The organism is Verrucomicrobiaceae bacterium, assembly GCA_016713035.1.
Taxonomy (GTDB): Bacteria; Verrucomicrobiota; Verrucomicrobiia; order Verrucomicrobiales; family Verrucomicrobiaceae; genus Prosthecobacter.
Genome location: JADJPW010000003.1, coordinates 403,701 through 517,302, shown reverse-complemented (window position 1 = coordinate 517,302; position 113,602 = coordinate 403,701). Strand labels below are relative to the sequence as shown.

Below are 113,602 nucleotides of genomic sequence, written 5' to 3'. Positions count from 1 at the left end.
ATCAGGTGACGAGCGAGGTAAGACTCATCCCAGCCGCGAATCCACTCGCCGAGCCCATCCTCATCAGTCCGCGCAAAGTCGGCCGCGAATACGATGTCGATGTGCGTGATGGCGTGCTCTACATCCACACAAACGACGAGCATGTGAACTTCCGCATCGCCACCGCGTCGCTAGAGAAGCCCGGCGAATGGAAAACGCTCATCGCAGGCTCCGATCGGCATTATTTGACCGACATCGGCCTCTTCAAAGATTTCTTCGTCACCGAAGGCCGCATCGACGGACTCGACCAGATCGAGATTCGCCGCTACGACGAGCCTTTGAAGCCCGAGCGCATTGTTTTCCCCGAATCGAGCTACACCGCCGGTCTCGGTGCCAATCCCGAATACGCCGTGACGAAGCTGCGCATCGACTACGAGTCCATGGTGACGCCCAGCACCGATTACGACTACCACATCGCCGAGAAGCGCCTGGAGACGCTGAAGGTGCAGCAGATCCCCAGCGGCTACGACGCCAGCCAGTATCAAACCGAGCGTATCATGATCCAGGCTCGCGATGGCGTGCAGGTGCCCGTTTCCATCCTCACGAAGAAGGGCTTCAAAAAAGACGGCAGCCAGCCGCTGCACCTCTACGCCTACGGAGCCTACGGCATGGCCACACCGCCGGATTTCTCCACCACACGCCTCTCGCTCGTGGATCGCGGCTTCGCCTATGCCATCGCCCACATCCGCGGTGGTGATGACATGGGCTACCAGTGGTATCTCGACGGCAAGCTGCAAAAGCGCACGAACACCTTCAACGACTTCGTCGATGCCGCCCGTGGCCTCATCGAGCGGGGTTTCACATCCAAGGGCCGCATCACCGCCAGCGGTGGCAGCGCCGGTGGCGAGCTCATGGGCGCGGTCGCCAATCAAGCGCCGGAGCTTTTTGGTGCCATCGTCGCCCACGTGGCCTTTGTCGATGTGCTGAACACGATGCTTGATGAGGAACTGCCGCTCACGCCCGGCGAGTGGCCCGAGTGGGGCAATCCCATCACGGACAAAGCCGCGTTCGAGTTCATCCGCAGCTACAGCCCGTATGACAACGTGACGGCCAAAGCCTATCCGCCCATGCTCTTCACCGCCGGATTGAACGATCCCCGCGTCACCTACTGGGAACCCGCCAAAATGGTCGCCAAACTGCGTGCGATGAAGACCGACAAAAACCTGCTGCTCCTGAAAACCAACATGGGAGCCGGTCACGGCGGCAAATCCGGCCGCTACGAGCACCTGCACGAGGTCGCGGAGGAAATGGCCTTCATCCTCTGGCAGATGGGCGTGGAGAAGTGAATCGCTGCCTCAAACCTCGTCCGCCGAAGGATCGAAGGGCTTGTTGAACTTTGGTCCGCGTTCGCCGCCGTAGGTTTCGCGAAGGTATTCATCGCCCTCGCTTTTCGTCCGCCGGATGTTCTTCGGTGCCACGAGATTCCCCACGCGCCGCCGCTCAGCGCGGCCCGCCTGCCATTGCTCCCAGGTCCAACGCCGGTCGGGTTTGATGGTTAGTGTCGTGGGTGTCATGCGGCTAGAAGTAGCTCAAATGGTAGATTTTGCCAGTTCTGCTTCGACCTCGGTTTTGAAGGCCTCAAAAACAGCCAAGCAGTTGAACTTGGGGCAGGCAGCGATCTTTCGAGTCTCTTCCCAGTCGATGGGCACATGACCGAGAAGCACCGCCGTCATGAGTTTCTTGGCGCAGTCATCATCTTTCTCGTCATAGCCACTGCAATAGCATCGCGCAGCATACACTCGTCCCACGAGCGCATCTTCGACGGGAATCAGCGTCACCTCTCCAACCATCGTCTCAAGCACCACCAAATCCGTATCCGCCCTGTAGTCGATCTCCCCCAGCAGGTCGATCCACAGGCCCTCGATGCCCCAGCTTTTGGCTCCACCGTGGCATTTCACGCCGGGGATCTGGCGCATGATTTCCTCTTTCTGCTCCTCCGTCGGCTGCGGCCAGCCGGTCCAGCAAATGTCAGTGTCGCCGGACATATAAGCACCGTCTGTGTAGAACTCGATGGCTGAGCCACCGACCACGACCGGCTCAAAGCCTCGCTCGCGAAACAACTCCGACACCAGCCCGGCCAGCAGCAGGGCTTTGGCGTTCAAATCCGTCTCCTGGCGGATCAATTCGAGTGCAGCAGTGATTTCAGCCGTCGTCATGCCCCGAGAATACCTCTGATACGCCTTTCCGCCAATGGACACATCGCAGAGCACAAATCCGGCATGAAATCTGCCCCAGCATGTGCGTAGTCATCAGCCCCCATGCGCCGTTTTGCCGTCTTTTTCATTTCTTCTGTCCTTTTTGCCCTTCCTGCTCGCTCTGCTGATTGGAAGGTCGTCGAGCCTATGCTCGCGGCCAAGTGCTACGGATGCCATGGAGGTGAAAAAACCAAGGGTGAGGTCGATTTGAAGGTGCTGGCCGCTAATCCTGACATGCCGGCGAATTTTAAGCTCTGGGCCGATGTGAAGGACACCATCGACAACGGTGACATGCCGCCGCGAAAGGCGAAGCAGCTCTCGCCGGAGGAAAAAGCGGGCATCACCGGCTGGGTGCAGCATTCGCTGGATCTGCTGGCGGAGGCGAAATCCGGCGATCCTGGTCCGGTGACGATGCGCCGTCTCACGAATGCGGAGTATGATTACACGATCCGTGACCTCACGGGCCGCGATTATGCCCTAGCTAAAGAATTCCAGACCGATGGCGGCGGCGGCGAGGGCTTCACCAACACCGGCGACGTGCTTTTCATGAGCCCGGCGGCCATCGACAAGTATTTCGCAGCGGCACGCAAACTCGCGGACTACGCCACGATCATGCCGGGCACCGGCATCGTCTTTCATCCGAGCCGCATCGGCCTGCGCGGGCCGGAGCAGGTGAAGGCGCAGGCTCAGCAGGGTCTGTATGTCTGGCTTCAACAAAAGGCCGCACCGCATTTGCCGACGGATGATCAGCCGCTGCGTGAGGCCGATTACATGCACGCTTGCTGGAAGCATCAGCATCAAAAAGTGCCGCTGGAGCAGCTCGCGAAGGACATGAAGCTCAATATCTACTTCCTCGCGAACTGGTGGAAGCACCTGAACAACACCGAGCCGAAATCACGCTTCCTCGACCTCACTCGCGTGCCCTGGCGTGCCTTGCCTGCGGATGAAAAGGTCGCCCTCGGCATCATCCAGACCATCGCGGCGGATCGCCAGTCTTGGAACAATCCCAAACGCCCCGGTGAAGGCCCGCAGCGCTGGCAGCAGGACAGCGACGGCATCCGCCCGTATCCGATGCAGACCTCCGTGAATGGCAAAACACACGTCCACCTCTGCTTTGGCGACACCGCCGATGGCAACAAGGGCGACGTCGCCCTCGTGACCTACATCGAGGTCAGCGTCGGCAAGCAGAAGCTCAATTACTTCCACTGGCTCACCAAGACGCTCGACGAAAAGAAGAAGCTGGCCGCCGCCAATCCACCGCCGCCAAATCTCGACGTGCTGAAGGCCCGCATTGCCGAGTTGGAGAAGATGCGTGCCGCCTATGGCAAGCATCCGCAGCCCGGCCGCACCATCGAGCCGCAGGTGCTCGCCTTTGCCGCGCCTACCGTTTTCACCCTGCCGCTGCCGGAAGGCGCACACTGGCTGAAGGTGGACACACGCCTCGACATGGAAAACCCCGAGGTCGAAAACGCCACCATCCAGTGGGCACTCAGCACCGACAAGCCACGCGAAGTGACGAAGGTCATGTCCGGTGTGGTCACCGTCTGGAAACGCGGCACCAAAGCCGCGCAACAGACCATGGGAGAGTTCAACTCCATGAAGCAGGCCTTTGCGGACATGTTTGAGCGACGCCTCGAAATCGTGGCAGAGAACATGCACCGCCGCTCACCCGGTCTCGGCGTCTATTATTACTACGACGAGCAACTCGGCGAACTCCTCGGCCAGAGGGACAGGGACATGCTCGTCGCGATGAAGAAAGACTGGCGTCTCGTGCTCAACCCGAACGCCAACAAACAGATTCAGGGCGAGTTCGACGGCTCCCTGCTCTGGCATTTGCACGAGTTCGCCAAGAAAGCTTGGCGCAGGCCCATCAGCGAGGACGAGATCAAAAAACTCGACGCTCTCTACTTCGCCAGCCGTGCGAAGGAACTCGACCGTGAGTCCTCCGCGCGTGAAGTCCTCGTGCGCATGCTCGTCTCGCCCAATTTCCTCTTCAAAGCCGAGACGCTGCCGCAGGTCGTCGATGTGAAGACCACCGAGGTGCCGCTGAATGCGCACGAGTTGGCCTCACGCCTCAGCTACTTCCTCTGGGCATCCTTGCCCGACTGGCAACTCCGCAAAGCCGCCGATGACGGCAGCTTGCTGAAGCCCGAAGTGCTCGCCGCACAAACCCAGCGCATGCTGCGTGATCCGAAAGCCTCCGCTTTGGCCAAAGAGTTCGCCGGCCAGTGGCTGAAGTTCAACGGCTTCGACGAGAAGAGCACCGTCGATGAAAAAAAGTTCCCGCAGTTCACGCCCGAGTTGCGAAACGACATGCTGCGTGAGGCTGTGGAGTTCTTCACCCATCTCGTCCGCGATGACCGCAACGTCTCCGACATCATCGGCGGCGACTACACCTTCATCAACGAACGCCTCGCCAAGCACTACGGCATCCCCGGCGTCACCGGCGGCGACTTCCGCGAGGTCAAAGCCGCGCAGCAAAACCGTGGCGGCCTCCTCGGCATGGGCGCCATCTTGACGAAGACCTCCCGCCCGCACCGCACCAGCCCGGTGGTGCGCGGTGACTACCTGTATCAAGTCGTCCTCGGTTTCAGCAGCCCGCCGCCGCCGCCGAACGTCCCCGAACTCAAAGAAACCAGCAAGCCCTCCTCCCTGCGCGAGGCCCTCATGCAGCATCGCACCGACTCCGCCTGCGCCGTCTGCCATGAGCGCATCGACCCGCTCGGCTTCGCGCTGGAGAGCTACGACCCCATCGGCCGCTTCCGCCCCACCGATGAAGCTGGCGGCAAAATCGACGATACTGGCGAAATGATGGATGGCACCAAGTTCACCGGCCTCCCCGGCCTCCGCGATTACCTCAAAAAGAACGAGCCCCAGTTCCTCACCCAATTCACTCGCAAACTCCTCGGCTACGCCTTGGGACGCCAGACATTGCCCAGTGACAAAAAACTCCTCCAGCAGATGCAGGCCTCGCTGAAAGCGAATGGCGGCAAGTTTTCGGCTGCCGTGCTGGAGATCGTGAAGAGCAGGCAGTTCCTCAATCGACGTGCGGAACCGAGTGTGGTATCGAATTGAGCATGTGGACACGCCAGCTTCCCTTCTGTGCCCTCGCCAGCCACCACCCTCGAATCAGCCTCAGCGAAAGTACTCCAGCGCTTTAGCGCGAAAAGCGTGGCAGGCCAAATCGCCATTCTCCTGCGAATAGTCGGTGACGAGCTCAAGCTCTGGACTACTTTGTTGTCGTAAAGTTACATTTCATGGACTTTCTACCATCCAAAGATTTGGAGGACTTCATCACCTTAGAAGTACTTCGAGACGAGATTGATCAGATGATGTCCGAGGGACATCGATTCGATGTCGCTATCACTTTCGTCGCAGATAAACAGTGGCGAGACAGCGTTAGCCTTGGCACCACTCGCAGAGCCATGCCTGCAACTTTGATTGTTCGATGTCGGAGACCAGACTTGGGTGGCTGGTGCGATTTAGAGTGTGATTTCATCTCCAATTCCGACACATCATCGACAACAAGGCTTTCTTGGAAGCTCACCGCGTGCGTCCGCAAAGACGAGAAGGGCTACTATCTGACTCGTCGCCAGTTTTTGCCTCTGAGTGAGGCTACAAAAGAGAGTGCATGAAAATCTCCTGTCCTCTGCCCCACTGCGGCAGAGGACCGGCGGCCCCGAACTTCACGAGGCTCTCTGACTGTTAAAACTCACTCTGCGTCCTCGAGCAGCACATCGACGGCGACTTATTTTGGGAGCGGTTCCATGGTGCCATGATCACGCCGTGCAAGGGGCTGACGTCGTCGAAGTCAAGGCACCGGGCAGATCCATCGCTTCTTAATCCAATGCACGCCTGTCGAGGATGGCCTGCCTTTGCAGCAGATTCAGATCGCTATTGAACTGTAACAGCCAGGCCGTTGTGCGTCCGACACCCGTGATTCCTAGGATGCGTGCTCCAACTCGGCGAAAATGGTCTTCCCAGCGGTCCTTGCGTGGATCAAAGAGCCTCACTGGTTGGTTTGTATCCGGGTCCAGGCTGAAAAGGTTGGTGCCCTTGTGCAGATTGCAGCCGGAACAGGCTAGAGCGAGGTTTTCCTCTATCGTGGGACCTCGGTGCTGCTTTGCCACGATGTGCTCAATGTGAAAAGCAGCGTCGATTTCATCCTGCATCCTCAGACGGCAGTATTCGCAGCGCCAAAGCGCACGCTCTCGAATCCGATCTCGTAGCTTCCGATCCAAATCAGGCGGCCTTGAGGTTTTGCAGAAAGGCTCCTGCCTTCAAGCGAAGCACCGACATCAGTTTGGACGAATGAATCAGCGCCTCATACTCGCTTCGCTCCACGGCGCTTAGAGTGCCTTCGCTCGATTTTGCACCAAGCTCCTCCATACGGGAAATTCGCTCGGAATTGGGCGGCATGTTCACCAGCCGCCGCGCACCTTCCACCGTGAAAATGGGCTCGGCGGGATTCAACGCCTGTTCGAGATCGGCAAATGCATTCGTCATCACAGGATCAAAATGCCACAAGGCGGCTATCGTGGCAAGCTTTCCGCTCATTCGGCTGTTCTCACCTCCCCCCCCACTCACTGCATGCTAGGCTGAAAGGACTCTGGTTGTCCTTGGAACAGGGAAAGCACCTCACCAGCGAGGTAGAGGCTGCCGCAGATGAGGGCGGGGGTTTTGTCGGCGATGGCTCGGAGGGCGTGCGTCGGGCTGGGATGCTCAAAAATGGGTGTTTCGGCGGTGGGGAGGCTTTGGCGCACCTCGGCGGTGCTGAGTGCACGCGGGGAATCAAAGGCGGTGAGATGCCACTCGGCGCAGATGGGCGCTAGCTCGTGCAGGACGGCCTGGATGTCTTTCCCCGCGACGGCTCCGAAGACGAGGGCGGCTTTTTGATCGCCAAATGCTGCCCGCCAGGCAGCGGCGAGGGCCTGCGCGGAGTCGGGGTTGTGTGCTCCGTCAAGGATGAGGCCGGGGCGTAGGGTTTGGAAGCGTGCAGGCCAATCAACGTGCTGCAGGCCGTCGGCGATGGCGCTTTCGGAAAGTGTGAGCCCGGTGGCCTGGAGTGCGGCGAGGGCGAGTGCGGCGTTCCACTGCTGATGTGGGCCGTGCAGGCCGAGAGGATGCGTGCAGGGCTGCTGCACGCGGATGAGCTGCGAGCCCTGCTGCGCGGCGACGCGGGTGATGACCGCCATCGCCTCCGCACTCTGCGGGGCGGTGACGACGGGGATGCCGGGCTTGATGATGCCGGCTTTTTCTGCGGCGATTTTTTCCAGGGTATCGCCGAGGAACTGCATGTGATCCCAGCCGATGGGCGTGAGGACGCTGACGATGGGGGCGGCGGCATTGGTGGCATCCAATCGGCCTCCGAGGCCTGTTTCGAGCACGATCCACTCGTTTTCACGCTGGCTGAACCAATCGAGCGCGAGAGCGAGCGCGAGCTCGAAGAAGGTGGGGTGCGGCTCCCAGTGCTGCACATGCTGGCGGAGGCGGCAGAGGCCGGATTCGATCTCGGCATCGCTGATGCAGCGCTGGGTGTCCCTGATGCGCTCGCGGAAATGGATGAGGTGCGGTGAGGTGAAGAGGCCTGCGCTGTGCCCTGCGGCTTTCAGGATGGAGTGGATGAAGGCACTCGTGCTGCCTTTGCCATTGGTCCCGGCGATGTGGATGATTTTTTGGCCCGCAGCGGGCAGACGTAGCTCGGTGAGCAGGCGGTGGACGCCGTCGAGGCCTAGCTTGATGCCGAAGAGCTGTGTGGAGTAGAGCCAGTCGAGGGCGGAGGGCATGAGGAAGAAAGCGCTCACAGAAGTCTGGAAACGAGGCGCTGAAAACTGAAATCTGAGCTGTGTGCGATGTGTGCGCGGCGAGATTCTGGGGATGGGCGTTGCCAGTTCTCATTCTCAGCCTAGCATCCGCGCCGCACTCGCATGACTTCTGTTTTAAAATCTCTGGGCCTCGTCGCTGATCCTACGCGGGTGCGGCTGCTGCTGCTGCTAAGGCGTGAGGAGCTGAGTGTGGCAGAGCTCCAGGAGATCATGGCGCTGCCGCAGTCCAATATCTCTGCGCAGCTCGCGAAGCTCCAGGCTGCGGGGCTGATCCATGTGCGCCGCAGCGGAAAAAACCGTCTTTACCGGCTGAGTACAGCCACGGAAAAGGAAAAAACGGCGCAGCAGCACCTGATGGCGCTGATCGAGGCCGCTGGTGCGGAAATGCGGGAGACGGCGAAGGATCTTACGGCACTGCGGATCGTGCTGCAAAAGCGTGCGCGGTCTGCGCAGGCGTATTTTGATGCGCTAGCAGGGAAATTCGGTCGTCACTACATCCCTGGCCGCTCGTGGAAGGGGCTGGGGGAGATGCTTCTCAAACTGATGCCGCCGCTGGTCATCGCGGATTTGGGCGCGGGTGAGGGCACGCTCTCCCAACTGCTGGCGCAGCGTGCGCAAAAAGTGATCGCGGTGGATAGCAGTCACAAAATGGTGGCCTATGGGGCGGAGCTGGCCAAAAAGCACGGATTCACCAATCTGGAGTATCGCCAGGGCGACCTGGAGCAGCCACCGATCGAGCCTGGGAGCGTGGATTTGGCCATTTTGAGCCAGGCGCTGCACCATGCGCAGAATCCAGCCGCAGCGATCCGTGCGGCGCATGCGATTTTGAAGCCCGGCGGGCGTATCGTGGTGCTGGATCTGCTGCAGCATCACTTTGAGCAGGCGCGGGATCTCTACGCAGATGTGTGGCTGGGATTCACCGAGTGCGAGATGCAGGAAATGCTGGAGCAGGCGGGATTTGAGCAGATCGAGACGAGTATCGTCCACCGGGAGAAGCCGAGTCCGCATTTCCAGACACTCTTGGCGGTGGCGACGCGGGGGCAATGATGGCACTTGCCAAGCTGGAAAGCGCCCCCATAATGGCCGCCCCTTTCCCCCTCTTTATCTCTTATGTTGATCGGTATCCTCACGGTGGTCGAAGTGATCGTCTGCCTCCTCCTTATCCTCATTGTCCTCATGCAGCGTCCGCGGCAGGAGGGTCTCGGTGCCTCTTTCGGTGACTCCATGACCAGCCAGGTCTGGGGTGCGCAGACGACGAATGTGCTGCAAAAGTTCACCGTCTGGCTGGCAGTGATCCTTTTTGTCATGACCTTCTCCCTAGCGATCCTGACCGCTCGTGAGCAGACCACTGGAAAGGGCAAACTCTTTGGTGATACCCCCGCGACTCCGCCGCCAGCCCCTGCTGCACCCGCTACCACCACCCCAGCGGCACCTGCCACGACGACGGTTGCTCCTACAGCGGCTCCCGCAGCAGCAAAAGCACCTGCCATCTCGGTCACGCCAGCTCCTGCCGCTGCAAAGGCAGCAGAAGCAGCACCGAAGGCAGCAGAAGCAGCACCGAAGGCCGCTGCGCCTGCGCCCACGCCAGTTCCAGCACCGACGAAATAGTGATTCGTAAGGCATCAAAAATGCCGACAGCCCATTTTTCGAAGAAGGCCGCTTTTTGAGCGGCCTTCTTCTTTTTGGCGCTTGCTTTGGACCGCCGTTTCATTGCATAAAGGCCTTCCTTATGAAAAAAATCCTCCTTTCTCTCGCTTTCGTACTCACTCTCGGCACCGCCCAGGCGGAAATCAGCGCCTCGCACCGCGCTGCTATCGAGAAGCTCATCACCGCTTCCCAGGTGCAGAAGCAGATCAGCTCCTCCATGTCCACGGCGATGGATAGCATGATGGGCGGCTCCGCAGATCAGATGGCGGCACTCCCCCCGGCCCAGCAGGAGAAATTCAAAGGCGCAGTGGCGAAAATGAAGGCCCTGGTCAGTGAGGCCCTCTCCTGGGAGAAGCTCAAAAACGATGTGACCGAGGTTTATGCTAAGCACTACACCGAGCAGGAGGCGCAAGACGTCACCAAACTCCTGGAATCCCCCGCTGGACAGACACTGCTGACCAAGCAGCTCGCGATGACGGGTGATATGATGGTAGTGACCGAGGGCAAGATCAAGGCTCTCACCCCACAGCTCATGCAGGTCATGCAGGAGGAAATGCAGAAGTAGAAAACTAGCGCGGCAGAGTTTTCGTGTATCTTGAGGGCACCTTGCTATGACCTCACGATTCCGCCATTTCTGCTCTGCCGCACTCGCCACCATCCTGGTCTCCGCTTCCGCCGTCTGTGCACAGACGGCGGAACTTGTTTCCGTGCAAAAATCTGGGACAAAGGTGGCCATCAGGGTTTCACGGACCTGACACGTTACCAGGCGCTTCTTTACTGCTGCTTTCGCGAAGGGGAGACCGCTACGAAGCCCGAGGGCAGTGTCCGCATCATGCTTTCATCGAGTGGCAAGACCTGGGTGGACCATGTCACGCTGAATGAGCCTGGCTGTGACCTGCGTGATCCGAAGCTCATCGTCTCTGCCGATGGCAAAAAGCTCTACCTCCTCTGTGCCGGCATCGAGACAGCCACGCAGACTCGCCAGTCCCGCTATGCCACCAGCACGGATGGAAAAGTGTGGACGCCGTTTCAAAAACTACTGGCCAAAGGGGATACACTCTGGCGGGTGGTGGTGAATCCCGCCGATAAACGCTTCTACGGCGTGAGCTACAACATCCACCCGACCTCGGGTGGCCCCGGTGCAGAGAAAGAATACTCCCTCAAAGGCTACTCGAGTGATGATGGCAGTGTGTGGCAGCTCTCCTCCTTGCTGAATGTGCCCGGCCAACCGACGGAGACGACCGTACGCTTCCTCAAAGACGGCAGCGCCATGGCGTTGGTGAACCGCGAAGGCGGAAACCGCCTCGGAGCGCTCGGCATCGCGCAGGCACCCTATCGGGAATGGACATGGACGGCGCTGAAGCAGCCACGCGGTGGTCCGAATTTCATCGAGCTTCCAGATGGGCGACTCATCGCGGGCTCACGCGGTTTTGGGGCCACACCGGGAGCGCACATGGTGCTCTATAAAATGAGTGCGGCAGGTCTTGAGCCCATGCTGGAGCTGCCCAGTGCGGGCGATTGCAGCTACCCAGGCCTTTATTGGTATGAAGACCAGCTCCATGTGACTTATTACAGCAGTCATGAGGGCGGCAAAGCAGCCGTGTATCATGCTGTCGTGCGGTTGAAGTGAGTGGGGAGGGTTTCTCCCTCTTCACCGGCTGAAAATGAATTCCGTCGGTCAATTTTACGGCTCAAATCCGGCGCGGATTTTTCCATCCTTGTCGATGAGCGGCTGCGGAGCGGTCACTCGGCCGAGGGTGCGGCATCCAGGGCCGATTTCTCGTGTGCCGAGGTCCGAGTCCATCGCGGTGGCGAGTGCTTGGAGACGCTGCACGATTTCTGGATGACTCGCGGCTTGGTTATTGCTTTCGCCGGGGTCATTTTCGAGCTGGTAGAGCTCTGGGGCGGTGGGGATGCCGTTGGATTTTGCTTTGGCTTTGCCTTTGTTCTGTGCCGGCAGCGCGAGTCCGAGGTGGAGCTTCCACGGGCCCTGGCGGACGGCCTCTAGGGTGAGGCCGCGGAAGTAATAGAATGTCTCATGCGGTCCATCATTGCTGGCTCCACTGAGGATGGGCCAGATGTCTGCGCCGTCTAGCTTGGCAGAGGGAAGGGGACCACCGCTGAGGCGTGCGATGGTGGGCAGTACATCGAACATGCCAGTGATGGCGGCGCTGCTGGTGCCAGCGGGGATTTGCCCTGGCCACCAGGCGATGGTGGACGTGCGGATGCCGCCTTCCCAGGTGCTGCCTTTGTGGCCGCGTAGGGGTTTGTTCACGGCGCGGGGGGTGCCGCCGTTGTCGGAGGTGAAGAGGACGAGTGTTTTTTTATCCAGGCCGAGCTGGCGCAGGGTATCGAGCACTCGACCGACGCTCCAATCGACTTCTTCGACCCAATCGCTGTAATAACCGTGGGGTGATTTGCCGGCCCATGCTTTGCCGGGATAGAGGGGGAAGTGGACGGCATTGTGCGGGAGATAGAGGAGAAAGGGCTGCTCACGATGACGCTGGATGAAGTCGAGTGCGGCGGTGGTGTAGCGCTCCACGATGCCCTGCTGCTCATCTTGGCGCACGCGGGCGATGACGCGGTTGTTCTTTAAAAGAGGCAGCGGGGGTTGTGAATGCCCTCGTAGGCCCAGTTCGTCATTCCCAGTGAGATTGGCGAGGCGTGACTCGGGCAGTTTGGCTCCGAGGTCGCTTTTGCTGCCGTCTTCTGCTGGTCCCATGTCGTTGGAGTAGGGGATGCCCAGGTATTCATCGAATCCCTGCGCAGTAGGCAGGAATTCTGGCTGGTCGCCGAGGTGCCATTTGCCCACGCAGGCGGTGGCATAGCCGGCGGTCTTCACGACTTCTGCGACGGTGGTTTCCTGAGGATTCAGGCCGACTGCACCTGCTGGAAAGAGCACATGGGAAATGGGCAGCACGCGTTTCGGGTAACAGCCTGTCATGAGTGACGAGCGGGAGGGGGAGCATACTGGCGCGGCGTAAAAGCTAGTGAGCTTTTTACCCTCTTTGGCCATGCGGTCGAGGTGCGGCGTGCGATTGAGCGTGGAGCCAAAGGGGCCAATGTCGGCGTAACCGAGATCGTCGATATTGATGATGACGAAATTGGGCTTTGCGGGCGGCTCTGCCGCAAATAGGCCACTGGTGAGGAAGTGGCAGGCGACTGTGAGGAGCAATGGGGCGATTTTCATGGGTGCTTACTGGCGGATGTGTTCCATGAGGCGAGAGACGTATTCTTTAAGTCGCTGCTCGACGGCTTTGGGGGCCTTGGAGGGCAGGGCGAGGACGCTTTCTTTGTGTGAGCCGAGTTGGTTTTTGAGGCGATCGAGCGAGTTGAGTGCTTCGAGCGCTTCCATGTAGGATCCTTTTTCGACGTTGGCGCTGGCGAGCAGGGTTTCGATGTTTTGGAGTGCCTCTGCGGCGGCGATGCGGACGCTGGGGCTGGGATCGGCTAAAAAGGGCTTCAAAACGGCTTCATCGGCTTTTCCACGCATGAGATGGCCCATGACGCCCCAGTAGCGTACGGTGGCATTTGGGCTCTGGAGCAGTGGAGTGAGCTTTTCGGCCCCTAGAGCCAGATTGGCGGCTGTTTTGGCTGCGGTGAGGATTTCGGCCAGGGGCTCGTTTTTGAATGCATCTGCCGGTGAGGTGCCTGCGGCCTTGGCGAGGCGTGCAGCCTCTGGGATCAGGCCGAGATCGCGTGTTTCGAGCAGCCAGGCGTCTTGTGCGGTGCGGAGGCGCTCGAGATCCGCGCTGTGAGTGGCGGAGGTGGCGAGGTTGTTGATTTCCCAGCGGTCGTTTTGCAGGTCGTAGAGTTCTTCGGAGGGCTTCGGCAGCCAGAAGCGGTTTTGTAGCTCGTTGAGCTTGCCCTGGGCATGCAGGTCACTCCACACGCGGGTGGTGGCCTGTTGGAACATGTAGTTCAAATATTGGCCAAAAGGCAGGTGCGGCATGAAGTGGCGGACATAGACGAAGCGCCCATCCGTGGTGCTGCGCACACAGTCGTAGCGCTCGTCCATGCGGCCACGGAAGCCGTGGATGAAATTTCTTTGGGCGAGGGTCGGGAATTGGCCACAGAAGGCGTGGCCCTGCATGTAGGCGGGTGGTTTGACTCCGGCGATGCTCAGGAGCGTGGGTGCGAAGTCGATGAAGCTCACTAGCTCATCGCTGGCGGCTCCGGCGGCGTAGCCGCGTGGTGCGAGGTGCTTCCATTTTTCTGGGAAGTGCATGATGAGGCCGACATGGAGGCCGGTGTTGTAGGGCCAGCGCTTGAAGCGTGGCATGCCGGCACCGTGGTCGCCGTATTGGACGATGATGGTGTCCTGGGCGAGGCCTGCGGCTTCGAGCTCGGCGAGTTTTTTGCCGAGAGCGGAGTCCATGGTGGTGATGTTGTCGTAGTATTGTGCCCAGTCGTGGCGGACCTCAGGTGTGTCTGGATGAAAGGGGGGCAGGGGAGCTTTGGCAGGATCGTGGATGAGCGTGTGGGGCTTGCGGCGGATCTGGCTCTCGTGCGTGATTTGGTCATTGAAGATGGCGAAGAAGGGCTGGCCGGGAGCACGATTTTTGTAGTGTGCGTTCTTGCTGCTATCGTCCCAGACGGCGTCTTTGCCGCCCTGGTCGGGTTTGGCGAGGTTGTAGTCCTCTTTGGCGTTGTTGGTGCAGTAGTAGCCAGCGGCGCGGAGGAGCTGTGGATACATCTGATGGCCCTGAGGTAGTGGCACCATGCTGCGCATGTGCTCGGCAGCGTCCGCCGGTGCCCAGCGGCCACTGATGAGGCAGGTGCGTGCGGGGGCGCAGACGGGGGCGTTCGACCAGGCACGATTGAAGCGCAGGCTGCGTGCGGCGAGTGCGTCGATGTGCGGTGTGGTGGCGTAGGTGTCGCCGTAGCAGCCGTATTGGGGGCCGTTGTCCTCGCTGGTGAGCCAGAGGATGTTGGGCCGGTCAGCAGCGAGAGTGGTGAGCGTCGCGAAAAGCAGCGTGGTGAGGGCTTTGATCATGCAGGGAAGATCAACGAAGGTGCCGCGCCCATGTTGCACGCAGGTCTGCTCACTCTCAGGGCATACGCATCAAAATGATGGTCAATCGTATGGAGCAAAAATGAGGACAGGATTAACAAGATTTTCAAGATTATGCAGGATTAGCGGCCTGTAACTTGATAGCGGCTTAACATTGGAAAGTGTTGAGCTTTGAAAGGGGTGGCCCAACCGAGTTACCAAGGGCTAATCCTGTATAATCCTGTCATCTTGTAAATCCTGTCATCTGTTCACTTCGCCATTTCACACGTAAGCCTTGGCTCATTCCGGCACCGTGGCGGCAAGATTCGCAAGATGCGCGTATTTCACCTTCCAGTCCGCTGGCAGCCGGGTGGGGCGGCCCTGTGGCATCTGTACGAGGGCGAGGCACTGGCGGCAGGTGATGAGTAGCATACCGTCCTCTGCCCGTGTGACCTCAAAGGTACACCAGAAGCGGGCTTTTTCGACAGATTGGAGTCTGCCACGGATGACGATCTCATCTCCGAGTCGGGCGGGCTTCCGGTAGTCGATCTCGGTGCGGGTGAGGACGGGGAAGAGCTGGGTTTGGGACATCTCGCGGAGATTCATGCCTAGCTTGGCCGCGAGTCGAGTGCGGGCCGTCTCGATCATGCGGAGGTAGGCGATGTTATGCACCACGCCGCCGCAGTCGGTGTCGAAGAACATGATTTCCTCACGGGTCTCGATTGTGGTCTGGGTATCTGGGGACTCGTCCATGATGGTATTTTTCAGCGCAGGGTGCGGGGGATAAAGACGTGGCGCATGCTGGCGGCTTCTGCCGCGCGGATGCCGCTGGCACCATCCTCGAGCACGAGGCACTCGGAGGGTGCGATGCCCATTTTTTCTGCGGCGAGGAGGAACATGTCGGGTGCCGGCTTGCCATGCAGCACGTCTTTGGGCGTGATGATGATGGGGAAGAGATCCAGCAAGCCGGTGGAGGCTAGGCAGGCTCTCACCGTCGCCTCCTCGCTGCCAGAGGCCACCGCCATGGGGAAGCGGCCATGGATCGAGCGAGCGAACTCGGCCACGGGCTGCACGGCGGCTACCTCTGGGATGCGGCGGCGAAAGATGACGGCCTTGGCCTCATCGACAGCGACGGGATCGAGCTGGGTGCCGTGCTGGGCATTAAGAATGCGCACACAGTCCTGCTCCTTCACGCCGGCATGGCCGTAGAAGAATTCTTCCGTGAACTCAAAGGGAGCGCCATGCTGCTGGAGTGCCTCACACCACGCGATGTAGTGTAGAGGCATGGAGTCCACCAGCGTGCCGTCGCAGTCGAAGATGTAGCCTTGGAAGGGGTAGTCGGGGATTTCGAGCTTCATCAAAGTAGGCCTGAATTAGCGGCGGAAGAGCTCTTTGAAGAAGTTACCCGTCTCACGGCGTGCGTTGTCGGTCCAGTTCCAGGCTTTGCGGCCTGCTTCTTTCACGCCTTGGGCGGCGCGGGCACCTTTGTTCTCTGGCTGGCCAGGTATGTTGACGGGGATCTGATTGGCCCACTGCTGCATGCCCAGGGCTCCGGTTTCTGCATTCACGACAATGAATCCGACTTCGACATTGGCGGCATTGAGCAGCACCACGCCCCACTCAGGTGAGCCACCGGCGACATCGACGGCGAGTTGGTATTCGAGCGAGGAAAAGACCGTGTTCGACTGGGATGCGGCGCGGGCGACGATCTCACGCACATCGGCACTGCGATAGCGAACGCGGCCGAAGTTGATCACCTGGCCGGGGATGCGCTTGAGGATGTTGCGGCCTGCGCCTGCGGGCTTGACGCTCCAGCTCCGGCCCTGGAGGGAGAGCGCTGCGCTGACCAGTTCGGCTGGGCGGAAGGGATCGCGTGCAAAGACGTTCCACTGAGTGGGTTCGCCCACGCTGGGGGCGGATTGGAGCAAGACGATGCCGTCTGCCGTGGCGGCACCGAATTCCTGGGTGACGATGTTGGCGAGTTCTGGATTGGCAGCGGCGGGGAGAGTGAATGCGAGTGCCGTGAGGGCGAGGAGAGTCTGTTTCATGACGGTGTGGTGGTGGGCCGTGAGGTTAGGAAACTCCGCCTTGATGGTCAATGCCTGTTTCTGTCGCCATGCGGGTGAAACTGGGAGCTGAAAGATGCTTCTGCTTGCGTGGTGTAGCACGAAACACGAGCGTACGTCCCCACCGCCATGATGATCCTGAATTCTCGTCTTTTTTGTCTCTCCGCTGCTGCGCTGCTCTTGGCTGCCTGTGGCAAGCAGGAGACCGCAGCACCCCAGGCGGCGGCTGCGGTGCCCGCTGTGGCTCCTGCAGCAGCCACGCCAGCGAAGTCCAGCCCGGTCACGCCTGCTTACAGCGCAGAGGAATTGAAAAAACTCTCCGGCAAGCTGCCTCGCATGGACCCTGAAAAGGCCAAATTCATCGCGATGCCTGCCACGCCGCCAGATCCTGTCAAAAAGCCCGAGCCGAAGGCGACCACGAAAGCAGAAGTGAAGCCCGCTGCGCAGCTCGCAGCTCCTGTAGCCAAGCCTGCTGTGGTGAAAGCCGCTGCTGTCGCGGCTGCTCCAGCCCCCGCCAAAGCCGAAGCCGCACCCGAGGTGAAAACCGCACCCGAGGTGAAAACCGCACCCGAGGTGAAAACCGCACCCGAGGTGAAAACCGCACCCGTGGTGAAAGCCAAGCCCGAGGTGAAAGCGCCCACACCAGTGGTCGAGGAAATCAAACGTGCCGCACCAGCCCCCACGCCTGCGAAATGAGCCTCACACTCTTGCCATTGAGCGGCGCGGCCCTGGAGCCGTATCTCGATGCTCTCGGAGCCCTGCGCATCGCTGTTTTCCGTGAGTATCCTTACTTATATGATGGCAGCCTGGAGTATGAGCGGGATTATCTGCGCATCTACACGGGCTGTCCGCGTAGCCTCGTGGTGCTAGCGCTGGATGAGGGCCGTGTGATCGGCGCTACCACCTGTCTGCCGATGGCGGATGAGGGGCCGGAGTTCCAGTCCGCCTTCATCAAAGCGGGCGGCTATGATTTGGCGGACATCTGTTACTTCGGCGAGTCCATCGTGCTGCCAGAGTATCGCGGACGCGGCCTGGGGAAGGGTTTTTTCATCCGGCGAGAGGCGCATGCTCGCTCACTCGGTCTGCGCATCGCTACATTCTGCGCGGTGGATCGGCCTGCGGATCATGCGCAGCGTCCGCCGGGCTATCGCGTGCTGGATGCTTTCTGGCAGAGCCAGGGCTACACACGCCATCCTGAATTGCAGGCCACCTTTGTGTGGAAAGAGATCACCGAGGCCGCCGAATCACCGAAGACGCTCACCTTCTGGCTAAAGGAGCTGTGAATGTCCCCGGTGGGCGTGAAATGAGCTTGAGCCATCCCGCACGCGGAACATGGGTGTCCGCCACAGGCTGCTTTCTGGTAGCCCTGCATGCAGCCCACGTCCTCCCAGCTCGTCTTTAATCCCACACCCACGGCGTTCGCAGTGGGTGTGGCCTTTGTCTTCGCGATCGTGCTGCTGGCCTTCATGGCATGGCGGCGCAGCGGCTATCGGGCCATGATCGGCTGGCTGGAGCTGCTGCGGGTCATCATCGCCGCCGCTATCGCCATCACGCTGCTGCAACCCGAGTGGCTGGAGACATTCAAACCGCAGTCGAGACCCGTTTTGGCCGTGCTAGCGGACGTATCGGCCAGCATGAGCACCAAAGACGTCCTCCGTGGCCAAGAAGCCATCGCACGCGAGGAACTCGTGCGGCCCCTCATCGACGAAAAGCTCTGGGCACCGCTCAAGCAGCGCATGGATGTCGTCATCGAGCCCTTTTCCTCATCGCAGACACCCGCCACTGAAGGCACCGACATCCACGCGGCACTCCTCAGCATGCTGGAGAAGCAGCCGAACCTCAAATCCGTCATCTTGATCAGCGATGGCGACTGGAATACCGGCACCGCGCCCTCCCAGGCCGCCACACGTTTGCGCATGCGTGAGGTGCCCGTCTTCGCCGCACCGGTCGGTGCAGAGACTCGGCTACCAGATCTAGAGCTCACCAGCTTCGACGTGCCCACCTTCGCCGTGGCCGGGAAGCCCCTGCGCATCCCCTTTGTCATCGACAGCTCCATGCCGCGTGATGAAGTCGTCGTGCTGGAAATGCGCAGCAGCAGTGGCGAGATCATCAGCAAAGAAGTCACTCTGCCCGCCATGAGCCGCTTTCAGGACGCCATCGCCTGGAAGCCGGAGAAGCCCGGTGATGTGAAGCTCACTCTCACCATCCCCAAGTCCACCCAGGAGCGCTATCCAGAGAACAACGCCCAAGATGCCCCACTCAGCGTGCGCAAAGAGCAGCTCAAAGTGCTCATCATCGAGTCCTTCCCCCGCTGGGAATACCGCTACCTGCGCAATGCCCTGGAGCGTGATCCCGGCGTGGAGGTGAACTGCCTCCTCCTTCATCCAGGGCTCGGCAAAACAGGTGCTGGCCGCGGCTATCTACCCACTTTCCCAAAGGATGAAGAGCTCACGCAATACGACGTCATCTTCCTCGGTGATGTCGGTGTCATGAGCGGCCAGCTCACCGCCGAGCACGCTACCGCTTTGCAAAAGCTCGTGCGTGACCAAGCTGCGGGCCTCGTCTTCATGCCCGGCTTCCACGGCTTTCAGGCCTCTCTGCAAGAAACACCGCTGGCGGATCTCTTGCCCGTCCTCTGGGATGCCGCACAGCCACGCGGCTGGGGATCGAGCGCACCGGGGAAATTCGCCCTCACCGAGGCCGGCATGCGCAGCCTCCTGACCAAGCTCGAAGACAATGATGAAGCCAGTGCCCGTGTGTGGAGCACGCTCCCCGGCTTCCAGTGGTATGCACCGGCCCTGCGTGCCAAAGCTGGTTCCGAAGTGCTCGCCACGCATGGCACCGAGTCGAATCAGTTTGGTCGCGTGCCACTCATCGTCACCAAAACCTACGGAGCGGGCAAAATCCTCTTCATGGGCACCGATGGAGCCTGGCGCTGGCGCAAAGGTGTGGAGGACAAATACCACTACCGCTACTGGGGCCAAGTCGTGCGTTGGATGGCCTATCAGCGGAACATGAGCAGCGGCGATAAAATGCGCCTCTTTTACTCACCAGACCGCCCCCGCACCGGCGATATGCTCACGCTCAATGCCAACGTCATGAGCATCGCCGGCGAGCCTCTGCGTGAAGGAGCCGTCATCGCCCAAATCGCCGCTCCCAGTGGCAAAGTAGCCAGCGTACGCCTCCTACCCGCTGGTGAGGAGGCCTGGGGCCTCTTTAATGCCACTTTCACGCCTACTGAGCCCGGTGAGCACCGCGTCGAGCTCAGTTGCGCAGAGGCCGGATCGAGCCTGGAAACAAAAATCTCCATCCAAGGCACCAGCCGTGAAAAACGCGGCCAACCCGCCCGGTTCGATGTTTTGAAGGAAATCGCGCAATTCACCAAAGGAGCCGTTTTAGACGCGACGAAGCCAGAAAGCCTCCTCGCAGCCATCGCCGCGCTTCCAGAGCCCACGTTGCAGGAGCGCCGCCTGCCACTCTGGGCCCATCCAGCATGGGCGGGCACGCTCATCGTGCTCATGGGCATCTTCTGGATCGGCCGCAAAGCCGCTGGTGTCTTTTGACCGCTCCATTCGACTCGGGCAGGCACTCATAATCGAGCCATGAGCAAAGAACTCCACCGTCCACCTACGTTTGGTAGCATGATGAAAGCCCTGTCCCTTCTCCTACTCTTCGCCGCCGTCACCTGGGCGCAGCTCCCCACGGCCAAACCCATCCCGCGTGTGCAGGCAGTGCCGATGCGGCACCACATCACCTCCTTTCAGCTCGATGGACGTGAGCTCACGGCCATGCACTACGACCCGCAGGATATGCGGCCCTTTTGGCATCCGATACGGGCCACATGGGATGCCAGCCTCACTCGCATGGGGCATCCGCATGATCCGCTCACTCACTCGCACCACAACAGCGTCTGGATCACGCATAACATGCTCAATGAAATCGACTTCTGGGGCGATTACGCAAAGAAGCAGGGCCGCATCGTGAACGTGGAGGTCTCACGCGAGGGCTACGAGGACAGCGATGACTTTGCCTCCATGCGCATGGTCAATCATTGGCTACAGGAGTCGGACAAAGCGCTGCAACTCATCGAAGTGCGCCGCACGGAAATCCGTCCGCTCGATGGTGCCAAAAGCTGGTTCATGATCGTGGACCTAGAGCTCTCACCACCAAAGGGCAAAACCGCCACCTTTGGGGCCACCGGCTTCGGATTGATCGCGGTGCGCATGGCGAAAAGCATCGGCGTGCATGATGGCGGCGGACGCATCCTCAACTCCGAAGGGCAGCTCAATGAAGAAGAGGTTTTCCGAAAGCCCGCACGGTGGTGCGACTACAGCGGACGCATCACCAATGATGCCACCGGCTTCGGCGGCATCACCTTGATGAATCATCCCATGAACCCGCACAATCCGACTGCCTTCCATGTGCGGAATGATGGCTGGATGGGCTGCTGCCTCAGTCTCGATACGCCCGTCGTGATCGCCGATGGGCAAAAACTCCGTCTGCGCTATGCCCTATGGGTGCATGATGGCGTAGCCACCCAGGCGCAGAGCGAGGCGCAGTGGCAGGCCTTCACGAAAATGCCCGTGGAGGACCTGAATCCTCCGAAACCAGTCAAAAAGTGACCATGTCCGACTATCCAGCAGCCCTGAGTGAGTTGATCACTTTCTTTGAAGCCCTGCCAGAAGGCGAGCGGCGGGAAAATCTGATCGAACTCGCTGCGCAGGCCGCTCAGCATGCCCCACGGCCTGGTGAGTGCTTTGATCTCGAAGACGTGCGGCACGATGCCGAATGCACAGACACCGTCGGTGTGCATCTGCGGCTAGGAATCGGCCAAAAGGCCCACTTTGCCATCTCACTCGGCCCGAAGGTGCAGACGCTCACACGGGCTCTGACGGTCATTTTATGCCGTGGACTCGCAGGGGCTCATGCAGGGCAGGTTTTGCACCTGTCGCATGATTTTGTGCCACGCATCATCGGCGCAGATCTCGTGCGGCTGCGTAGCCAGACGGTCTATTACGTCCTACGCCGCATGCAGGAGGCCGTGCGGCGGCTCACAGAGCCACAGATTCACTGAATCCGCGCCGTTTCACCCGTGCGCAGCTCGTCCGGGATTTGACCGACGAAGCGTGGCACCAAGTCGATGGCATCGAAGATTTGATGAATCTCCATCTGATTGATGTCGCCTGGGCGGTCGATCTCAAAGTACACGATGTCGTGATGGGCATCTACTTTGTAGCGCACACGCGGGAAGCTATCCATCTGGTTGCGGAGCTGGAGCATGCGCGACTCATTGCGGAGTCCGGGGGCGTAGATTTCGATTTCGATCATTTCGGGCATGTTTTTACTGGAAGCCGGCATTTTGGTCAAGAAATCGCCACAAAGGTTCAACTTTGGCAGCCAGGGGCGATGCTTGACCTTTTGACAGCACCGGGAAGTCCGCGCATGCATCGCGCCATCATGCCACAGCCCGCTCCTACCTCTGCCAGCCCCCTCGGTGTCTTCGATTCCGGCGTGGGTGGGCTCACCGTGGTGCGGGCGCTGCGTGAGCTACTGCCCCAGGAGTCCATCATCTACCTCGGGGACACTGCCCGCGTGCCCTACGGCTCCAAGTCGCCTGATACCATCCGCCGCTTTAGCATGGAGGACACGCAGTTCCTCGTCAGTCATGGTGTGAAGGCCGTCGTCGTCGCCTGCAACACAGCCACCGCCCATGCGCTGCCGCTTTTGCAGGCCACTTTTCGCGTCCCTGTCATCGGTGTGCTCGGACCTGGAGTGGATGCCACCCTGGCAGACCCTAGCTGTGAACGCGTGGGCATCATCGGCACCGCAGGCACCATCCGCAGCCACGCGTATCAGCATGAGATCGCCATGCGCCGCCCAGACGTGCTCATCGAGGCCCGCGCCACACCGCTGCTCGTCCCCTTCATCGAAGAAGGCTGGACAGACCACCCCGCACTCAAAAGCGTGCTGCGTGATTACCTCAAACCCCTGCTCGACAAAGGCATCGACACCCTCGTGCTCGGTTGCACGCACTACCCGCTGCTCATTCCCGTGCTCAAGCGCATGCTCGGCCAGAAAGTCCGCCTCGTGGACAGCGCCAGCACCTGCGCCGCCCAGGTGAAGACCCTGCTGGAACAGCAAAACCTCCTGCGCAGCGCCAAAGCAAAGCCCACGCTCGAACTCTTCCTCACCGATCACAGCGAGCAGGCAGAAATCCTCGCCCGCCGCTTCCTGGACGCAGAATTCGGCAAGGTGAAGAAAGCCGTGCTCTAGCCTGCATTTCTAGCACTCTGGGTAAAAAAACACCGCAGTCTGTTTTCGTGTCCGCCTCGTCGGAGTGCTCAGTGCTTAGTGCTTAGTGCTTAGTGCTTAGTGCTTAGTGCTTAGTGGTCAGTTGATTTGCTCCTGGTGATTGCCACTGAGCACTGAGAACTGAGCACTCCGTTCCTGAAATTGTGTGAAGAAAGCCGTGCTCTAGCCGCCCCTGCCAATTTGGAGCCCGATTTCTGCTCCTTCTCCATTTCGCCAACTTTGGGCATGGCATTTGCATCTCGCGGTGACTCGCCACATCATCACGGCCCTCTTTTATGACCACCAAACGCTCCGCTGGTATCCTCGCTCCTGTTTTCGCCCTCCGGCATGATGACGATCTCGGCATCGGCGACACACGCTCGCTGCGTGAGCTCATGGACTGGTCTGCCCAGCACGGCATCGGCTTTGTCCAACTACTGCCCATCAATGAAACAGGCCCGGATAACAGCCCCTACAATGCCATCAGCTCCGTAGCGCTCGATCCCGTGCTGCTGGAGATTTCCCCGCAGACCATCCCAGAGCTCAAAGCGGCTCATGTGGCCGAAGCAAAGGCGGGGGAGGACTTTAGCGGCGATTTGGTCAATTACCCCGCTGCACGCCGCGTGAAGATGAAACTGCTGCGGCTGGCGTATTCGCGTTTTGGCAAAGATAAGGCTCGAGTCGCCGCCTTTGAGGCCTTTTGTGAGCAAGAGGCCTCCTGGCTCGTCGATTACGTCGTCTTCCGCACTCTCATCGACGTGCATGGGAACGAGCTGTGGGACCAGTGGCCCGCAGATGCTCGCCAGGCGGTGCAGCCAGATGCCTTTCATGCCTGGGCGCAGTGGATCGCCTTCACCCAGTGGCGTGAGCTACGGACCTATGGCTCGCAGATCGGCGTGCGGCTCATGGGCGACATCCCCATCGGAGTGAATTTTTACAGCGCAGACGTCTTTGCCAATCCGCAGCTCTTTGATCTCGAATGGAGCGGCGGTGCTCCACCGGAGAAAATCTTCAAAGACGATCTCTTCGTGCAAAAATGGGGGCAGAACTGGGGCATCCCGCTCTATCGCTGGGATGTGATGGAGAAGGATAAATTCGCATGGTGGCGCCAGCGCATCGCGAAGCTCACCGATGTCTTCCACATCTTCCGCATCGACCATGTCCTCGGATTTTACCGCATTTATAGCTTTCCCTGGCGTCCGCAGCGCAATGCCGAGTTCCTCCCACTCAGTGAAGACGAGGCCAAAGCCCGCACTGGCGACCGCTTGCCGCATTTCAAAGAGAACGATGACGATACGCCCGCACACTGCGCCGCGAACCGTGCCGCAGGGGACAAATACCTGCGTATGATCCAATCCGCCGCGCAGGGCGCAGAAGTCGTGGGCGAAGATCTCGGTGCCGTGCCAGACTACGTGCGTCCGCATCTACTCGAGCGCGGCATCCCCGGATTCAAAGTGCCGCAGTGGGAGGTCACGCCTGATGATCGGGCCATCTCTGGCCTCACCTATGATGAGTGCAGCTTCACTACCTATGCCACGCATGATCATCCGCCGATGGCGGCGATCTGGGACGGATGCCGTCACAACATGCATCACGCCCCTGAGCATGAAGACCGCATGAAAGCTGGCCGCGAGCTGCGCCTGCTCGCCGAGTTCGCCAACATGCCCGCGACCAGTGATTACTCACCATACAATGACACCATCAAATGGCAGCTCATGCGCGGCCTGCTGCAAAGCGCCAGCCGCTACGCCGCCATCATGATCACGGACCTCTTCAGCATGACAGACCGCTTCAACGTCCACGGCGTCGTCAGCGATGCCAACTGGCGCACCCGCTTCCCCTACACGGCGCAGCAGATGCAGGAAAAAGCGGAGCTGCGTGCTGAGGCAGAGAAATTCCGTGCTTTGGCCAAAGAGACGAAGCGAGCGTGAGCTTGTTCACCATTCTTCAAAGACATCCCAGTCTGCCGGCAGCTTGATACCCATCTCGGTGGCGTTGCGCTCGGCCTCGCTGCGTTGGCGCTGACGATAGGCCTCGTATTGGCGGCGCTGGTCCGCTGTGAGCACGCTCATGATCGCGGATTCACGGTCAGCACCGGGCCGGATGCCGCTCATGTCATTGCCGACCGAGATGCCGAGCTTGGTATTCGGATCAAAATCCGGCGAGCTGCGGGCCATGATGGCGAAAACTTTATCCTGCTGGGCCTCATCCAGCGGGACGGCCTGGTGTAGGCGCTGGAGGCGGTTGTTGGCCTCGTTTTCGATGGCGGTGGTGCGCTCCACCAGCCTGTCGGCCGTGTAACGCTGCTTCTCAGAGCCAGTCAGTGTGCGCTCCATGAAGTCATCGAGCCCTTTTTTCGGTTTTTGCAGCTTCATGGCCTTCAAGATGTCCTCCATGCGGCTATTCTCGCCAAAGGCCACTTGATTGAAGGTCTCTGCATCCGCGATGGCACGCTCGGCGAGCCAGACTTGCAGTGCTTTTTGCTGCGTTTCGTTGAGGTGGTAGGCCTCTCCCATGTGCGCGGCGATGCGGGCGAATTCCTTCTTTTGCTCACGCATCCGCAGATGCGCCATGACGGGTGCGAGATCACGCAGCGCGGGCTTCAGCCTCTGGTAGAGCCGATCGAGGTCCACGGGCCGTCCATGCTTCAAATCCTCCAAAATATCCGCCGCGCCGCCACGAGCTGCAGCGGCTAGATCGGCCGGTTTCGTGGGGATTTGGGCTTCCAGCTTCGCGATACGGCTCTGTGCCTTCGTCAGCTCGGACTTGAGTAGCTCCGCCTTCTCCTCAGCACTGCCTTCTGGCGGCGGTAGAGAAGCCTGGAAGAAAACAACCGCCGTGCCGCCTATGAGCAAGCCGGTGAGAAGGGCGATGATGGTGCTGGGCTTCATGAGATGGGTGAATTTATGCGCTTGAGTCGTGAACTGCTACTCCTAGACTCCGCCCCTTCATGACTTCTGCAACTGCCGCCATCGACATCCGCGACCTGCGAGTGGACTATGGCGACTTCGTGGCGGTGAATGACCTGACGCTGCAAGTGCCTGCGGGTGAGGTTTTTGGTCTGGTAGGACCGAATGGGGCAGGGAAGACCAGCACCTTCCGCGTGCTGACGACGCTGATGGAGCCGACGTATGGTGAGGTGCGGCTGGCGGGTATCGACATCGCAGAGGAGCCAGAGGCCGCGCGGCGAGTGCTGGGCTACATGCCAGACCTCGCCCCGGTGCCGTCGGATCTGAAGCTGTGGGAGTTTCTCGATCTCTACGCCGATGCGCACGGCCTCGGCACTGCGGCGCAAAGGCGTGTGCGGGTGGATGAATGCTTAGCGGAGGTCGATCTGATGCCGCAGCGTGAGAAACTCTGCAAAACTCTCTCTCGTGGCCAGACCCAGCGCCTCGTGCTGGCGAAAACGCTGCTGCATCGCCCGCGAGTGCTCATTCTCGATGAACCCGCCAGCGGTATGGACCCGCTCTCTCGCCGGAATCTGCGCCTCGTGCTGCGAAAGCTCGCGGCAGATGGGGCGACGGTCTTTGTGAGCTCCCACATCCTCAGTGAGCTCGCAGAGATGTGCACGTCTCTCTGCGTGATGAATAAAGGCCGCCTTCTGGCCTCTGGCACAGTCGATCAGGTGCGCAGGCTCCTGGGCCGTGCGGAGCGTGTGGTGCATGTGAGCCTGCTGGATCGTGAGCACGAGGCCTGCGAGTGGCTGCGCACACGCCCTGGCGTGAGTGAGGCCGTCTTGATCGACAAACGAGTGCGCTTTCATTTCACTGGCAGTGACGAGGAGCAGGCGGACCTACTCACAGCCTGCATCGCAGAAAAATTCCGCGTCACGGTGTTCGAAGAGCAGAAATCTTCCTTTGAAGACATCCTTGTCGATGTGGCTGAAAGCAATGGAAAGGGACAAAAGGCATGAACGACTCACCGACATGTCCTGCATGGAAAATCTGGGCGAATCCCATCATTCGCCGTTACTGCCGCTCACGTCTGCGACCGCAGGGATTGGCACTTTGGCTGATTTTGACGCTGATTTTGAGCGGGTTTGTGTTTTTCATCTCACGCACAGTGTCGATGTATCGCGGCGGCATGCTGCCAGTGGATGCGGAGCGTGTGCCTCTGATCCCGCTGCTCATTATTCAGGCCTTCATCCTCTTTTTCATGGGTGTGGGCCAGGCAGTCAGCGGCATCATCACCGAGGCGGATGAGGGCGTCATGGATTACCAGCGCCTTCAGCCGATGTCGCCCCTAGCAAAGGTGGTCGGATTCTGGCTAGGACTGCCAGTGCGTGAGTGGCTACTGTTTGCTAGCACGCTGCCATTCACCGCCTGGGGCCTATACCATGGACAGGTGCCACTGCGTGCATGGGCGTCGATCTACGGCGTGCTCATCACCACAGCACTGATGTACCATGTCACAGCGCTGGCGGCGGGCATGGTGATCAAGAATCGGCGCTCAGCCACGCTGGTGTCGATGTTTGTCATCGCCATGCTCTATACGGGGATGCCGCAGATCGCCCAGGCGGGGCTGATCTTTTTTGAATACCTCACAGTCCGACCGGTGGTGATGGAGAACTGGCACTTCTTCATGCCACGTGATGCAGGTGGCGTCGCGAAGGTGCTCCGTGAGCTCGATCCACAGGTGAAATTCTTTGGCCTAGAGTTCGATAGCATCGTCTTCACCCTGGTGTGCCAAGGCGGCATCATGCTGACCTTTGGCACCATGGTCTGGCGGCGCTGGTGCCGTGCGGAGTCACATCTACTGGGGAAAGCATGGGCCGTGGCTCTCTTCATCTGGGTGCAGGTGCTCCTGCTGGGCAATGCACTGCCACTCATCGAGCCAGGGAGCATTTTCCCAACGCGTGCTTTTATGAGCAGGTTCCAGTGGGGCAAGTTACTGGACCCTACACTGCGGGAAGCCGTCATCATGATCGGTCTATATGGCATCATTTCGCTGCTCATCATGCTGGTGCTCGTTTTCATCATCACGCCTGCACTCGATGTGCAGTGGCGTGGCCTGCGGCAGGCCAAAAAGCTCTCCCTACCACGCGTGCCACGTCTGCGTGATGCCGCCAGTTCGCTGCCTTTTGTGTTGATGATGATCACCACGGCAGCGGTGAGCTGGAATATCTTTGCTCAGGCAATCATGGACTCAAAGTGGTTCCCTGGTCACTCCCTACCAGCCTATGCACCGCTGGTTTTCCTGCTGGTGCTGGCGAATCCAGTGCTGGCATACTATGCCGTGCTGGAGGGCTGGGGTGGGCGGCGCTTGTTCCTGTGTGTGCTTTTTATCGGCGTGGTGCCGGTGCTCATCGGCACCATCGTCGGCAGCGCTAATAATGGGCTCCTGCCGCTGGCGACCTGGCTCAATGCCATATCACCGGCCTATGGACCCATCGCGGCACCCACGGTGATGGTGCCAGGCACCGATCTGCCTTTGCCAGTGAAGCGTGCTGTGCCTCTGAGCTTCGCATTCTTCCAGGGGATCACATCTCTGCTCACTGTCTGGCTGCTGCTGCGCCTGCGTGCCATCCACCGTGCACGGCGTGCCAGCGTGGAGCAGGATGGGGGCTCAAAGTGAGTTTATAGACTCCGTGGCACACCTATTGGCTAATTGAACAAGCCGCCGTGGTTGCCATATGGGGCCAAAAACGGACACTCGCCGCCGCATGAGCAAACCGCGTCTCTCGTTCGGCGAGATCTTCAACATGAGCTTCGGCTTCCTGGGCATCCAGTTCGGCTTCGGCCTGCAACTGGCGAACATGAGCGCCATCTACACCAAACTCGGCGCTGATCCGTCGAAGATCCCCATCCTCTGGCTCGCGGGGCCGATGACGGGCCTCATCGTGCAGCCGATCATCGGCAGCATGAGCGACCGCACCTGGAATGCGCTCGGCCGCCGCAGGCCGTATTTTCTTTGTGGGGCCATCCTCTCATCCATCGCGCTGTTTTTCATGCCGGACTCTCCTGCACTGTGGGTCGCCGCATCCATGCTGTGGGTGCTAGATGCCTCCATCAACATCAGCATGGAGCCCTTCCGAGCCTTCGTGGCGGACAAACTGCCGCCAGAGCAGCGCACAGTCGGTTTTGTGATGCAGAGCTTCTTCATCGGCATCGGTGCCGCAGTGGCCAATGCGCTGCCGAGCATCCTGGACAAATTCGGCGTCACCGGCAATGCCGCCAACGGCATCCCGCTCTCCGTCATGTGGGCCTTCAAGCTCGGAGCGGCGGCATTTTTGCTCGCCGTTCTGTGGACCGTCTTCACCAGCAAAGAGTATCCGCCAGAGGACATGCAGGCCTTTCAGCGTGAGCGGGCCACACAGCGGACATTTCACTTCAACGCCAAGTTTTTGCTCATCGGCGCTGTCGCCGGTTTGTTACTCGGTGTCGCTCGTGGGCATCTTGTAGAGCATGCGCTGACGATTTGGCATGTCGTGATCGGTGGCGGCATCGGAGCCATCATCGGCCTCGTTCTCAGCGGGCCAGAAGTCGGCTCGGCCATCGCAGAGATGCCGAAAACGATGAAGCAGCTCGCCGTGGTGCAGTTCTTCACCTGGCTCGGTCTTTTCTGCATGTGGATGTTCTTTGGCCTCGCCACCGCGCAGCAGATTTTCGGCACGTTGGATGCCAAATCGCCTGCCTTTGATGAAGGCACTCTGTTTGGCGGCCAAACCTTCGCTTTGTATTCCATCGTCTGCTTCCTCGTCGCCTTCGCATTGCCGCCGCTAGCGAAAAAAACCAGCCGCAAGGCCGTCCACAGCCTCGCCTTGATCGCAGGCGGTCTCTGCCTCGTTGCCACCGGCTTCCTGAAAGGCCCGGAGGCCAAACTACTCTGGCAATGCACCATGATCGGCGTCGGCATCGCGTGGGCGAGCATCCTTTCGATGCCCTATGCCATATTATCTGGCGCACTTCCTGCGGGGCGGATGGGAGTGTACATGGGCATCTTTAACTTTTTCATCGTGATTCCGGAGATCCTCGCCTCCCTGGCGCTGGAGCCCGTGGTGAAGCAGCTTTTTGAAAACGATCCCGTCAAAGTCGTGATGCTCGGCGGTGCGTCGATGCTCATCGCCGCTGTGATGACTCAATTCGTGAGGGACGAGTCACCAGTATGAGCCCCCAACGTGACAATCCGCGAAGCAAAGTAGCCATCTCGCTCCGCGAGATGAGCCCAACGCTCCGCAGAAAACAGCGGGTGATGGGAAGTGGAAATCGTTCGCGATTGCGCAAGCCCTCAGCTCATCTCGACGGAGCGAGATGGCTACTTTGCTGTCGCGTTTTCGTCGTCGCTATTATCTTCTCGCTCAGTTCCTCCCTCCACGCTGAACGCCCCGTGATCTACCAGCTCATGGTGCGGCACTTTGGGAACAAGAACGCCACAAACAAACCGCATGGCACGCTCGCAGAAAACGGCTGCGGCAAATTTGCAGACATCGACGACGCGGCACTGAAATCACTCCGCGAGCTCGGCATCACGCACATCTGGCTCACGGGCGTCATTCAGCAGGCCACGCGCACGGATTACAGCGCCATCGGCCAGCCTGCGGATGATGCAGACATCTGCAAAGGCCAGGCAGGCAGCCCTTACGCCATCAAAGACTACTTCGACGTGTGCCCAGACTACGCGGTGCAGCCAACGAAGCGGCTGGAGGAATTCCGCGAGCTCGTCCAGCGCTGCCACGAGCACGGTTTGAAGGTCATTCTCGACTTTGTGCCGAATCACGTCTCCCGCGCTTATCGCAGCGACATACGGCCAGAGTTGAGTTTCGGCGAAGGAGATGATCGCAGGCAGTTTTTCAGCACACACAATCACTTCTACTATCTGCAACTCGGCTCTCCGCCGCTGAAACTGCCCACAGGCGGTCAAAACGGCTGCGATGGGCTTTTTCAGCTCGAACACGATTTTGGCCGTGTGACAGGCAACAATGCTGCGACGTGGACTCCGAGCCCTCATGACTGGTTTGAGACCGTGAAGCTCAATTACGGCATCAACTTCGTCCACGAGCACTCCGGCGATCACGCCGCCGAAAATCGCACCTGGCGCTGCATGGACGCGATCCTGGCTTATTGGCAAAATTTTGGCGTCGATGGCTTCCGCTGCGACATGGCGCACATGATCCCGATGCCGTTTTGGCGTTACGCTTTGAAAAAAGCACGGGAACGCGACTCCGATGCCTACTTCATGGCCGAGGCCTATGACAATGATCCTGCCAAGCTCACCCATGGTAATGTTCTCGACACACTGCTCGATGCGGGCTTCGATGCCGTGTATGATGATCCGACGTATGATCTGGTGAAAGCCATCTACGACGGCCCCAAGTGGGCGAATGACCTCGATGCGCTCATCACCGACAGCCCGCGTTTTCATCGCAGTCTGCGCTACGGCGAAAATCACGACGAAGTGCGCCTCGCCAGTCCGCAGCAATGGCGCGGACTGGGAATGGAGGTGGGCCGTGGCGTCTGTGGGCTGCTTTTCGGCCTCGGTCGTGGTCCAGTGATGATCTACAATGGCCAGGAAGTCGGCGAGCAAGCCCTCGGGGCCGAGGGCCACGGCGGCGATGACTCGCGCACGACGATTTTTGATTACTGGAGCCTACCAGCACTGCGCAGCGCACCAACTGAGCAGCAAAACAAACTCCGCGCCAGCTATGGCCGACTGCTGCGCCTGATGAATCAGCCTGCGCTAGCCAATGGCAGTGTGAGGCCGCTGAATGCGGAGAATAGCAGCCAGTGGCTCTCTTTTTATGCTCGGCGGGATGCAGAGAGCGGGCAGGTTTACATCATCGTCACCAATCTGCACGGCAGCGAGACAGCGCAGAGCGTGAAGCTAAACCTGAGCGCCGAGTCGCTGGCATGGCTGGGAACTAAAAACGATGCGTTACAATTTAAAGACCGCCTCAACGAGTCACCGCACCTCCTGAGTCGCGAGCTGGGGGAAATCCCGCCGATGACGAGCCTCTATCTGGAGCTCCAGCGCGGTGGAGATGTCGTGGAGCGATGATTTAAAAAGCAGAGGGCCGGGCGGCTCCCGATTCCGCCCGACCCCATGTTTGCTTTTGGCCTCAACCTTGAAGTGCGCGTTGCCGCGACGGTGGGGTTTTCAACCAATCACTCTCAAGACCCAGTGACCTTGGACTTGCGCCCGCAATCACTGTGTAGGCGTTAGATTCGGGCACAGGGGGTTTGTTCAATTCAGTACAAATTTTTTTACGGCCCCCATCTTTCTAGCAGCACCCGGGCCGCTGGAGACAGTTCGCTGCCCTTGCGCCACACCGCTGCGATTTCACGCTGCATCCTCGGCTCGCGCAGTGGCACCGCCCGCAATGACTTGGGTAGATTTGAAGCCGCGAGCTTGGGGATAATGGCTAACCCGAGCCCAGCGGCGACAAGCGCACGCACCGTTTCCAGCTCGCCGCTTTCGCAGGCGATTCGCGGCTCAAATCCGGCTTTACGGCAGGCCTCCAGAGCCGTGTCACGGGCACGGCCTTTGTAAAACACGAAGAACTCGCCCGCCAGACTACGCAGCGCGACTTCATCCTGTTTGGCAGCGGTATGGCCCACGGGTGCGAGCAGCACAAATGGCTCCGTGATGATTCGGCGGTGTTCAAAAATCGACTTGCTCGCTGGTAGCTGCAAAAAGCCGATGTCTGCTCGCCCGGCTTCGACGAGTTCCGCCACGCGTTCAGAACTTTCCTCCATGACTTGCAGGCGCACATCTGGGTGCAGGCGACGAAAGGCGCGGATCACCTCCGGCAGCAGGCAGGCACTCACGCTAGGGATCGCCGCCATCGTCAGTCGGCCTCCGCGCAGCTCCAGCAGGTCCGAAACCGCTCTTTTCGCGTCCTCTGCATCCTGGAGCAGCTTTTCCGCCTTGGGTAGAAAAGCCTGCCCGGCAGCGGTGAGGTGCGTTTCCTTCCGCCCACGCACCAAGAGAGCGGTGCGTAGCTCTGCCTCTAGATTTTTCATCTGCTGACTCAAGGCAGGTTGCGCCATGCGCAGCCGCTCTGCTGCTCGGGTAAAACTGCGCTGACGTGCGATCTCGATGAAGTAGTGAAGCTGGTAGAGTTCCATTTCAGAATGTGGCTGATGAGCCTTAATCAGTTAAACATCACTAATTCTTATCTTAGGCATCGCAAAAACATCTTTTGCTTATAGCCAATAATCTCCACCATTCACGCATGAGCCGACTTTGCGTCCACACCATCACCACCAAGCCCTTGAGCATCGAGGAATGCTTTCGTGATTTCCCGAAGCGCGGGGTGAGTGGCATCACCATCTGGCGACAGGCACTGGAAGGCCGCGATCTGGGCACGGTGAAACGCCAAGCTGCCGATTCTGGCCTCGAGGTGGTGAGTTTGTGCCGAGGTGGCTTTTTCCCGGCGAAATCTGCCGCAGATCGCCAAAAGGCCGTGGACGATAATTTGCTCGCCATCGAGCAAGCGCACGCCATCGGCGCACCACTCATCGTTTTGGTTTGCGGCGCTGTCCCTGGCCAAAACCTCGTCGAATCACGCAAACAGATCACCGACGGCATCGCCGCTGTTTTGCCTGCGGCAGAAAAAGCGGGCGTGAAGCTCGCCATCGAGCCCCTGCACCCGATGTATGCCGATGACCGCAGCGCGGTGAACACAATGCGGCAAGCGCATGAAATCTGCGATGCTCTAGGCTCGCCAAAGTCCGTCGGCATCGCGGTGGATGTCTATCACGTCTGGTGGGACCCGGAATTGAAGTCCCAGATCGATCAAGCTGGCCAAACGGGCCGCCTGCATGCCTTCCACATCTGCGATTGGAAAACGCCGACCACCGATCTCCTCAATGACCGCGGCCTGATGGGCGAAGGCTGCATCAACATCCGGGAAATCAGCGACTGGGTGGACGCCACCGGCTTCACCGGCCACCGCGAGGTGGAAATCTTCTCGAACAAATGGTGGAGCGGCGATCAGGGCGAGTTCCTCGACAAGATCGCGGCCAGCTATCAATCCATTTATCATGCATAGATGACACAGATGAAATCACCCCATCTTCAATCTGCGTAATCAACGGACCCTTTTTCTCTTCTCTTATGACCACACAACGAATCGGCATCATCATGAACGGCGTCACCGGACGCATGGGCACCAACCAGCACCTGATCCGCTCGATCAAGGCGATCCGCGATCAAGGCGGCCTCAAGGTGGGCGATGACCTCGTCATCATGCCGGACCCCATCCTCACGGGACGCAATCACGACAAGCTCGCGGCACTCGCGGCACGCACCGGTGTCACGCGCTTCACCACGGATGTCGATGCGGCGCTCGCGAACCCCGATGACGAGATCTTTTTCGACGCCAGTGGCACGCTGCAACGTGCGGGCTTCATCGAGAAGGCCGTGAAGGCAAAAAAGGCCATCTACTGCGAGAAACCGACGGCGGTGGAGACAGCGGAGGCGCTGCGCCTTGCCAAAGTGTGCGAAGACGCGGGCGTAAAGAACGGCGTGGTGCAGGACAAGCTGTGGCTGAGCGGCATTCGTAAATTCAAGCTGCTGCGGGATCAGGGCTTCTTCGGTCGCATCCTCAGTGTGCGCGGGGAGTTCGGTTACTGGGTGTTCACAGGGGAGGATGGCGACCAGCCTGCGCAGCGTCCGTCGTGGAATTATCGGAAAGAGGACGGCGGCGGCATCATCGTCGATATGCTCTGCCACTGGCGTTATGTGATCGATAATCTCTTTGGCAAAGTGAAAGCCGTGAGCTGCATGGGTGCCACCCATATCCCCAAACGCATCGACGAGCGCGGCAAAGAATATGCATGCACCAGCGATGATGCCTGCTACGCCACCTTTGAATGCGAAGGTGGTGTGATTTGCCAATTCAACAGCTCCTGGACCGTCCGCGTGCGCCGCGATGACCTGCTCACCATGCAGGTCGATGGTACACACGGCAGCGCCATCGTCGGTTTGCGCGATTGCTGGGTGCAGAGCGCTGGCGTCACGCCGCGACCGATCTGGAACCCTGACATTCAGCAGCCGATCAACTTCTTCGAGGGCTGGCAGAAGGTGCCGGATACCACGATTTACGACAATGCCTTCAAAATCCAGTGGGAGGACTTCCTCCGCCATGTGGTGTGCGACACGCCTTTCCCCTGGACCCTGCGTGAAGGTGCCAAAGGCGTCCAACTCGCTGAACTGGGGCTGCAAAGCTGGGCAGAGCGCAAGTGGCTGCCTGTGAATGATCTTTAAGCATGCGCCAAGGGTCTTGACCGCGTCGCTCCTTTCGTCGATGCGAAAGGCTCATTCACATGGGCACCACACTTCGCGTTTTTTCTTATCTCCGGCGTTATCCAGGCATGGCTGTAGCGCAGCTAGTCTGTGCGGTGGGCGGGACACTCATGGTGCTGGTGCTGCCTTCGGTGACGCGAGAGATCATCGATGGCATCATACCGCGCCATGAGTGGGAGCGGTTGGGGAACTCGGCGCTGCTGGTGCTGGGAGCCTTCATTTTGCAGAATCTCTTCAATTCACTGCGCATCCGGCTGAACAACTCCTTTGAGCAGAATGTGATCTATGATCTGCGCAGCGACTTGTACGAGCGGCTTCAGCGTCTGCCCCTGCGCTGGTTTGATAATCGGCCCACTGGAGACATCATGACCACGGTGGCGGAGGATATCCCGGCGGTGGAGCGTGTGCTCATCGACGGGATCGAGCAGGGGCTCGTCGCGGTGCTACAAATCGTCATCGTGGCTGGTTTTATGTTCTATGCAGATGCCACGCTGGCCTGGACCGCCATGCTGCCGATGCCGTTCCTCGCCCTAGGGGCTGTTTTTTACACCAAAAGCGCCCGTGATCGTCATCGCCGGGTGCGTAGCGCTAGTAGTGGTATGAATTCACTGCTGCATGATAACGTGAGTGGTATGCGCCAGATCAAAGCGTATGCGATGGAGCGTGAGGAGCACGCCCGCTTCAATGAAAGCAGCGGAGCACTGAAAAAGGCCACCCTGCACCTGATGCATGTCTGGTCGATCTATCGCCCTAGCATGTCGCTGCTCAAAGATGCGGGCTCCGTGATCATTCTCTGGTTCGGAGCACGAGCGATCATGCATGGAACGATGAAACCCGGTGATCTGACAGCCTTCCTGCTATTGGCGCGGTTGTTTTATGAGCCTGTCGAGCAGCTCCATAGCCTGAATCAGATGATCCAGGCTGGTCGAGCGGCTGGGGAGCGAGTCTTTGGCATCATGGATGCGGAGGAGGAGCGCGGCATCGACGACGGCATCACATTGGGAAGTGTGCGTGGACATATCCGCTACGAAAACGTGGGTTTCAGCTACACGGGTAAGTTACCCACGGTGCATGGCATTACGATTGATGCGCAGCCGGGCCAGACGATCGCTCTCGTCGGCCCCACCGGGGCAGGGAAGTCCACGCTGATCAATTTGCTCACTCGATTCTATGAGCATGATGAGGGGCTGTTGACGATCGACGACGTGCCGGTGAAAAACATCAGCAAATCGAGTCTGCGGCGTCAGATCGGCTATGTGACGCAGGAGAGCTTTCTTTTTAATGGGAGCGTGCGTGACAATCTGCTCATCGGTAAGCGAGAGGCTAGCGATTCGGAGCTTTGGAATGTGCTGGAGAGCGCGAATGCGGCTGAGTTCGTCAAACGACTGCCGCAGCAGCTCGATACGCATGTGGGAGAGCGTGGGATCAAGCTCAGTGTGGGTGAAAAACAGCGCATCAGCATCGCTCGGGCATTGTTGCGCAATCCGCCGATCCTCTTGCTCGATGAAGCCACCGCAAGTGTGGATACAGAGACCGAAAGACTCATCCAGGAGGCGCTGGAACGGCTGATGAAGCAGCGCACGAGCTTTGTCATCGCACATCGACTCAGCACCGTGCGGAATGCAGATCGGATCTACGTGCTAGAGCACGGGCGTATCATCGAGCAGGGCACTCACGACCAGCTCATCGAGGCTGGTGGTTTGTACTCGGAACTGTGCCGCACTTCACTGATCGCAGCGCAGAGCTGAGTCTATGCCAGGATCTTCTGGATCACCTTGCACGGCTCCACGCCCGTCAGTTTGAAATCGAGCCCCGCAGCGCGGAAGGATAGCCTTTCGTGGTCCATGCCGAGTTGATGAAGGATCGTCGCGTGGATGTCGGCCACATGGACTTCGTCTTCGATGATGTTGAAGCCCATCTCATCCGTCGCACCCAGGGTGACGCCGCCTTTGATGCCGCCACCGGCCATCCACATGGTGAAGGCCTGCGGATGATGATCGCGGCCCATGCTGCGACCGAGTGACACACTGGCCTCGACCATCGGCGTGCGGCCAAATTCACCGCCCCAGACGACGAGCGTGCTGTCGAGCAGGCCGCGTTGTTTGAGGTCTTTGATCAGCGCGGCGCTGGCCTGGTCGGTATTCTTGCAGTTGTTGCGCACGTTGCCCTCGACGTTGCTGTGCGCGTCCCAGCCTTCGTTGTAGATGTTGATGAAGCGCACACCGCGCTCGACCATGCGCCGCGCCAGCAGGCAGGCGCGGGCAAAGGACGGCACCTTCGGATCGCAGCCATACATTTTCAGCGTGGCCTCGTCCTCCTTCGTGAGGTCCATCAGCTCCGGTGCGGAGGTTTGCAGGCGGTAGGCCATTTCGTAGTTCGCGATGCGCGTGGCCGTCTCGCCATCGCCATCCAGCTTCAGGCGGCGATGGTTGAGCGAGTTGATGAGGTCGATGGTGTCCTTCTGCGTGCCTGGCGTGATGCCTTCCGGCGTGCTCACATTCAAAATGGGATCGCCCGTGTTGCGGAATCGCGTGCCGGAATACACGCTCGGCAGAAAACCGCTGCTCCAGCACGCCGCGCCGCCGCTGATGCCGCTGCCGGTGCTCATCACGACAAAGCTCGGCAGATCCCGCGTCTCCGCGCCGAGGCCGTAGGTCACCCACGAGCCCATGCTGGGCCGTCCAGGCTGCGAGAAGCCGGTGTTCATGAAAATCTGCGCCGGGGCGTGGTTGAACTGCGTCGTGCGGCAGGATTTCACGATGGCGATGTCGTCCACGATGCTCGCCAGATGCGGCAGCACTTCCGAAAGTTCCGCGCCGCACTGCCCATGCTTCGCGAACTTGAATCGCGGCCCCAACACCGCCGCGTCCGGCCGGATGAAGGCATAACGCTGTCCACCGATCACCGAGGGCGGCAACGGCTTGCCTTCATACTTCGTCAGCATCGGCTTGTGATCGAACATCTCGAGCTGCGACGGCGCACCGGCCATGAACATGTGAATGACAGCCTTTGCCTTCGGCTGAAAATGCGAGGACGCTGCCACATTCGGGCTCTTCGACGCTCCATACGCCGATTCCGCCAGCAACGAAGCCAGCGCGATCTTGCCGGTGCCGACAGCGCAATCGTGGAAGAAGTGTCTGCGGGTGATGTTGGAGGTGTTCATGAGGGGGAAATAGTCTGGTTAGTGTTTCTCTGGAAGAGTGAGAATGTGGCGGCGCTCCAGTTCGGCTCGCAGATCTTCCTCGCTTGGCAGCACCAGCCGGTATTTGGAGGCAAAGAGCCGCCGACTTTCGCTGAGCACTGAGTAGCGCACAATGGTGTCGTCTTTGTCCGTGCAGAGGATGATCCCGAGCGTCGGGTTATCGTCCGGGCCGCGTTTGAGGTCGTCAAACATACGCACATACATGTCCATCAGTCCGATGTCTTCATGCTTGAGCTTTCGTGTCTTGAGATCGATCAGGACGAAGCACTTCAGCAGGTAATTGTAGAAGACTAGGTCGATATGAAAGTGTCCGGTCTCAGTGCTCACTCTCATCTGGCGGGCCACGAATGAGAAGCCGCGTCCCATCTCCATGAGGAAGTCGCGCAGCCTGTCCACAATGGCCTTTTCCAGCCCACGCTCATCACGTCCGCTATTTTCGGGCAACCCGAGAAACTCCAAAACATACGGATCTTTGATCAACTCCTGTGGAGCGGGCGACAGTGTTGGCTTTTTTGATTTTTTTGCCTTCGGAGTCATCAACAAGCGCTCGTAGCTCAACGAGGCAATCTGCCTCTCAAGTTCACGACTGCTCCATGAATGGTCCGCCGCCTCCTGGATGTAGTAGTTTCTGGCGGCCTCGTTTTCGATGCGCATTACCAGTCGGTAGTGCGTCCAGGTCAATTCGCTACGCAGTGCGTAGCTTTTTCCAAAATCGGGATAGATGAGGTAAAACTGACGAAAATTTTTGAGGTTTGCCACAGATAACCCGCTGCCAAACTAATCTCCCAGTTGTCGTGCAAGATCGCTGATCAGATCACTGCCATACTTTGCACGCCGACTGCCTCCTTGCTCTTCCCCCACGATGCGCTGGCCGATCTTCCAATAAGTCTCCACCATGAGAAAATTCACTGCTGCATGGGCCTTCCGCCGAGCTTGCCGAAGAATGCTCCTCACATCGTCGAAGAATCGCTGACGTGTCGTATTTGCAACCGAGTAAGTCTGCTCAAGCTTACGCTGCTTGGCCTTCGACTTGTTTTTGGGAGATGCGGCGCGTTTTGCCATGATCACGGAGATTACGGGTGTGTGATCGCCTCATCAAGATTCAGCACCGTACGGCACACGGAGGTCCACAGGGCTTCGCCGTCGAGTTTTTGGGCGCGTTGCTTTTGGAGAAAGGTTTTGAGCATCGTCAGCTCATCGGCGGCGGGTGGGCGGGTGAGGCAGCGGCGGAAGGTGTGGGTGAGGCGGGTGTCGTCGTCGGGGGAGGCGGCGATGACGGCTTTGGCCATGGCTTGGTCGGCTTCCATGAACATTTGGTCGTTGAGGAGCGTGAGAGCTTGCAGCGGGCTGTTGGAGACATCGCGACGGGCGAGGCAGGCCTCGCCGGTGGGCGCGTCGAAGGTGGTGGCCATGGCGAAGGGCGCGGTGCGCTTCGTGAAGGTGTAGAGGCTGCGGCGGTAGCGGTCCTCGCCGTCGCTGGTCTTCCACTCGACCTTGCCGTAGGTGCCTTCGGTGGTGACGCTAGCTGGCTGCGGCGGATAGACGCCCGGGCCGCCCATTTTCAGGGAAAGCACGCCCGCGGCTTTGAGCGCGGAGTCGCGGATGATTTCGGCATCGAGGCGGAAGCGAGGGGCGTGGGTGAGAAGGGATTCCTGATTTTGGATTCCTGATTCCTGATTCGTTTTTGCAAGCGGATCTGAATCAGGAATTCGAGAGGCCTGCCGGTAGGTTTGTGACATTACGATGAGTTTGTGCAGCTTCTTCATGCTCCAGCCGTCTTTGACGAACTGCACCGCGAGCCAGTCGAGCAGCTCAGGATGGCTCGGGGGCTCGCTTTGATAGCCAAAATCCTCCAGGCTCTTCACGAGGCCACGGCCAAAGAAGGCCTGCCACTGGCGATTGACCGTCACGCGAGCGGTGAGCGGGTTTTCAGGGGCGAAAAGCCACTTCGCGAAGGTGAGACGGCTCGCGGGAGCATCTTTCGGCAAGGAAGGCAGGAAGGCGGGCACGGCGGGCGGGACGGTTTCCTTCGGCTGGAGGTATTCGCCACGATGGTAGCGGTTCGTGGGGCGCGGATTGGAGGCGGGGCGTTCCTTCATCGCGAGCGTGGGCCGGCCGCGAGGCATCTGGCGACGTGCGGCGAGCAAGGGAGCGGCGGCTTGTTTCATTTCGGGCGCGGTGACGAGGAACTCGCGCATCAAGGTATCGCGCTTCGTTTGATCGCCGGTGGCGAGGGCATTTTCGACTTCAAACGGATGCCCAGTGGCCTCGACGTGATCGCTGGTGGTCACGGAGAGGCGGAAGTGGCCGAGCGGGCAGGCGAAGTGCTTTTCGAAGAGCATCTTCAAATCGAAGCCGTTCGTCAGATCGATGGGTTTTTCGAAATGAAACACGGCTGCGTGGCTTTGGCCGTATCCGCCGAGCACCTGCCAGCCGCTGGACATCTCGGCGTCGAGCGTGGCCATGGCGTTGTTGGTCTTTTTCGCGGCGGCTTTGCGTGCGGCTTTTTTCGTCGCCTTCGCGGCGGTGGCAGCGTCGTTGATCTTGTCCTCCTCTTCCTCGTTGGTGGCCTCGGCGTGGGCGATGGGCACTCGCTGGCCGTTTTGGAAGGCTTGCAGCTCACTGAGGAAGAAGCCACCGAGGGGGCCTTCGTAGTAAGTGAGGCCTGGGCCGTCATTCGGCAGGCTAGGATGGCTCGCGACCTCGAGTTTGATGGCGGTGACGCCTTTGATCGGCGCTTTGAGGCTCAAATCATAGACATCGCTCTTCGAGATGTCGCCGCTGCCGAGGATGAAGCCATCGCTCAACTGCTCGAGATGCGGCATGGTGGTCTTCATGGCCGTGGGGCGGATGATTTGCCAGTTGGAGGCTTTTTTGGACTCACCTTCGATCCAGCCGGCAAAACGGCTTTGCAGTGCCGCGTCGCCACCGGGGAACTTTTTCGGCAAATCGGCCTCCAGCTTCGCGATGCGCTCGGCGTGGGCTTTTTGCTGCTTTTCGATGTCCGGCGTGGGTATGTGGTAAGTCGGCTCGTCGGCGTTGTTCAGCAGCGCCATGACGCTGTAATAGTCGGTGTGGAGGATGGGATCGTATTTGTGCGTGTGGCACTGGCAGCAGTTCAGTGTGAGGCCCATCCATGCGGTGCCAGTGACGCCGACGCGGTCCACCATGGCGTAAAAACGATATTCGTTCGGGTCGATGCCGCCTTCTTCATTGAGCATCGTGTTCCGATGAAAGCCGGTGGCGATGATGTCATCCGGCGTGGCATTGGGTAGCATGTCTCCGGCGAGTTGCTTGATGCTGAATTGGTCGAAGGGCATGTCTGCGTTAAGCGCCTTCACCACCCAATCGCGGTAAGGCCAGATTTGGCGAGGGCGGTCTTTTTCGAAGCCGTTCGTGTCCGCGTAGCGGGCGAGATCGAGCCAGCGGCGGGCCCAGCGCTCGCCGTAGGCTGGAGAGTTTAAAAGGGTATCGACGAGCTTCGCATATTCCTGATTTCTGATTTCTGAATCCTGATTCTTTACCGCATTCACAAACGCATCCGCCTCACTAGGTGTCGGTGGAAGGCCGATCAGATCGAGATAGACGCGGCGGACGAGGGTGTAGGCATCCGCCTCCGGCGAAGGCTTCAATCCTTCCTTCGTCAGCCTTTCTCGGACAAAGTGATCGATTGGATGCACTGAATCAGGAATCAGGACTCTCGAATCAGGAATTTGATAGGCCCAGTGCGCCTCATACTTCGCCCCTTCGGCGATCCAGGCTTTGAGCGTGGCTTTATCCTTCTCGGACATGACCTTCTTCGTATGCGGCGGCGGCATGACCTCGTCTTCGTCGGTGGAGAGGATGCGCTTGATGACCTCGCTGGCGTCTGGTTTGCCGGGGACGATGGCGATCTCGCCAGATTTGCCTGCGCCGTGGGCGGAGTCGGGCAAATCGAGGCGCAGTTTGCCTTTGCGACCGTGGTCGTCCATGCCGTGGCAGGTGAAGCACTGCTGGGCGAGCACGGGACGCACGTCGCGATTAAAATCGACGGCGCAGGCAGTGGTTCGAGAAGTAGAAAGAGGAAGGGGGGCTTCATCACAGGGATGAAACGGAGCAAAATAGCCATTTATGACGTGTAGATTGTGCTCATGGCAGCCGCCCTTCGTCCACGTCGATGTAGTGGGCGATGGTCTGGATGTCATGTCGATCGGCGAGGCCTCCATCGGCTTTACGCTTGGCGAGGATGGCGGTGATGTGGTCGTTGAAGCCGAGCGTGGTGACGTAGTGATTCCAGACGAGTTTGTCGGTGTCGTTGAGCGGGCGGCTCTGCTGCTGGCACCAGCCTAGGATCTCCTCATCGCTGCCGCCTTGGAGAGTGCGTGCCTTCAGGGTATCGTAGTCGATGTGGAGAAAGCTGACTAGGGCTCCGTCGCTGCCCTTGCCGAGATTGGCGTGCAGGTCCTCCCACAGCAGGCCCTGGGCGTGGAGGCGGATTTTGCCGAGCATGCGGGGGAAGTACTTCAACCCAGAGGTTTCTACGAGGGGGCTGCAAGGCAGGGAGGCTGGATCGGGCTTTGTGGACATAGGAGGAGTGAGAGTGGGGCGTTTTTAGCCAGTGGTGACGCGGCGCGGCTCTGGGATGCGCAGCAGGATGATGATGGAGACAGTGGCAAAGCAGCCTGCAAGTGCGGCGACACTCTGGAACGATGCGGTGCTACGGTAAAGGAAGCCGCCAAGCAGCGTGGCGAGTAGGAGAGCCCACACATTGCAAAAACCCAGCGCCGCCTGGTAGGTGGAGCGGCGCTCCAGGGGACAAAGCTCCGCTGTGAGGGTGAGGTCACCCACGCGGTCGAGGAAAAGGCCGAATCCAAAGACAAAGTACACGGCCATGAAGCCGGTAAAGCTGTGGGTGAAGCATGACCATGCACAAACGAGGATGCAGAGCACGCGAGAGGCGATGAGGAGGACCCTCCCGCCACTGTGATAGCCGAGCCACGCTGCGGTGAGGCTGCCGAGGATGGTGCCGACGTTTTGCAGCGATACAAAGCGGCCTACCTCTGCCTCCGCGCTGCCAGTGACGTGCAGGGCATGCAGGGTGAGGAAAGAGACGAGCATGAGATAACCCATGCCGGTGAATCGCGTGGCGATGAGCTTTAGCAAATGGGGCTGTGATGCGAGCATGGCGGGCATGCCCCGCAGGTAGCTCCAGTAGGGCTGCGGAGGGTGTGTGGGCATGATGTGCGCAGCTTCCTTCATGGGTAACTGCGAGATCCAGGATAGAAGTAGGAAGCCGAAGGCAATGAAGTGCAGCACGGCATAGCCCCGGTGCCCTGGTAGATGCGTGAGCACCTGATGGATCACGGCACCTGCACCCATACCGATGACGGCCTGCATGATGTAGCGTGCGGCCCAGCCTGCTGCGCGGATGCGCTCTGGGATCATGCGTGTGACCATCTCCATCCATGCGACGACGCCGATGCCGCCGATGAGGCCACTCATCACCGGCGTGAGCACCACGACGGGTAGCAGCCAGCCTGGTAAATGATCTGCCTGCCAGAGGACGAGACCCGCGATGAGGTAGGGCAGTCTTTGCAGCAAGCCAAAGGTCATGACCCAGGGCTTAAAGCGATGCAGCCGCTCCACGCGTGGTGAAACGAAGAGCCCCGCAAAGGCGAAGGTGGCCGCGAGGATGGCTGGCATGATGGAGATGATCAAAGCGCCGCCATGCAGGGACTCGACCATCTTTGGCATCACCGTCTCTGGCTGGAGAAAGGCCACGCCGCCCATGTAGAATCCGCCCTCTAGGCAATGGCACACGAAGTTCCTCCGCACATGCGGATGGGGCTTTGAGGCGAGGTTTACGGACATGGTGCGGGACAAAAAAGCGGCCATAGTGACCTAGAACGCGTGGAAGGAAAGGCGCTTCTGGCTCGGAGCCAGTGCGGATTATTCCCCTTCAGGCAGGGCCCGGGCTACCCAGAGGACGCCACGGGGGATGAAGTGCTCCAGGCCGGGGGTATTCTCTGGGTGTGGGCTGGAGATGAAGACACGGCCTTTGCCAAAGGTGCCGATGGCGTGCGAGGGGCTGTGGATCATCAATCCGGCGGGTGAGCCGTTCTCTGCGATCTCACTGCGAAAGAGGGCGATGGGGCAGTAGGCGGGGATGTCGGCACGGGTGCCTGGTTTGATGATGGGGCCGTTGTTGTAGCGGACTTTGAAGGTGCCATTCACATCCCCGAGGAGTGGCTTTCCATCGACGGTGAGCTCGATGTCCATGAAACCACCGCCCCTTTTCCATTTATTCGAGACGGTATTGGCATTGAGGATGCCGAGGCCCCAGGAAAAGCCTGAGCAGGCGAGGTATGCCCCAGCGCAGATCCCACAGTAGCCACCGCCTGCGCGGACGTACTCGCGGACATTGTGCAGACCGGCTTCGCCGATGCTTTTGGACTGCTGCGAGCCACTGCCGCCGGAAAAGATGATGACGTGGTAGGGCTTCAAGTCGGCTTTTCCCATCTAATGAGGGTGATCTGGGCCTGCGGCAGTGTCTTGAGTACGCGGATGACGTTGTCGATGCCGTCCCTGGGGGCTCCTGCGCCGTCAAAAATGCCGATTTGGAGCGGTTTGGTGCTCGCAGGTGGTGGGATGATGGTTTTGAGCCCATTGATGTCTGGCGGGATAAGGATGGGCTTTGCGACTTTTTTGGTGCTGGTGGGCTGCGGGGCCGTCTGGGCAGGTAAATCGGCTCCAAGGGCAAAAAGGGTGCTCAGGCTGATGACGCGGAGAAGGGCAGATTTCATGAAAAAGCAAAAACGTCGCCACGAGCTGCATCTTCCTCGCAGAGCACGGTTGCGCATGGGCTGGAGGCGGCGCTATGCTGCGTGTGCGCTGCCCCGCCTGCCAAATACTTTTATCCGAACATGACGCTGCCTGTCAGCAGTGCGGCCTGTCGCTGGATGCGGTGGATAAGCTGCTGGGCATCCCGCCGAATCTGCAAAAGCCGATCACCGACACGCAAGGTGCACTGACCTTTCTCGCACGCAAAAAAGTGGAGCACTGCATCACGGAGATCGAGCGGCGGCATCCGCTGCTGCATGCGTCGGTCATCTTCATGAATGTGCCGCAGCAGGTGTCTGTGGGGGTGTATGCGTTCTGGCTTTTCAATCGAGGTGGGCTCTGTAGCCCGGTGGATAAAGGCGGTGCCAATCACCATGTGATGCTGCTGATCGATCCGGCGACATCGCGTGCGGCGGCGATCGTGGGCTATGGACTGGAGCCATTCGTCTCGCTGGAGGCTCTCCAGCTCTGCCTGAATGAATTTGCGGGAGCTGCACGGAGTGGGAGTCTTGCGGCTGGAGTGGCGGCCTTCCTAGCAGAGCTCGATGAGCGACTCCGTTTATTGTGTGATGAGCTGCCGCGGCAGTTTGGCTACGATGAAAATGCGGATTGGTATGATAGCTCGGTGGAGGGGCAGGTGATCGACCCTGCGGCAGCGTCCAATCGTAAACTCACAGCGGCCTATTAGTGCCTGTAATGTTCTCTTCTTATGAATCGACGTCACTTCCTCAGCATGCTGCCAATGTCGGCGCTTCCTTCCTTGTCAGCGGCTGAATTTTTATCGCAGAAGAGGACATTCATCGGGCGGGAGAAGTTCGATGCGGTGGTGAGGCTGGCGCTGGCCGGAAACTGGCGTGCGCAGCCGATGGGGCAGCGTGTGGCGCTGTTTGGCCAAGCATTGCGCGGCACCCGGTATGTAGCGTGGACGCTGGAGATCGACGACCGCGTGGAGTCACCGAGTGTGAATTTTAATGGGCTGGACTGCTGGACGTTTTTTGAGACCGCATTGGGTCTGGCGCGGATGATCGCCACGCCGCAGCCATCTTACTCACCCTCTGATCTGCTGCGGCAGATCGAGTGGACGCGGTATCGCGGTGGTGTATGCCGTGGGGGCTATCTGGACCGCATTCACTACCTGGATGAGTGGTTCACCGACAATGCGGCACGCGGGAACATCAAATACATCACCGGCAAAATCGGTCCTGTGACACGGATGACGGGCCGCACGAATGATGAGATGTCTCTGGAGCCGAAAATCTACCGCTACCTGCGTGCGAGCCCCGCCCTCATCCCAGCGCTCAATCAGATCGAGCGTAGGCTGGAGAAGGTGCCCTTTCACTACATCCGCAAAGAGCAGGTGGCCGCGTGTGAGGGGCGCATCCAGAGTGGGGACATCATCGGTATCGTCACGCACCGGCAGCATGTTTTTTGCTCGCATGTGGGGCTGGCGCTGCACACGGCGGATGGTGCCTGCCGCTTCATGCACGCATCTCTCACGGCAAAGCGTGTGATCGTGGATAAGCCACTGCATGAGTATTTAGCAGGTATCCAGGCGCATGCAGGCATCGTGGTCGCGAGGCCTGTGTGAGCGGGTGATGGGTAGCGCCCCGAGTGGGTGCGGTTATTTCATCTCGCCGTCGCTATCTTTTGCCTCGCCTTTTTTCTCGTCTTCTTTGCGCTCGAATTTCACGGTGGGCACTTTTTCCGTGAGCTTGGCCATGAAGTCGTTGATGAAATTTCCATTCATCTCACGGCTGTGGCGCAGAGAAAGACCGACGATGAAGGCGACGATGAAGAGGCCGATCACGATGGCCGCATTCATGCATCCGCCGCCGGCATCATCAGGATAATCCGAGGGCGCATTGCGACTATAGGCACGGCGTACGGGACTCAGAGCTGGGCGGGCAGAGGCACGTGGTAGCTCTGAGGGTTTTTCAGCCGCCATAACGGTGGGGGCTGGCAGAGGTGCATTGTTTGCAGGCACTGGCACGGCTGTGGCCGGTGCGACGGCCTTTTTCAGCTCGGCGGAGGATGGGGGCTCGCCAGTATAGTAGAGACACTGCACGTCACCGAAGGATACACGGTCCCCATTGCGCAGCAGCGCCTCCTCGACATCCGCGCCATTGACACGGGTGCCGTTGCTAGAGCCGAGATCGTTCACGAAGCAGTTGCTGCCGCTCTTTTTGATCGACGCATGACGGCCAGAGGCTGAAGCAGAGTCCAGCACGATGTCGCTTTCTGGATGTCTGCCGATGGTGGTGAGATCGTTCTCAATGCGGTAGGTCTGGATGGAGTCGTCCTCCGAGTAAATGACTAGAGCGGCCATGGGTGGGATTCTTTTTTTACGAGGCTCGTACGGGGTGAGTGACGGGCGAGGAGACAGAATCTTGGGATTTTCGTGATGCAAGGACTGTGTTCGCGTGAGAAGATGAATTCCGCGCCACCGACCCCGCGCCATCACGCAATGCGCCCCTTCCTGCCTGCCCACCTCCTCCTTTGCCTCTTAATGTGCCTGCTCCTGGGTGCTCCGATGCCCGCTACGGCGGCTGAGGCTTCTCCAGCCCTAGCCAGCGCGGAGAAACTGGTGCCGCAGCAGGAGAAAGAGGGCTACGAATTCCGCTCCGAAAGCTGGGAGAACCCCCTGGAGGCAAAAATGGGCCGCGCTGTGCGCATGCAGCTTTTTAAGGGCAATGAATACGCTTTCTGCATCGCTGCGCCGCGTGACTCCGGGGCGAAAATCACCGCTGCGGTGCTCGATTTCGAAGGAAAGCCCGGTGGCGACCTGCTCCCCGTGAAAGAGGGCTGGGGGCTCGTGCTCTACTACAAACCCGCGAAGACAGGCACCTACGCCATCGCCATTCGCCAGGTCGATGGTGCTGCTGCCGTGCCCTGCGCCATGATCATCGGCTGGAAGTGAGTAGGGCAGGGGATGCAGAGAGCTCCAGGTGGGCACGAGTTGTCCCTTTGCATCGCCAGTGGCCTCTCTAACATCGAGCGCCATGAATCCCCCTGGACTCGACGATCTGCTCACCTGCCTGCGTTTCCCCTCTGTCTCCACCGACTCCACCCATCGTGGTGACGTGCGAGCGTGTGCCGAATGGCTCCTAGCCAAAGTGAAAGGCATGGGCCTCACTGCGACACTGCATGAGACACCGGGCCACCCCGTGCTCGTGGCCAAAAACAAACATATCGCCGGACGCCGCACCGTGCTGCTCTACGGCCACTACGACGTCCAACCCGCTGAGCCCCTGCATGAGTGGAAAACGCCCGCCTTTGAGCCCACCATCCGTGACGGACGCATCTACTGCCGTGGCGCTACGGACAACAAAGGCCAGTTCATGGCCCATCTCCAAGGCCTGAGCGAAACACTCGCCGCGCACGCCGATTTGCCAGTGAATTTGACGTTGTTGCTCGAAGGCGAGGAAGAGATCGGCAGCCCTAATTTGAAGCCCTTTCTCCAGAAACACGCGGAGGAGCTCAAATGTGACCTCGTGGCCATTTCCGACACTGGAATGGTCGCTCCAGGCATGGGCACCTTCACCTACGGGCTGCGCGGCATCGCCTGCCTGGAATTCTGGGTGCATGGACCCACGATCGACCTGCACAGCGGCATCTTTGGCGGTGCGATCATGAATCCTCTCACCGCAGTCTCGCGGCTGATCGCCACGCTGCATGATGCAGAAGGCCGTGTCGCCGTGGGCGGCTTTTATGACGGCGTGCGTCCCATCCAGGCGTGGGAGAGAGAGGCCTGGGCCGCATTGGGGGATGCAGATGCAGAAATGCTCAGTCTCACGGGCTCACCTAGCCTGTTTGGTGAGCCTGGATACAGCGTCCGTGAGCGAGTATGGGCGCGGCCCACCATCGAAGTCAATGGCATCGGAGGCGGTTATCAGGGGGAGGGCTCCAAGACCGTGATCGGGAAAAAGGCCTTTGCGAAGCTGAGTTGCCGCCTCGTGCCGGATCAGCAGCCTGAGCATGTTTTAAAGCTCGTCACCGATCATTTGCGGCATCACACGCCCGATGGAGTACGGCTGGAAATCAAACCCGGCCACACCGGCATGCCTTACCTCATGGACCCGCACTCCAGCATCGGCCAGGCCGCGCAGCGAGCCCTGGCAAAAGCATTCCCCGGTCAAAAACTCGCCCTCATTCGCGAAGGCGGCAGCATCCCCATCGTGCAGGCATTCAAAGACGTGCTCGGGGCTGATACCCTACTCCTCGGACTCGCGCTACCAGACTGCCAGGCTCACGCCCCCAACGAGAACTACCCCATCGCAAACTTCTCCAGCGGCGTGCGGCTCAACCAAGCCCTACTGGCCGAGCTAGCCTGACATCATCCCCCCTCTCAGCTCCTTCACCCTCACATCCATCACGATGTGAATGTGGCAGGTGTGGATCAAAGCCGGTCCCAAATGGCACTCATGACAGCCTTGCCAGCACGCAAACACTGTCTAAGTCAGAAGAATGGGAAAACTCCAAGACAAAGTCGCCGTCGTCACCGGTGCCGGACGCGGCATCGGCAAAGCCATTGCTGAAGCCTTCGCTGCGGAAGGTGCCAAGCTCGCCATCGTCAGCCGCACCCAGGCCAACTCACAAGCCGCTGCGGACGCGATCAACGCTACCCACCCCGGTGCGGCCAAGGGCTACGCTCTCGATGTCGCTGATGCAGCCGCCTGTGCGGAAGTGGGGAAGCAAATCCTCGCCGACTACGATCATGTGGACATCCTGGTGAATAACGCCGGCGTCACCAAAGACGGCCTGCTGCTGCGCATGAGCGAGGAAGACTGGGATATCGTGCTCGATACCAATCTCAAGGGTGCCTTCAACATGGTGAAAGCCGTCCAGCGCAGCATCCTGAAGCAAAAGGGAGCCCGCATCATCAATATCAGCAGCGTCATCGGCCTCATCGGCAACGCTGGCCAAGCGAACTACGCCGCCAGCAAGGCCGGGCTCATCGGATTTACCAAATCACTCGCCCGCGAGTTCGCGGGGCGTGGAGTCACGGCGAACTGCATCTGCCCTGGCTTCATCGCCACTGACATGACGCATGTTCTCAATGATCAGGTGAAGGAGGAGATTCTCAAAAAAATCCCACTCGGTGATCTCGGTCAGGCCGCAGACATCGCTGCGGCTGCGCTTTACCTAGCGAGTCCAGAGGCCCGCTACGTCACTGGACAGGTGCTGACGGTGGATGGCGGCATGGTGATGTGATTCTCCCCACGACCATGAAAAAGCCTGCGCATTCGTCTTTCTGCCATCCTGGGCCTGCTGGGCGTCATCCTCGGCGCGAGTGGTGCTCACGGCAGTCTGCATGACAGGCTCATCGCCACGGGTGAGCTTGCTCACTGGCAAACAGCGGTGCAATACCATCTCATCCACGCGGTTTTGGCTGTGGCGTTGGCCCTGTGCTCCAGCGCAGGTGGCAAGCGTGCTCAATGGGCCTGGCGCTGCCTCGTCATGGGCATCCTTCTCTTCAGCGGCTCGCTCTACGTGCTCGCCATCACTCAAATCAAGTCTCTCGGTGCTGTGACACCCTTTGGTGGCCTGAGTCTGATGCTTGGCTGGCTGCTACTCGCCGCTGCCCAGTGGGATGTGAATTCCCGTGAGCCCTGAGGCAAAATCAGGCCAGCAGCTCGGTTACGACGCGAGCCTGTGGGTTTTCGACGAGCACCTGATTGGTGCCGTTGCGCTTGTAGGTGAGCTTTTTCGGATCCAGTCCGAAGAGGTGGAGCAGCGTGGCGTGGTAGTCGAAGTGGTTCACCACGTCTTTGACCGCTTTATGGCCGAATTCATCTGTCTCGCCATGGGTGTAGCCAGCTTTGAATCCGCCACCGGCTACCCACATGCTGAAGCCGTAGGTGTTGTGATCGCGCCCGACTGCACGGCGATCTTTGGCGCCGCTGCGGTTCTGGATCACGGGCAGTCGGCCCATTTCTCCGCCCCAGTGGACGATGGTGGAATCGAGCAGGCCGCGTTGCTTTAGGTCAATGACGAGCGCTGCTGCTCCCTGATCGACATATTGGCAGGCCGCAGGGAGATTTGTCATGATGCTCTGGTGGTGGTCCCAGGTCTGATTCCCAGTGAAGAGTGAGATGCAGCGCACACCGCGCTCGACGAGTCGCCGGGCGATGAGGCAGCGTGTGCCGAACTCTGCGGTAGCCGGATGATCCAATCCGTAGAGCTTTTTCGTGGCAGCGCTCTCTTTTGACAGATCGAGCGCTTCTTTCGCGGCTGTCTGCATGCGTGCGGCGAGCTCAAAACTCTGAATCCGTGCCTCCAAATCGCTTTCACCCGGTCTGGAGGCCAAATGATCGCGGTTCAGCCGTTGCACGAAGTTGAGGTAGCGCTCCTGCGCCTCGCCCTTCAGGCTCAATGGGGCATCGAGATTGGGAATGCGTGGCTCCTTGCTACGAATGACGGTGCCTTGGAAAAGAGAGGGCAGCCAGCCGTTGCTCCAATTATCCACACCGAGCACGGGCAGGCCGCGTGGATCTGTGAGGGCGACGTAGGCCGGTAGATCCTGATTTTCACTGCCTAGACCATAGGTGAGCCAGGAGCCTAGAGTGGGCCTGCCGCCAGTGGCTTGGCCATTGAGCAGGGCGTAGATGCTCTGGCCGTGATTGTTCACGCCTGTGTGCATGCTGCGGATGAGTGTGACATCATCCGTGATGCCTGCGAAGTGCGGTAGCAGCTCACTCACATCCATGCCGCACTGGCCGTGTTTTTTGAATTTCCACTGGGGGCCCATCACCTCACGGCTGGCACCTGCTGCGTCATCGTATTTGACTTCGCCGGGGAATTCTTTGCCATCGAGCTTCATGAGCTCTGGCTTCGGATCAAAGAGGTCGATCTGGCTGGGACCTCCCTGCATGAACATGCTGATCATCGCCTTTGCCTGGCCGAAGCCATGCGGTTGCTTCGGCTTGAGGTCGTAGTGCGCTGCCTTCGCCTGCTCGGAGGTCGCTAGTAGCCCCTGCTCCTGCAGCAGCGTGGCCAATGCGATGCCGCCGATGCCGTATGCGGAGCGGTTCAGGAAGGTGCGGCGATCAAAAGGGAGCTGCATGGCGTGGATTGCAGAGTTGAGTACGCCACGCTCGATCCGAAGTTTGCGCAGAGAAGCATGTCGTGGTCGATCCGGGGCTCCCAAGACGCCATCAAACACCGCGCATCACGTCCTCCCATTCGGCCAGATGTCGCTCCCAGGTGAAGGGGAGCACGGATTGGCGTGCGGCGGAGGCCATTTCATCGCGGCGGGCGGCGGGCAGCGCCAGGGCCTCACGGATGCGTGCCCCTAGCTCCACGGGCTGCTGCGGGTGGTAGAGCATGAGGCCATTCTCTTCATGGCGCACATGATCCACGGCACCATCCATCACGGAGATGATGCCGGGGAGGCCACAGGCCATGCTTTGCAGCACGGTGGATGAGAAGGCGTCATACTGCGTCGGATGGATGAACCAATCCGCGCTTTGATAAAGCTCCACGAGCTGACTGGTCACGGGCACACTGCGTATCTTTGCCGCGATGCCGAGCTGTGTGATGCGTGCCTGAGTCGCCGCGCTGAGGCCACGTCCGACGATCCAGAGTGTGGCATCGAGCTGCGGCATGGCCTCCAGCAGGGACTCCAGCCCACGGCGCTTGTGGCTGAGGGAGACAAAGAGCAGCACGCGCTGCGCTGGATCGGTATGGAGCTTCCGGCAAATCAGCTCGCGGGTGGAAGCACGGTTTTCTGCCGGGCGGAAGAGCTGCGTCTCGACGGGCGGTGTCAGGATGCGGAAACGCTCCCCATCCGTGTGGTAGATGCCCTGGAGCTGTGCTGCGACGCGGGCAGAGCTGGTCAAGTAGCGTGTCGTCGCTCCACTGGTGTGCAGTTTTTTCTCCAGGTACAGCTCATACAGATGCGCGGGGCTGTAGCGCTGGAGTGTGGGCAAAAGCTGGCCATAGAGCCGGTGGCAGCCGGTGCCGTTGCGATGGATCGTCTGCCGCGTGGTGCGGCCAAAACCGATGCTGATATCTGCACCCGCAGCTTCCGCCGCACGCGGCGCTGCACGGTCAAAGTGCCACTTCCGTGCCAGCGGCCCCAGGCGCAGTCTTGGCAGCAATTCCCACCGCCCCGGCAGCTCGGCACGAATGGCCTCCGTGGTCAGTGAGGTGATGTAAATAGGCTCGTGGCCTGCTGCGGCCAGTTTTTTGGCGAATTCGCCCAGGAAAATCTCCACCGCCGTGCCGCGGATCATTTGATGATGAAGCAGGGCGATCTTCATGCCGTTGGCGGAGTCGTCGGAGTCGTCGGAGTCGTGGTGGTGGCCTTCTCGGCCTCATACACGCGTGCATAGCGGTCAAAGGCGAAAAACGCCGTCGCCACCGCGATCCATAGACCAGGGAAGCCATCGAGGAATCCCCTGCGCAGCACATAAGCGCGGAAAAAGCGCCACAGCGGCCGGAACAGCGTGTGGAGCAGGGACCAGCGCTTCTGCTTCACCTGCTGCGTCTGCAAAAAGGCATCCGAGTAAGCCGCGTGCTTGATCAGGTAGTGTCGGATGTTTTGGAAAGAGTAATGCAGCAGATCGCCGTCGATGCGGGTGAGGCTGCCCGCCACCTCCAGCCGCTCATGCACCTGACCACCGCCCTCAGCGGCCCAGCGGCTGCCCTCGCGGCGAAACAGGCGCGTCTTGCGGTCTGGATACCAGTCGCCGTGATAAATCCAGCGTCCGAGGAACCAGGTGCGCCGCGCCATCTCAGCGCCGTGATGTCGCTGGTCGTCACCGGACTCGAAAAAGCCACGAATCGCAGCCGCAAGCTCTGGCGAGACCTCTTCATCGCAATCAAGATTCAGAATCCACGGCTGCGTGCAGAGCTCCAGGCACTTGTTTTTCTGCGCGGTGAAGCCCAGCCAGTACTGGTGGATAAACCGGGCACCAATCTCCGCCGCGATCTGCGCCGTGGCATCCGTGGAGCCCGAATCGAGGATCACGATCTCCGTCGCTAGCCCAGCCACACTGGCGAGACATCGCCGCAGGTTCGCCTCCTCGTTTTTCGAGATGATGGAAATGGACAGTGGCAGCGGCATGCGGGTGCCCGATTCTGGCCGCGAGCCGCCGTGCTGCCAAGTGCGAATGCGGCAGCGCAGCCCGATTGACCAACTTACGTATGAAAAAGATGCCAAACGTGCTGAACGGAAACGAGGACAGGATTAACAGGATTTTCAAGATTATGCAGGATTTATCCTGGGTAACTCGGTGCGGTCCCGACGAAAATCCACTCAACTGCCGGAGTGAGTCTGATAACGATCTGGATGCTCCACTCGATCTATTATATGACTCGCGAGAGGAATTGCAGCGCAGTCAAATGTGGCTGCAACCAGCGTGATGATCCATGCTGTTTGCAGCTTGCCTCGTCTGGCTACGCGGATGACGAGACCAAGAGCCGGAAGGGCAATCCCGCCGCCAACCAGTAAGCCAAGGAACATCGCAACCAGAGGCATATCGTCAAAACCCCATATGAGCTGCTTCCCTGACATGAAAAGCAACGCCGCAGCTACTGGAAAAAACGCGAACACAGGCGGAGCGATTATATACAATGCAATTCGAGGCCACGCCCGAGCTATCATATCGGCTACTTCACGAGCGAAGCTTCGTGACTCCCCGCCCAGAGGCCGTGTATCCAGTAAGTGGGTGCCTACAATTGATGTCTTGTCCGGCAAACCACCCCAACTGGCACCTGTCCAACGCCAGAGTTCATTAATTGCAATCTCGGTCGGTGGCCCGAACTCGGACTTTGGGACGAGTCCGCCTGCTTCGTAGAGCAGGTTTGTTGTCCTCATTTTCACGGTGACATAGCCCTCAGAAAGCCGGGAATTCCCGACGATTTCCACCTCTCTCTTCACGTCGCGGGCTATGAAACGCGATAGTGTGCTCCCCACCCGGTATTTGCCCTCCCGCATTCTGCGGCAGAAGTCCCGTATTAATTGGAAAAAGGAATTCATCAAAGTTACCACATGTAACGGGCAAATGGTATCTCTGCAAAGCATCCAGATCGGTCTTACCGATTGACCACGCACCTATGCTTCCACCACTTTGCGCAGCCAAGGCAGAGATACCACGCTAGCGATGATGATGCTGGCCCCGAAGTAGAATCCTGGGCTCATGAACTCACTGCTGCCAAAGATCAGCGCAGCGAGGATGATGCCATAGACGGGCTCCAGATTGTAAATCACGTTCATGGAGAAAACCGACATCTGGCGCAGCGCCTTCATAAAGCCCGCATAAGCCGCTACGGTGCAAAAAATGGCCAAAATGCCGATCCAGAGCCGATCTGGCCCCACGGGCACGACAGGCCAAAAACCGGTCTCAAACAGCGGGCGGCTCAAAAATGCCGCGATGAATGCTCCGAGCATCTGCCAGGCCCCGATTCGGCTCCAGTGGCATGCGCCGACTTGTTGCTTGCTCATCACCGCAAAGACCGCCGCCAGCACGGCGGCGATGATCGCCACGGTGAAGCCCTTCCAGTAGCTGAACTCGACTTGATAGATGATCCACACCGCTCCCACCATCATGAGGCCGACGAGAAGCTCCAGCGCCCGCCATTTTCGCGTGCCGTCGATGAGTGGCTCGATCAGTGAGCTCCACAGCATGGCCGTAGGCATCGCTGCGAGGCATACAGAGGCGGTCGAGAGCCGTGTAGCCAGGAAAAACAGCACCCAGTGGATGCCCAGCACCGCTCCCACCGCCGCGAAGCGCAGTGCCTGTGAAGCGCTGATTTTTTGCCCACCCGTAAACCGGGCGAGCAGGGCAAAGCACGCCGCTGCCACGCCAGTGCGCCAAATGGTGACATCCACCGCTGGCAGCGTGATGAGCTTCCCCAAAATTGCCGTGAAACCCCACGCCGCCACGACGAGGTGCATCAGGAGGTAATCGCGGGTGGTTGTGGTCATGAGAAAAATGCGCTGCCTCAAACACGCGATTGGAAAGGAGCGCAAGCCGCGTTAGAGAGCCGTAGAAACCCCTGTGAATTGATTACTCGCTAAATGGAATGGAACGACTGGCTGCGCATCCTGCGTTGGCGAGCCCTCGAAGAGGGCGATGCTGACGGGACGCTCGTGAACGCGGAGCGCCGCCGCGCCGCCACGGCCCATTCCCGCGCTGGTTTGAAGAGTGAGGATGTCGTGGGTGATGTTCTGGATGATCGCACGGCCTCCTTTTTGCAAAAACGGGCCACTTGGCTGGAAAACGAGGCCGTCGGCTGGCGTGGTGATCTCATCAAGGCCCTAGCTGCGCTACGCGTGCCGCAGGGACGCCGTGCCTGGGCCATCGCGGGCTGGGCAGCGGCTTTTATCGCGGGTTATGCCATGACGGATCTCGGCCAGGAGCGTGAGTTTAATCTGCTCGCTCTGCCGCTGGTCGGGCTGGTGGCGTGGAATATCGTGGTGGTGGTGCTGGGCCTGCTCTGTGAGCTGCTGCCAGCTCGCACGATGGCTGGACGCGGTGGCTGGTTGGCCGAGGTGCTGGCCCACGGCGTGGGTAGGCTGAAAAAAAGCAGCGCCGCCGATGAAAACACCGTGCTGCATGCCGTGCGCACGCGGTTTGAGGACTTAGCGTGGCCGCTAGCATGGCGCAGGCTGCATGCGCAGTTGCGGAGCTGGCTGCATGTGGGCGCGGCGCTGATGGCGCTGGGGAGTGCGGCGGCTCTGTATGCGCGTGGTTGGTCACGCGAGTACCGCGCGGTGTGGGAGAGCACGCTGCTGGGGGATACCGGTGCAGCGTATTTCTTTGGCACGCTTTTTCGCCCGGCTTCTGCCGTGATGGGGCGGGAGGTACCGCTGAGTGAAGTGCCAGGCATGCGGCGCACTCTTGGCAAAGCGGAGAAGCCTGCGGATGCGCTGCCGTGGATTCATCTATACGCCGGGACGCTGCTGGTGCTGGTGATCGCGCCGCGCCTGCTGTTGGCAGGCCTGGGCGCTGCACGGCTGAATGGTGCCATCGATGCCCGCGCTCGCTCGCTGGGCTGGGGGAATCACCTGCGCCGTCTGTTGCATGCGGTCGAGGGCGGTGAGCAGCTCGTGGAGGTGCTCGTTCACGGTATGGAGACGGGTTCTGTGCACAAAGAGACCTGGGATCGCGGTGTGCGGCAGCGATTCGGCGGCCTGACCCGCGCGGAGTATGTACGCATCGCTCCTGGGGATGAAGATGACTTCGCCGCGCAGTGGCAGCCGCGCTCACCGCTGGTGGTGCTGCTTTTTAATATGGCCACCACGCCAGAGGCAGAGGTGCAGCGCCGCCTCGCAGCAGATTTGCGTCAGCGCCTGCTCACGCGGCATGCGGAGCCCGATTTCGTGGTCCTACTGGATGGCACCAGCCTCTGCGGACGCTGGGCAGATGACAAGATCGCCGGACGCGAGCGCCTTTGGACCGAGATGATGGAAGGCCTGGCCGATGAGGTGCTCGTCGCCCTGCGCAAAGACGGCGGCACACGAGAGTTACCAGCCAGCACCGTTTCCAAAGTGACCCAGTGACGATATTTCGCGGCATGACGAGTGAATCCCCCAGCACGAAGAAAAACAATGAAGCGGACCTCGCGGTGCGAACGGATGCCGACATCGTCACGCTGAGCCTGATCTCCCACACAAACACCGGCAAGACCACGCTGGCTCGCACGCTGCTGCGCAGTGATGTGGGTGAGGTGGCGGATGCTCCGCACGTCACCCTCTTTAATACCTCCTACACTCTCCTGCATGATAGCGGCAGCCTGCTGCGCCTGTGGGACACGCCGGGTTTCGGAGATAGCGCACGGTTGCTGAAGCGCCTCCAGCGCGAGCGCAATCCCGTCCTGTGGTTCCTTTCGCAAACGTGGGATCGCTTCACCGACAAGCCGCTCTGGTGCGGCCAGCAGGCTCTCAAAAATGTGCGTGAGGAGGCAGATGTCGTCCTCTACCTGGTGAATGCCTCCGAGCCACCGGATGCCGCGACGTATGTGACGCCGGAGATGCAGATCCTCGAATGGGTCGGCAAGCCCGTCATCGTCCTGCTGAATCAAACGGGCCGCCCTCAGGGTGCGGAGGTCGAGGCAGGCGAGATCGCCGCTTGGCGTGATCATTTGAAGTCGCATGCGCTCGTGCGGGATGTGCTGGCGCTGGATGCCTTTGCCCGCTGCTGGGTGCAGGAGGACAAGCTCATGGACTCGCTGCTCCCACTCATGGAAGGCAGCAAGATCGCCACCTTTCAGCACATCAAGCGCCTGTGGGCACGGCGAAACATCGAAACCTTCCGCGCCAGCGTGCGCCTCGTCTCTGAGCAGCTCACCGCCTCGCTCCTTGACGGCATCGAAGTCCGCACCGAAACGCTGCTGGAGCGTGTGGGCTGGAATCGCGACGGTTTGAATCGCGAGTACAACGACGCACGGCAAAAACTCGCTGCGCAACTCGCTGACCGCGTGGAGCAGACGACCAATCATCTCATCGAGACGCATGGACTAGAGGGCGAAGCACGGCGGCGGCTCAGTCAGGCCGCCCGTGACCACTTTCACCTGCCAGAGAATGTGAATGAGAACATCTGGGGCGTGCTCGGCAGCTTCGCCGGCGGCGCGATGGGTGGACTCATCGCCGATCTGAAGCTCGGCGGCATGCCCTTCGGCTGTGGTGCCCTCCTCGGTGGTGTCGCGGCGGGCGTGGGAGCCTACGCACTCATCCGCAGCTACAATCTCGTGCGCGGCGGGGATCAGCGCCTGCGCTGGTCCCGTGAGCACTTCCGTGAGCAGGTGAAGCTAGCCTACCTCACCTATTTGGCCGTTTGTCATCATGGCCGTGGTCGTGGTGAGTGGAAAGAGAGCGACCAGCCCGCACACTGGGATACCACCGTGGAAAGCGTGCTCGAGACGCATCAAGACGCCCTCGATCACCTCTGGAAAAACGGCGTCGAAAAAGAGCTCGGCCCCGAGTCCATCTCACGCCAGTCACGCCATTTCGTCACCGATGGCCTCACCCTCCTCCTCCAGCGGCTCTATCCAGGGACAAAGATCGAGATGAGTAGCCGGTAGAGATCATGAGTGACAAAGGACCTGCGGCGATTAAAATCCGCCTCATGCAAGCGACACTGCCACAAGCGCCCTCAGACATCGAAACCCGCCTCCAACGGCTGGAAGAGCAAGTCGCACGCCTGCTCGGCCCCAAAGAGCCAAAGCAAAGCTGGCGGAGCAGTTTCGGATTACTCAAAGACGATTCATTGGGCCGCGAGATCGACGAACTCGGCAAACAGTGGCGCGAAAGCGTGACGGAATGATGCGTCATGCTGTATCTCCTCGATACCAATCATGTGACGGAGTTTGGCTATAGTTCGGAGCCGGGTTTTCGGCTGTTACGGCGTATCGACGAAGCCAAAGCAGAGTGCGTTACGAGCATAATTACTGTCGAGGAAGACCTTCAGGGCTGGTTGGCGCGGCTAAACAAGGTTCGGCACACAGATCTGCAAATCGAGGTGTATCACAGACTTGAAGAGCGCATTCAGTTCTTCCATCGATGGGTCGTGCTCCAATTGGATCGTGAGTCCTTGGCTCAGTTCCATGCCTTTCGAAAACAGGGCTATGGACGAATCGGAACCCAAGATTTGAAGATCGCGTGCATCGCACTCGCGCATGATGCGACGGTGCTCACACGCAATGTGGCCGATTTTCAACAGATTCCAGGCCTCCGGGTGGAAAACTGGCTCGACTGAACTCAGTCCAACTTCGCCTGAAAAGACACCACCGCATTCAGAGGCTGTAAGACGGAGCGTAGGTCGGACTCGAAGCTCTTTTGGTTCTCGGGTGGGATGTGGGAGCTGTGGTAGATGATGCGCACGGTGGGGGCTTGGAGGCTTTTGGCATTGCGCAGCACGGCGACGAGTTCTTCGCGCTTTGCCCGCATGCGGATTGAAGGATCTCTCGGGCTGCGCACTTGGAACCACTGCGTCGTGCCATCGAATTCGAGGGTGAAGTCCTCACTTTGGATGAAATCCATCGCCGTTCCGACGAGGCCAGTGGCTTTCCCGGCAGAAGCACCTGCGCCAGAAGAAACTTGGGGGCCGAACATGTCCCAAAAGGCATATCCGATGAGTCCGAAGGCGATGAGCATGGCGAGCAGTTTCATAGAAGAATGCCCAAAATGTCCTTCAGGCTCTCTGGGCTCGCAAGACATGCTTTGCGCTAAAAAAGCGACTATCTCATCGCCATCGACACAGATGGATAGTAAGCCTCCATTGTCATCGTTTTCTCCAGTAACCCCATGAACGAATTTACCTCCACTTTTGCCGCTACGCATGCCGTGAGCCGCCGCCGTATGCTGCGCGGGCTCGGCACACTGATGTCGCTGCCATTTCTGGAATCCCTCACGCCGCGCCTGAGTGCCGCAGAGGTGAAAAAGGCCGCCGCACGGCCCCTACGTGCTGCCTGGCTCTATATCCCCAATGGCGTCAATGTGAACGAGTGGTTCCCCACAGGCGAAGGCAGCACGTACACGCTTTCAAACTCGCTCAAAGAGCTCGAAAAGCACCGTGCGGACTTCACCGTCATCTCTGGCCTGATGCAGGACTGGGCATCTTCCCACGGCAATGGCGGTGGTGATCATGCGCGAGCTGTCGCCACCTTTCTCACCGGCTGCCAGCCGAAGAAGACTGCCGGCTCAGACATCCACCTGGGTATTTCCATTGATCAGATCGCCGCGAACAAGATCGGCCATCTCACACGCTTGCCATCGCTGGAGCTGAGCACGGATGGTCAGCGTAGCAGTGGAAAATGCGACAGCGGCTACTCCTGCGCCTACCAGTTCAATATGGCGTGGAAAAACGATACCATGCCCCTCGCACCAGAAATGGACCCACGGCTCGTCTTTGAGCGTCTCTTCGGACTGGGTGCGGCGAGTGGCAAAGATGCCAAGCGCCAGCAGCGCCTGCAAAAGAGCGTGCTCGATACGGTGCTGGAAGAGGCCAAGTCCCTGCAAAAGAAAGCCAGCACTGGGGATAGCCGCAAAATCGACGAATACTTCGCCGCTGTGCGTGACATCGAGCTACGGATCGAGCGAGCGGAGAAATTCCAGGCCGAGATGCCGGATGTGAAAGTGCCAGAAGGCATCCCTGATAATTACGAAGAGCATATCCGCGCCATGTTTGACCTCCTGGTGCTCGCTTTTCAGACAGACAGCACGCGTCTAGCCACCTACATGCTCGCGCATGATGGCAGTAACCGCAGCTTCCCAGAGATCGGTGTGCCAGATGCCCATCACTACCTCTCACATCATCAGAGCGATGCGCAGAAGCTCGAAAAGATCGCCAAAATCGACCGCTTCTACCTGCGGCAGTTCGGTTACTTCCTGGATAAGATGAAATCCATCAAAGACGGCGAAGGCACGCTGCTGGATCAGTCGATGATCGTCTTCGGCGGAGCCATCGGGGACGGGAATCGTCACAATCATAACAATCTGCCCATCCTCTTTGCAGGTGGTGGCGGTGGCACCATCCACCATGGTCGCCGCATCGTGCTGAAAGAGGATACGCCGATGACCAATCTCTATCTCAGCATGCTCGACCGGCTCGGAGTCTCCGCAGAACGTGTGGGTGATAGCACCGGCAAGCTAGATCTGAGCTGACGCGCCTTTTCGATCCGCCGCACCTCCAGCGTGTAGCCTTGTTCATTATCGAAAGGGCGCACGTCGGCGGTGATCTGCACCACGGGGTAGCGCACGGTATTCAGGCCGTAAAGGCGGTATGCGGCAGCGAAAACCTCGCACTCCACGATGCCGCTGTAGTCGCAGATGGAGATGAATTTCATCGGCTGGCCATCCTGCTGCATGTGGTGACGACTGACGATGATGAGGCCGCAGACGGTGACGCACTGATTGTGGTAGCGATGCAGCTCTGCGATGGGGCAGTAGGTATGCCAGGCGATGTGTGGATGCAGATCGAGCGGGTGGCCGGTGACGGTGTAGCCGAGTAGCTCCATCTCATCTTGCAGCTTTTGCAGGGGCGTGGGCTCCTCGCGGAAGGTGGTGTGGATGGCGTCTGAGGCTGCCGTGTCCTGGAGCAGCCAGTCATCACCGTGGCCTACATCGCGGGCACTGTGTAGGCATTGCCAGAAATGCTCCGTGCGGGTGCCTCCCAGCCGGTCAAAGGCGCCACAGCGGATGAGATTGAGAGCCTCATGCGCTGCGGGTCGCACGCGGGAGATGAAGTCGCGGATCGTGATGAATGGCGTGTGATCCTGCCGCCAGCGTGAGAGCGTGGCCGCGCTGATGTCCTTGATGCAGCGCAGCGGGACGCGGATGGCCGATTTGACTCTTGCTCCTGCTCTTGCTCTTAATCTCTCCTCTTCTGAAGATTGAGAGCAAGAGCAAGACTCGGAAACGTCCATTGCGACAAAAGCGTCCGTGAATGCATTCACACAGGGTGAGAGAAAGCCGATGCCGAGACGGCGGCACTCCAGTGTGTAAACCAGTGCGGAGTAGAAGCCTTTGCCGTTGCTGAGCACGGCCGCCATGAACACGGCGGGGTGGTAGTGCTTGGCGTAGGCTCCTTGGTAGGCCTCCACGGCGTAGGCGGTGCTGTGAGCACGGCAAAAGGCGTAGCCCTGAAAGCCTGCGATGAGGTCCCACACCTCGGTGATGGTGTTTTCATCGTGCAATCGCTCACGGGCAGCGGCGATGAACTCGATGCGGACTTCCTCCACCTTTTTCATGTCCTGCTTCACCAAAGCACGGCGCAGCACATCCGCACGGCCTGGAGCGAGTCCGGCGAAAGCCTCACAAATCTGCAAAATGTGCTCTTCATAAGCCACGACGCCGAAAGTGCTGCGCAGCACGCCAGCGAGGCTTTCGTGCGTGTAATCGACTTTTTCGAGTCCCTGGGCTCTGCGGGCGAATTGGGCCTTTTTGAGCCCGTTTGCGGCTCCTGGACGGATGACGGACACGATGGCGACGAGTCGGTCGATGTCCCGCACATCGGCCATGCATGCCAGACTGGTCATGGCGGGGCTTTCGATGTGGTGAACGCCGCGTGCATTCCCCGTGGCGATCATGTTCCACACGCCAGGATCGCTCCAGGGCTCAATGTGGCCCTCACGCGGCGGATTCTCCGTGCCACCGAGCAGGCCGACTTCGAGGGCGTGGAGGTCGAGGGCGTTCGTTTCACGCAGAGCGTCGTGGAGTGCGTGTGGCAGAGGGGCAAGGCGCAAGCCATTGCCCCGGCGACACCGCTGTCGAGCACGGTTTACGGGTTCGGATGCCGAGGAGCTTTCGACAGCGGTGTCGTCGATGCGAGGTGCCCTCGCATTTCTGCCACCGCACTCCACGACGCTGCCGCGATATTCGATTGATCCAATGGCCGCCTGCGTGTCCCGCAGCACGGCGAGGCCACCTTGGGCGAGGATGTCGAGCTTGATGAGGCCGACGGCTTCGACGGCGTCCATGTCGAAGTGGGTGGTGGGCCAGCCTTTGCCGCTGATAAAGGTGGGGGTGAGGCTGCGGATGGGATCGCGGGAGAGGACGACGCCGCAGGGGTGCATTTTCGCGTAGCGTGGGAAATCATCGAGCATGCCTGCCATGAGCAGGGCGGTGCGTAGCGGCTCCTCCTGCCATGCGCTGTGGTCGCACTCGCGTGACATGGCGATGGCATCTGCCGCGTGGCGGGCATCTGTCCATGGCATGTGCTGGGTGAGGCGGCGAATTTCGTTTTCGGCCACGCCGAGCACCTTCGCCACGTCACCGAAGGCGGAGCGGGCCTGGAAGGTATTGAAGCCGCCGACGATGGCGGCGTGCTCGGGGCCGTAGCGGTCGAGAAGTAGCTGCACGACGTCGTCTTTGCGATCATGAGCGAAGTCGATGTCGATGTCTGGGAGCTTTTGCAGCGCCATGCGGTCGCGGTTGAGGAAGCGCTTGAAATATAGCTCAAAGCGAATGGGGCAGACGTTGCTGATGCCGAGGCAGTAGCAGACCAGCGAGTCCGCGGCGCTGCCTCGTGTGATCCAGCCGATGCCGAGTGCGGCGCACTCCTGCAGGAGGTGCCAGACGGTGAGGAAATACTCCTCGTAGCCGACTTCGGCGATGATGGTGAGCTCTTCGCGGAGCTGGGCCTCGTGCAGTGTGGATTTGGCTCCGTAGCGGTTTTTTAGGCCTGCATGGGCGAGCTGGTAAAGCATGGCCGCAGGTGTGGAGCCATCCGCAGGCGTGTAGCGCGGGAAACGCAGCGTTTTGAAGTCAAAGGCGAACTCGCAGCGCTCGATGATGTCTGGCGCGGGATGTCCATGCTGAAACGCAAAATCACCACGTCGCTTCTGCGGATGCGGTTCATGCAGGAGTGTGAGCGTTTTCATGCTTTGCAGGATGTCGAAGAAGACTTTGTCCTGCGGTTTGTGGTAGCGGATTTCCGGCTGTGATGAGGCTGGGGCGAGGATGAGGCCGCTTTGATGATCGTGGAGCAGTTGGGGCGTGATTTTCGCTGCGGAGAGCAGGCGGCAAAGATTGGCGTAGCCGGCCTGATCCTGCACGTAGGCGAGCAGTGGCTTCTGATCGCACACTAGCTCTGCGCCGATGATGGGCTTGATCCCAGCGGCGGTGGCGGCTTGGAAAAAAGGCACGGCGGCATGCAGATTCATGGCGTGTGATGATCTGCGGTTTGCTAGCACGCTCACGCAGGACGGGGTTGGTCACGCTGGCGGTGGGTGCGGTGACGAGCTGCGGTTTTGGCAAGGTCTGCCGTGGGGCGTTTTTTCGCTGGGTGAGCCAAAGATCATGCCCACGCATGATGCTGCGCTGGGAGCTGCGTAGGTCGTCGATGACGAGTGCGAGTGTGTGAAGCCTCTCACGCTTCACATCGGCCACCTCCAGCGGCAAGACGGCGCTGAAGCCGCTCTCGTAGATCTTGGTGAAGCGCAGGCCGATGAGGCGGATGCTGACGCGGCGCTCCCAGGCGCGGGTGAGCATGGCTTGCAGCAGTGGATAAAGATCGTGCTCGAGATCGGTCGGTTCATCGAGGCTGGCGGAGCGAGTGACCTCGTCCATGTCGTTGTAGCGCAGGCGGAGCGTGATGGTGCGGATGCTTTTTTTATCCTCCCGCACGCGGCGCATGAGTGTGTCTGCCATGGCGCGGAGACGGGCGATGATGAAGGCGGTGTCGGTGGTGTCCTGGGGGAAGGTTTCTTGCTCGCCGTAGCTTTTCGCCGCTGGTGCATCGCAGATGACGGGGCGTAAATCATGCCCGAGGGCGAAATCACGCAGGGCAGCCGCGCCGCTGCCTACGAGCAGAGAGAGCTCATCGACTGGCGTATGGGCGATGTGCTCCACCCGGCGGAGACCAGCGGTATCGAGCCGCGCCGCGAGCTGCGGCCCTACCTGCGGCAGCCATTTGTTCTCCAAAGGCCAGAGGAAGCCCTGCTCGTGCCCTGGAGCGACTTCGATGAAGCAGTGCGGCTTGCGTAGCTTGCTGGCGATCTGGGAGACGAGCTTGTTCGCCCCGACTCCGACGGAAACGGAGAGCTTCAGGCTCTGCGAGATGGCTTTCTGCATCTTTGCGGCGGCATCGCTGGCGCGGGTCTGGCGTGCGCCATGCAGATCGAGGTAGCATTCATCGATGGAGGCCTGCTCCACGATGGGGGTGAAGTCATAGGCATAGCTGAACATGAGCTGCGAGAAGCGCTCGTATTTATCAAAGTCACATGGCAGCACGATGAGGCCGGGGCAGAGCTTCCGGGCCCTGGCGGTGGGCATGGGTGTGTAGATGCCCATTTTCCGCGCCTCATAGCTGGCAGAGGCGATGATGCCACGCCGCTGCCCCCCGACGGCGATGGGCCGCCCGCGCAGCTTTGGGTCCGCCGCCTGCTCGACGGAGGCAAAAAACGCATCCGCATCGAAGTGCAAAATCATGGCGCATCACCTTTCTGTGAGCCGTAGCAGGGCGATAAGCACGCCCTGGATGACGAGCTCGCGTGCGGGGATGAGGTCTGGATACTTCGGGTTCGCGGCGCGGAGATAAGGCACGCCGTTTTGCAGGATGAAGCGTTTCAGGGTCGTCTCGCCGTCGATGAGTGCCGCGACGATGTCGCCGTGCCGTGCTTCGCGGAACTCCATGATGGCGACATCGCCCTCCAGGATGCCTGCATGCCGCATGGAGTCGCCACGGACCTTTAGCGCAAAGGTGCGGGCATTTTTCGGCAGGCGCAGCGTGGTGGGATCGATGTCGATACAGCCATCCATGCGGCCCTCTGCGCTATCTGGCTGCCCAGCGATGATGCTGCCGAGCAGCGGCACCTGGTGACGAATCCAAGAACGAGCCTGGGAGAGCCAGAGGAGCTGGAGGACGTGTTTTTGGCGTGGGGTGAGCATGTGGTCTCTATATGCGTTCTAAAGAACAGTCAAAGAGGATTTATGTTATCTCAACAGCCCATCCCAAGATTAAGAGCCTATCCGGCAAATAGTTGTAGCCAGTAAAAGCTGAAAGTGGAAGGTGGGCGATGCCAGCCAAGCCCTATCAACCAGCCGGTTACGATTCTGATCTCAGCGATGCGGAATGGGAACTCATCAAGCCTATCATCTACCCGGCTGGCGCGAAGCGTTGTCGAGGCAGGCTGCGAGCTCCCGACTCCGCCCGAATCTGCCTGGACACCATCCGCTATGTGCTCAAAACGGGCTCTCAGTGATCGATGATCCCCAAGAACCTCGCGCCCCGCAGCACCGCTCACGACGCCTTGAGTAAATGGACCGAGCAGGGCTTGTGGCCCAAGCTCAACGACGCCCTGCGCACCCAGACACGCCTGATGCTAAAAAACGCCATGCCCAGCGCCGCTGTCATCGACAGCCAAAGCGTCAAAGGCGGGCAGCTACCGGCTGTGAGCTGCGGTTACGACGCGGGCAAGAAGATCAAGGGACGCAAGCGCCACGCGCTCACCGACACCAACGGCCTGCTGCTGGGCGTGGTGGTCACGCCCGCCGACGTGCAAGATCGTGACGGCGCAAAGCTGCTGTTGTGCATGTTTTGCCATGGCTTCCTGAGCCTGCTGATGATCTTTGCCGATGGTGGCTATGCCGGGAAGCTGGAGACCTTCGTGCAGAGCATGGGACAACTCTTCGGTCACGGAGCGAGTTTTGCCTTGGGGATCATCAAGAAGCTCGAAGACCAGAAGGGCTTCGTGGTGCTGCCGCGCCGCTGGGTCATCGAGCGCAGCTTTGGCTGGCTGGTGAAGCAACGCCGACTCACACGGGATCACGAGAAGAACCCGCGCCATCACGAAGCCTTTGTTTACCTCGCCTTCATCGGCATCATGGCCAGACGCCTCACCTCGTTACAACCTGTCGAACCTTTTGCCGGATAGACTCTAAGGCATATGACCCGAATTGCCCCCGCGTTTTGTCATCCATCAAGTGCAGCCTGATTTGTTGGCAAAGCTGCGATAACACGTAACCTGATCCCATGCCTCATTGGAAATCCATCCACATCGAATGTTTCCGCCGCCCGGAAAACCTGCGGCTGGATGACCTTGGCTCAGTGAACCTTCTCGTGGGTAAAAACAACAGTGGCAAGACCAGCGTGCTGCGAACAGGGAACCGCGAACAGGGAACCGCGAACATTGCTGCAAAAGACCGTGCTGGGAGCGGACGTTATGCTGGGCCACTTTGTTCCCATGCGTATCGCTTTTACTCTGCTCGCTCTCTCCACGGCTGCCCAGGCGGCAGATATGACGCATTTTGAGCAGCGCATCCGCCCCTTGCTCATCGAGAACTGCATCGACTGCCACGGGCCGGAGAAGCAAAAGGGCGGTCTGCGCCTGGATGCACGTAGCGGGTGGCAAACCGGGGGCGATTCGGGGCCGGCCATCACGCCGGGGAAGCTCGATGCCAGTCATCTCTGGCGTGCCATCAGCTACACCGATCGCGATTTGAAGATGCCGCCGAAGCGGAAGCTCAAAGAGAGCGAAATCGCCGATCTACGACTCTGGATCGAGTCTGGGGCACCCGATCCGCGTGAGGAACAAAACCCGCGCATGGCCAAAACCAGCTCGAAGCGTGCGGATGCCACTTTTTGGTCCTTTCAGCCGCCGCAGGCCCATCAGCCGCCTGCCGTGAAAAACAACGCTTGGCCGGCGAACTCCATCGATCACTTCATTTTGGCCAAATTGGAGCAAAATGGCCTCTCGCCCGCTCCTGATGCCGATGCGCACACGCTCCAGCGCCGCATCAGCTTTGATCTGACAGGTCTGCCGCCTGATCCCACGACGCAGGCTGCCGACATGCAGAATCTGGAGGCCTATGTGGACCGGCTCCTCGCCTCGGATGCCTTTGCCGAGCGGTGGGCCTCGCACTGGCTAGACATCACGCGGTTTGCCGAGTCGAGCGGTGGCGGGCGCTCCTTGCCATTCAAGGATGCGTGGAGATTCCGTGATTACATCCTCGACTCCCTGCGCACGAATGTGCCGGTGGACCGCATGATCACCGAGATGCTGGCGGGCGATCTCTTGCCGCATGAAAATGCCGCCCAGCGCCGCCGCCAGCTCACCGCCACGGGCTTCCTCGCACTCGGCCCCACGAACTACGAGGAGCAGGACAAAGGCATGCTGCGCATGGACATCATCGACGAGCAGCTCGATACCCTGGGCCGTGCCTTCATGGGCATGACGATCGGCTGCGCCCGCTGCCATGATCATAAATTCGATCCCATCAGCGCCCGCGACTACTACGCCCTGGCGGGCATCCTGCGCAGCACCCGCACGCTCAAAAACTACACCGACAACGTCGCCCACTGGATCGACACACCTCTCCCGCTCGATGGGGCGGCCGAGAGCGCGATGCAAAAGCATGAGCGCAGGGTCGAGGGCTTCAAAACGGAGATCGACCTCATCAAGGACCAGCTCCGTGACGCTGGCAGCGAGGATCTGCGTCGGCGCAAAAACATCTCCCCTAGCGATCTGCCGGGCATCGTCATCGACGACAGCGCCGCGCAGAAGGTCGGCGCATGGAAAAGCTCCACCCACTTTGGTCCCTTCATCGGTGAGGGTTACTCCACGGATGAAAATGAGGGCAAAGGCGAGAAAACCATCACCTTCACGCCCAAGCTGCCCAAAGCGGGCCGCTACGAAGTCCGTGTGGCCTTCAGTGCAGGCCCGAACCGCGCCGAAAGCGCCACCGCCACCATCCTGCATGCCGATGGCGAGGACTTGAAGACATTCAAACTCGCCACCGGGAACCTGCGCGGCCTACAATTCGCTTCACTAGGCACCTTCCGCTTTGAGGCGAACGGCCAAGGCTTTGTCCTCATCACCAATGCGGCCTCCCAGGGCTACGTCACGGTCGATGCGGTCCAATTTCTGCCCGCAGAAAGCGCCGCCGAGGAACCCGTCGTGAAAAAAGACTCCGAGGCAGAAGGTCAGCTCAAAGCACGCCTCGCCACGCTCGAAAAGCAGCTCAAAGCGCTGGAAAAAGCCCAGCCACCACGCTCCGAGGCCATGTCCGTCGCGGAGGACGAAAAACCTGAGGATGCCAAAATCCACATCCGCGGCAGCACGCGGAATCTCGGAGCCGTGGTGCCGCGCGGCTTCATCCTGGCGGCTCTGCGGCCGGGTGCACCCAGCGTGCCCGCCACTAGCAGTGGCCGCCTGGAGATGGCGCGGTGGATGACCTCACGTGACCACCCGCTCACGGCCCGTGTCATGGTGAACCGCGTGTGGCATTGGCTCTTCGGGGTCGGCATCGTGCGCACCACGGATAACTTCGGCAGCACGGGCGAGCTGCCCAGCCACCCTGAGCTGCTCGATCATCTGGCCTTGCAGTTCATCGCGGACGGTTGGGATCTGAAGCACCTTATCAAGAGCATGGTCCTCAGCCGCAGCTACCGCCAGGCCTCCTCGGGTAAAGTGCTCCCGACAGATCCCGATAACCGCCTCCTCGCCCGCATGAACCGCAAGCGACTGGATGCGGAGTGCATCCGTGATGCCATGCTTTCCGCCGCAGGCACTCTGGAGCAGCGCTTCGGTGGCCCCGGCATCGGTGATGCCAAAGCAGTCGATTCAAACGATCAAAAGGTACAGAACCTCGAATACGGCTACGCCTTCAATGACACGCGCCGCAGTGTGTACAGCGCCGCCTTCCGCAATGTGCGGCATCCGCTCTTTGAGGTCTTTGATTTCGCCGACATCAATCAGCCCATCGGTCAGCGCGGCACCAGCACCGTCGCGACGCAGGCACTTTTCATGATGAACTCGCCCAAAGTCATCGAGCAAGCCCGCGCCGCTGCCGATGCCCTGCTCCAAAAGCCACCGCGATGCCTGCACGCATCCAGACCGCCTTCACAGGCTCTCTCCAGCGCCCGCCTACCGCTGCCGAGGCCGCCCAGGCCAGCGAATTCATCGAATCGAGCCGCAGTGGCAATGACAGCCGCGAAAGCGAGCGTGATCTCTGGGCCCGCCTGATCCAGACTCTGTGGGCCACACCGGAATTCCGCTTCCTCGACTAATCACAGCACATGAAACCCGAAAAAGTGAAGTTCATGCTCCTGGCTGCCGACATGCGGCGTGCGACGGCTTTTTACCGCGATGCCATCGGTCTCGAAGAAGTCTTCGTGAGCGATTTCTGGACGGAACTGCGGCATGGCGATGCCATCATCGCCCTCCACGGTGGTCATGATGGCCAGCGCAATCCCACCGGCCTGACCTTCCAATTTGAGGATGTGCTACAGAAAGTGGACGTGCTGACTCAAGCCGGTGCCACCGTGCTCCAAGCACCCACGCAGCGTCCCGGTGATCCGGTGCTGCTCTCCATCCTGCGTGACCCGGAGGGCAATGAGTTCTTTGCCACCCAGTATGTGGGTTAGGAGGCACTTCTCTATTTACCTATTTGGCGTTCCGGGTTTACCTTTGGGGCTCTCCCGATATCCCGAACATGCCAGACGCTCCCTCTCCGCCGCAACCGGCGCAAAATCCGCTTCTCGATCTGCTCCTCAATGTGGTGGTCCCATCCGTGGTGCTCGAAAAACTGAGCAAGCCCAATTACCTGGGCCCCGCGTGGGCACTGGTCGTCGCGGTGCTCATCCCGGTGGGCTACGGGCTGTGGTGCTTCTCCCAAAAGCGGGGGATGAATTTTTTCTCCGTCTTCGGCCTCATCGCGGTGGTGGTCACAGGCGGACTGGGGCTGATGAAGCTGGAAGCGGTGTGGTTCGCGGCCAAAGAAGCCGCCTTTGCCGTGGTGCTGGGGCTGGCTTTCCCGCTGAGTCTGCGCTTTGGCCGCCCACTGGTCTCAGAGCTGCTGCTCAATCCCCAGATCGTGAATGTGCCGCTGATCGAAAAGTCGCTGAACACGCCGGAGCGGCGCAGCGGCTTCACCACCCTGCTCAAAGAGGCCTCCTGGGGCATGGGCGGCACGATGCTGCTCTCTGCCGTGGCGAATTTTTTGCTCGCCTGGTATCTGCTGGAGGGCAAAGAGCCCGGCTCAGAGCCCTACACCCAAGCCATCGGTCGCCTGAACTGGATGAACTACCTCGTCATCGGCCTGCCGATGGTCGCAGTGACGATGGGGCTGCTCTTTTGGATGCTGAAGCGCATCTCCGGCCTCACGGGGCTGGAGCGTCAATTTCTAATGTATGACGGCGAAACCGTTAGTCGCCAGGTCGGCCAAAACAATGCGGCGGATTGATGCGCGTGTCGCGTCCGGCACCCTGGCACTTCACCGCTCGCTCTCCTCTGGATCATGAAACGACGCATCGCACTCACCGCGGCCGTCTTGGCATTCGCGAGTGCTGGGTGTGTCGCGGTGCGCACCTGGTGGATTCGGCGTGCTCCATCGATTCCATCGGTGGGCGGCAGGTCCTTGCAGATCCGCCTGCAAGACGCTGGATTCACCTACTTGCAGAAAGATCCACGGTGGGCTGCGGACCCGCTCGGAGCGACCGCCTGCACGCTCGGCTCCCATGGCTGCACGGTGAGCAGTGTCGCGATGGCGTGCACGAATCTCGGTGTCTCCATCACGCCAGGAGAGCTCAATGAGCTGCTGAAAAAGCACGATGGCTACCTGCCCCAAGGCTGGCTGGTATGGAATGCCATCCCCCGAGTCACCCGTGGCAAGCTCACGGCTGAATACCACGCCAAACCCACGCACGAGGCCATCGACCGCGCCTTGGAGGCTGGGGCCTTCCCCATCGTGAAGTACTTTCTCCTCGGCGGCATCCAGCACTGGCTGGTCATCACTGGCAAGGATGGCACGGACTACCTCGCCCGTGATCCTTTGCATGACGACCGGATGCCCCGTCGCCTGAGCACCCTCGCCGAGCGAATCTACGCGCTGCGTGTGGTGAAACGTGCGCCGTGAGTGTGTGGAGCGTCACGCGGCCTCCGTCGGCAACACAGCGCGGCATTCCGACTCTGCGGCGGGCCCTTTTCGCTGAAAGCGCCGCCGCAGCACATGCTGGAGCCAGGCGCAGCTAAAACAAAGAGCGCCTGCGGGATGCAAATTCAAGGGGCTAGTGTGACTTGCAGACGAAAGAAGTGGGCGGCTTGGCCGCTGATTTCGGGATAGGGAAGCCAAAGAGCCTGATAGATACCGTCATCGGCGATGACGATGGGCGTGTCCGTGCTGTCTTGCCATGAATTCAGATCGACACTGAAAGAAGGAGTGCATTGAAGGCCGACCTGGGCGTGGTCTTTGCGCCGGATAAAGACTGCGCACCATACCGGAGTGCCGCCCCCAGGAGGCGGTCGTTGCATACTGGTAGGCTGGCCGGTGGCCATGAGTGTGGAGTCATTCACCACGAGCGGGCCATTGCCAACACCACTGGCACCAGGCGTGCCAAAGGTGTATTCGAGAACGTTGGCGATGCCGTCGCCATCAAAGTCATCAAGGGGCCCGGAGCTGGTCGTGCCTGTGATGCCTGTGCTGCTGCGCCATTGCTCAAAAGAAGCCGCACGTGTGATATGGATTGAGTAGTACCAAGTGTGACCTTGCTCTGTATCGCAGAGGATATTTATGTCGTTGAGCCCTGCGTTGAGCTGTAACGTCACAGGGACGCCGCTGCTGATGGATGCTCTCGGAGAATTATTTTGGCCCAATTTTAACAAGGTAATACTGGGGGCTGCTGCGGTTGCAGAAAGGTCGATGCTGGTCGTGCTGAGAGGGACCTGAAGGGTGTAGCTGTAAGTGGTGCCATCAAAGGCAGGGCTGAGTGTGCTGCTGCTCACAGTGAGGTCTGAGAGCACCGGAGCTGTCTCGAAGTAGCTAGTTGCTCGAGTAGTCCAACCGCCGGATGTGAGTTCTTGAATGCTCACAGTGTGCCAAGTGCCAGGGGGGAGTCCGCTCAGAGGAACGATCACGGTCTCTGCGGTCCTACCGCTTGGTGCGAACAATGGCAGGGGCTTGGTCAGATAAGGAGGATGACTGTTGATCGTGTACCTGAACTCCGAGCTCACGCCGTTGGGATTGATGGTGGCGTGAAGAACCGCGCTGGTGGCGGTGATATTCGTCATTGGTGACAGCGTCACAATGGGCGAGGCCTTTTGAATGAACACTTGGCGCATATCACTGGCCTGCCAGAAGCGGTCCCCTGGCTGGTAAGCGATAACGCTGATGGTGCCAGGCCCTGTGACCGTAAGTCGGTCGCCATTGAGGACGGCGTCGCCATTGACGATGTAGCGGGGTGGCAGGCCGCTAGAGGCCTGGGCATTCAGCGTGACGGTATCTCCCACACTCATCCCAGAGGGCGGAAAGAATGAGAGTGTCTGTGGTGCAGATAGAGCTGGGAATACCTGATCGGGCTGGAGCTGATCGTGCCCTGCAAAGCCTGTAGAGCCTCTATTCGCCTCGCCCCAACCCCAAAGGGTGCCGTCCTTGGTAAGGGCCAATGGATGGGCACCATTCGAGATAACCCTGGCCCAGCTATTTGACGTGCCGATGCGGATCGGGGAGACGGTGGAGCTGGCCGAGTAGGTGCCATTTCCTAACTGCCCGGTAAATCCGTAACCCCATACCCAGAGTGAGTCGTCGTTTTTGATGCCCAGGCTGGTACTGCCATTCGTGCTAGCAATGGATTTCCAGGTTCCTGAAATCAAATATGGAGAGAGTCTTGACCCACTGACACCGAGCTGACCGCTGCTGCCACTCCCCCAAGTATAGAGGCTTCCGTCCCACTTTAAAGCCATGGAATAAAAAGTGCCGCCAACAGCGATTTTCACATCGGACAGCACTTGGACGGGATTCAGCACATTCGTCGAGGTGTTGTTGCCGATCTGACCGCTGGAGTTTAGGCCCCAGGCCCAAAGGGTTTGGTTAGTCTTTGAAGCAAGGCTATGACCACCCGCAGTGTCGAATACGGTGGCCCAGTCATTTTCCGTGCCGATGCGCACTGGCGTGAGTGATCCGGTGGTGGTCCCATTGCCGAACTGGCCGTAAGAATTGTCCCCCCACGCCCAAAGAGAGCCATCTGTCTTCACGGCAAGGGTGAAGTCCGATGTGTTCGTCAAATTATTCGAGCTAGCGCTGACTACGGCCCAATCTGTATCTGTGCCGATTTGCACGGGTGAGTTGCTGGCGGTTGTCGTTCCATTGCCGAGTTGGCCAGCAGTGTTGCTACCGAATCCCCAGAGGGAGCCATCGCTCGCGATCGCCATCGTGTGCCGGTATCCCGCGCTCAGCTTGCGCCAGGATTGCGTTCCTGGCACCTGAGTCGCCACAGGGAGAGGCTCTCCATACTGACCACCTAGCCCGAGCTGGTATGAATTGGAGCCGAGAGCCCAAAGTGTTCCGTCTGGCCGTATCATGGCGGTAGTCCCTAGCCGCCCAGCTGCGGTCTGATTCAGTGGTCCGAGCAGTGGCTGTACTGGCAGCGGCAATCGCGGCAGCCAGCCGATCTGACCAAGAGCATTACTTCCCCAGCCTTGGAGACCGCCGTCGGTGGTCGTCGCATGACTCGTTGTCATTCCTGCCGCAATCTCACTCCAATTCTGAGCGGAGCCGACTTTCGTTGGGGTATAGACCCTCGGAAAAGGGCTGGCGAGTCCGAGGCCGAGCTGGCCATCAACGCTATTGCCCCAACTCCAGAGCGTGCCGTCCAGAGCCAATCCGAGAGCATGAAGCCCCCCAGCGGAGATTTTGGCGAAGAGGGTGCTGGTCGCGCAAGCATTTGGTGAGGAGGTGTTAGAAACAATACCGCCACGGCCAAGTTGGCCGTTGCCGTTTGCCCCCCAGGACCAAACAGTGCCATTGAAAAGAATAGCGATAGAGAAGCGATAGCCTGCTGAGACTGCGTTCCAACTCCCTGCGGTGATCTGCACGGGCGTGGCACTCATGGTAGTGGTCCCGTCGCCGAGCTGTCCGTTAGTGTTGTCACCCCAGGCCCAGAGCAGGCCGCTGGTCTTCAGTGCCAGGGTGAAGTCTCCACCAGCACTCAGGCCAGCTTCGGTCTGCCGCCAGTCATTATCCGTGCCGATCTGCACCGGTGAGGCGTAGAGAGCTGGTGTGATGTCTCCCTGGCCGCACTGGCCGAGGTTATTTGCACCCCAGGCCCACAACGTCCCGTTTGTCTTCACGGCAATGCAGTGGTCGAACCCGGCGACTGCCCAGGCCCAGTCAATGTCGCTGCCGACCCGCGTTGCAGTGGTGTACAGCGTTGCATTGGCGGTTCCCTGACCGACTTGACCAAGATTGTTTTTCCCCCAAGCCCAGAGCGAGCCATCCGTGCGGGTGCCGACGGCATGGGTGAGTCCTGCACTCACCTGCCGCCAGTTGGTCGCGGTGCCGCTTTGCACCGGAGTGCGTGAGGTCCCGGTGACTCCATTACCCAGCTGGCCGCTGTCATTGTTCCCCCAGCCCCAAAGTGTCCCATTCGCCCGTATGCCTAGAGAAAACAGGCCCATTTTGCTGCTGGCTAACCTCAAGAAGCCGCTACCCGCCGCCTCTAGCCTAAAGGTCTGATACTTTGGCAGGGAACTACCAGCCACCGCTTTGACAGTCACTGCACCCGGCGTGTTACCCAAGTAGATCACATCCTCATACACATATGCGCTATTTGTCCCGGCTACGATTTCATAAGTCACCGTCGAGGAGCCACTTGATGTCGCATTCAGCGAGAAAGGGGCGTCATCAATGTATTTCACGCCGATGGGCGGAAAGGTTACCACTTCGCTCACTTGAGTCAGCGTGATGTCATTCCCATCCCCGCCCGCATAGGTAAGTTCAAAGTTATGCGGAGTCGAGGACTGAAGTCCGACGACGAGTCCCCCTTCGGGCACGTTGGTGAATGTGCCACTCACGGACTGAGCCCCCGTGTGATTGACCAACTTGAGCACCGTGCCTGCTGGTGGAGCAAAATCGAGCGTCACCTGCAATGGCCCGCTCGCAGTATAAAGGCTAGATGTGAGGGGGATCGTGTTCGCATCCGTAAAATGCACGGTCTCACTTTTGGAGATGGAATTCATCCACCCCAAAGCCACCAGTATCGCCAACCTTAAGTCGAAGACAGTGCACAATTTCATGATTTCTGATGGCTTACCATGCGCGGAATTTTGGTTCATCCGGGAAGTTGGTGCGGAGGGGGGCGTGACGATGGCAAAAGGGCAGGATGAGCCAGAGTTTGCTATATCACGCGTTTGGCGTGCGCGAAGGATACGAGTATCGCAGCACGAAGTATGTGGAGGGCCGGGTGGAGTTCCATCTAGCGGTCAAGGATCAGCACATTGAGTGCCCGCACTGCCAGGGGCGGGAGTATTGGAGGCGCGGCAAAAGGCAGCGACGCATCAAAACCCTGCCCATCGGCCCCAAACAAGTGGTGCTGGTGGTGGAGGTGCCCAAATGCGAGTGTCGTGGCTGTGGCAAAAGCTTCGAGCACTCCCCCTTTGCTCCCGCCTGCAGCCACCACAGCCGCGCCCTAGCTCGATTCGTCTGCGAGTGAGCCGCTTCATGAGCCTGCAAGACGTGGCACGCTTCACACACCTGGGTTGGGACACGGTCAAAAGCATTGTGAAGGCCGATTTGGCACGGCGCTTTGAGAAGGTGGAAATGCGCGAAGTCAGGCGCATCGGCGTGGACGAAAACTACCTTGGCAAGAAGGCCAAATACGTCACCCTGGTGGTCGATCTGGAAAGCGGACGCGTGCTTTGGGTGGGCAAAGGACGCGGCAAGGCCCTGGAGGGCTTCTGGGAGCGGCTGCGGCGCAGCGGTGCCCACATTGAGGCGGTGGCCTGCGACATGAGCGGAGCTTACTGGAGCGCCATCAACGAGCACCTGCCTGACGCTGCGTTAGTCTTCGACCACTTCCACATCATCAAGCTCGCCAACGAGAAGATCGACGAGATACGGCGCGGTCTGCAGCGCACACTAGAGCTCACCGGACAGAAGTTCATTAAAGGCACGCGCTACCTGCTGCTCTACGGCAGGGAGAATCTGCCGCCGGACAAGCGCCCGGAATTGGAGGAAGCCCTCGCCTACAACGAGCCGCTCTCCAAAGCCTACTATCTCAAAGAGGAGCTACGCCAGCTATGGAACCAGCCGGGCAAGGAGGCAGCGCAAAAGTATCTGCAAGAGTGGATACTCAAAGCCTACGCCACGGCCATCGGGCCGCTCAAGCACGCCAACACGATGCTGACGCACGCGCGGCAAATACTCAGCTACTTCGACCATCCGATCAGGCTCCGGCATCATGGAGGGCCTCAACAACAAAATCGGCCGCCTCACGCGCCTGGCCTACGGCTACCGCGATGTGGACTTCCCTCCACCTACGCATCTACGCGCTCCACGAGTCAAAAGACATACTCACCGGCACTTGAATGCCGCACCAACTTCCCGGATGAACCGGAATTTTGTGGCAATAGGAAAATCCCTCATGCGCGAATGGAAGCAATGTCCCCAGACGAATCCAACCGTCTAGCAAATCGCCGCCGCAGCACATGCTGGAGCCAAGCGCAGCTAAACCAAAACGATCCCGCGATCACGACGCAGGCCGCCATGGGGCAGTCCAGCGCGAGGCTCAGGTGCAGACCGGCGATGGAGCTGAGCACGGCGTGCAAAAGACTGAGCCATAGGCAGACAGAGAGCCGGGTGCTGATGAGCTGTGCCGTAGCTCCCGGCAGGATGAGCATGGCGATGACCAGCACGGCGCCCACACTCTCAAAGGCGGCGACGATGACGATGGAGAGCACCGCCATGAGGGCGAGATGCATCTTCCCTGGCGCAAAGCCCTGTGATCCGGCCATCAGCGTGTCAAAGGAGGTGATCAGTAGTTCCTTGTAGAAAAGCACGATCAGCACCGCGACGATGAGAGTGATGCTGCCCATGATCGCCACTGCCGCTGGCATGCCTGCGGAGCTATCGAGGAATTCCAACTGGCCGTAGAGCACGCAGTCGGCATCCAGATGCACTTTGGAGGCGAAGACATTGATCATCACCACGCCGAGCGCGAAGAGGGTGCAGAAGGTGATGCCGATGGCGGCATCTGCCTTGATGCGGCTACGCGAGTGCAGAAACTCGATCAGCACCGTGGTCAGCAGCCCCGCTCCGAGTGCCCCGGCGAGCATGGCCGGCACGCTCAGACTGCCGGCCACCAGATACGCTGCGGCTAGGCCTGGCAGCACACTATGGCTGATCGCATCCCCCACCAGCGCCATGCGGCGGAGGATGAGATAATTTCCGACAAGGCCGCATGCCGCCGTGACAAAGAAGGCCATCAGCACCATCCAGCCATACACGGGTAGCCCCGTCGTCCAAGGAGCGACGAAGACCGCATGGGCGTCGAAGGGTGGAAAGAGATCGGTCATGGAGAGAGAGGTGGTCAGTAGCCCGTGGTCTCACCCTGGCGCGGCCTGCCAGCGCTGCCGTGCACGTCACGTGCACCAGGGATCGGTTTGCCGTGGGGATCGGTCTGGGGGAATGCGAGGCGGCGCTCGAGCTGCCGCACGGTGTCTTCACCGAGGATGTGCTCGATCTTTTCGGCATCCTCATGGACGTGATCGGGGCCGTATTGCATGACATTGGTGAGGTAGAGCTCCCACAGGCGGTGATTGCGCACGATGGCGCTGGCTTTGCGCCAGCCCTCGGGTGTGAAGTGCAGCATGCTGCCGTCATCGGTGAGGGTGGCGAGCTTTTGATGGACGAGCTCATCCCCTTGGCTGCGGATTTGTTCCAGCGGCTCTCGACGTGCATCGGCCAGATCGAGGAGCGTGATGCCTTCTTCGCAGAAGTCGCGTCGCTCGGCCAGGTGGTACATGGCTTTGAGTGTGTTTTCCCGGCTGACACGGCCCTGCTGGCTTTTTTGACGCCAGAGCCGTGTGAGCCAGCCATGACGTGGACTGAATAGAAAGGCGAGCACGAACAAAAAGGAGCCCGCCAACACCATGAAGGGCCCCGTGGGCATATTGGAGCCGAGGAAGGAGAAAAAGGCCCCAAACACCGCCGTGGTGATGCCGATGAGGGCGGAGTAGATGAGTACACGGTGCATGCGGTCCGTGAGCAGGCACGCGGTGGCTGCTGGGATGATGAGCATGGCAGAGACCAGCACCACGCCGACGGCCTGCATGGCCGTGACGACGGCAAAGGCGGTCAAAAGCATCATCGCATGATGCAGCGCTGCCACAGGCACTCCGAGGCTCTGACCGAAGGCACGGTGAAAACTGAGCGTGAGCAGCCCACGGTAGGTAAAGACGACAAACGTGATCGTGATGGCCACCGTGATGGCCATGAGCGTGATGTCGGCCTCACTCATCGCGGCAGCTTGGCCGTAGAAGAAGCGGTCCAGACCGCTTTTTTGCCCCGTCGGCATTTTTTCGATCATTTTAAACAAGCAGATGCCGATCGCGAAAAACGAGGAGAGCACCAGCCCCATCGCCGCATCCTCTTTGAGCCGTGTGGTGCGTGTGATTCCGCTGACGATGAGCATGCTGAGTCCACCGACCAGCGTGGCACCGATGAGGATGGCCAGCGGGTCCTTGGTGCTGTTCCAAAGAAATCCGAGCGCGATGCCTGGTAGCACCGCATGGCTCAAAGTGTCCCCCACGAGCGAAAGCCGCCGCACCACGATGAATCCGCCCAGCAGGCCGCAATTCAGCCCGAGCAAAATGCAGCCGATGAGCGCGAGCCGCAGCGAGGGATCGCTGAAAGAGAAAAAACGCAGGGCCTGCTCGGTGATGCTGGTGTCCGTGAGGTCGCCGATGCGGGCGGCGTGGGCGGAGCTGCTTGCGAAAGCAAGCGTGAGAAGTGAGAAGTAAGAAGTGAGACGTGAGATGGGCTTCACAGCGCGGAGCGTGGGGTGTCGGTGAACCATTCAGTGTCTGGCAGAGGCTCTCGAACGACGCCGGTGCGATAATCGGCATCAGGCTCGTTCGGGCAAAATTCATGGGCGTGATCGATCATTCGGCTGATCATGCTAGAGATGACTTGGTAGCGCTCCATCATCTCTTCGATCCAGCTTGGTTCGGCATATGCGCAGTCAAAAATGTCATCCAACCAGCTTTGTACCTCGTTTGCCTCACCCAGTGCCTCGACCAGCTTGTGAGAAAAGGAAGCCCTATAACGCCTGCGCCCCCAGGCCTCGCCGATTAATGCCTTCACCGCTCTCGAAGCCCTCCGAATCTGATCAGTGAGCGAATATCGTTCTTCCTTGGGAAAGGCCTTCGACATCTGAAATACCATCACTGCCGCCTGCCGGGCACTTTGATATGTCCTCAGCTCTCGAAAGTGTCTCACATGCATCATGGTTTTCGTAGGTTCGTTACATCTCACTTCTAACTTCTAACTTCTCACATCTCACGACTCATTTTCGCAGCGACATCGCTCAAGATCGTCAGCCTGCCCCCATAAGTCTTCTGAAGCTGCTCGACGGTGAAAACATCCTCCGTTTTGCCAAAGGCGACGAGGCGCATGTTCAGCAGCAGGAGGTGATCAAAGTACTCCTTCGCGGTGGTCAGGTCGTGGTGGACGACGAGGATGGTTTTGCCTTCCGTTTGGAGCTGCTGGAGCAGGGTGACGATGGCGCGTTCGGTGGTGGCATCCACACCGGCAAAGGGCTCGTCCATGAGGTAGAGATCACTTTGCTGGGCGAGAGCACGGGCGAGGAAGACACGCTGCTGCTGGCCACCGCTGAGGTTGGCGATTTGACGATGCCGAAAGGGCAGCATGCCGACTTTTTCGAGGCTCTCTTCCGCGATGCGGTGGTCCTCTTTCGTGACACGGCGCAGCCAGCCACGGCGGCCGTAGCGGCCCATGAGGACCACATCCATGACATTGACTGGAAAATCCCAATCGACCTGCTCACGCTGCGGCACGTAGCCGACTCGGTGGCGGCTTTGCAGGAAGGACTCACCGAAAATCTTGACCCATCCGCCATTCAGCGGCGTGAGGCCCATGATGGCACGGATCATGGTGCTTTTGCCGGCTCCGGTCGGACCGATGATGCCGGTGATGGAGCGCTGTGGCACCTGCACGTCGATGCCATAGAGCACCGGTTTTTGGGCGTAGCTGACGGTGAGATCGTGGAGCTCGAGCGCGGGCGTTGTCGTCATTTCAGTGCCTCCACGATGCGGCTGACGTTGGCGCGGAGCATTTGCTCGTAAGTCTGGTTTTCGCCGAGGGCATCGGAGAAGAGCTCCCCACCGATTTTTGCCCCGCTGTCCTGCGCGATCCGCTCGATGGTGGCATGCGGCACGCTGCTCTCGACGAAGATGGCTTTCACCGCTTTCGCTTTGATGAAATCCACCGCCTGGGCGACATCGGCGAGCCCCGCCTCACTCACCGTGGAGATGCCCTGCACGCCGACGACCTGGAGCCCATAGGCGCGGCCAAAGTACGCAAAAGCATCATGGCTGGTGATGAGGATGCGCTGCGAGGCGGGGATTTTCGCGATCTCGCTTTTCGCCCAGGCATGGAGCGTGGCGTAGGTGGTCTTGAGCTGGGCTCCGCGCTCCGTGAAAGCGGCTTTTTGAGCTGGATGGGCTGCACTGAGTGCCTCGACGACGGGGTCGATGCAGTGGGACCAAAGCTGGGCGTCTCCCCAGACATGAGGATCTGGATGGCCATCGTTTAGCAGCAATTCAGCGCTGGGAATGCCCACCGTGACGGCGACGCCGCGTTTTTCCAGCATGTCGGCCATGCGGCCTTCGAGGTGGAGGCCGCTGAAGAGCACGACTTTGGCCTGAGAGAGCTTTTGGGCATCACTAGCGCCCGGTTTATAGAGGTGCGGATCGACCCCAGGGCCCATCAGAGCCGCGAGCCGGATGTCTGCCCCGCCGATCTGTGCCGCTAGATCCGCGACCATGGTCGTGGTGGCGACGACGAGCGGGCGTGTGTCCACAGTCTGCGGCGGGGTGGGGCCACAGGCGGTGAGCAACACAGCGGCGAGGAGGCGTACGATCTTCACGAGATGGCGTTTAGGCCGGGCAAAGTGGGGTTTCAAGTAGCAAGACCAACTCTATCCACCGCAAGCACCGCGTAACGAGCAGCATCCGAACAGCTTCATTTTTACCATATTGAGCGATTGCACTGCCAGCTCTGTCTCGTAGCCTCTGCGCCCTTTTTTAAACATGGATATTCCTTCTCCTGGACAGCGTTGGGTTAGTAATTCCGAACCGGAACTCGGTATCGGTGTGATCGGAAAAGCAGAGTTTGGCCGCGTGCAGATGTACTTCCCCGCAGCCCAGCAGGCGCGGGTGTATGCGCTGGCCTCCGCTCCGCTGCGCCGGGTGAAATTCCAGCCCGGTGATACCGTCAAGACGCATGATGGCCGTACACTGAATGTCACCGGTGTGGAGGAGCGGCAGAAGATCCTTTTTTATCAGGCGGACAGCGTGGAAATCAGTGAGGCAGAGCTGGCGGATACGCTGAGCTTCTCCAAGCCAGAGGACCGGCTCAAAGCGGGCCAGATCGACGATCTGCACACCTTTGACCTGAGGGTGGAGGCGCTGCGGCACCGTGCGGAGATGCGGCAGTCACCTGTGCGCGGCTTTTGTGGTGGGCGGGTGGATCTGCTGCCGCACCAAATGTACATCGCTAGTGAGGTCGCTGGCCGTCTGCTGCCACGCGTGCTGCTGGCGGATGAAGTGGGCCTGGGCAAGACGATCGAGGCCTGTCTCATCCTCCACCGCCTGCACCTCACGGGCCGTGCGGAGCGTGTGCTGATCCTGGTGCCAGAGGCGCTGGTGCATCAGTGGTTCGTGGAGCTGTTCCGCCGCTTTCACCTGCTGTTTGCCATTTATGATGAGGAGCGCTGTGAGGCTGTGGAGGCCAATGAGGAAAACGGCAATCCTTTCCTCGAAAGCCAGCTCATCCTGACGAGCACCAAATTCCTCGCGCACTCCGAAAAGCGTGCCGAACAGGCCCTTGAGGCCGGATTTGACCTGATGGTCGTCGATGAAGCGCATCATCTGGAGTGGAGCACGCAGACTGTGAGCCCTGAGTATGCGCTGGTGGAAAAACTCGCTGCAAAAGTGCCCGGCCTGCTGCTGCTGACCGCCACACCGCAGCAGCTCGGCCCTGAGGGCCACTTTGCTCGTCTGCGTCTGCTGGATGCGAATCGCTACGATAAGCTGGAGCAGTTCATCGCGGACTCTGAGCAATTCGTCGAGGTGGCTGGTGCGATCGATCGCCTGGTGGATGGCAAGAAGCTGACGGCGAAAGACGAAAAACTCTTCACCAAGAAATCCGCGCATCTTCAGGAGCTGGTGAAGGCGCTGAAGAAGGATGAAAGCGTGCGTGAGAAGCTCATCTCCGGCTTGCTCGATGAGTTCGGCACGGGGCGGGTGATGTTCCGCAACACGCGTGCGGCTTTGACCGGCTTCCCCACTCGTGAAGCGCATCTCGCCGCACTGGATGCAGGCGAGGACGGCGTGGGCACGAAGGTGAAGTGGCTCGCTGGCCTGCTGAAGCAGATCGGCGATCAAAAGGTGCTGCTCATCTGCCGTAGCCGCGAGCTCGCGGGCGAAATCCACGAAAAACTGCTGCGTGAGCTCAATGTGAACGCCGCCCAGTTCCACGAGGGACTGACGATGACGCAGCGTGATCGGCACGCCGCGTTTTTTGCCGATGAAGATGGCGCACGCATCCTGATCTGCTCGGAGATCGGCAGTGAGGGGCGGAATTTCCAGTTTGCGCACCACATGGTGCTCTTTGACCTGCCAGGTGATCCAGAGCTGCTGGAGCAGCGCATCGGCCGCCTGGACCGCATCGGCCAGACCAGCACCATCCATGTGCATGTGCCGTATTTCCGCCAGACAGAGCAGGAAGTGCTGGCCCGCTGGTATCATGAAGGACTGAATGCCTTTGAAAAAAACCTGCACGGAGCCACCGAAATCGCTCAGGGGCTCCAATCAGGCCTTGAGGCTCTTTTGGCGAAATTTGATGAGAAGGCGCTGAAAGCCTTTTTGGACGAATCACGAGCTCTGAGCGCCAAAATCGTGAAGAAGCTCGAAAAAGGCCAGGACAGGCTGCTGGAGCTCAATTCATGCAAACCAGAGCAGGCGCAGGTAGTCATTGATGTCGTCAAGGCACAGGATGTGAGTGAGGAGTTCGAGGCATTTTTCATCAAACTGGTCGATCACTTCGGACTGCATGTGGAGGAGAGCGGCCCGCGCTCCTATTTCCTGAAGCCGGAGGACATCAAAACAGATCGCTTCCCCTCGTTGCCGGAAGACGGCTTGGTGGTGACATTTGACCGCACACGGGCACTGAGCCGCGAAAACATCGCCTTCCTCACGCAGGACCACCCGCTGGTGCGTGGTGTGCTCGATTTGCTCCTCGGCAGTGAGGACGGAAACAGCACCTTTGCCACCAGCAAAGGCGGCAGTGAGGGCCTGCTGCTGGAGACGCACTACGTCGTCGAGTGCGTCGCACCCGCCGCGCTGCATGTGGACCGCTTCCTCGCGGCCACGCCAGTGCGCATCGTGGTCAATCACGCCAATGAAGATCTGCGTGAAAAAGATCCCTTCGCCGAGCTGAAACTGACCAAGAGCAAGCCCACCACGCTCTTTGAAAAGCCAGCGATCCGCACCAAGCTCTTCCCTTCGATGATCTCAAAATCACGCAAGTTCGCGGAGGCCGAGCTGGCCAAGCTCGTCGCAGCATCCAAAGAAGCCGCCAGCACGCAGATCGAAGCAGAAATCTCCCGAATGGAAGACCTGCGCCAGCGCAACGATCACGTCCGGCCAGAGGAGATCGCTGCCCTCCGAGCCCATCTCCAGCAGATCGAAACCGCGCTCGATGGAGCCGTCGTCCGCCTAGACTCCCTGCGGCTCGTGTTTTGTACGAAAGGGTGATGCTTTCCTTCTGCTCATTCGCGGTATAAACAGCACGCATGCCCCCCCAGACTACTCCGACTCCGAAATCCCCCGAACAACTCCGCTCCTGGCGCTGGTATGGCCGTGATGAGTTGCGCTCCTTTGGCCATCGCTCTCGTGCCAAACAAAACGGCTGGGGAGCTGAAGACATCGTGGGCAAGCCCGTCATCGGCATCCTCAATACCTGGAGCGACCTGAACTCCTGCCACATGCATTTGCGGCTCACAGCAGATGCCGTAAAGCGCGGCATTTTGCAGGCAGGTGGCCACCCGATGGAGATCCCGGTCATGTCCGCCGGCGAGATGCTCACCAAGCCCACCGCGATGTTTCACCGCAATTTTTTGGCCATGGAGACCGAAGAAATGCTCCGCGCCAATCCCATCGACGGAGCGGTCCTCCTCGGTGGCTGCGATAAATCCACGCCGGGCCTGCTCATGGGAGCCTTCAGCATGGACATCCCCGTCATCTACATGCCCTGCGGCCCCATGATGAAGGGCAACTGGCGCGGCGAGACGCTCGGCAGCGGCAGCGATGTGTGGAAATACTGGGACGAAAAGCGTGCTGGCAATCTCAGTTGGGAGCAGTGGTGCGAGATCGAGGACGGCATCGCCCGCAGCCCAGGTCACTGCATGACCATGGGCACCGCCAGCACACTCACTGCGTTGGCAGAGACACTGGGCCTCTGCATCCCCGGTGCATCGTCCATCCCCGCTGTGGACAGTGCCCACTCACGCATCGCTGCCACCGCAGGCCGCCAAATCGTGGAAAACGTGTGGCTGGACCGCAAGCCCTCCGGCATCGTCAGTCAGCGTTCCTTTGAAAACGCCATCGCCGTCGATATGGCCCTCGGCGGCAGCACCAATGCCATCGTGCACCTCATCGCCATGGCGGGTCGGCTCGGTATCCAGCTTCCATTGGAGAAGTTTGATGAAATCAGCCGCAAAGTGCCGCTACTCGCCAACATGCGGCCCGCAGGCAAATACCTGATGGAGGAGTTTTATCTCGCAGGTGGCCTCCAAGCGCTGCTCAACGGCATGCGCGAGCTTTTGCACACGGATCTACCCACCATCACTGGCAAGACGCTCGGTGAAGACATCGCCGAAGCGATCATCCACAACGAAGACGTCATCCGCACACCGAAAAACCCGCTCCAGCCCGATGGCGGCACCGCCATCCTGCGCGGCAACCTCTGCCCGAACGGTGCCGTCATCAAGCATGCCGCCGCCACCAAAGAACTTTGCACGCACAAAGGCCCCGCGCTCGTCTTTGACAGCTACCCGGCCATGAAAGCCGCCATCGAGGACATGAACCTCGATGTCACCCAAGACACCGTGCTCATCCTGCGTGGCGCAGGCCCAGTCGGTGCCCCCGGCATGCCAGAATGGGGCCAACTCCCGATTCCGAAGAAACTCATTCTCCAAGGCATCCGCGACATGGTCCGCCTCACCGACTGCCGCATGAGCGGCACCAGCTACGGAGCCTGCGTGCTGCACATCGCCCCAGAGAGCGCCGTCGGCGGCCCACTCGCACTGGTGAAAACCGGCGACCTCATCGAACTCGATGTGCCCAATCGCCGCCTGCACCTCCACGTCAGCGATGAGGAACTCGCGAAGCGTCGCTCAGCCTGGAAACCCGCTCCTCCACGCTACCACCGCGGCTACGCCAAGCTTTACGTCGAGCACGTCACGCAAGCCAACGAAGGGGCAGACTTCGACTTCCTCCAACACGGCCCCGCCGTGCCGGAGCCGGATATTTTTTGAGTCGAGCACAGCACCGTGGGAACTTCGCCGACCACCATGAAAGGCTTATCTGCATCCTTGATGGCAATGCCGAGAATCGGTGCCTACACCACCGAAGGTCAGCCTGTTGTGAAATTTGCATTGGCCGCAGAAAGTGTGGACCCTGAGCTGGTTGGTTTCTATAGTGAGTTTGGACAAGGAAAGATCTGTGGCGAACTGCAGCTCGACGTATTTTTTCCAGTGATTGATTTCTCGAAGTGGTTTGACTGGAGGGAGGTTGATGTGTCTCCGCTTTCAGGAGTCCGCTCGGTAATCACCACATGTTGGGGTGTGCTAATCGGCGCATTGGCGTCTGAAAAGACAAGACCAACGTATGTGATGATCAATATTAATGATGTACGCTGGACTGTGCATAACAGCTTCGAGGAAGCGCTGAGTATGTTGAGCGCCGAAGCAAGTCGCCCCCATCTTCTGAGTTTCCCATATTATGAGACTCGGCAAGTATCTAGGCGGGACGCAAAGCTTCGAGTCGATCCCGCTTTTGCTGCGACTTTTGCAGAGGTCTGTCGTCTAAGCTTTCCAGAATGGCTGGTCTTTCAAGAGACGAGCTACTTGGGGGTTAATTCCAGATTCATTTCGCCTTCTCGTAGATTCGTCGGTGTCTTGCGGACCGATTCGACTTTGAGTGCCTCAAAACCCGCCAGCTACCGCGAAACTCTGAAGGATACGCCGCACATTGTTGAAATCATTGACACGTGGATCGAACAGCTTGGGTGCGTCACCGCGCATCCAGGTGATGTCTTCGAGGCTTGGCTTGAAGTATCCTGCGATGTCAAAAACCTAAAGATGGAGGATCTGGAGGAGCTTCAAACCTTTTTGCGTGCAGTCGTGGGTGGGGACATTGAAACTTCTGGATTGGGGCAGTTTTTTGAATCACTTTGATTTTTCCGAGCGCAAAATAAAGCTGACCTCAAAAGGCTCCTCGAACTGGATGAGGGATTTCACCGTTAGTTAGGTCCCAAGAATCCCAAGGTGATGGCTATTCGCTTATTTCCCACGCGAAGGGGGAAATTGCTGATGGAGCAGCGTGCGTGCGGCATCGAGTGCGGCGGGATCTGGTGGGGTGGAGATGACGTTGTGGAGCTCGGGTTGATCGGGGTGGATGTGCTCGTAGAGCTCGCGGGAGTCGATTCGGCCCGTTTGCCAGTCACGCCATTCCGTGTAGCGCCAGTGGGCGGTGCGGATGCTGTAACCCATGACGGTGGGCTGCTTCGATGGAGTGCGGTCATAGTAGGCCGGGCGTGGATGCTGGGTGAAGGCGGCTTCTTTGATTCGGACAGCAGGATCATTCAGCACGGGGACGAGGCTGATGCCCTCCAGCCCAGGGGCGGCAGGGAGGCTGCAGAGGGCTGTGAGGGTTGGGAAGAGGTCCACCATTTCGGCGAGGGAGCTGCTTTTTGCTCCTGGGTGGCGTGCGGTGGGCTGGGTGATGATGAGTGGCACACGGGCATCGAGCTCGAAGTTGCTGGTCTTTGCCCACAGTCCGTGTTCACCCAGGTGGTAGCCGTGGTCGCCCCAGAAGAGGATGATGGTGTTGTCCAGCAGGCCCTGTTCTTTCATGGCGGTGATGACTTTGCCCACCTGGGCATCCATGTAGCTGATGCCTGCGAAGTAGCCGTGACGCATTTCCGCCACTTGCTCTGCGCTGGGCTTTTTCTGCTGATCTGGCGGGCCGAGGATCTCGGTGCTCTGGTGAAAGGCGATCTCTGGGGCATCCGTGGGTCTGTCTGGGATCAGCGGGGGGAGCTGGGCACGGTCATAGAGGTCCCAGTATTTTTTGGGGGCATTGAAGGGGGCGTGGGGCTTCCAAAAACCGAGTGCGAGGAAGAACGGGCCGCTCTTTTTCAGCTCGGGGAGGATGCGCACGGCCTCTGCGGCGACGCGGCCATCATAGTAGGCCTCGTCAGGCACATCGTAGCACTCGCACATGCCGACGGAGCCGTATTTGCGGAGGCCCTCGCTGTGCTTGGCGTGGTTCTCCGGGAGGGGTCCCGTGACCTGCGGGGTGTCATCGCCGTGATTGGCGTAGTGGAGGAATTCCGGTGCGGACCAGGCACGGGGATCGCCTTTTTCCTGGGTATGCCAGTTGTGAAAGAGCTTTCCCGTGCAGCGGGTGGTGTAGCCGTGCTGCTTGAACCAGAGCGGCAGCGTCATGACATCGGGCTTCAGCTGGCGGAAGTGCGTGCCATTGACATAGAGGCCCAGGGTGCCGGGGCGTAGGCCTGTGAGCATGCTGGAGCGGGAGGGATTACAGACAGCCTGCTGGCAATAGGCATGGGTAAAAAGGGTGCCCCGTGCTGCGATGGCATCGAGATGCGGGGTGATGGCCGGGGAGCCATAGCAGCCGAGTTCGGGTCGCAGATCATCTGCGGTGATGAGGAGCACATTTGGCGGCTGAGCGGGGCTTTGCATGGCCCACGGGAGCGTGAGTAGCAGGAGCAGGAGGGAGTGCAGGTGCTTCATGATGGGCTGGAGCAGTTTGGTTGATTCCGCACACGCCGCCAATCCGCTCGGTGGTGTCGTGCCCAGTCATTGAGAGCACGCTCAAAACCGATGTCCGAGCCTGCCTGCTCACTTAGATGCCATTTATGACGCTGGATTTCGCTCAATTCAGCGAGGAATTCATCATAAGGACTGGAAAAGCAGGACTGGGTCGCGGCCGTAGAAGACATGTAAATACGAGGCAGTAAACGTATGGAAACAGCAGAGGGAACGAATGGCACCCAAGCCGCTTTCACAAGCAGCGCACGGTGATTTTTTTGTATGTCCAGAAAAAGCGTATGACAAGCCAGAGGGGGGCCATATAATCACTGCCCTTTGAACAGCATCTTGTTCCTCCTAGCCGAAGTAGCTCAGCGGTAGAGCAGCGCATTCGTAATGCGCGGGTCGCGGGTTCGATTCCCGCCTTCGGCTCCAGCTTCAATGTTGTTTCCCTCACATGACCGATTCGAGCAGCCCAACCACTGACACGCCACCGCGCCCCAGCAGGCTCAGGCGTCGGGAGGCATTCATCAATACGCTGGCTGCTGTACTTGGCTGTCTCGCCTTGGTGGTCATGATCGCTACCATCTTTCGGGTCGTCACCGCAAAGCTCTGGGAATCCACCCAGGTGAACCCCGAATACGTCGATCTCGTCTATCAAGACTCCCAGGGCCGCACCTGGTCTGGTAGCACCTATGAAAATGAGGCACTCCTCGCCGGCGAATCCAGCGTGAAGCTCGGTGACGCCACTCGTGAGGTCAAAGATGTGGCGACCCAGGTGCGGCAAAAGTCAGCGCCAGCGCCTACCGATACTGCTGTAGCGACACCCGCATCACCTATCCCTGCCCAGAAAGCCAGCACCAGCCCCGTCATCGCCCACAACGGCATCGACAAAATCGAAGAGAAGCGCACCCAGATCGAGGCCGCCATCCGTGGCTTCTTTGATGCCGGCAGCATCGATCTCAAACTCGTCTTCTCCCGTGACCCTCTACGTGTGCGGCCTCTCATGGAGGGCTACTACAAATCGCATCCCCTGCACAATCCGCGCTGGAAGTCCCTCAGCTACCTCATCCCCGTAGATGAGCCTGGTTACCGCTTCGGCTACGCCCAGGCCGTCTTTGAAGATGCGGACCCCATCACCGTCGTCATTGAGGAAACACAGGACGGCCGCTACTGCGTCGATTGGGAGCACTCCGTCAATTATGGCGAGCTCGATTGGAAGGAATTCCTCAAAATCAAACCCGCCGAGCCCACACTCCTCCGAGTCGTCGCCTCCAAGCCCGCCGTCGATCCTGCCCAGGAGACCCCACAGGGCAATGAAGTGCTCGAAATCCGCCAACCCGGCCAGGATGGAGCCGTACTCGCCTACTTTGACCGCAACGACCCCAAGTTTCTCCCCCTCATCGAGCAATTGAAGCTAGGGAACTGGACAGGGGTCCCCCTCACCCTGCGGCTATGTTTCCCCGGCCCAACCAGCGCCGGCGGCACCCCGACTGGCGCCCGTATCGCCAAGATCGAGGGCAAAGGCTGGCTCATCTTGCAAGAAACCAGGAGCTAAATCGTGAGCAAAAACAAAAGCACCCCCCAAAAGAAGCCCGCCCCCGCGAAAGCAAAGCAGGCCTCCCGCCCAGCCGTCAAAAAACAAGCCCCCAAAAAGGCCAGCCCTCCGAAAGCGGCCAAATCCGCTCCTGTGGCCAAAAAAAACGTCAAAGCGGTCAAAAACGCCAAGCCAGCTCCGAAGCCAGTTAAAGCAGCCCAACCTGCTAAATCCGCAAAACCGGCCCCAAAAGCAGCTCCAGCTCCAAAAGCCGCGAAACCTGCCCCCAAGGCAGCTCCAGCTCCAACTCCAACTCCAAAAGCTGTAAAACCTGCTCCCAAAGCAGCTCCGGCCAAACCGGCCACAGCCCCCCAGCCTGCTGCGAAAGCCCCCGCCGAGCCCCCAAAAGCCTCTGCGCTGCCTACCAAGTCAACGCCAGCCAAAAAAGCTGCTGCTCCAGCACCCGCGCCAGAACCTGCCCCAGCGCCAAAGCCAGCTCCGGCAAAAAGCACCATCAAAGCCCCTCCCGCAGGCCCCACCAAATCAGGAGCCCTCTTCTATGACTCCCACATGCACACTCCATTGTGCAAACATGCCTGGGGTGAGCCAGAAGAATACGCCCAGCAGGCCATCAAAGCAGGACTCAAAGGCATCATCTTCACCTGCCACGCCCCCATGCCAAACGGCTTCTGGCCCATGGTCCGCATGTCCGAAAACGAGTTCGACACCTACGTCGCCCTCGTCCAGCGAGCCGCAGAAGCCTACAAAAACAAAATCCACGTCTGCCTCGGCCTCGAAAGCGAGTGGTTCCCCGGTTACGAGGACTACCTCCGCGAGCTCCATGCCCGAGCCGACTTCGACTACATCCTCGGAGCCGTCCACTGGCAGGCCAAAGAATACCTCGCCAAATTCGAAGTCGGCACCATCGAAAACTTCCGCCGCGCCTACTTCGAAAACCTCGCAAAATCCGCCGAAAGCGGCCTCTACGACTGCCTCGCCCACCCAGATCTGGTGAAAAACTACCACCCAGACTCCTGGTGCTTCGCCATCATCAAAAACACCGTCTCCAGCGTACTCGACCGCATCGCCGCCACCGGCGTCGCCATGGAGCTCAACACCTCCGGCCTCAACAAGAGCTACTCCGAGATGAATCCCGGCAACGAGATGCTCCGCATGATGTGCGAGCGGAAAATCCCCATCGTCCTCGGCTCAGATGCCCACAAAGCCGCCCGCGTCGGCGAGCACTTCACCACCGCGCTCAATAACCTCGTCGAAGCCGGCTACGAACACGTCAGCTACTTCCAGAAGCGCCAGCGCATCGACTTAAAAATCAGCGACGTCCTCGCCAGCCTCAAAAAAGCCGCCGACCACAACGCGTAAAACCGTTCCCCGTCCCCGACTTCCGCATCCATGTATCGCACCGGCATCGGCTACGACGTACACCCCTTTCAGGAAGGCCGCCCGCTCGTCCTCGGCGGCGTCACCATCCCGCACACTCGCGGCTTGAAGGGGCATAGCGATGCCGACGTCCTAGCCCATGCCATCGCCGATGCCGTCCTCGGTGCCCTAGGCCAGCCCGACATCGGCTACTGGTTCCCACCCACCGATCCCAGCATCGAAGGCATCTCCAGCATGAAGATCCTCGAAAAATGTGCCGAGATCGCCACCCAGCACGGATACACCATTCAGAACGTCGATGCCTCCCTCATCGCAGAGGCCCCGAAGGTCATGAAACACGCCCCAGCGATGAAGCAGCACATCGCCACGGCACTACGCATCCAGCCCGACCAAGTCGGAGTCAAAGCCACCACCAATGAGCGCCTCGGCTTCGTCGGGCGAGAAGAAGGCATCGCCGCCATGGCCGTCGCCTGTGTCAGCCGCGCAGGATAAACAACCTCCTGCCCGCTCATTGGCCTCCGCCCGCGTCCAGTGGTCGATGAAGTCTGCGGGAGTGGCGGGACCATGAGCGTGGATTGGCGGAGTATGAGAGGGGAGGCGCAGGGTGGTCAAGCAGTGCCCGCAGGGAGGAGACTCCAATTGTCCAAGTGTTTCCCCGGCCAGTGCCGTTTTGGCGGGTCGTTTCCAAGTGTTTCTCGGAAACGGGACCTGATTATCCCTGCCTGGACGTGAAAACAGGGACTCTAGACCACCGCCACGGAGCCATTGCGTTGGGAGGCGAGGGCGGCGGCGAAGATTTCTTGGGTGCCGACGGCTTCTTCGGGGGTGGCGCAGCCGAAGCGGGGGCCGAGGAGGCCTTCGCGCTCCATGAGGTAGGCGGCCCACATTTGCTGGATCACATCGGGGAAGCCGGGCTCGAAGATGCCGCCGGTAACGGTCTTGAAGGGCATGCCGAAGCCGAGGTCGGTCTTTTTCCAGAATTGCTCCTTGCCGCCTTCGAAGAGCCAGAGGGTCTTGGGCTCGGCGGTGCTGAAGCGCACGCCGCCCTGGGTGCCGAGCACCTCAATGAACCAGGTATTCGTCTCTCCGGGGGCGAGGCGCTTCATTTCGAGGCGCAGGGGGACGTCGTGCTCGCCGATGTGGGTCCAGGTGTGCAGCAGGGCATTGTCCCAGGTGTCGCAGGTGGCCATGCCGCCTTTGCCATCGGGGCGCTGGGGGTAGCCTTTTTGGAGTTGGGCAAAAAGACGCGTGGGGCGCCAGCCGAGGCGCAGGGGGATGTGGCAGGCGTGCATGCCGAGATCGCCGAGGACGCCGATTTCGCCGCAGGTGGCGGATTTGCGCTTCCAGTTGGCAGGCTTGGTGGCATCCAGGTCGCTGCTGTGGTGGAAGCCGCTGACGATTTCCAAAATGCGTCCGAAGCGGCCACTGCGGACTTCTGAGATGACGCGTTGGGCTCCGGGGAGGAAGGGGAACTCGGAGCTGCAGCGCACGAATTGGCCTGAGAGCTGGCTGGCCTCGGCGATGCGCCGTGCGGAGGCGAGGTCGATGCCGAAGGGCTTTTCTGCAAAGAGGTCTTTCCCGGCGGCGAGCACGTCGAGGTAGATTTTTTCGTGTAGGTTATGTGGGACGGCCACATAGACGACTTCCACGGCGGGATTGGCCAGGAGCTCGCGGTAATCGGCGGTGAGCTGGGTGCAGGAGGGGATGCGGCGGAACCAGTTGCGCACGTCTTCGACGAGGTCTGCGACGGCGACGAGCTCAGGGGTGACCTCCACATCGGTGAGGGCACACCAGCGGGCGAAGGCGCTGGCCATTTCCCGGCCCATGAGGCCGCCGCCGATGATTCCGATGCCGATTTTTTTCATGGTGAAGGAAGAGGGGATTTGGAGGGGGAAGGGGACAGCAGGCTCCAGGGTGCGGCAACTGAAATGAGGCCACATTTCGGTTGCTACGACGGTAGGGACCGATACTCTCTGCACCCCCTTCAGAATTGTTAGTCCAGCAAATTTTTTCTATTATGAGAGCCGAACTCGTCGAACAAGCCGCCCGCATCATCACCGAGCCCCCGATCCTCATCAATCTCGTGTCCAAGCGAGTGCGGCAGATCGCCTCGGGTCGTAGCCCCCTCGTGGAGCGCCGCCCAGGCCTGCGTGATGCCGATTTGGCCCTCACGGAGATCATTCAGGGCAAGATCACCGCAGAGAACATCGACCACTCTTGATCCACAGGCCCCATCGGGGCATGAATCCTCTCTTTCATGGGTCTTATGCTTCCTTTGCATAAGACCCGTTTCTTTTACCAGCCATGTCTGAGATCGCCACCAATCGCAAGGCACCGCGAGATTTCCACATCCTCGAAACCTATGAGGCGGGGCTGGAATTACGCGGCACGGAGGTGAAAAGCATCCGCCAGGGGCATTTCAATCTCTCGGATGCCTTTGCCCGCGTGGATCGTGGTCAGGTCTGGCTCTACGGTGCGGATATCAAAGCCTACGACAAGGCCAGTCATGAAACGCATGAGCCACGCCGCAGCCGCCGACTCCTGCTGCACAAGCGTGAGATCATGAAGCTCGACGCCGCGCAGCATCAGAAGGGCCTGGCTCTGCCCGTGCTGAAGGCTTACTGGAAGGGTGCCCATATCAAAATCCAACTCGGCGTGGGCAAGGGGAAGAACAAATCGGATCAGCGTCATGACCTGAAGGAGCGTGCGGAGAACCGTGAGGCCGCACGTGTGGTGGCGGCATTCAATGACAAATCACGTCGCTCCTGATGCCGTGAGTTACCGCGCTGCGGGAGCTAGGCGGCGCAGCAGAGCATGCGTGGGCGCATAGACGAGGGTGATGAGGCCGCTGACCCAGACGAGCAGGTACAGCGTGGGCGACATCCATGTCTGGCAGGCCGTTTCACTCATGCCGAAGACGTAATTGACGTTGTAGGGCATTTGTGGATTGGCCAGCACCTCGGCGGAGCCTGGAGCGGGCAGAAAAAGGAAGGAGAACACGCATAGCGCCGCTGCGGTGGAGGACCAGCTCCGCAGGGCCCGGCGGTCATAGCCTAGGCGCAGCACGAGATAGAGCAGCAAAAAGGGCAGCCACAGGTGAAACAGCGAAAGCCCACGAAGGAAAACCGAGCGCTGACTCTCAAACATGTAGGCCGTGAGCCCTGTCATACGTGTGCCTAGGAGGCCTGCGGCGAAATCCACACACCAGAGTGCCTGCGGGGCCAGGATGCCCACGGCGGCTAGGGAGATGAAGAGCGGCTTTTCTGTCCAGATGCCGATCAGCGTGAGGATGAGTGCCACATCGCAGAAAAAGAGGAAATTCGTCCATCCGTAGTGCCACCAATAAACGGGGATCAAGACGGCCATGAAGGCGGTGTAGGCGATTTTGAGCCAAAGCGGGATGCGTGAGGCATTGCGGACAGGGTAGGGGAGTGCTGGGGAGGATGAAGGCGTGTTCATGACAGGCGATGTGTGGCCTGCGGGCCCCCTGGCGGCCAATTCACGATCTCAATGCTTCGATTTCTATGCTCAATGACGCTGCGCTGCCGCAGGGCTTACGCATGAAATGACGAAGTGAACCTGGAACAAATCACCCCCCCCCCCCCCCCCCCCCCCCCCCCCCCCCCCCCCCCCCCCCCCCCCCCCCCCCCTTTTGCGCCCCCCCCCTTTCCCCCCCCCCCCTCTAACCGATTACTTGCTTTTGGTGCGGCCTTGGATGTTTCAGGGTGCATGGGGGCCGAGTTCATGCCAAAAATGCTGCCGCATGACTCCCACACCTGTTTCCACGCATATCTCCACCTGGGGCGAAGGCCCGATCTGGCATGAAGGCCGCCTTTTGTATGTCGATATCGAATCGCATCTCATCATCGCTTTCACTCCCGCCACGGGCGAAGAGGTGATCTGGAATGTGGGGCAGCGTGTCGGCACGGTGGTGCCGCGTGCAGGTGGTGGGCTCCTCTGGGCGGGAGATCACGGTTTTTACTTCCTGGATGAATCCACGGGCCAGAGCACGCCTATCGCTGATCCAGAGCCCGATCTGCATGATAACCGCTTCAATGACGGGAAATGCGATCCTGCGGGCCGTCTCTGGGCGGGCACGATCTGTCTGAAAAAAAGGCCCGAGGCCGCTCTCTACTGCCTGCACACCGATCTGCGTGTGGAGAAGAAATTCTCTCCTGTGACCAATTCCAACGGCATCATCTGGAGTGCGGATGGGGGCACCATGTTCTACATCGACACCCCGAGCAAAAAAGTCCGCGCGTTCGATTTCGACAAAGCGACGGGCAGCATCTCTGGCGAGCGTGTGGTCTGGGATACGAGTGCGGATGCCTCCGTGCCGGATGGCATGACGATCGACAGCCAAGACCGACTGTGGGTCGCTTTTTGTCATGGTGGAAAAGTGGTCTGCTATGACCCGAAACAGGGCCAAGTGGTGCAGCAGATCGACTTCCCCTGCATCGAGACGACGGCCTGCGCCTTTGGTGGGCCGGATTTGCAGGATCTCTACATCACGACCGGATTGAAGCCCGGTCTGGAGGAGCCGCTGGCGGGCCGTCTCTTCGTCTGCCGCCCCGGTGCCACGGGAGTGCCGTGTGAGGTGTTCCGCGGCTAAAAACTCACGGATTGGCTGCACCAGCACGCTGAATGCGTGCGGGGACATCATTGATGGGGATGCCGCTCTCACGCAGGGCATCCCAGATTTGCACCAAAAGGCCCAGATTGGCCTCCGTATCGGCTTCGAGCTCTAATTTCAGGCCTGGATGGGTTTGTTTGAGCGTCTGGATGGCTGGGGCAAGTCCCTCGGCACCTACTGCGATGCCATCGAGGAAGATGGTTTGCTCCTTTGTCACGGTGATGGTGCTGCGCTCATCTGCGGCGGGTGCAGCGCCACCCAGGGCCTTGGAGCTCGGCAGGCTGATTTTGACCTCCATCTTCTGTTTTTTGAAGGTGGTGGTGGCGATGAAGAAAATCAGCAAAATCACCATGATGTCGATCAGCGACACGATGGGGATGGCGGGGACAGGGCGGCGTCGCGGGCGGAGATTCATCAGCGTTCAGTTCGTGGGCTTCTGGTGCGAGTATCAGGCTTTATCGCCGACGTGCTTCACCTCAAAGTGAGCGAAAAATTGATGGATGACCTCCTGCAGGATGCCCTCGACCTTCACGGAGATGGCGTCGATGCGGCGGGTGAAATAGGTGTGCGCCAGCACCGAAGGCACGGCGACAAATAGGCCCGCGATGGTGCAGCGCAGCGCCACACCGATCTCGCGTGCGATGCCGGCTGTATCTGGCCCACCCGCGCCACCTTCACCGAAGGCGCTGAACATGCCCACCAGCGCTGCGGTGGTGCCCAGCAGGCCAAGCAGCGGTGCCACGGAGACCATCACCTCCAGCAGCGGGATGCCGCGCTCGAGGTGGTGGATCTCCTCGCGGGCCTTGGAAGTGCAGGCGTCGATGCACTCCTGCTTGCTGGTGTAGCTGCCGCTCACCGCCATGCTGCCCAGGCGTGCTAGCATGCTGCCATCACTATCCAAAAACTGCTGCAGCGGGCGGATGTCCCCCTTGCCAGCATAGCTCGGCACTGAGCGTAGCTGGGTGATCACGGACTGCGGCATGATGATGTGCTCACGCAGATGCAGCCAAGCCAGAACCATGGTCGTCACAGCCGCGAAGGAGCATATCAGGATCAGTCCCATGACAAATCCGCCCGTAGAGATGAATTCCCAGGCGGCGGAGAGTCCAGAAGCGGCGGCGAGAAAGGAGTGAGCGTGCATGGTGAGGCGTGAAGCCTTGGCATTGACCTGTCTCTAGGTCATGGGCAACCGAAAACCACCGCCGGGGTGCTCACACCCCAGGATTTTGGTCACGTATCTCGCGACGCAGATCGGTGATCTCATCACGGATGGCGTGTAGCTCACGTTTGTACTCACTGAAGAGCAAGTGGCGGTCCTCCCAGTGCTTGTCACCGAGGAGATCATTGAGTCCGGCGAGTGATTCGTTCGACCAGTTCAGGCAGCGCTTTAAAATAGCTAGCGTGTGTCCAGCCTCGTAGGGCTGGGCCCACTTGCTACCAGCTAGCACTCCGGCGAGCTTCCCGCTGATGCTCATGGTATTGGATATGAAGCGGTCGAGTGGCGACTCACCGGGGGCATCGTCCTCCCCTTGCAGCTCTGCCTCATCTCGGCGCTCCTCCCGCAGGTCCTTCATGATGCGGAGCATCAGGTTACGGGCTCGGCGCTTCAGTGGATGCTCATGGGGCTTGTCGTCATCATCTTCTAGCTCCAGCGCCAGATCATGGGCATCGTCTTCATCCGCCTCCTGGTCACTCAGGCCAGGTAGCGCTGCGTCAGCCTCGATCCAGGAGTCGTCCTCGTCGTCATTTCCAGTCTTCGTTCTCGGCGTCATCGTCCTCGTTTTCATCTGCCACCAAAAAGCCCCCTGCCTGGTCTGCGGGGCCATCCTGCTCGGATTCAAAGGCCATCATGTCGAGGAGGTGGTCCCAGCCCATGACGAAGGCGATTTTTTCTTCGCTATCATCGTCCTCACTATATTTATCGATCGCCTCCATGTGTGCCTCCGTGAGGCGGTCTGAGTGCTTCAAGGAGGCCTCCCAGGACTCTTCACTCATCGGTTCCACGCTCTCTGCCTCTGCGTCATCATCCTCATCGGAGTCCTCGCCAAAGGAAATGCCGCCCTCAGCGTCCTCTTCTGGCTGTGCAGTGCTCTCGGGTCGCTGGATGATCGTCTCTAGCCAGTTGCGCATGGCATTCATGTTCGCGAACTGCTGCGCCTGCTCCTCTGCCTCGTCCATTTGCCAAGCAAAGTCGGTGATCTGCACCTCACAGCCGGCCAGCTCGATGATGACTCGCCCGTCTGCCTCGGAGAACCACTCGATGTAAAGCGAGTTCTGCCACTCAAAGGGCAGCGGTAGGTCTGCCTCCAGGAGGCGATTGATCTCCTCATCACTGGCGGTGATGTTTTTTACCTTCCGCGAGGCCGTGATGTCGCCCACGATGCCGCACTGCACTGCGGAGAGCTCGGTGACGCAGCGTTGCCTTTTCGGCGCTGAGTGGTGAAACGTGATGCGTGTGCCTGCCACATCACGCCAGGCATCTCCCTCCAGATCGAGCCGTAGCGGCTCCGCTCTACCAAGCAGCCAGATCAGGCCGTGAGTGCGGCCTTGCTCGGTATTGTCGATCTCGCCGCGTACGATCGCTGTGTCCAGACGGGTTGCCATGAGGCGGGGACTCAACTCCCGGCCGCAACGCTTTGCATCCTCTGTTTTCATCAAAAATGGCCTTCTACCTGGCGGAGGAGGTGGAGAGTCCACATCAAGGGCGAATTCACCCACTGAAATTTTAGCATTGTCGAAAACGCCCGCTCATGGTACAAAACCGCCCCTCCCGTTAAAAAATGCCCGTCTCGATCAGAATCCTGGCTTTGCTGCTCTCCACCGCCGCGCTCACCGCGCAGGCTGAGGAGTCGCTGCCTCTGCCCATGACGCTGATGCCGCCCGTGCCGGAAAATAATGGCATTCTGCCCCGCGTGAGCACCGCTCCGCATTCTGGCGGCTTCATCAAGCCCACCAAGTCGATCAAGCCACCTGTGGCTGCCGTCGCCACCACGGCCACCTCCCAGACGCTGCCCCCGCCCATCCAGATCGTCTCCTCACCCACGGCAGAGACACGCCTGCGCCGCCTCGTCGTCGTCAATGGCAGCAGCATGAACTCGCAGGCCATCCACGAGACCATCGTCGCAAGTAGTAATGGGCGCATGCCCGTCACCGTCGCAGGTGGCGTATCCGCCTCAGCCCCTGTTTTGACAGATCTAGCTGGCCTGTTTGGCTCTGCGGCCACGCCGGACACGCAGCAGAAAGTCATCGACACCGTAAAAAAAGGCATGGGTAGCGCCACAAAGCCGCTCACCCGCGTGGAAGTCGTCGGTTGGGTGCCAAGCCAAGGCGTGATGGCCATCGCCGTGTATCCAGAGAGCTAACAGCGCTCTCTCAACTGGACTCCTACACATCATGGACGACCCCGCAGCCGCTCCCGCCCTGCTGCCGCGAGTCCTGCTCGTCGAAGAAAGCCTCCCCTACCGCCGCGTCATCCGCGAGGCACTCAGCTCCTTCCGCCACTGCGAGATCGACGACACACCCAGTGGCGAACACGCCTTCGAAATGGCCTTACGACGGCCCTACAGCCTCTTCCTCTTCTCCCTCCCTCTGCCAGACCTCGCAGGCGACCTGCTCGACCGACTCATCGTCAAAGCCTACCCCATCGCCCATCCCGGCACCCACACCGCGCCGCCCATCATTTATCTCATTCGCCCCGGCGAGCAGACTCGCTACGAGCAGCTCAAGCGCGATGCACGCGTGCGCGGCAGCCTGGAATTCCCACCGCGGCTCGATAAGCTCCTCGCACTCACTTCCACCTTATTGCCTGAAAAGCAGTCCCTCACGCGATAAGAATCCGTCTCCACATCGAGACACCTCCCTCTCCGAGCATGTTCCCACCTGATCACGACATCCCCGGCGTCAAAATCTGCGGATTCAAAGACCCCGCCCAAGTCACCGCCGTCGCAGCCCTCGGTCCCCAAGCCATCGGCATCAATCTGTGGCCGCAATCAAAGCGCTACATGCCCCTAGCGACCGCACAGGCACATCTCCAGCCCATTGCCCAGACGCAGCATCTCATCGCCGTCCTCGTCAATGCAGACGCCGCACTCATCGACGCCGCACACGCCAGCGGGCTCTTTCGCAGCCTCCAGCTCCACGGAGATGAGACACCAGAGCTCGTCGCCACGCTCATGGCACTCGGCATTCACATCATCAAAGCCCTCCAAGTCCGCGACACTGCCAGCATCGACCAAATCGGCCAGTATCCTTGTCGGGACATCCTCCTCGATGCCTGGAATCCCGGACTCTACGGCGGCGGAGGCCATGCATTCCCCTGGGAACTCGCGATCGAAGCCGCCCAGCGCTTCCCGGAAAAGCGCATCATCCTCTCCGGCGGACTCAGCCCAGACAACGTCGCCGTAGCCATCGCCCGCACCCATCCCGCTGCTGTAGATGTCGCCAGCGGCGTGGAATCTGCCCCTGGCATCAAAGACCTCGCACTCGTCTCCCGCTTCCTCGCCCAAGCCCGGCCCTCCGGCTCCGTGGCAGCCAACGCATCGGAGCCATGATCACCCACGCTTGGTGGATGCCTCTCAAAATTATCCGCACATGCGCCTTTTCGGGGCGGTGGACGTGGTTATTCTCTGCCCAAAGCCACAATGCCACCTTCCAACGAGGATAACGCCCCAGAATCCCGGCCAGCCGATCCGGTAAAGAACTATGCCATGATGGCCGCCGCAGCAGCAGGCGGATTACTCGCGGCTACACGCTGGAAGCCCGCTGGCATCCTTCTCCTCGCAGGCAGCGCCGCTGCTGCTGCATTGCTCGGACGCCGCCGCGCAAAACCCACATCTCCTGCCGCTGCCACGCCCCTCCAGCTTACAGCCGAGCGTGCTGACTCATCCCCCCCGCCCGATTCGGAGCCGGCCACCACTGGCATCACCACTCCAGAGGCAGAGCCCATCGCTACGACGGTGCCCCCAGCGGTCATCGAGCCCATTATTCCCAGTACATCCGTGGAAGACAGCGTCCAGGATTGGCTAGCACGTCAGATCCAGCGTGATCAGGAGACCCACGTCATCCCGCTAGAAGAGCTCGTCACGGCACCCACAGACACGCCCATTCCAGAGCCAGCTCCTCCAGCACCTCCGCCTCCGCCTCCGCCAGCACCTTCAGCTCCACCACCTCCAGTAGAGTTCTTCGCACCTGCACTGACAGAGGAGCCCGCCCCGAAATCGCCTGAAATCACCCCAGCACCCATTTCCGCCCCGGTAGCCCCTCCAGCTCCGCCTGAGGCTCCTGCGGAAATCGCCCCAAAACCATCCGCCAGCCTCCAAAGCCCGTTTTTTTCAGAATCAGCCCACGCACTCCTCCATGACGATAAAGAGGCCGCCGTGTCCCTTTTGCCCCAGATCGACCTGAAGCAGCTCCAGGCACTAGAATCGACCGAATCGGACGCCAGCACGCCTCCCGGCGGCGGAGTAGGTGCAGCGTGGCTCCTGGGATTGGAGCCATTACCCAGTTGGGATGAGTCCTCCCTATTCTCCCGCCACCATGACCGTCCAGAGCCGCTCATCCCGATGGATCAGCCGCCTCAGAGCCGTGAGCTCATCGAGCCTGCTGCCACGCATCCTGCGGAGATACCGACTTACATCCCGCCGCTATTCCAGGGCGGCAATTTTCCCGATTTAATCCAAGTGCCGGAGGCTCCCATCCCGCCGCCGACAGCCACGGAGCCGATTCCCTTCCACACACCGGCCATCCAGCATTCAGTCGAGGCATTTCTCCCAGAGGTAGCACCGCAGTTACCACCCGTGGAGCTGCCACCAGCTCCAATCCCCGCACCTCTGAGTCAGCCATTTTCAGCCCAACCGCTGGAAATCCCCGCGGTCTCAGGCACCTCGGCAGAGCCGCCGCCTCTCCCGGCCGCGCCCACGCCCACGCCTGATCAGACCATCTATCCCCGCCCACGAGGACTCACTCCATCCACCATCGTCCCCAAGCAGCCCTTACAAGTCACCGCGTCTGCCCCTGTAGTCCCCTCCAGTTCACTTTTAGAAAAGCCAGCCGAATCGGCCACGCCCGAAGCAGAGCAGCCACCACCCGTCATCCTCCCACCCGCCCCCATCGTCGTCCCGCGTGAGCAAAAAGCTCGCAAAACCTGGCGCTCCTGGTGGCGCGGAGATTGATCGTTCACATGCACCATCGCCTCCTAGCCTGCCTCGGCCTATTCTGGATGCTCGCTGCCCAGAGCGCAGTGAGCTGCACCATCCCCGTCTTCCGCTTTGCATTAGACCGTTGGGAACCAAGCAACTACCGCCTCATCCTGCCACAGGAAATGGCAGCCCGTCCAGAGATCGTCGATCTACTGCGACCACTCCGTGCAGGCGGAGTCGCCAACCTCGAAATCATCACCGCCCAGCAACCCGGCCCCACTGCCGCGCAACTTTTCGCCACGCAGGACAGTCCAGTCCCACTTTGGAGCGGTGACATCAATGCCCAGACGCTAAACGCCTTGCTCGATTCTCCCGCCAGACAAAAACTGCGAGAGCAAATCCTCCAAGGCACCTCCATCACCTGGATCATCGCCGATAACCAAGACAAAGAAGAGCAACGCATCGCGACTCGCCTAGCCTTTCTGGAGCAGGCAGCGGCCCTCCCCATCCAAGACCCCAACGATCCCGATAGCCAGCTCGGACCAGGTCCAGAGCTCAAACTTTCCTTCCGAGTCCAGCGCCTACGGCTAGATGACCACGCAGAAAAGGCATTCATCCCCATGCTCATCGGTCCCGAAGGCAAAGTGAAGCCAGATCAACCATTCGCCGCCGCCGTCTTTGCCAGAGGCCGCGCACTAGGAGCATTCCCACTCGCCGAGCTCGATGATGCCGCACTCGAAGAAGCCTGCATGTTCCTCATCGGGCGCTGTTCCTGCCGCGTCAAAGATCAAAACCCAGGCTGGGACCTGCTCATGAACGTCGATTGGCCAAAAGAGCTCCAAATCGCTACCGGAAAACGGCCGCCGAGCACCACAGATCCAAAAGTTTCGCCATCCAGCAATGAAAGCCCCGCGAAACAGACCGCGACCGAGCCGCATCGCCAATCCACCGCCACGACGCACACAATAGCGCCGCCCAAAACGCCATCCGTCATCGAGAAGCCCAAAGAAACCGACAACCTGAAGCCCTGGATTTCGAGCCTCGCACTCGTCGCTCTCGCCCTGGGCATACTCTTCCGCTACGCCGGACCCGAATAACAAAACAAGGGCCCCGAGAGCGCGGCATAACATGCTTGGTTGGCACTTGCTGCGTTGTGGCCACGGCGATTTTAGTTGGGAAGCCGCCGAAATCGGAACTGGGCGTTTGCAGCGCCTCAAAATACGGCATTTTGCTAGGCTATGCGCACACTCCTATGCCTCCTTGCTGTTTTTGCCTCCCTCATCGTTCACGCAGATGAGTTTGACCCGAAGGACAACACCATAGTGCTCGGAGAGCGAGTGGGGCTCATCAAGCCAGGGATGAGTGCAAAGGACATCGAGCGTGCCTACGGCAAAGGTAGCCTCAAGCAGATGAAACTCGATGGCCCAGAGGGAACAGAGATCGAGGGCGCACGGCTCTTCGCGGGCGCCGATCGCGAGCTGGAAATCATCTGGGACGAAGAGAAGAAAACCGTATCAGACATCCGCATTGTGGGAAAAGCCTGGTCCTTTGCCAATGGTCTGAAAATTGGTCTCAGCATCGCTGAAGTCGAAAAAATCAACGGCAAGCCCTACAAGGTTTCCGGTTTCGACTGGGACTACGGTGGCTACGCGAACTTCGAGGGCGGTAAGCTTGCGGAAAAAGTCAGCGTTCGCTTTGAAGCCGCTGAAGGCACGGACCCATCACTCTCAGGCGACAAACAAATCCCCACGACCAACAAGAAGCTCCGCTCCAGTGGCGCAAAAGTGAGCGAGATTTCGGTCTTCATGCGGTAAGCGGATATACCCGCACATTCACACCCGGTGAGCCGATGAGATGATCAGGTGGGCGAGTTGGGGGATCAAAACCGGCGTGAAGCAAGGGCTGCACGTCCCATGCATCCAATTTCACTTTCGCGAGTGGGTACGGTTCATGATGCACCTGTCCGCAGAGCAATCCGCGAGCGGATTGAGCCATGAGAAGATAGCGCTCCGCGAGGAAGAACTCGAGCGTGCCTGGTTCCGCGATTTCGGAACTACTGGCGAGTGTGTAATGAAAGCGCGAGGGACTAGCGGCTTCGTGCCGCTGGCAGGTGTAGTCCACGCTTTGGCCTGTCACTGCCGCAGACATCCGCGCATGCTCGTAGGGGAGGTGGAAAAAGTTGCGGGCTGTCCAAACGGCGATGGGTTGATTGCAGTCGAGCGAGTAAAACCATACGCCATGTCGGCCCTGCGCATCACGCACGTAGGTGCGGACATTGAGTTCCAGAAAGTCGCTGATGCCAGGCACGGGCGGGCAGTAGCGTGGCCGGATGCCCCGCATGAAAAATGGCACGATTCCCAGCCAAGCGTCTCCTTGAAAGGTATCGACGGTCAAACCAGCGGGCAGTGTGCGCTGGATGTCCGCCGGGTCCCAGCGCCAATTCAGAAATGCAAGGCTCTCCCAGCGCTGGAGCATGACGTGAGGGCGATCCGGTCGCTGGCGATGTGCAAGGAGCGCTGCGAAAGGATCACTCACAGCCGATGTCATAAACCTGCACTTTTTTGGCCAGGGGGAGGAGGGTGTCCTTCACGGTCTGCACATGCACGGGGTGCTTTTCATAGGTGGTCATGTCCGCCTTGCTGGCGAAGCGCATGATGAAGCCGACGTCAAAGCTGTCATCGACAATAGGGCGCTCGCTGGGGACGGCGGTGCCGGTACTGAGGTGCTCGATGAGCTTGATCTCAGTCTGGAATTTCCGTGCGCAGGCGAGGAGCGTGGCGCGGTCAGCAGCGTTGCCGGGACGCTTCAGCCAGACGAGGACGATGTGCTCGATTTTGCCTTTGGCGGTGGTTTTCTGTCCAATGGGGCAGGTGGAGCATGCGCTCAGAAGAAAGGCGGCGGCAGTGATGAGGATGAGAGTGGCGTTCTTCATGACGGTGGTTAGCTTGGCATGATATGAAAATACCGTCGAGAGTGTTTCTTTTCCTTTTTGCCCTCCAGCTTTGCATGGCGCAGGAGGCCTTTGATCGGCTGAAATTCCATGCTGAGCCCAGACCTCTCACCAAAGCCGCAAAGACCAGCGATTGGCCGCGCCTGCTGGGGCCTAGTGATGATGCGACCTCGCCGGAGTCGCCGCTTTTGAAAAAGTGGTCCGTGGGTGGCCCTAAGCTAGTGTGGGAGGTGGAGATGGGGGATGCCTACAACTCACCCGCGATCCACGGCGACTTCTGCGTCCTTTTTCATGCCTTAGATGGCCAGGAGACCATCGAGTGCCTGCATCGCGAGAATGGAAAACGCTTCTGGAAGCACTCGTATCCCATTTCCTACCAGGATCGTTACGGCTTCGGCAATGGACCGCGTGGTAGTCCAGTCATCGCAGACGGAGTCGTTGTGACATACGGCGTCACGAGTGAGCTGCGGGCTCTGGAGCTCAAAACGGGAAAATTGCTCTGGAGGCACGATGTGAGGGATGAAATGCATGTGCCGCAGGATTTCTTCGGTGCAGGCGGCACACCGCTCATTCTCGATGGCCGTGTGATTTTGAATGTCGGTGGCAAAAAAGAGCCGCTGGATGACTCCCTGAGTATGCGGGAGCGCAAAGAGCATCTGGCGGAGGCTGGCACGAGCGTCGCTGCATTCGATTTGAAAAGCGGTGAGCTCAAATGGAAGGTCGAGGACGCTTGGGGGGCGAGTTACGCCTCCCCCATTTCTGCGATGCTGCACGGGCAGGCTCAAGGTGCTAGTCTATGCTGGCGGTGAGAGCGATCCAGCCACCGGTGGGCTCATGTGCATCGATCCAGCAACCGGGAAGCTGCACTCCAAGTTCCCCTGGCGTGATGAAGAGTACATCCAGGCCATCGGCACCTCGCCCGTCGTCATTCCAGGGAAAAACCGTGCCTTCATCACCACCGCTTACCCAAAGGGCCGACCGCTCGGCGGTGTGATGATCGAGTATGACGCCGATTTTCAGCCCAAAGAGCTGTGGAAGTCTCCCCAGCTCGCGGTGCATTGGATGACCCCGATTTTTCATGAAGGGCATCTCTACGCCATCGACGGCGAGACCGAGCCGAAGTCACGACTCGTCTGCGTGAATGCCGATACGGGGGCAGAAGTGTGGGAAAAGCGCATCGCCTGGCAAGACCCGGTCATCAATCGTACCATGAGCATCCTCCGCGCTAGCCTGCTGAAGGTGGATGGAGCATTCCTCTGCCTGGGTGAGATCGGCTCCCTACAGTGGCTGGATCTGAGCCCTGCTGGTGCCGAAGTGAAGGCTCAAACGCAGCTCTTTTATGCCACGCAGACATGGAGTCTCCCCGCCGTGAGTCACGGGCTACTCTATGTCCGGCAGCAGGATCGTGGCGTCATCGGGAACTCCGTCGCACGCATCATCTGCTACGATTTACGCGGAGAGTGAACCCGCCGAAAACAATCTTATGCCCGCCCTTTCCCATACTGAGGACCCCACACCACAGAGCCGCTGCCGTTTCGCTTTGAAGTGGTGCGATATCACCCCACCAGCGGACATCTACCACCGCATGTGGGGCGCGGCGAAGCATGAGCGTGCCACGGGCGTGCATCGTCCTCTGCGGGCCACCGTGACCATCTTGGCACCGATGGAAGGCAGCGAGCGGCAAATCATCCTCGCACTCGATCACTGTGTGATGGGGGCCGCTGAAAGCGCCCAACTCATCACTCAAGCCGCCCACATCAGCCGTGTGGCCAAAGAGGAAATCCTCCTTCTCTGCTCCCACACGCATGGTGCGGGCTTGATGGGCCTAGATCGTGCCTCATTGCCCGGTGGCGACCTCATTGCGCCGTATTTACAGACTCTCGGTGAGAAAGCAGGCGCATTGATCCGTGATGCCATCGCCTCGCTCCAGCCCGCAGGCATTGTCTATGGCCGTGGCAGGTGCTCACTGGCCACGCATCGCGACTTTTGGGACGGGAAGCAGTTTGTGTGCGGTCACAATCCCGGTGTGCCCGCCGATGACACCGTCATCGTCGCCCGCGTCACCGACGATGCCGGCGAAATGCTCGCCAGCATCGTGAACTACGCCTGCCATCCCACCACGCTCGCATGGGAGAACACACGCATCAGCCCCGACTACATCGGTGCCATGCGCGAGCTCGTGGAGCGCGACACCGGCGCTCCCTGCCTCTTCCTCCAAGGTGCCAGCGGCGAACTCGGCCCCCGCGAAGGCTTCGTGGGCGACACCGCCATCGCAGATCGAAACGGGCGTGAGCTCGGCTACGCCGCTTTGTCCGCCCTCACCGCACTGCCTGCCGCTGGGACGACTTTTGTGTATGCTGGCCCCGTCGTCTCCGGTGCCACACTCGGCTCCTGGAAGCATCAGAGCATCGACCTCACCGAAAAAGCCACCTGGGGGCTCCAGCGCTGGCACGAGTCCCTGCGCTATCGCCCCGGCCAACCCACCGCTGATCAAACCCAGAGCGAACTCCATCAATTCCAAGCCGAAGAGGCCGCCGCCCGTGCCGCAGGCGATGACGCCCGCGCTGCGGACTGCCGCGCCATGGCCGAGCGCAAAACCCGCCTCCTTCACCGCCTCCACCAGCTCCCTCCTGGCGAAACTTTTCCCCTGCAAGCCGTCCTCTGGCATCTCGGTGATGCCATCTGGATCGGTCTCCAAGGCGAAAGCTACTCCCTACTCCAAACCGAGCTCCGCCGCCGCTTCCCCGATAAAATCCTCCTCATCGCCACCATCGCCGCCGACTGGGCCGCCAGCTATCTCCCACCGCGCGAGCTTTACGACACCGGCATCTACCAAGAAAGCATCGCCGTCGTCGCAGCGGGCAGCTTAGAGCAGCTCATCGAATCCATCGCAAAACGAATCTCCAATTTCTAACTGCCGATAATCAGCCGACATGACGCTCATGGATTCATTTATCAGCATCCCGTAAGCGGCGATTCAGCGGTTCATAGTCTTTGAAAAAACTCGAAACTCGGATGCTCGTGCCCACGTCAACTCGATCAAAACGGCCAGCGCCAAAAGCGCTTCCGCATTCGGTCAGGTTACGGACTATTTAGCCTAGCTACTATCTTCACTATCCAGAGGTGCCCATCGCACAAATTCGGTCAGTTTTTCTTGTGATCTTCTGTGCTTGACAATGCCTGGCGTGCCAGAGAAATGTCGAGTGCTCGTCTTAACCGACCTCCTCATATTGATCGAGTGGTTAGCATACTTATGCGGACGGGATTGGCCGATCATCGAACCCAACTGCAAACGTAATAGGAGAATATCATGGCGAACAATCGACGTCGATTTCTGAAGGTGTGCGGTTCGAGTATAGCTGGTGGAGTTTTCGCTTCGCCTGCATTGCTCGAAGCTGTCGCGGATGAGGGGGTGAAACCTAAAGCCTCAACGCGAATTGGATTCATCGCAGATGTTCATCAAGACATCATGCACGATGGTGTCGTCAGGCTGAAAAAATTCATTGCTGCAATGAACGACAGAAAAGTCGATATGATTGTGAATCTTGGTGATTTCTGTGTGCCTCATTCGCGAAATGACCCGTTTCTTGCGACGTGGAAAACTTTTACTGGACCGCGATTTCACGTTATCGGCAACCACGACACCGACGAAGGCTTTACTCGCGAGCAGGTCGTCGACCGGTACGAGATGCCATCACGCTACTACAGCGCCGATGTTGCTGGATTACACGTCGTTGTACTTGATGCCAACGACCCAGATGGCAAAACCAAGAGGTATCCGATGTTCATCGCCGCCGACCAGTTGGAATGGCTACGAAAAGACCTGCACGAAACGACGCGACCCACTGTGGTTTGCGTTCACCAACCGATCGACTCATTCGACAAATGGGTCATCAACGCTGGGGAGGTCCGAAGCATTTTGAGGTCAGCGAAAACTGAGCGCGGGTCTCCGAAGGTTGTCGCCGTATTCTCAGGACATGCTCACCTCGACTATGTCACAACCAGCGACGAAATACCGCACGTGCAGATCAATAGTGCGTCGTATGCATGGGTTGGAATTGATCACGCGAACTATTCCGAGGAGATCACGAACCAACGCCCGCGACTGCGCAAGGCGTGTCCTTATGCTGAACCGTTGTGGGCGGTTGCAACTCTGGATTTCGAACGTGGCGAACTCCGGCTCGAAGGTCGCGAAAGTCAATGGGTTGGCTCTGACCCATGGGAACTTGGAATCGATGAAGACAAATATCAACGTAGTCGAGAGTTGAGCCGCCCCGCGATACGTAACATCACGACCAGATTGGGGTGACCAAGCATCGGGAATGCAAAGAGGTTCATAATAACTGATAATAACTAATTAAGTCGCCCGGCTTGGACTGCTCCCCTAGGCTTGAGCCAGATGGAATGAAGGGCTGAAGTGCGCGGAGAGTACCAACTGACACCATGAAACGTAAGAGCCTCCCCGGCAAAAGGTTGAACTGACTGTAAAGTGGTGAGGCGCTGTGTCATGATGCCGATAAAAGCAAGATAGACGAAGGCTTCGTGGTGGTGTGGGTGTTTCTGGTGATCGCGTGTCAGACGCCGTTGCTTTCACTAGCCAGCCAAAGCTCCGTTCGATGACCCAGCGTCGCGTCAATATGATGACGCCTTTCTGATCTTTGAGATTCCCCGCGTAGCCTTCATCGGCAAAGCTTATCAGCAGGCTCATGAAGCTGTGGCAGAACATGTACAGCAGCAGCTTTGCGCCGTCACGATCTTGCACGTCGGCGGGCGTGACCACCACGCCCAGCAGCAGGCCGTTGGTGTCGGTGAGCGCGTGGCGCTTGCGTCCCTTGATCTTCTTGCCCGCGTCGTAACCGCAGCTCACAGCCGGTAGCTGCCCGCCTTTGACGCTTTGGCTGTCGATGACAGCGGCGCTGGGCATGGCGTTTTTAGTAGCATGAGGCGTGTCTGGGTGCGCAGGGCGTCGTTGAGCTTGGGCCACAAGCCCTGCTCGGTCCATTTACTCAAGGCGTCGTGAGCGGTGCTGCGGGGCGCGAGGTTCTTGGGGATCATCGATCACTGAGAGCCCGTTTTGAGCACATAGCGGATGGTGTCCAGGCAGATTCGGGCGGAGTCGGGATCGCAGCCTGCCTCGACAACGCTTCGCGCCAGCCGGGTAGATGATAGGCTTGATGAGTTCCCATTCCGCATCGCTGAGATCAGAATCGTAACCGGCTGGTTGATAGGGCTTGGCTGGCATCGCCCACCTTCCACTTTCAGCTTTTACTGGCTACAACTATTTGCCGGATAGACTCTAAGAGCCCCCGCTCCTCATGAGGCGCAGGAGAGCTAGATTTAACGCGTGCTGGATTCGGCCCTCAGTGGCCTTCGATTCGTCGGTGGAGCCCTTGAGTGTGGCTTCCAGACTGCGGTCATAGGCCTGCACGGCTTTGAGTTCGTTGTGCTTTCCAGGGAGCCCTGCGTAAAGGTTTCCCATGGTCGTGTAACCGCGGCGAATGCGATTCCAATCCGGTTGCTGTAGTTTTTCGTGAAAAGTTAGGGCTCTTTGCAGGTCCTCCAGTCGCTGCGGCACGCGTCTTTTTCCTCTTCGAGCTCTGCCGCTTTCACGGTGAACCAGTAATTCTCCATTGAATCGAGGGGCAATGCTTGAGCGGACTTGAGGCACTTCCCCACGATGAACTGAGCCATTCTTTTCAGGTTCATTTCAATAGCGGTCTCAGATGCAGATGCCAGCGACTCCAATGCGGTTTTAAAAATTTCGATCTTATTAATCCGGTAAATAGATAGCACGCATTATGAGGATGTGGTAATGGTGCGTCCGCATGAAAGAAGACGGACGCAAACTAAGCAAGGAACAACAGGTGGAAGCACGTCGCCGGGCGATGCTGCTGGCCAAAAAGGCTGGAGTGAACATGACATTGCCGAGGCGGTGGGGTGCATCCCCGCACTGTCCAGCAGTGGAAGCGGCACCAGCGCCAACACGGCACCGCAGCCCTGCTGTGCGACGAGCGCGGCAGGAAACATGGGGATAAACGGCTCATGAGCGCCGAGCAGGAGAAGGAAGTGAGCAGGCTCATCACCGACAGGTTGCCCGAGCAGTTGAAGCTGCCCTTTGCACTATGGACCCGCAAAGCTGTCGCCCAACTGCTGGACAAGCGCTTCGGGCTCAAGCTGCCCATGCGCACCATGGGGCTGTATTTGAAGCGCTGGGGTTCACACCCCAGAAGCCATTGAAGAAGGCCTACGAGCAGCGACCCAGGAAGTCCAGGCGTGGCTGGAGCAGAAGTATCCGCAGATCGCAGGCTCAGGCCAAGGCGGAAGGGGCCGAGATCTATTGGGGGTGACCAGACCGGGGTCAACAACCAGCCCAATGCCGTGAGAGGCTACGCACCACGCGGAGAGACGCCCGAGATCAAGCAGATGTCCAAGCGCTTTGGTAGCTCGATGATGAGCGCGGTGAGCAACCGGGGGAGTTCGCGGTGGATGGTTTACAAAGGGCACTGGACGCGCGGCTTCTCATCCGCTTTTTGGAGCGGATGGTTCGCTCGATGCAGGGGCGCAAAGTGTATCTCATCCTCGACAACCTGCGGGTGCATCACAGCAAGCCGGTGAAGGAGTGGCTGGAGCAGCATCAGGAGCAGATCGCGGTGCATCACCTGCCCAGCTACAGTCCAGAGCTCAATCCCGACGAGAGGCTCAACCGTGCGCTGAAAAGCAAACTGGGAGTGCTACCCGCCGCCCGGGTGAGCGGGAGGCTGCAAAAGCAGATCATCGGCCAGATGCGCTCATGCCAGAGGCTGCCAGAACAAGTCCGTGCCTTCTTTAAATCTGCCTCAACCCAATATGCAGCTTGATGTGCTATCTTAGTGCCGGATTAATAGTTTCAGAGAGCGCCTTCGTGAGGCTCTCCAGCCAAGTGCCCGCCTCCTTTAGCCTACCTTATTGCATTAGAACACGGGCGGTGCTGCACATGATCTTCAGTTTCACCTCTTCGACCAATGGGTCCTTCGAGGCCGCGATCACTGCGAGCCGTTTTTTAGCAGCTTCGATCAGTGCATCCATTTCACCCGCAGCATGGAGTATTTGCCACTCCGCCCAGAGCATG

At 59.7% G+C, this 113,602-nt stretch carries 105 protein-coding genes, 1 tRNA gene and 4 pseudogenes (2 of these 110 only partly in view); 61 read left to right on the top strand and 49 right to left on the bottom strand.

All coding sequences use genetic code 11. The annotated features are described in order from the left end of the window. On the top strand, positions 1-1,325 hold the 3' portion of the coding sequence (locus IPK32_13160) for a S9 family peptidase (GenBank protein ID MBK8092897.1). It extends 802 nt beyond the left edge of the window; 1,325 of the gene's 2,127 nt are visible here — the last part of the coding sequence; the start codon falls outside the window, past its left edge; it ends in the stop codon at positions 1,323-1,325. Positions 1,326-1,334: 9 nt separating this feature from the next. On the opposite strand, the gene IPK32_13155 is transcribed toward IPK32_13160, so the two are convergent. Next, positions 1,335-1,553, bottom strand: a complete 219-nt coding sequence (locus IPK32_13155) for a hypothetical protein (GenBank protein ID MBK8092896.1) — start codon at positions 1,551-1,553, stop codon at positions 1,335-1,337. 15 nt (positions 1,554-1,568) lie between these two features. Continuing rightward, positions 1,569-2,195, bottom strand: coding sequence for a hypothetical protein (locus tag IPK32_13150; protein ID MBK8092895.1), 627 nt, complete (start codon positions 2,193-2,195; stop codon positions 1,569-1,571). Positions 2,196-2,297: 102 nt separating this feature from the next. On the opposite strand from IPK32_13150, the gene IPK32_13145 reads away from it, so the two are divergent. Then, positions 2,298-5,309 carry a DUF1592 domain-containing protein gene (locus tag IPK32_13145; GenBank protein MBK8092894.1) on the top strand — a complete coding sequence of 1,004 codons (3,012 nt, stop codon included), beginning with the start codon at positions 2,298-2,300 and terminating at the stop codon, positions 5,307-5,309. 764 nt (positions 5,310-6,073) lie between these two features. On the opposite strand, the gene IPK32_13140 is transcribed toward IPK32_13145, so the two are convergent. From IPK32_13140 to IPK32_13130, 3 genes are all read right to left on the bottom strand, one after another. Beyond that, positions 6,074-6,406 carry an HNH endonuclease gene (locus tag IPK32_13140; protein ID MBK8092893.1) on the bottom strand — a complete coding sequence of 111 codons (333 nt, stop codon included), beginning with the start codon at positions 6,404-6,406 and terminating at the stop codon, positions 6,074-6,076. A gap of 70 nt (positions 6,407-6,476) precedes the next feature. Beyond that, positions 6,477-6,761, bottom strand: a complete 285-nt coding sequence (locus IPK32_13135; GenBank protein MBK8092892.1) for a hypothetical protein — start codon at positions 6,759-6,761, stop codon at positions 6,477-6,479. Positions 6,762-6,817: 56 nt separating this feature from the next. After that, complete coding sequence (locus tag IPK32_13130; GenBank protein ID MBK8092891.1) at positions 6,818-8,020, bottom strand: bifunctional folylpolyglutamate synthase/dihydrofolate synthase; 1,203 nt, start codon at positions 8,018-8,020, stop codon at positions 6,818-6,820. 141 nt (positions 8,021-8,161) lie between these two features. Here IPK32_13130 and IPK32_13125 point away from each other — a divergent pair, with 141 nt between their 5' ends. The 4 genes from IPK32_13125 to IPK32_13110 all read left to right on the top strand — a co-directional run bounded on the left by IPK32_13125 (position 8,162) and on the right by IPK32_13110 (position 11,336). Beyond that, positions 8,162-9,106, top strand: a complete 945-nt coding sequence (locus IPK32_13125; GenBank protein MBK8092890.1) for a metalloregulator ArsR/SmtB family transcription factor — start codon at positions 8,162-8,164, stop codon at positions 9,104-9,106. A 63-nt stretch (positions 9,107-9,169) separates the two neighbouring features. Beyond that, positions 9,170-9,667 carry a preprotein translocase subunit SecG gene (gene secG, locus IPK32_13120; protein MBK8092889.1) on the top strand — a complete coding sequence of 166 codons (498 nt, stop codon included), beginning with the start codon at positions 9,170-9,172 and terminating at the stop codon, positions 9,665-9,667. 121 nt (positions 9,668-9,788) lie between these two features. Then, positions 9,789-10,271, top strand: a complete 483-nt coding sequence (locus tag IPK32_13115; GenBank protein ID MBK8092888.1) for a DUF2059 domain-containing protein — start codon at positions 9,789-9,791, stop codon at positions 10,269-10,271. A gap of 30 nt (positions 10,272-10,301) precedes the next feature. After that, positions 10,302-11,336 (top strand): exo-alpha-sialidase, encoded by a 1,035-nt coding sequence (locus tag IPK32_13110; GenBank protein ID MBK8092887.1) that lies wholly within the window; start codon positions 10,302-10,304, stop codon positions 11,334-11,336. Positions 11,337-11,390: 54 nt separating this feature from the next. On the opposite strand, the gene IPK32_13105 is transcribed toward IPK32_13110, so the two are convergent. From IPK32_13105 to IPK32_13085, 5 genes are all read right to left on the bottom strand, one after another. Next, positions 11,391-12,896, bottom strand: coding sequence for a sulfatase (locus IPK32_13105; GenBank protein MBK8092886.1), 1,506 nt, complete (start codon positions 12,894-12,896; stop codon positions 11,391-11,393). Between the two features lie 6 nt (positions 12,897-12,902). Beyond that, the gene (locus IPK32_13100; GenBank protein ID MBK8092885.1) at positions 12,903-14,702 is read right to left on the bottom strand and encodes a sulfatase-like hydrolase/transferase; all 1,800 of its coding nucleotides are present in this window, start codon (positions 14,700-14,702) and stop codon (positions 12,903-12,905) included. A gap of 297 nt (positions 14,703-14,999) precedes the next feature. Then, complete coding sequence (locus IPK32_13095; GenBank protein ID MBK8092884.1) at positions 15,000-15,401, bottom strand: acyl-CoA thioesterase; 402 nt, start codon at positions 15,399-15,401, stop codon at positions 15,000-15,002. A 62-nt stretch (positions 15,402-15,463) separates the two neighbouring features. Beyond that, positions 15,464-16,057: an HAD family phosphatase gene (locus tag IPK32_13090; protein MBK8092883.1), complete on the bottom strand. Its 594-nt coding sequence runs from the start codon at positions 16,055-16,057 to the stop codon at positions 15,464-15,466. 15 nt (positions 16,058-16,072) lie between these two features. After that, positions 16,073-16,747 (bottom strand): hypothetical protein, encoded by a 675-nt coding sequence (locus IPK32_13085; protein MBK8092882.1) that lies wholly within the window; start codon positions 16,745-16,747, stop codon positions 16,073-16,075. Between the two features lie 147 nt (positions 16,748-16,894). Between IPK32_13085 and IPK32_13080 the strand changes: the two genes are divergently transcribed. From IPK32_13080 to IPK32_13060, 5 genes are all read left to right on the top strand, one after another. Beyond that, positions 16,895-17,461, top strand: coding sequence for a hypothetical protein (locus IPK32_13080; GenBank protein ID MBK8092881.1), 567 nt, complete (start codon positions 16,895-16,897; stop codon positions 17,459-17,461). After that, a complete protein-coding gene (locus tag IPK32_13075) occupies positions 17,458-18,048 on the top strand; it encodes a GNAT family N-acetyltransferase (protein ID MBK8092880.1) in 591 nt (196 codons plus the stop codon). Before IPK32_13080 ends, IPK32_13075 begins: the two co-directional genes overlap by 4 nt. Positions 18,049-18,399: 351 nt before the next feature. Beyond that, positions 18,400-20,328, top strand: a complete 1,929-nt coding sequence (locus tag IPK32_13070; protein ID MBK8092879.1) for a hypothetical protein — start codon at positions 18,400-18,402, stop codon at positions 20,326-20,328. A 39-nt stretch (positions 20,329-20,367) separates the two neighbouring features. Then, positions 20,368-21,387 carry a PmoA family protein gene (locus IPK32_13065; protein MBK8092878.1) on the top strand — a complete coding sequence of 340 codons (1,020 nt, stop codon included), beginning with the start codon at positions 20,368-20,370 and terminating at the stop codon, positions 21,385-21,387. A 2-nt stretch (positions 21,388-21,389) separates the two neighbouring features. Then, a complete protein-coding gene (locus IPK32_13060; protein MBK8092877.1) occupies positions 21,390-21,839 on the top strand; it encodes a Fe-S metabolism protein SufE in 450 nt (149 codons plus the stop codon). Here IPK32_13060 and IPK32_13055 read toward each other — a convergent pair. Then, on the bottom strand, positions 21,833-22,123 hold the full coding sequence (locus tag IPK32_13055; GenBank protein ID MBK8092876.1) for a hypothetical protein: 291 nt from the start codon (positions 22,121-22,123) through the stop codon (positions 21,833-21,835). The two genes, IPK32_13060 and IPK32_13055, sit on opposite strands and share 7 nt — an antisense overlap. Positions 22,124-22,222: 99 nt before the next feature. On the opposite strand from IPK32_13055, the gene IPK32_13050 reads away from it, so the two are divergent. Then, entirely contained in the window at positions 22,223-23,038 is an 816-nt protein-coding gene (locus tag IPK32_13050) for a glutamate racemase (GenBank protein MBK8092875.1), read from the top strand. Positions 23,039-23,352: 314 nt separating this feature from the next. Next, on the top strand, positions 23,353-24,987 hold the full coding sequence (locus IPK32_13045) for a 4-alpha-glucanotransferase (GenBank protein MBK8092874.1): 1,635 nt from the start codon (positions 23,353-23,355) through the stop codon (positions 24,985-24,987). 6 nt (positions 24,988-24,993) lie between these two features. On the opposite strand, the gene IPK32_13040 is transcribed toward IPK32_13045, so the two are convergent. Further along, positions 24,994-25,947, bottom strand: coding sequence for a hypothetical protein (locus IPK32_13040; protein MBK8092873.1), 954 nt, complete (start codon positions 25,945-25,947; stop codon positions 24,994-24,996). A gap of 59 nt (positions 25,948-26,006) precedes the next feature. Between IPK32_13040 and IPK32_13035 the strand changes: the two genes are divergently transcribed. From IPK32_13035 to IPK32_13020, 4 genes are all read left to right on the top strand, one after another. Next, positions 26,007-26,969 (top strand): ABC transporter ATP-binding protein, encoded by a 963-nt coding sequence (locus tag IPK32_13035; GenBank protein MBK8092872.1) that lies wholly within the window; start codon positions 26,007-26,009, stop codon positions 26,967-26,969. After that, positions 26,966-28,630 carry a hypothetical protein gene (locus IPK32_13030; protein MBK8092871.1) on the top strand — a complete coding sequence of 555 codons (1,665 nt, stop codon included), beginning with the start codon at positions 26,966-26,968 and terminating at the stop codon, positions 28,628-28,630. The genes IPK32_13035 and IPK32_13030 overlap by 4 nt, the downstream gene beginning before the upstream one ends. A gap of 88 nt (positions 28,631-28,718) precedes the next feature. Beyond that, positions 28,719-30,164: an MFS transporter gene (locus IPK32_13025; GenBank protein MBK8092870.1), complete on the top strand. Its 1,446-nt coding sequence runs from the start codon at positions 28,719-28,721 to the stop codon at positions 30,162-30,164. A 218-nt stretch (positions 30,165-30,382) separates the two neighbouring features. After that, a complete protein-coding gene (locus IPK32_13020) occupies positions 30,383-32,050 on the top strand; it encodes an alpha-amylase (protein MBK8092869.1) in 1,668 nt (555 codons plus the stop codon). 206 nt (positions 32,051-32,256) lie between these two features. Here the strand turns inward: IPK32_13020 and IPK32_13015 are convergent, their stop codons facing one another. Further along, positions 32,257-33,120 (bottom strand): LysR family transcriptional regulator, encoded by an 864-nt coding sequence (locus IPK32_13015; GenBank protein ID MBK8092868.1) that lies wholly within the window; start codon positions 33,118-33,120, stop codon positions 32,257-32,259. A 107-nt stretch (positions 33,121-33,227) separates the two neighbouring features. On the opposite strand from IPK32_13015, the gene IPK32_13010 reads away from it, so the two are divergent. The 3 genes from IPK32_13010 to IPK32_13000 all read left to right on the top strand — a co-directional run bounded on the left by IPK32_13010 (position 33,228) and on the right by IPK32_13000 (position 37,050). Further along, complete coding sequence (locus IPK32_13010; protein ID MBK8092867.1) at positions 33,228-34,046, top strand: sugar phosphate isomerase/epimerase; 819 nt, start codon at positions 33,228-33,230, stop codon at positions 34,044-34,046. A gap of 65 nt (positions 34,047-34,111) precedes the next feature. Further along, positions 34,112-35,263, top strand: coding sequence for a Gfo/Idh/MocA family oxidoreductase (locus IPK32_13005; GenBank protein MBK8092866.1), 1,152 nt, complete (start codon positions 34,112-34,114; stop codon positions 35,261-35,263). Positions 35,264-35,322: 59 nt separating this feature from the next. After that, positions 35,323-37,050 carry an ABC transporter ATP-binding protein gene (locus IPK32_13000; protein MBK8092865.1) on the top strand — a complete coding sequence of 576 codons (1,728 nt, stop codon included), beginning with the start codon at positions 35,323-35,325 and terminating at the stop codon, positions 37,048-37,050. A 2-nt stretch (positions 37,051-37,052) separates the two neighbouring features. On the opposite strand, the gene IPK32_12995 is transcribed toward IPK32_13000, so the two are convergent. The 6 genes and pseudogenes from IPK32_12995 to IPK32_12970 all read right to left on the bottom strand — a co-directional run bounded on the left by IPK32_12995 (position 37,053) and on the right by IPK32_12970 (position 45,286). Next, entirely contained in the window at positions 37,053-38,465 is a 1,413-nt protein-coding gene (locus IPK32_12995) for a DUF1501 domain-containing protein (protein ID MBK8092864.1), read from the bottom strand. Positions 38,466-38,483: 18 nt separating this feature from the next. Further along, positions 38,484-39,566 (bottom strand): annotated as a pseudogene (locus tag IPK32_12990) (DUF1016 family protein). Positions 39,567-39,577: 11 nt separating this feature from the next. Further along, a complete protein-coding gene (locus tag IPK32_12985) occupies positions 39,578-42,688 on the bottom strand; it encodes a PSD1 domain-containing protein (GenBank protein MBK8092863.1) in 3,111 nt (1,036 codons plus the stop codon). Then, complete coding sequence (locus IPK32_12980) at positions 42,633-43,070, bottom strand: DUF5069 domain-containing protein (protein MBK8092862.1); 438 nt, start codon at positions 43,068-43,070, stop codon at positions 42,633-42,635. Before IPK32_12980 ends, IPK32_12985 begins: the two co-directional genes overlap by 56 nt. Positions 43,071-43,094: 24 nt before the next feature. Further along, a complete protein-coding gene (locus tag IPK32_12975) occupies positions 43,095-44,354 on the bottom strand; it encodes an MFS transporter (protein MBK8092861.1) in 1,260 nt (419 codons plus the stop codon). A 78-nt stretch (positions 44,355-44,432) separates the two neighbouring features. Continuing rightward, positions 44,433-45,286: pseudogene (locus IPK32_12970) on the bottom strand (biofilm PGA synthesis protein PgaB). A gap of 83 nt (positions 45,287-45,369) precedes the next feature. Here IPK32_12970 and IPK32_12965 point away from each other — a divergent pair. After that, complete coding sequence (locus IPK32_12965; protein ID MBK8092860.1) at positions 45,370-46,011, top strand: hypothetical protein; 642 nt, start codon at positions 45,370-45,372, stop codon at positions 46,009-46,011. 21 nt (positions 46,012-46,032) lie between these two features. Then, the gene (locus tag IPK32_12960; GenBank protein ID MBK8092859.1) at positions 46,033-46,911 is read left to right on the top strand and encodes a DUF1460 domain-containing protein; all 879 of its coding nucleotides are present in this window, start codon (positions 46,033-46,035) and stop codon (positions 46,909-46,911) included. A gap of 33 nt (positions 46,912-46,944) precedes the next feature. Here IPK32_12960 and IPK32_12955 read toward each other — a convergent pair whose 3' ends face one another. Beyond that, the gene (locus IPK32_12955) at positions 46,945-47,649 is read right to left on the bottom strand and encodes an FHA domain-containing protein (GenBank protein MBK8092858.1); all 705 of its coding nucleotides are present in this window, start codon (positions 47,647-47,649) and stop codon (positions 46,945-46,947) included. A 180-nt stretch (positions 47,650-47,829) separates the two neighbouring features. Between IPK32_12955 and IPK32_12950 the strand changes: the two genes are divergently transcribed. The 4 genes from IPK32_12950 (at position 47,830) to IPK32_12935 (ending at position 50,936) form a co-directional block, all read left to right on the top strand. After that, a complete protein-coding gene (locus IPK32_12950) occupies positions 47,830-48,240 on the top strand; it encodes a hypothetical protein (protein ID MBK8092857.1) in 411 nt (136 codons plus the stop codon). Positions 48,241-48,322: 82 nt separating this feature from the next. Then, positions 48,323-49,654, top strand: coding sequence for a dipeptidase (locus IPK32_12945; GenBank protein ID MBK8092856.1), 1,332 nt, complete (start codon positions 48,323-48,325; stop codon positions 49,652-49,654). A gap of 133 nt (positions 49,655-49,787) precedes the next feature. Continuing rightward, positions 49,788-50,534 (top strand): 3-oxoacyl-[acyl-carrier-protein] reductase, encoded by a 747-nt coding sequence (fabG, locus tag IPK32_12940; protein MBK8092855.1) that lies wholly within the window; start codon positions 49,788-49,790, stop codon positions 50,532-50,534. Between the two features lie 24 nt (positions 50,535-50,558). After that, entirely contained in the window at positions 50,559-50,936 is a 378-nt protein-coding gene (locus IPK32_12935) for a DUF423 domain-containing protein (protein MBK8092854.1), read from the top strand. Between the two features lie 7 nt (positions 50,937-50,943). On the opposite strand, the gene IPK32_12930 is transcribed toward IPK32_12935, so the two are convergent. The 5 genes from IPK32_12930 to IPK32_12910 all read right to left on the bottom strand — a co-directional run bounded on the left by IPK32_12930 (position 50,944) and on the right by IPK32_12910 (position 56,253). Beyond that, positions 50,944-52,386, bottom strand: coding sequence for a DUF1501 domain-containing protein (locus tag IPK32_12930; GenBank protein MBK8092853.1), 1,443 nt, complete (start codon positions 52,384-52,386; stop codon positions 50,944-50,946). 91 nt (positions 52,387-52,477) lie between these two features. Continuing rightward, on the bottom strand, positions 52,478-53,584 hold the full coding sequence (locus IPK32_12925; protein MBK8092852.1) for a glycosyltransferase family 4 protein: 1,107 nt from the start codon (positions 53,582-53,584) through the stop codon (positions 52,478-52,480). Continuing rightward, on the bottom strand, positions 53,581-54,390 hold the full coding sequence (locus IPK32_12920; GenBank protein ID MBK8092851.1) for a glycosyltransferase family 2 protein: 810 nt from the start codon (positions 54,388-54,390) through the stop codon (positions 53,581-53,583). The genes IPK32_12925 and IPK32_12920 overlap by 4 nt, the downstream gene beginning before the upstream one ends. Positions 54,391-54,582: 192 nt before the next feature. Continuing rightward, a complete protein-coding gene (locus IPK32_12915; protein MBK8092850.1) occupies positions 54,583-55,305 on the bottom strand; it encodes a hypothetical protein in 723 nt (240 codons plus the stop codon). 75 nt (positions 55,306-55,380) lie between these two features. Continuing rightward, positions 55,381-56,253, bottom strand: coding sequence for a DMT family transporter (locus IPK32_12910; GenBank protein MBK8092849.1), 873 nt, complete (start codon positions 56,251-56,253; stop codon positions 55,381-55,383). A gap of 93 nt (positions 56,254-56,346) precedes the next feature. On the opposite strand from IPK32_12910, the gene IPK32_12905 reads away from it, so the two are divergent. From IPK32_12905 to IPK32_12890, 4 genes are read left to right on the top strand one after another with little or no spacing between them, the layout of a single operon-like run. Further along, complete coding sequence (locus IPK32_12905; protein ID MBK8092848.1) at positions 56,347-57,831, top strand: DUF2868 domain-containing protein; 1,485 nt, start codon at positions 56,347-56,349, stop codon at positions 57,829-57,831. 14 nt (positions 57,832-57,845) lie between these two features. Next, on the top strand, positions 57,846-59,351 hold the full coding sequence (locus IPK32_12900; GenBank protein ID MBK8092847.1) for a DUF3482 domain-containing protein: 1,506 nt from the start codon (positions 57,846-57,848) through the stop codon (positions 59,349-59,351). A gap of 5 nt (positions 59,352-59,356) precedes the next feature. After that, complete coding sequence (locus IPK32_12895) at positions 59,357-59,593, top strand: hypothetical protein (GenBank protein MBK8092846.1); 237 nt, start codon at positions 59,357-59,359, stop codon at positions 59,591-59,593. Positions 59,594-59,599: 6 nt separating this feature from the next. After that, entirely contained in the window at positions 59,600-60,025 is a 426-nt protein-coding gene (locus tag IPK32_12890) for a PIN domain-containing protein (protein MBK8092845.1), read from the top strand. A gap of 2 nt (positions 60,026-60,027) precedes the next feature. Here the strand turns inward: IPK32_12890 and IPK32_12885 are convergent, their stop codons facing one another. Next, positions 60,028-60,438: a hypothetical protein gene (locus IPK32_12885; GenBank protein MBK8092844.1), complete on the bottom strand. Its 411-nt coding sequence runs from the start codon at positions 60,436-60,438 to the stop codon at positions 60,028-60,030. A gap of 135 nt (positions 60,439-60,573) precedes the next feature. Here IPK32_12885 and IPK32_12880 point away from each other — a divergent pair, with 135 nt between their 5' ends. After that, positions 60,574-61,932: a DUF1552 domain-containing protein gene (locus IPK32_12880; protein ID MBK8092843.1), complete on the top strand. Its 1,359-nt coding sequence runs from the start codon at positions 60,574-60,576 to the stop codon at positions 61,930-61,932. Here IPK32_12880 and IPK32_12875 read toward each other — a convergent pair. From IPK32_12875 to IPK32_12860, 4 genes and pseudogenes are all read right to left on the bottom strand, one after another. Then, positions 61,854-63,017: a hypothetical protein gene (locus IPK32_12875; protein ID MBK8092842.1), complete on the bottom strand. Its 1,164-nt coding sequence runs from the start codon at positions 63,015-63,017 to the stop codon at positions 61,854-61,856. The two genes, IPK32_12880 and IPK32_12875, sit on opposite strands and share 79 nt — an antisense overlap. 681 nt (positions 63,018-63,698) lie before the next feature. Beyond that, positions 63,699-64,649, bottom strand: a pseudogene (locus IPK32_12870) (fused DNA polymerase IV/DNA polymerase III subunit alpha). Further along, positions 64,624-66,198: a DNA polymerase IV gene (locus IPK32_12865; GenBank protein ID MBK8092841.1), complete on the bottom strand. Its 1,575-nt coding sequence runs from the start codon at positions 66,196-66,198 to the stop codon at positions 64,624-64,626. The pseudogene IPK32_12870 and the gene IPK32_12865 overlap by 26 nt, the downstream one beginning before the upstream one ends. A 6-nt stretch (positions 66,199-66,204) precedes the next feature. Continuing rightward, positions 66,205-66,657 (bottom strand): hypothetical protein, encoded by a 453-nt coding sequence (locus IPK32_12860; protein MBK8092840.1) that lies wholly within the window; start codon positions 66,655-66,657, stop codon positions 66,205-66,207. Positions 66,658-66,785: 128 nt separating this feature from the next. Here IPK32_12860 and IPK32_12855 point away from each other — a divergent pair, with 128 nt between their 5' ends. The 6 genes from IPK32_12855 to IPK32_12830 all read left to right on the top strand — a co-directional run bounded on the left by IPK32_12855 (position 66,786) and on the right by IPK32_12830 (position 72,624). Continuing rightward, entirely contained in the window at positions 66,786-66,971 is a 186-nt protein-coding gene (locus tag IPK32_12855; protein ID MBK8092839.1) for a transposase, read from the top strand. 3 nt (positions 66,972-66,974) lie between these two features. Then, the gene (locus tag IPK32_12850; GenBank protein MBK8092838.1) at positions 66,975-67,643 is read left to right on the top strand and encodes an IS5 family transposase; all 669 of its coding nucleotides are present in this window, start codon (positions 66,975-66,977) and stop codon (positions 67,641-67,643) included. A gap of 309 nt (positions 67,644-67,952) precedes the next feature. Next, entirely contained in the window at positions 67,953-70,733 is a 2,781-nt protein-coding gene (locus IPK32_12845) for a DUF1553 domain-containing protein (GenBank protein ID MBK8092837.1), read from the top strand. A gap of 53 nt (positions 70,734-70,786) precedes the next feature. Then, positions 70,787-71,134: a VOC family protein gene (locus IPK32_12840; protein MBK8092836.1), complete on the top strand. Its 348-nt coding sequence runs from the start codon at positions 70,787-70,789 to the stop codon at positions 71,132-71,134. A gap of 68 nt (positions 71,135-71,202) precedes the next feature. Next, complete coding sequence (locus tag IPK32_12835) at positions 71,203-71,952, top strand: hypothetical protein (protein ID MBK8092835.1); 750 nt, start codon at positions 71,203-71,205, stop codon at positions 71,950-71,952. Positions 71,953-72,006: 54 nt separating this feature from the next. Then, positions 72,007-72,624: a hypothetical protein gene (locus tag IPK32_12830; GenBank protein ID MBK8092834.1), complete on the top strand. Its 618-nt coding sequence runs from the start codon at positions 72,007-72,009 to the stop codon at positions 72,622-72,624. 143 nt (positions 72,625-72,767) lie between these two features. Here the strand turns inward: IPK32_12830 and IPK32_12825 are convergent, their stop codons facing one another. Beyond that, positions 72,768-76,721 (bottom strand): cadherin-like beta sandwich domain-containing protein, encoded by a 3,954-nt coding sequence (locus IPK32_12825; protein ID MBK8092833.1) that lies wholly within the window; start codon positions 76,719-76,721, stop codon positions 72,768-72,770. Between the two features lie 176 nt (positions 76,722-76,897). Here IPK32_12825 and IPK32_12820 point away from each other — a divergent pair, with 176 nt between their 5' ends. After that, entirely contained in the window at positions 76,898-77,194 is a 297-nt protein-coding gene (locus tag IPK32_12820) for a transposase family protein (GenBank protein MBK8092832.1), read from the top strand. Positions 77,195-77,202: 8 nt separating this feature from the next. Next, positions 77,203-78,531: an ISL3 family transposase gene (locus tag IPK32_12815; GenBank protein ID MBK8092831.1), complete on the top strand. Its 1,329-nt coding sequence runs from the start codon at positions 77,203-77,205 to the stop codon at positions 78,529-78,531. A gap of 538 nt (positions 78,532-79,069) precedes the next feature. Here IPK32_12815 and IPK32_12810 read toward each other — a convergent pair. Genes IPK32_12810 through IPK32_12795 form a run of 4 tightly spaced genes read right to left on the bottom strand, consistent with a single transcriptional unit; the run spans position 79,070 to position 82,648 of the window. Further along, complete coding sequence (locus IPK32_12810) at positions 79,070-80,557, bottom strand: metal ABC transporter permease (GenBank protein MBK8092830.1); 1,488 nt, start codon at positions 80,555-80,557, stop codon at positions 79,070-79,072. Next, entirely contained in the window at positions 80,524-80,988 is a 465-nt protein-coding gene (locus IPK32_12805; protein MBK8092829.1) for a four helix bundle protein, read from the bottom strand. Before IPK32_12805 ends, IPK32_12810 begins: the two co-directional genes overlap by 34 nt. A gap of 44 nt (positions 80,989-81,032) precedes the next feature. Next, a complete protein-coding gene (locus IPK32_12800) occupies positions 81,033-81,794 on the bottom strand; it encodes a metal ABC transporter ATP-binding protein (protein MBK8092828.1) in 762 nt (253 codons plus the stop codon). After that, positions 81,791-82,648 carry a zinc ABC transporter substrate-binding protein gene (locus IPK32_12795; GenBank protein ID MBK8092827.1) on the bottom strand — a complete coding sequence of 286 codons (858 nt, stop codon included), beginning with the start codon at positions 82,646-82,648 and terminating at the stop codon, positions 81,791-81,793. The genes IPK32_12800 and IPK32_12795 overlap by 4 nt, the downstream gene beginning before the upstream one ends. Before the next feature lie 163 nt (positions 82,649-82,811). Here IPK32_12795 and IPK32_12790 point away from each other — a divergent pair, with 163 nt between their 5' ends. From IPK32_12790 to IPK32_12780, 3 genes are read left to right on the top strand one after another with little or no spacing between them, the layout of a single operon-like run. Continuing rightward, positions 82,812-85,538, top strand: coding sequence for a DEAD/DEAH box helicase family protein (locus tag IPK32_12790; GenBank protein MBK8092826.1), 2,727 nt, complete (start codon positions 82,812-82,814; stop codon positions 85,536-85,538). Between the two features lie 38 nt (positions 85,539-85,576). Further along, on the top strand, positions 85,577-87,319 hold the full coding sequence (locus IPK32_12785) for a dihydroxy-acid dehydratase (GenBank protein MBK8092825.1): 1,743 nt from the start codon (positions 85,577-85,579) through the stop codon (positions 87,317-87,319). Positions 87,320-87,355: 36 nt separating this feature from the next. Next, positions 87,356-88,240 carry a hypothetical protein gene (locus IPK32_12780; GenBank protein ID MBK8092824.1) on the top strand — a complete coding sequence of 295 codons (885 nt, stop codon included), beginning with the start codon at positions 87,356-87,358 and terminating at the stop codon, positions 88,238-88,240. Positions 88,241-88,345: 105 nt separating this feature from the next. On the opposite strand, the gene IPK32_12775 is transcribed toward IPK32_12780, so the two are convergent. Both IPK32_12775 and IPK32_12770 read right to left on the bottom strand, forming a co-directional pair. Beyond that, positions 88,346-89,821 (bottom strand): sulfatase, encoded by a 1,476-nt coding sequence (locus IPK32_12775; GenBank protein ID MBK8092823.1) that lies wholly within the window; start codon positions 89,819-89,821, stop codon positions 88,346-88,348. Further along, entirely contained in the window at positions 89,818-90,030 is a 213-nt protein-coding gene (locus IPK32_12770; GenBank protein MBK8092822.1) for a hypothetical protein, read from the bottom strand. Before IPK32_12770 ends, IPK32_12775 begins: the two co-directional genes overlap by 4 nt. Positions 90,031-90,199: 169 nt before the next feature. Between IPK32_12770 and IPK32_12765 the strand changes: the two genes are divergently transcribed. The 4 genes from IPK32_12765 (at position 90,200) to IPK32_12750 (ending at position 93,266) form a co-directional block, all read left to right on the top strand. Beyond that, positions 90,200-90,274: transfer RNA gene (locus tag IPK32_12765), tRNA-Thr, on the top strand. A 139-nt stretch (positions 90,275-90,413) separates the two neighbouring features. Beyond that, entirely contained in the window at positions 90,414-91,397 is a 984-nt protein-coding gene (locus IPK32_12760) for a hypothetical protein (protein MBK8092821.1), read from the top strand. Between the two features lie 549 nt (positions 91,398-91,946). After that, positions 91,947-92,756 (top strand): histidinol-phosphatase, encoded by an 810-nt coding sequence (locus tag IPK32_12755; GenBank protein ID MBK8092820.1) that lies wholly within the window; start codon positions 91,947-91,949, stop codon positions 92,754-92,756. Positions 92,757-92,786: 30 nt separating this feature from the next. After that, a complete protein-coding gene (locus IPK32_12750; GenBank protein ID MBK8092819.1) occupies positions 92,787-93,266 on the top strand; it encodes a 2-C-methyl-D-erythritol 2,4-cyclodiphosphate synthase in 480 nt (159 codons plus the stop codon). Positions 93,267-93,517: 251 nt separating this feature from the next. On the opposite strand, the gene IPK32_12745 is transcribed toward IPK32_12750, so the two are convergent. After that, complete coding sequence (locus IPK32_12745; GenBank protein ID MBK8092818.1) at positions 93,518-94,639, bottom strand: Gfo/Idh/MocA family oxidoreductase; 1,122 nt, start codon at positions 94,637-94,639, stop codon at positions 93,518-93,520. Between the two features lie 152 nt (positions 94,640-94,791). Between IPK32_12745 and IPK32_12740 the strand changes: the two genes are divergently transcribed. Further along, positions 94,792-94,995, top strand: a complete 204-nt coding sequence (locus IPK32_12740) for a DNA-directed RNA polymerase subunit omega (protein ID MBK8092817.1) — start codon at positions 94,792-94,794, stop codon at positions 94,993-94,995. An 83-nt stretch (positions 94,996-95,078) separates the two neighbouring features. Then, positions 95,079-95,543, top strand: a complete 465-nt coding sequence (smpB, locus tag IPK32_12735) for an SsrA-binding protein SmpB (protein ID MBK8092816.1) — start codon at positions 95,079-95,081, stop codon at positions 95,541-95,543. A 9-nt stretch (positions 95,544-95,552) separates the two neighbouring features. Here the strand turns inward: smpB and IPK32_12730 are convergent, their stop codons facing one another. Continuing rightward, entirely contained in the window at positions 95,553-96,233 is a 681-nt protein-coding gene (locus IPK32_12730; GenBank protein ID MBK8092815.1) for a hypothetical protein, read from the bottom strand. Between the two features lie 304 nt (positions 96,234-96,537). Here IPK32_12730 and IPK32_12725 point away from each other — a divergent pair, with 304 nt between their 5' ends. After that, on the top strand, positions 96,538-97,386 hold the full coding sequence (locus IPK32_12725; protein ID MBK8092814.1) for an SMP-30/gluconolactonase/LRE family protein: 849 nt from the start codon (positions 96,538-96,540) through the stop codon (positions 97,384-97,386). 4 nt (positions 97,387-97,390) lie between these two features. On the opposite strand, the gene IPK32_12720 is transcribed toward IPK32_12725, so the two are convergent. From IPK32_12720 to IPK32_12705, 4 genes are all read right to left on the bottom strand, one after another. Next, a complete protein-coding gene (locus tag IPK32_12720) occupies positions 97,391-97,822 on the bottom strand; it encodes a biopolymer transporter ExbD (protein MBK8092813.1) in 432 nt (143 codons plus the stop codon). Between the two features lie 33 nt (positions 97,823-97,855). Then, positions 97,856-98,548 carry a MotA/TolQ/ExbB proton channel family protein gene (locus tag IPK32_12715; protein MBK8092812.1) on the bottom strand — a complete coding sequence of 231 codons (693 nt, stop codon included), beginning with the start codon at positions 98,546-98,548 and terminating at the stop codon, positions 97,856-97,858. Positions 98,549-98,618: 70 nt separating this feature from the next. Beyond that, on the bottom strand, positions 98,619-99,179 hold the full coding sequence (locus tag IPK32_12710; protein ID MBK8092811.1) for a hypothetical protein: 561 nt from the start codon (positions 99,177-99,179) through the stop codon (positions 98,619-98,621). Next, a complete protein-coding gene (locus tag IPK32_12705) occupies positions 99,151-100,011 on the bottom strand; it encodes a hypothetical protein (GenBank protein MBK8092810.1) in 861 nt (286 codons plus the stop codon). The genes IPK32_12710 and IPK32_12705 overlap by 29 nt, the downstream gene beginning before the upstream one ends. A gap of 176 nt (positions 100,012-100,187) precedes the next feature. Here IPK32_12705 and IPK32_12700 point away from each other — a divergent pair, with 176 nt between their 5' ends. The 6 genes and pseudogenes from IPK32_12700 to IPK32_12675 all read left to right on the top strand — a co-directional run bounded on the left by IPK32_12700 (position 100,188) and on the right by IPK32_12675 (position 105,358). Next, positions 100,188-100,769: a hypothetical protein gene (locus IPK32_12700; protein MBK8092809.1), complete on the top strand. Its 582-nt coding sequence runs from the start codon at positions 100,188-100,190 to the stop codon at positions 100,767-100,769. A gap of 31 nt (positions 100,770-100,800) precedes the next feature. Beyond that, on the top strand, positions 100,801-101,238 hold the full coding sequence (locus IPK32_12695; protein MBK8092808.1) for a hypothetical protein: 438 nt from the start codon (positions 100,801-100,803) through the stop codon (positions 101,236-101,238). A 38-nt stretch (positions 101,239-101,276) separates the two neighbouring features. Further along, positions 101,277-101,957 carry a phosphoribosylanthranilate isomerase gene (locus IPK32_12690; protein MBK8092807.1) on the top strand — a complete coding sequence of 227 codons (681 nt, stop codon included), beginning with the start codon at positions 101,277-101,279 and terminating at the stop codon, positions 101,955-101,957. A gap of 549 nt (positions 101,958-102,506) precedes the next feature. Beyond that, a pseudogene (locus IPK32_12685) lies at positions 102,507-102,584 on the top strand (secretion system X translation initiation factor). Positions 102,585-103,585: 1,001 nt separating this feature from the next. Continuing rightward, positions 103,586-104,641, top strand: coding sequence for a hypothetical protein (locus tag IPK32_12680; protein MBK8092806.1), 1,056 nt, complete (start codon positions 103,586-103,588; stop codon positions 104,639-104,641). Positions 104,642-104,782: 141 nt separating this feature from the next. Further along, positions 104,783-105,358 carry a hypothetical protein gene (locus tag IPK32_12675; protein MBK8092805.1) on the top strand — a complete coding sequence of 192 codons (576 nt, stop codon included), beginning with the start codon at positions 104,783-104,785 and terminating at the stop codon, positions 105,356-105,358. Here the strand turns inward: IPK32_12675 and IPK32_12670 are convergent. Together IPK32_12670 and IPK32_12665 are read right to left on the bottom strand one after the other, a co-directional pair. Then, a complete protein-coding gene (locus IPK32_12670; protein ID MBK8092804.1) occupies positions 105,348-106,019 on the bottom strand; it encodes a DUF2071 domain-containing protein in 672 nt (223 codons plus the stop codon). The genes IPK32_12675 and IPK32_12670 overlap by 11 nt on opposite strands. A 52-nt stretch (positions 106,020-106,071) precedes the next feature. Further along, positions 106,072-106,476, bottom strand: a complete 405-nt coding sequence (locus tag IPK32_12665) for a Dabb family protein (GenBank protein ID MBK8092803.1) — start codon at positions 106,474-106,476, stop codon at positions 106,072-106,074. A gap of 41 nt (positions 106,477-106,517) precedes the next feature. On the opposite strand from IPK32_12665, the gene IPK32_12660 reads away from it, so the two are divergent. The 4 genes from IPK32_12660 (at position 106,518) to IPK32_12645 (ending at position 110,803) form a co-directional block, all read left to right on the top strand. After that, complete coding sequence (locus IPK32_12660) at positions 106,518-107,303, top strand: PQQ-like beta-propeller repeat protein (protein ID MBK8092802.1); 786 nt, start codon at positions 106,518-106,520, stop codon at positions 107,301-107,303. 25 nt (positions 107,304-107,328) lie between these two features. Continuing rightward, on the top strand, positions 107,329-107,958 hold the full coding sequence (locus IPK32_12655; protein ID MBK8092801.1) for a PQQ-binding-like beta-propeller repeat protein: 630 nt from the start codon (positions 107,329-107,331) through the stop codon (positions 107,956-107,958). 19 nt (positions 107,959-107,977) lie between these two features. Next, entirely contained in the window at positions 107,978-109,408 is a 1,431-nt protein-coding gene (locus IPK32_12650) for a hypothetical protein (GenBank protein MBK8092800.1), read from the top strand. Between the two features lie 396 nt (positions 109,409-109,804). Next, a complete protein-coding gene (locus tag IPK32_12645) occupies positions 109,805-110,803 on the top strand; it encodes a metallophosphoesterase (GenBank protein ID MBK8092799.1) in 999 nt (332 codons plus the stop codon). A 75-nt stretch (positions 110,804-110,878) separates the two neighbouring features. Here IPK32_12645 and IPK32_12640 read toward each other — a convergent pair whose 3' ends face one another. From IPK32_12640 to IPK32_12630, 3 genes are all read right to left on the bottom strand, one after another. Continuing rightward, positions 110,879-111,418, bottom strand: a complete 540-nt coding sequence (locus IPK32_12640; protein MBK8092798.1) for a transposase — start codon at positions 111,416-111,418, stop codon at positions 110,879-110,881. Positions 111,419-111,790: 372 nt separating this feature from the next. After that, positions 111,791-111,973 carry a hypothetical protein gene (locus tag IPK32_12635; protein MBK8092797.1) on the bottom strand — a complete coding sequence of 61 codons (183 nt, stop codon included), beginning with the start codon at positions 111,971-111,973 and terminating at the stop codon, positions 111,791-111,793. A 59-nt stretch (positions 111,974-112,032) separates the two neighbouring features. Continuing rightward, positions 112,033-112,185: a hypothetical protein gene (locus IPK32_12630; protein MBK8092796.1), complete on the bottom strand. Its 153-nt coding sequence runs from the start codon at positions 112,183-112,185 to the stop codon at positions 112,033-112,035. 246 nt (positions 112,186-112,431) lie between these two features. Between IPK32_12630 and IPK32_12625 the strand changes: the two genes are divergently transcribed. After that, a complete protein-coding gene (locus IPK32_12625) occupies positions 112,432-112,731 on the top strand; it encodes a winged helix-turn-helix domain-containing protein (GenBank protein ID MBK8092795.1) in 300 nt (99 codons plus the stop codon). A gap of 302 nt (positions 112,732-113,033) precedes the next feature. Then, positions 113,034-113,351, top strand: coding sequence for a transposase (locus IPK32_12620; GenBank protein ID MBK8092794.1), 318 nt, complete (start codon positions 113,034-113,036; stop codon positions 113,349-113,351). Positions 113,352-113,436: 85 nt separating this feature from the next. On the opposite strand, the gene IPK32_12615 is transcribed toward IPK32_12620, so the two are convergent. After that, a protein-coding gene (locus IPK32_12615) for a hypothetical protein (GenBank protein MBK8092793.1) crosses the window boundary here: on the bottom strand, positions 113,437-113,602 show its end. 371 nt of this gene lie beyond the right edge of the window; 166 of the gene's 537 nt are visible here — the last part of the coding sequence; its start codon lies beyond the right edge, outside the window; it ends in the stop codon at positions 113,437-113,439.

Bases quoted from the DNA above. Each gene is read 5' to 3' on its own strand.
- IPK32_12680 (MBK8092806.1), top strand. From the start codon at position 103,586: ATGCACCATCGCCTCCTAGCCTGCCTCGGCCTATTCTGGATGCTCGCT.
- smpB (MBK8092816.1), top strand. From the start codon at position 95,079: ATGTCTGAGATCGCCACCAATCGCAAGGCACCGCGAGATTTCCACATC.
- IPK32_12905 (MBK8092848.1), top strand. From the start codon at position 56,347: ATGGAATGGAACGACTGGCTGCGCATCCTGCGTTGGCGAGCCCTCGAA.
- IPK32_12775 (MBK8092823.1), bottom strand. From the start codon at position 89,821: ATGAAGCACCTGCACTCCCTCCTGCTCCTGCTACTCACGCTCCCGTGG.
- IPK32_12840 (MBK8092836.1), top strand. From the start codon at position 70,787: ATGAAACCCGAAAAAGTGAAGTTCATGCTCCTGGCTGCCGACATGCGG.
- IPK32_12655 (MBK8092801.1), top strand. From the start codon at position 107,329: ATGTGCATCGATCCAGCAACCGGGAAGCTGCACTCCAAGTTCCCCTGG.
- IPK32_12640 (MBK8092798.1), bottom strand. From the start codon at position 111,418: ATGCCCAGCGCCGCTGTCATCGACAGCCAAAGCGTCAAAGGCGGGCAG.
- IPK32_13010 (MBK8092867.1), top strand. From the start codon at position 33,228: ATGAGCCGACTTTGCGTCCACACCATCACCACCAAGCCCTTGAGCATC.
- IPK32_12730 (MBK8092815.1), bottom strand. From the start codon at position 96,233: ATGAACACGCCTTCATCCTCCCCAGCACTCCCCTACCCTGTCCGCAAT.
- IPK32_13130 (MBK8092891.1), bottom strand. From the start codon at position 8,020: ATGCCCTCCGCCCTCGACTGGCTCTACTCCACACAGCTCTTCGGCATC.
- IPK32_12705 (MBK8092810.1), bottom strand. From the start codon at position 100,011: ATGGCAACCCGTCTGGACACAGCGATCGTACGCGGCGAGATCGACAAT.
- IPK32_12865 (MBK8092841.1), bottom strand. From the start codon at position 66,198: ATGATTTTGCACTTCGATGCGGATGCGTTTTTTGCCTCCGTCGAGCAG.
- IPK32_12690 (MBK8092807.1), top strand. From the start codon at position 101,277: ATGTTCCCACCTGATCACGACATCCCCGGCGTCAAAATCTGCGGATTC.
- IPK32_12620 (MBK8092794.1), top strand. From the start codon at position 113,034: ATGGTTCGCTCGATGCAGGGGCGCAAAGTGTATCTCATCCTCGACAAC.
- IPK32_12855 (MBK8092839.1), top strand. From the start codon at position 66,786: ATGCCAGCCAAGCCCTATCAACCAGCCGGTTACGATTCTGATCTCAGC.
- IPK32_12805 (MBK8092829.1), bottom strand. From the start codon at position 80,988: ATGATGCATGTGAGACACTTTCGAGAGCTGAGGACATATCAAAGTGCC.
- IPK32_12770 (MBK8092822.1), bottom strand. From the start codon at position 90,030: ATGTCTTCTACGGCCGCGACCCAGTCCTGCTTTTCCAGTCCTTATGAT.
- secG (MBK8092889.1), top strand. From the start codon at position 9,170: ATGTTGATCGGTATCCTCACGGTGGTCGAAGTGATCGTCTGCCTCCTC.
- IPK32_12880 (MBK8092843.1), top strand. From the start codon at position 60,574: ATGAACGAATTTACCTCCACTTTTGCCGCTACGCATGCCGTGAGCCGC.
- IPK32_13140 (MBK8092893.1), bottom strand. From the start codon at position 6,406: ATGCAGGATGAAATCGACGCTGCTTTTCACATTGAGCACATCGTGGCA.
- IPK32_12985 (MBK8092863.1), bottom strand. From the start codon at position 42,688: ATGACATCCAGACCATCGCCCACTACATCGACGTGGACGAAGGGCGGC.
- IPK32_13065 (MBK8092878.1), top strand. From the start codon at position 20,368: ATGAGCAAAGAACTCCACCGTCCACCTACGTTTGGTAGCATGATGAAA.
- IPK32_12755 (MBK8092820.1), top strand. From the start codon at position 91,947: ATGCACACTCCATTGTGCAAACATGCCTGGGGTGAGCCAGAAGAATAC.
- IPK32_12670 (MBK8092804.1), bottom strand. From the start codon at position 106,019: ATGCTCCAGCGCTGGGAGAGCCTTGCATTTCTGAATTGGCGCTGGGAC.
- IPK32_12975 (MBK8092861.1), bottom strand. From the start codon at position 44,354: ATGTCCGTAAACCTCGCCTCAAAGCCCCATCCGCATGTGCGGAGGAAC.
- IPK32_13100 (MBK8092885.1), bottom strand. From the start codon at position 14,702: ATGATCAAAGCCCTCACCACGCTGCTTTTCGCGACGCTCACCACTCTC.
- IPK32_13080 (MBK8092881.1), top strand. From the start codon at position 16,895: ATGATGATCCTGAATTCTCGTCTTTTTTGTCTCTCCGCTGCTGCGCTG.
- IPK32_13035 (MBK8092872.1), top strand. From the start codon at position 26,007: ATGACTTCTGCAACTGCCGCCATCGACATCCGCGACCTGCGAGTGGAC.
- IPK32_12635 (MBK8092797.1), bottom strand. From the start codon at position 111,973: ATGGGAAACCTTTACGCAGGGCTCCCTGGAAAGCACAACGAACTCAAA.
- IPK32_13005 (MBK8092866.1), top strand. From the start codon at position 34,112: ATGACCACACAACGAATCGGCATCATCATGAACGGCGTCACCGGACGC.
- IPK32_12710 (MBK8092811.1), bottom strand. From the start codon at position 99,179: ATGACGCCGAGAACGAAGACTGGAAATGACGACGAGGACGACTCCTGG.
- IPK32_12790 (MBK8092826.1), top strand. From the start codon at position 82,812: ATGGATATTCCTTCTCCTGGACAGCGTTGGGTTAGTAATTCCGAACCG.
- IPK32_12845 (MBK8092837.1), top strand. From the start codon at position 67,953: ATGCGTATCGCTTTTACTCTGCTCGCTCTCTCCACGGCTGCCCAGGCG.
- IPK32_13150 (MBK8092895.1), bottom strand. From the start codon at position 2,195: ATGACGACGGCTGAAATCACTGCTGCACTCGAATTGATCCGCCAGGAG.
- IPK32_13060 (MBK8092877.1), top strand. From the start codon at position 21,390: ATGTCCGACTATCCAGCAGCCCTGAGTGAGTTGATCACTTTCTTTGAA.
- IPK32_12645 (MBK8092799.1), top strand. From the start codon at position 109,805: ATGGCGAACAATCGACGTCGATTTCTGAAGGTGTGCGGTTCGAGTATA.
- IPK32_12895 (MBK8092846.1), top strand. From the start codon at position 59,357: ATGAGTGACAAAGGACCTGCGGCGATTAAAATCCGCCTCATGCAAGCG.
- IPK32_12945 (MBK8092856.1), top strand. From the start codon at position 48,323: ATGAATCCCCCTGGACTCGACGATCTGCTCACCTGCCTGCGTTTCCCC.
- IPK32_13090 (MBK8092883.1), bottom strand. From the start codon at position 16,057: ATGAAGCTCGAAATCCCCGACTACCCCTTCCAAGGCTACATCTTCGAC.
- IPK32_13055 (MBK8092876.1), bottom strand. From the start codon at position 22,123: ATGCCGGCTTCCAGTAAAAACATGCCCGAAATGATCGAAATCGAAATC.
- IPK32_12835 (MBK8092835.1), top strand. From the start codon at position 71,203: ATGCCAGACGCTCCCTCTCCGCCGCAACCGGCGCAAAATCCGCTTCTC.
- IPK32_13085 (MBK8092882.1), bottom strand. From the start codon at position 16,747: ATGAAACAGACTCTCCTCGCCCTCACGGCACTCGCATTCACTCTCCCC.
- IPK32_13145 (MBK8092894.1), top strand. From the start codon at position 2,298: ATGCGCCGTTTTGCCGTCTTTTTCATTTCTTCTGTCCTTTTTGCCCTT.
- IPK32_12850 (MBK8092838.1), top strand. From the start codon at position 66,975: ATGATCCCCAAGAACCTCGCGCCCCGCAGCACCGCTCACGACGCCTTG.
- IPK32_12860 (MBK8092840.1), bottom strand. From the start codon at position 66,657: ATGCTCACCCCACGCCAAAAACACGTCCTCCAGCTCCTCTGGCTCTCC.
- IPK32_12900 (MBK8092847.1), top strand. From the start codon at position 57,846: ATGACGAGTGAATCCCCCAGCACGAAGAAAAACAATGAAGCGGACCTC.
- IPK32_12950 (MBK8092857.1), top strand. From the start codon at position 47,830: ATGTGCCTGCTCCTGGGTGCTCCGATGCCCGCTACGGCGGCTGAGGCT.
- IPK32_12930 (MBK8092853.1), bottom strand. From the start codon at position 52,386: ATGCAGCTCCCTTTTGATCGCCGCACCTTCCTGAACCGCTCCGCATAC.
- IPK32_12650 (MBK8092800.1), top strand. From the start codon at position 107,978: ATGCCCGCCCTTTCCCATACTGAGGACCCCACACCACAGAGCCGCTGC.
- IPK32_13050 (MBK8092875.1), top strand. From the start codon at position 22,223: ATGCCACAGCCCGCTCCTACCTCTGCCAGCCCCCTCGGTGTCTTCGAT.
- IPK32_13000 (MBK8092865.1), top strand. From the start codon at position 35,323: ATGGGCACCACACTTCGCGTTTTTTCTTATCTCCGGCGTTATCCAGGC.
- IPK32_12980 (MBK8092862.1), bottom strand. From the start codon at position 43,070: ATGTCCACAAAGCCCGATCCAGCCTCCCTGCCTTGCAGCCCCCTCGTA.
- IPK32_12925 (MBK8092852.1), bottom strand. From the start codon at position 53,584: ATGAAGATCGCCCTGCTTCATCATCAAATGATCCGCGGCACGGCGGTG.
- IPK32_12630 (MBK8092796.1), bottom strand. From the start codon at position 112,185: ATGGCTCAGTTCATCGTGGGGAAGTGCCTCAAGTCCGCTCAAGCATTG.
- IPK32_12785 (MBK8092825.1), top strand. From the start codon at position 85,577: ATGCCCCCCCAGACTACTCCGACTCCGAAATCCCCCGAACAACTCCGC.
- IPK32_12720 (MBK8092813.1), bottom strand. From the start codon at position 97,822: ATGAATCTCCGCCCGCGACGCCGCCCTGTCCCCGCCATCCCCATCGTG.
- IPK32_12890 (MBK8092845.1), top strand. From the start codon at position 59,600: ATGCTGTATCTCCTCGATACCAATCATGTGACGGAGTTTGGCTATAGT.
- IPK32_12750 (MBK8092819.1), top strand. From the start codon at position 92,787: ATGTATCGCACCGGCATCGGCTACGACGTACACCCCTTTCAGGAAGGC.
- IPK32_13115 (MBK8092888.1), top strand. From the start codon at position 9,789: ATGAAAAAAATCCTCCTTTCTCTCGCTTTCGTACTCACTCTCGGCACC.
- IPK32_12875 (MBK8092842.1), bottom strand. From the start codon at position 63,017: ATGAAAAAGGTGGAGGAAGTCCGCATCGAGTTCATCGCCGCTGCCCGT.
- fabG (MBK8092855.1), top strand. From the start codon at position 49,788: ATGGGAAAACTCCAAGACAAAGTCGCCGTCGTCACCGGTGCCGGACGC.
- IPK32_12695 (MBK8092808.1), top strand. From the start codon at position 100,801: ATGGACGACCCCGCAGCCGCTCCCGCCCTGCTGCCGCGAGTCCTGCTC.
- IPK32_12800 (MBK8092828.1), bottom strand. From the start codon at position 81,794: ATGACGACAACGCCCGCGCTCGAGCTCCACGATCTCACCGTCAGCTAC.
- IPK32_13095 (MBK8092884.1), bottom strand. From the start codon at position 15,401: ATGTTCTTCGACACCGACTGCGGCGGCGTGGTGCATAACATCGCCTAC.
- IPK32_12830 (MBK8092834.1), top strand. From the start codon at position 72,007: ATGAAACGACGCATCGCACTCACCGCGGCCGTCTTGGCATTCGCGAGT.
- IPK32_13015 (MBK8092868.1), bottom strand. From the start codon at position 33,120: ATGGAACTCTACCAGCTTCACTACTTCATCGAGATCGCACGTCAGCGC.
- IPK32_12780 (MBK8092824.1), top strand. From the start codon at position 87,356: ATGAAAGGCTTATCTGCATCCTTGATGGCAATGCCGAGAATCGGTGCC.
- IPK32_13045 (MBK8092874.1), top strand. From the start codon at position 23,353: ATGACCACCAAACGCTCCGCTGGTATCCTCGCTCCTGTTTTCGCCCTC.
- IPK32_12960 (MBK8092859.1), top strand. From the start codon at position 46,033: ATGAATCGACGTCACTTCCTCAGCATGCTGCCAATGTCGGCGCTTCCT.
- IPK32_12740 (MBK8092817.1), top strand. From the start codon at position 94,792: ATGAGAGCCGAACTCGTCGAACAAGCCGCCCGCATCATCACCGAGCCC.
- IPK32_12915 (MBK8092850.1), bottom strand. From the start codon at position 55,305: ATGAATTCCTTTTTCCAATTAATACGGGACTTCTGCCGCAGAATGCGG.
- IPK32_12675 (MBK8092805.1), top strand. From the start codon at position 104,783: ATGCGCACACTCCTATGCCTCCTTGCTGTTTTTGCCTCCCTCATCGTT.
- IPK32_12825 (MBK8092833.1), bottom strand. From the start codon at position 76,721: ATGAATTCCATCTCCAAAAGTGAGACCGTGCATTTTACGGATGCGAAC.
- IPK32_12910 (MBK8092849.1), bottom strand. From the start codon at position 56,253: ATGACCACAACCACCCGCGATTACCTCCTGATGCACCTCGTCGTGGCG.
- IPK32_12810 (MBK8092830.1), bottom strand. From the start codon at position 80,557: ATGGTTCACCGACACCCCACGCTCCGCGCTGTGAAGCCCATCTCACGT.
- IPK32_13030 (MBK8092871.1), top strand. From the start codon at position 26,966: ATGAACGACTCACCGACATGTCCTGCATGGAAAATCTGGGCGAATCCC.
- IPK32_12955 (MBK8092858.1), bottom strand. From the start codon at position 47,649: ATGGCCGCTCTAGTCATTTACTCGGAGGACGACTCCATCCAGACCTAC.
- IPK32_12995 (MBK8092864.1), bottom strand. From the start codon at position 38,465: ATGAACACCTCCAACATCACCCGCAGACACTTCTTCCACGATTGCGCT.
- IPK32_12885 (MBK8092844.1), bottom strand. From the start codon at position 60,438: ATGAAACTGCTCGCCATGCTCATCGCCTTCGGACTCATCGGATATGCC.
- IPK32_13025 (MBK8092870.1), top strand. From the start codon at position 28,719: ATGAGCAAACCGCGTCTCTCGTTCGGCGAGATCTTCAACATGAGCTTC.
- IPK32_13040 (MBK8092873.1), bottom strand. From the start codon at position 25,947: ATGAAGCCCAGCACCATCATCGCCCTTCTCACCGGCTTGCTCATAGGC.
- IPK32_12920 (MBK8092851.1), bottom strand. From the start codon at position 54,390: ATGCCGCTGCCACTGTCCATTTCCATCATCTCGAAAAACGAGGAGGCG.
- IPK32_13105 (MBK8092886.1), bottom strand. From the start codon at position 12,896: ATGAAAATCGCCCCATTGCTCCTCACAGTCGCCTGCCACTTCCTCACC.
- IPK32_12665 (MBK8092803.1), bottom strand. From the start codon at position 106,476: ATGAAGAACGCCACTCTCATCCTCATCACTGCCGCCGCCTTTCTTCTG.
- IPK32_12815 (MBK8092831.1), top strand. From the start codon at position 77,203: ATGAGCCTGCAAGACGTGGCACGCTTCACACACCTGGGTTGGGACACG.
- IPK32_13070 (MBK8092879.1), top strand. From the start codon at position 18,400: ATGAGCACCAAAGACGTCCTCCGTGGCCAAGAAGCCATCGCACGCGAG.
- IPK32_12760 (MBK8092821.1), top strand. From the start codon at position 90,414: ATGATCGCTACCATCTTTCGGGTCGTCACCGCAAAGCTCTGGGAATCC.
- IPK32_13075 (MBK8092880.1), top strand. From the start codon at position 17,458: ATGAGCCTCACACTCTTGCCATTGAGCGGCGCGGCCCTGGAGCCGTAT.
- IPK32_12745 (MBK8092818.1), bottom strand. From the start codon at position 94,639: ATGAAAAAAATCGGCATCGGAATCATCGGCGGCGGCCTCATGGGCCGG.
- IPK32_13155 (MBK8092896.1), bottom strand. From the start codon at position 1,553: ATGACACCCACGACACTAACCATCAAACCCGACCGGCGTTGGACCTGG.
- IPK32_12715 (MBK8092812.1), bottom strand. From the start codon at position 98,548: ATGCACGCTCACTCCTTTCTCGCCGCCGCTTCTGGACTCTCCGCCGCC.
- IPK32_13125 (MBK8092890.1), top strand. From the start codon at position 8,162: ATGACTTCTGTTTTAAAATCTCTGGGCCTCGTCGCTGATCCTACGCGG.
- IPK32_12725 (MBK8092814.1), top strand. From the start codon at position 96,538: ATGACTCCCACACCTGTTTCCACGCATATCTCCACCTGGGGCGAAGGC.
- IPK32_12700 (MBK8092809.1), top strand. From the start codon at position 100,188: ATGCCCGTCTCGATCAGAATCCTGGCTTTGCTGCTCTCCACCGCCGCG.